Source organism: Paenibacillus paridis (assembly GCF_006345825.1).
In the GTDB taxonomy this organism is placed as follows: Bacteria; Bacillota; Bacilli; order Paenibacillales; family Paenibacillaceae; genus Pristimantibacillus; species Pristimantibacillus paridis.
Window position 1 is genome coordinate 1,324,118 of the sequence record NZ_VCIX01000092.1, and the last position, 115,343, is coordinate 1,439,460.

At 48.3% G+C, this 115,343-nt stretch carries 103 protein-coding genes and 1 other annotated feature (2 of these 104 running past the window's edge); of the genes, 93 read left to right on the forward strand and 10 right to left on the reverse strand.

From position 1 onward, the window contains the following. From FJQ58_RS27785 to pduL, 44 genes are all read left to right on the forward strand, one after another. On the forward strand, positions 1-2,604 hold the 3' portion of the coding sequence (locus FJQ58_RS27785; RefSeq protein WP_139998414.1) for a PolC-type DNA polymerase III. 1,704 nt of this gene lie to the left of the window's left edge; only the last 2,604 of its 4,308 coding nucleotides appear in the window; the start codon falls outside the window, past its left edge; its stop codon occupies positions 2,602-2,604. Positions 2,605-2,773: 169 nt separating this feature from the next. Further along, the gene (gene rimP, locus FJQ58_RS27790; protein ID WP_139998416.1) at positions 2,774-3,235 is read left to right on the forward strand and encodes a ribosome maturation factor RimP; all 462 of its coding nucleotides are present in this window, start codon (positions 2,774-2,776) and stop codon (positions 3,233-3,235) included. A 38-nt stretch (positions 3,236-3,273) separates the two neighbouring features. Next, complete coding sequence (gene nusA / locus FJQ58_RS27795) at positions 3,274-4,371, forward strand: transcription termination factor NusA (RefSeq protein ID WP_139998418.1); 1,098 nt, start codon at positions 3,274-3,276, stop codon at positions 4,369-4,371. A 51-nt stretch (positions 4,372-4,422) separates the two neighbouring features. Then, on the forward strand, positions 4,423-4,737 hold the full coding sequence (gene rnpM, locus FJQ58_RS27800; RefSeq protein WP_139998420.1) for an RNase P modulator RnpM: 315 nt from the start codon (positions 4,423-4,425) through the stop codon (positions 4,735-4,737). Beyond that, a complete protein-coding gene (locus FJQ58_RS27805) occupies positions 4,724-5,056 on the forward strand; it encodes a L7Ae/L30e/S12e/Gadd45 family ribosomal protein (protein ID WP_139998422.1) in 333 nt (110 codons plus the stop codon). Before rnpM ends, FJQ58_RS27805 begins: the two co-directional genes overlap by 14 nt. After that, a complete protein-coding gene (gene infB, locus FJQ58_RS27810; protein ID WP_139998424.1) occupies positions 5,046-7,679 on the forward strand; it encodes a translation initiation factor IF-2 in 2,634 nt (877 codons plus the stop codon). Before FJQ58_RS27805 ends, infB begins: the two co-directional genes overlap by 11 nt. 7 nt (positions 7,680-7,686) lie before the next feature. Next, positions 7,687-8,043: a 30S ribosome-binding factor RbfA gene (gene rbfA / locus FJQ58_RS27815; protein ID WP_139998426.1), complete on the forward strand. Its 357-nt coding sequence runs from the start codon at positions 7,687-7,689 to the stop codon at positions 8,041-8,043. Continuing rightward, the gene (locus FJQ58_RS27820) at positions 8,040-9,029 is read left to right on the forward strand and encodes a DHH family phosphoesterase (RefSeq protein WP_139998428.1); all 990 of its coding nucleotides are present in this window, start codon (positions 8,040-8,042) and stop codon (positions 9,027-9,029) included. Before rbfA ends, FJQ58_RS27820 begins: the two co-directional genes overlap by 4 nt. A 3-nt stretch (positions 9,030-9,032) precedes the next feature. Then, entirely contained in the window at positions 9,033-9,947 is a 915-nt protein-coding gene (gene truB, locus FJQ58_RS27825) for a tRNA pseudouridine(55) synthase TruB (protein ID WP_139998430.1), read from the forward strand. 45 nt (positions 9,948-9,992) lie between these two features. Next, positions 9,993-10,952 (forward strand): bifunctional riboflavin kinase/FAD synthetase, encoded by a 960-nt coding sequence (locus FJQ58_RS27830; protein ID WP_139998432.1) that lies wholly within the window; start codon positions 9,993-9,995, stop codon positions 10,950-10,952. Positions 10,953-11,155: 203 nt separating this feature from the next. Next, positions 11,156-11,425: a 30S ribosomal protein S15 gene (rpsO, locus tag FJQ58_RS27835; RefSeq protein ID WP_053375765.1), complete on the forward strand. Its 270-nt coding sequence runs from the start codon at positions 11,156-11,158 to the stop codon at positions 11,423-11,425. 151 nt (positions 11,426-11,576) lie between these two features. Continuing rightward, positions 11,577-13,676, forward strand: coding sequence for a polyribonucleotide nucleotidyltransferase (pnp, locus tag FJQ58_RS27840; protein ID WP_139998434.1), 2,100 nt, complete (start codon positions 11,577-11,579; stop codon positions 13,674-13,676). 204 nt (positions 13,677-13,880) lie between these two features. Next, positions 13,881-14,882: a polysaccharide deacetylase family protein gene (locus tag FJQ58_RS27845; RefSeq protein WP_139998436.1), complete on the forward strand. Its 1,002-nt coding sequence runs from the start codon at positions 13,881-13,883 to the stop codon at positions 14,880-14,882. 125 nt (positions 14,883-15,007) lie between these two features. Further along, a complete protein-coding gene (locus FJQ58_RS27850; RefSeq protein WP_139998437.1) occupies positions 15,008-16,276 on the forward strand; it encodes a M16 family metallopeptidase in 1,269 nt (422 codons plus the stop codon). Beyond that, positions 16,221-16,700 (forward strand): dUTP diphosphatase, encoded by a 480-nt coding sequence (gene dut, locus FJQ58_RS27855; RefSeq protein ID WP_139998439.1) that lies wholly within the window; start codon positions 16,221-16,223, stop codon positions 16,698-16,700. The genes FJQ58_RS27850 and dut overlap by 56 nt, the downstream gene beginning before the upstream one ends. A gap of 122 nt (positions 16,701-16,822) precedes the next feature. Next, the gene (dpsA, locus tag FJQ58_RS27860; protein ID WP_139998441.1) at positions 16,823-17,722 is read left to right on the forward strand and encodes a dipicolinate synthase subunit DpsA; all 900 of its coding nucleotides are present in this window, start codon (positions 16,823-16,825) and stop codon (positions 17,720-17,722) included. Continuing rightward, the gene (locus FJQ58_RS27865) at positions 17,719-18,306 is read left to right on the forward strand and encodes a dipicolinate synthase subunit B (RefSeq protein WP_139998443.1); all 588 of its coding nucleotides are present in this window, start codon (positions 17,719-17,721) and stop codon (positions 18,304-18,306) included. Before dpsA ends, FJQ58_RS27865 begins: the two co-directional genes overlap by 4 nt. Before the next feature lie 32 nt (positions 18,307-18,338). After that, positions 18,339-19,373 carry an aspartate-semialdehyde dehydrogenase gene (locus FJQ58_RS27870; RefSeq protein ID WP_139998445.1) on the forward strand — a complete coding sequence of 345 codons (1,035 nt, stop codon included), beginning with the start codon at positions 18,339-18,341 and terminating at the stop codon, positions 19,371-19,373. Between the two features lie 57 nt (positions 19,374-19,430). After that, positions 19,431-20,645: an aspartate kinase gene (gene dapG / locus FJQ58_RS27875; protein ID WP_139998447.1), complete on the forward strand. Its 1,215-nt coding sequence runs from the start codon at positions 19,431-19,433 to the stop codon at positions 20,643-20,645. Between the two features lie 27 nt (positions 20,646-20,672). Then, positions 20,673-21,548, forward strand: coding sequence for a 4-hydroxy-tetrahydrodipicolinate synthase (dapA, locus tag FJQ58_RS27880; protein WP_139998448.1), 876 nt, complete (start codon positions 20,673-20,675; stop codon positions 21,546-21,548). Between the two features lie 440 nt (positions 21,549-21,988). Beyond that, positions 21,989-23,668 (forward strand): ribonuclease J, encoded by a 1,680-nt coding sequence (locus FJQ58_RS27885; RefSeq protein ID WP_139998450.1) that lies wholly within the window; start codon positions 21,989-21,991, stop codon positions 23,666-23,668. A gap of 193 nt (positions 23,669-23,861) precedes the next feature. Next, positions 23,862-24,596, forward strand: a complete 735-nt coding sequence (locus tag FJQ58_RS27890) for a ClpP family protease (protein ID WP_140000148.1) — start codon at positions 23,862-23,864, stop codon at positions 24,594-24,596. After that, a complete protein-coding gene (locus tag FJQ58_RS27895; protein ID WP_139998452.1) occupies positions 24,593-24,805 on the forward strand; it encodes a YlzJ-like family protein in 213 nt (70 codons plus the stop codon). Before FJQ58_RS27890 ends, FJQ58_RS27895 begins: the two co-directional genes overlap by 4 nt. An 81-nt stretch (positions 24,806-24,886) precedes the next feature. Beyond that, positions 24,887-27,583: an FtsK/SpoIIIE family DNA translocase gene (locus FJQ58_RS27900; RefSeq protein WP_139998454.1), complete on the forward strand. Its 2,697-nt coding sequence runs from the start codon at positions 24,887-24,889 to the stop codon at positions 27,581-27,583. A 118-nt stretch (positions 27,584-27,701) separates the two neighbouring features. Continuing rightward, positions 27,702-28,490, forward strand: coding sequence for a spore cortex-lytic enzyme (gene sleB / locus FJQ58_RS27905; RefSeq protein WP_139998456.1), 789 nt, complete (start codon positions 27,702-27,704; stop codon positions 28,488-28,490). Positions 28,491-28,620: 130 nt separating this feature from the next. Continuing rightward, positions 28,621-29,913: an EF-P 5-aminopentanol modification-associated protein YfmF gene (gene yfmF / locus FJQ58_RS27910; protein ID WP_140000150.1), complete on the forward strand. Its 1,293-nt coding sequence runs from the start codon at positions 28,621-28,623 to the stop codon at positions 29,911-29,913. Positions 29,914-29,916: 3 nt separating this feature from the next. Continuing rightward, positions 29,917-31,203, forward strand: a complete 1,287-nt coding sequence (gene yfmH / locus FJQ58_RS27915; protein ID WP_139998457.1) for an EF-P 5-aminopentanol modification-associated protein YfmH — start codon at positions 29,917-29,919, stop codon at positions 31,201-31,203. Next, on the forward strand, positions 31,200-31,946 hold the full coding sequence (gene ymfI, locus FJQ58_RS27920) for an elongation factor P 5-aminopentanone reductase (protein WP_139998459.1): 747 nt from the start codon (positions 31,200-31,202) through the stop codon (positions 31,944-31,946). The genes yfmH and ymfI overlap by 4 nt, the downstream gene beginning before the upstream one ends. A gap of 107 nt (positions 31,947-32,053) precedes the next feature. Next, positions 32,054-32,305: a DUF3243 domain-containing protein gene (locus tag FJQ58_RS27925; RefSeq protein WP_139998461.1), complete on the forward strand. Its 252-nt coding sequence runs from the start codon at positions 32,054-32,056 to the stop codon at positions 32,303-32,305. Positions 32,306-32,488: 183 nt separating this feature from the next. Next, the gene (locus FJQ58_RS27930) at positions 32,489-33,256 is read left to right on the forward strand and encodes a DUF3388 domain-containing protein (protein WP_139998463.1); all 768 of its coding nucleotides are present in this window, start codon (positions 32,489-32,491) and stop codon (positions 33,254-33,256) included. Between the two features lie 18 nt (positions 33,257-33,274). Further along, entirely contained in the window at positions 33,275-34,198 is a 924-nt protein-coding gene (locus tag FJQ58_RS27935; RefSeq protein WP_139998465.1) for a helix-turn-helix domain-containing protein, read from the forward strand. A gap of 30 nt (positions 34,199-34,228) precedes the next feature. Continuing rightward, positions 34,229-34,723 (forward strand): YajQ family cyclic di-GMP-binding protein, encoded by a 495-nt coding sequence (locus FJQ58_RS27940; protein WP_139998467.1) that lies wholly within the window; start codon positions 34,229-34,231, stop codon positions 34,721-34,723. Between the two features lie 156 nt (positions 34,724-34,879). Beyond that, on the forward strand, positions 34,880-35,023 hold the full coding sequence (locus FJQ58_RS32460; protein WP_162341803.1) for a hypothetical protein: 144 nt from the start codon (positions 34,880-34,882) through the stop codon (positions 35,021-35,023). After that, the gene (pgsA, locus tag FJQ58_RS27945; RefSeq protein WP_139998469.1) at positions 35,020-35,595 is read left to right on the forward strand and encodes a CDP-diacylglycerol--glycerol-3-phosphate 3-phosphatidyltransferase; all 576 of its coding nucleotides are present in this window, start codon (positions 35,020-35,022) and stop codon (positions 35,593-35,595) included. The genes FJQ58_RS32460 and pgsA overlap by 4 nt, the downstream gene beginning before the upstream one ends. A gap of 90 nt (positions 35,596-35,685) precedes the next feature. After that, positions 35,686-36,936, forward strand: coding sequence for a competence/damage-inducible protein A (locus tag FJQ58_RS27950; protein ID WP_139998471.1), 1,251 nt, complete (start codon positions 35,686-35,688; stop codon positions 36,934-36,936). 268 nt (positions 36,937-37,204) lie between these two features. Continuing rightward, positions 37,205-38,257 (forward strand): recombinase RecA, encoded by a 1,053-nt coding sequence (gene recA / locus FJQ58_RS27955; RefSeq protein WP_139998473.1) that lies wholly within the window; start codon positions 37,205-37,207, stop codon positions 38,255-38,257. Positions 38,258-38,336: 79 nt separating this feature from the next. Next, positions 38,337-39,041 carry a RecX family transcriptional regulator gene (locus tag FJQ58_RS27960; RefSeq protein ID WP_238404369.1) on the forward strand — a complete coding sequence of 235 codons (705 nt, stop codon included), beginning with the start codon at positions 38,337-38,339 and terminating at the stop codon, positions 39,039-39,041. A 181-nt stretch (positions 39,042-39,222) separates the two neighbouring features. Beyond that, on the forward strand, positions 39,223-40,767 hold the full coding sequence (gene rny / locus FJQ58_RS27965) for a ribonuclease Y (protein WP_139998475.1): 1,545 nt from the start codon (positions 39,223-39,225) through the stop codon (positions 40,765-40,767). 90 nt (positions 40,768-40,857) lie between these two features. Next, the gene (locus FJQ58_RS27970; RefSeq protein ID WP_139998477.1) at positions 40,858-41,652 is read left to right on the forward strand and encodes a TIGR00282 family metallophosphoesterase; all 795 of its coding nucleotides are present in this window, start codon (positions 40,858-40,860) and stop codon (positions 41,650-41,652) included. 137 nt (positions 41,653-41,789) lie between these two features. Then, a complete protein-coding gene (locus FJQ58_RS27975; RefSeq protein ID WP_006036664.1) occupies positions 41,790-42,050 on the forward strand; it encodes a stage V sporulation protein S in 261 nt (86 codons plus the stop codon). A gap of 114 nt (positions 42,051-42,164) precedes the next feature. Further along, on the forward strand, positions 42,165-43,106 hold the full coding sequence (locus FJQ58_RS27980) for a dipeptidase (RefSeq protein ID WP_238404370.1): 942 nt from the start codon (positions 42,165-42,167) through the stop codon (positions 43,104-43,106). A 182-nt stretch (positions 43,107-43,288) separates the two neighbouring features. Then, positions 43,289-45,046 (forward strand): 2-oxoacid:acceptor oxidoreductase subunit alpha, encoded by a 1,758-nt coding sequence (locus FJQ58_RS27985; RefSeq protein ID WP_139998480.1) that lies wholly within the window; start codon positions 43,289-43,291, stop codon positions 45,044-45,046. Continuing rightward, on the forward strand, positions 45,024-45,890 hold the full coding sequence (locus FJQ58_RS27990) for a 2-oxoacid:ferredoxin oxidoreductase subunit beta (RefSeq protein WP_139998482.1): 867 nt from the start codon (positions 45,024-45,026) through the stop codon (positions 45,888-45,890). Before FJQ58_RS27985 ends, FJQ58_RS27990 begins: the two co-directional genes overlap by 23 nt. Before the next feature lie 101 nt (positions 45,891-45,991). Next, the gene (gene pduL, locus FJQ58_RS27995; protein ID WP_139998484.1) at positions 45,992-46,567 is read left to right on the forward strand and encodes a phosphate propanoyltransferase; all 576 of its coding nucleotides are present in this window, start codon (positions 45,992-45,994) and stop codon (positions 46,565-46,567) included. A 157-nt stretch (positions 46,568-46,724) separates the two neighbouring features. Here pduL and FJQ58_RS28000 read toward each other — a convergent pair whose 3' ends face one another. After that, positions 46,725-48,218: an MDR family MFS transporter gene (locus FJQ58_RS28000; protein ID WP_139998486.1), complete on the reverse strand. Its 1,494-nt coding sequence runs from the start codon at positions 48,216-48,218 to the stop codon at positions 46,725-46,727. A gap of 185 nt (positions 48,219-48,403) precedes the next feature. Here FJQ58_RS28000 and FJQ58_RS28005 point away from each other — a divergent pair, with 185 nt between their 5' ends. The 5 genes from FJQ58_RS28005 (at position 48,404) to FJQ58_RS28025 (ending at position 53,023) form a co-directional block, all read left to right on the forward strand. Beyond that, the gene (locus FJQ58_RS28005) at positions 48,404-49,009 is read left to right on the forward strand and encodes a TetR/AcrR family transcriptional regulator (protein ID WP_162341805.1); all 606 of its coding nucleotides are present in this window, start codon (positions 48,404-48,406) and stop codon (positions 49,007-49,009) included. Between the two features lie 67 nt (positions 49,010-49,076). Then, positions 49,077-50,669, forward strand: a complete 1,593-nt coding sequence (miaB, locus tag FJQ58_RS28010) for a tRNA (N6-isopentenyl adenosine(37)-C2)-methylthiotransferase MiaB (protein WP_139998490.1) — start codon at positions 49,077-49,079, stop codon at positions 50,667-50,669. Positions 50,670-50,692: 23 nt separating this feature from the next. Beyond that, the gene (locus tag FJQ58_RS28015; protein ID WP_139998492.1) at positions 50,693-51,187 is read left to right on the forward strand and encodes a YlbF/YmcA family competence regulator; all 495 of its coding nucleotides are present in this window, start codon (positions 50,693-50,695) and stop codon (positions 51,185-51,187) included. A gap of 182 nt (positions 51,188-51,369) precedes the next feature. Beyond that, positions 51,370-51,876, forward strand: a complete 507-nt coding sequence (locus FJQ58_RS28020; protein ID WP_238404371.1) for an RNA polymerase sigma factor — start codon at positions 51,370-51,372, stop codon at positions 51,874-51,876. Further along, entirely contained in the window at positions 51,869-53,023 is a 1,155-nt protein-coding gene (locus tag FJQ58_RS28025) for an anti-sigma factor (RefSeq protein WP_162341807.1), read from the forward strand. The genes FJQ58_RS28020 and FJQ58_RS28025 overlap by 8 nt, the downstream gene beginning before the upstream one ends. A 75-nt stretch (positions 53,024-53,098) precedes the next feature. On the opposite strand, the gene FJQ58_RS28030 is transcribed toward FJQ58_RS28025, so the two are convergent. Then, entirely contained in the window at positions 53,099-53,713 is a 615-nt protein-coding gene (locus FJQ58_RS28030; RefSeq protein WP_139998496.1) for a biotin transporter BioY, read from the reverse strand. Between the two features lie 107 nt (positions 53,714-53,820). Here FJQ58_RS28030 and FJQ58_RS28035 point away from each other — a divergent pair, with 107 nt between their 5' ends. Next, positions 53,821-54,687 (forward strand): ATP-binding cassette domain-containing protein, encoded by an 867-nt coding sequence (locus FJQ58_RS28035; RefSeq protein WP_139998498.1) that lies wholly within the window; start codon positions 53,821-53,823, stop codon positions 54,685-54,687. Beyond that, a complete protein-coding gene (locus FJQ58_RS28040) occupies positions 54,677-56,410 on the forward strand; it encodes an ATP-binding cassette domain-containing protein (RefSeq protein ID WP_139998500.1) in 1,734 nt (577 codons plus the stop codon). The genes FJQ58_RS28035 and FJQ58_RS28040 overlap by 11 nt, the downstream gene beginning before the upstream one ends. 132 nt (positions 56,411-56,542) lie before the next feature. Here FJQ58_RS28040 and FJQ58_RS28045 read toward each other — a convergent pair whose 3' ends face one another. Beyond that, on the reverse strand, positions 56,543-56,980 hold the full coding sequence (locus FJQ58_RS28045) for an HAD family hydrolase (protein WP_139998502.1): 438 nt from the start codon (positions 56,978-56,980) through the stop codon (positions 56,543-56,545). Then, positions 56,977-58,191 carry an MFS transporter gene (locus FJQ58_RS28050; RefSeq protein WP_139998504.1) on the reverse strand — a complete coding sequence of 405 codons (1,215 nt, stop codon included), beginning with the start codon at positions 58,189-58,191 and terminating at the stop codon, positions 56,977-56,979. The genes FJQ58_RS28045 and FJQ58_RS28050 overlap by 4 nt, the downstream gene beginning before the upstream one ends. 166 nt (positions 58,192-58,357) lie before the next feature. Between FJQ58_RS28050 and lepB the strand changes: the two genes are divergently transcribed. The 9 genes from lepB (at position 58,358) to FJQ58_RS28095 (ending at position 71,451) form a co-directional block, all read left to right on the forward strand. Beyond that, on the forward strand, positions 58,358-58,900 hold the full coding sequence (gene lepB / locus FJQ58_RS28055; protein WP_139998506.1) for a signal peptidase I: 543 nt from the start codon (positions 58,358-58,360) through the stop codon (positions 58,898-58,900). A gap of 16 nt (positions 58,901-58,916) precedes the next feature. Beyond that, positions 58,917-59,834 carry a DUF4184 family protein gene (locus tag FJQ58_RS28060; RefSeq protein ID WP_139998508.1) on the forward strand — a complete coding sequence of 306 codons (918 nt, stop codon included), beginning with the start codon at positions 58,917-58,919 and terminating at the stop codon, positions 59,832-59,834. Positions 59,835-60,027: 193 nt separating this feature from the next. Continuing rightward, the gene (locus FJQ58_RS28065) at positions 60,028-61,506 is read left to right on the forward strand and encodes a sensor histidine kinase (protein WP_139998510.1); all 1,479 of its coding nucleotides are present in this window, start codon (positions 60,028-60,030) and stop codon (positions 61,504-61,506) included. Beyond that, positions 61,484-62,173 carry a response regulator transcription factor gene (locus FJQ58_RS28070; protein ID WP_139998512.1) on the forward strand — a complete coding sequence of 230 codons (690 nt, stop codon included), beginning with the start codon at positions 61,484-61,486 and terminating at the stop codon, positions 62,171-62,173. Before FJQ58_RS28065 ends, FJQ58_RS28070 begins: the two co-directional genes overlap by 23 nt. Positions 62,174-62,197: 24 nt before the next feature. After that, complete coding sequence (locus tag FJQ58_RS28075; protein WP_139998514.1) at positions 62,198-65,221, forward strand: efflux RND transporter permease subunit; 3,024 nt, start codon at positions 62,198-62,200, stop codon at positions 65,219-65,221. A 336-nt stretch (positions 65,222-65,557) separates the two neighbouring features. Beyond that, a complete protein-coding gene (locus FJQ58_RS33445; RefSeq protein ID WP_420799870.1) occupies positions 65,558-65,752 on the forward strand; it encodes a hypothetical protein in 195 nt (64 codons plus the stop codon). Between the two features lie 191 nt (positions 65,753-65,943). Beyond that, positions 65,944-67,902: a putative thiazole-containing bacteriocin maturation protein gene (locus FJQ58_RS28085; RefSeq protein ID WP_139998518.1), complete on the forward strand. Its 1,959-nt coding sequence runs from the start codon at positions 65,944-65,946 to the stop codon at positions 67,900-67,902. Then, positions 67,899-69,836 carry a TOMM precursor leader peptide-binding protein gene (locus tag FJQ58_RS28090; protein ID WP_139998519.1) on the forward strand — a complete coding sequence of 646 codons (1,938 nt, stop codon included), beginning with the start codon at positions 67,899-67,901 and terminating at the stop codon, positions 69,834-69,836. The genes FJQ58_RS28085 and FJQ58_RS28090 overlap by 4 nt, the downstream gene beginning before the upstream one ends. A 31-nt stretch (positions 69,837-69,867) precedes the next feature. Then, positions 69,868-71,451 (forward strand): SagB family peptide dehydrogenase, encoded by a 1,584-nt coding sequence (locus tag FJQ58_RS28095; RefSeq protein ID WP_139998521.1) that lies wholly within the window; start codon positions 69,868-69,870, stop codon positions 71,449-71,451. Between the two features lie 126 nt (positions 71,452-71,577). Here the strand turns inward: FJQ58_RS28095 and FJQ58_RS28100 are convergent, their stop codons facing one another. After that, positions 71,578-72,147, reverse strand: coding sequence for a hypothetical protein (locus FJQ58_RS28100; protein WP_139998523.1), 570 nt, complete (start codon positions 72,145-72,147; stop codon positions 71,578-71,580). Positions 72,148-72,310: 163 nt separating this feature from the next. Between FJQ58_RS28100 and FJQ58_RS28105 the strand changes: the two genes are divergently transcribed. The 11 genes from FJQ58_RS28105 (at position 72,311) to FJQ58_RS28155 (ending at position 86,829) form a co-directional block, all read left to right on the forward strand. Next, positions 72,311-72,643 carry a DUF3889 domain-containing protein gene (locus FJQ58_RS28105; protein ID WP_139998525.1) on the forward strand — a complete coding sequence of 111 codons (333 nt, stop codon included), beginning with the start codon at positions 72,311-72,313 and terminating at the stop codon, positions 72,641-72,643. An 88-nt stretch (positions 72,644-72,731) separates the two neighbouring features. Beyond that, the gene (locus FJQ58_RS28110) at positions 72,732-73,043 is read left to right on the forward strand and encodes a YbjQ family protein (RefSeq protein ID WP_139998526.1); all 312 of its coding nucleotides are present in this window, start codon (positions 72,732-72,734) and stop codon (positions 73,041-73,043) included. Positions 73,044-73,252: 209 nt separating this feature from the next. Further along, on the forward strand, positions 73,253-75,628 hold the full coding sequence (locus tag FJQ58_RS28115) for a hypothetical protein (protein ID WP_139998528.1): 2,376 nt from the start codon (positions 73,253-73,255) through the stop codon (positions 75,626-75,628). Between the two features lie 89 nt (positions 75,629-75,717). Further along, positions 75,718-76,650 (forward strand): ABC transporter ATP-binding protein, encoded by a 933-nt coding sequence (locus FJQ58_RS28120; protein WP_140000156.1) that lies wholly within the window; start codon positions 75,718-75,720, stop codon positions 76,648-76,650. Further along, positions 76,647-77,549, forward strand: a complete 903-nt coding sequence (locus FJQ58_RS28125; protein WP_139998530.1) for an ABC transporter permease — start codon at positions 76,647-76,649, stop codon at positions 77,547-77,549. Before FJQ58_RS28120 ends, FJQ58_RS28125 begins: the two co-directional genes overlap by 4 nt. Positions 77,550-77,607: 58 nt before the next feature. Next, positions 77,608-79,395: a phage holin family protein gene (locus FJQ58_RS32665; RefSeq protein WP_202915342.1), complete on the forward strand. Its 1,788-nt coding sequence runs from the start codon at positions 77,608-77,610 to the stop codon at positions 79,393-79,395. Positions 79,396-79,410: 15 nt separating this feature from the next. Next, on the forward strand, positions 79,411-80,400 hold the full coding sequence (locus FJQ58_RS28135; protein ID WP_139998532.1) for an AAA family ATPase: 990 nt from the start codon (positions 79,411-79,413) through the stop codon (positions 80,398-80,400). Further along, a complete protein-coding gene (locus FJQ58_RS28140; protein WP_139998534.1) occupies positions 80,397-81,392 on the forward strand; it encodes a DUF58 domain-containing protein in 996 nt (331 codons plus the stop codon). The genes FJQ58_RS28135 and FJQ58_RS28140 overlap by 4 nt, the downstream gene beginning before the upstream one ends. A gap of 64 nt (positions 81,393-81,456) precedes the next feature. Then, the gene (locus FJQ58_RS28145) at positions 81,457-83,454 is read left to right on the forward strand and encodes a vWA domain-containing protein (protein ID WP_139998536.1); all 1,998 of its coding nucleotides are present in this window, start codon (positions 81,457-81,459) and stop codon (positions 83,452-83,454) included. Beyond that, positions 83,438-86,365: a VWA domain-containing protein gene (locus FJQ58_RS28150; protein ID WP_139998538.1), complete on the forward strand. Its 2,928-nt coding sequence runs from the start codon at positions 83,438-83,440 to the stop codon at positions 86,363-86,365. The genes FJQ58_RS28145 and FJQ58_RS28150 overlap by 17 nt, the downstream gene beginning before the upstream one ends. 152 nt (positions 86,366-86,517) lie before the next feature. Then, the gene (locus FJQ58_RS28155) at positions 86,518-86,829 is read left to right on the forward strand and encodes a rhodanese-like domain-containing protein (protein ID WP_139998540.1); all 312 of its coding nucleotides are present in this window, start codon (positions 86,518-86,520) and stop codon (positions 86,827-86,829) included. A 54-nt stretch (positions 86,830-86,883) separates the two neighbouring features. On the opposite strand, the gene FJQ58_RS28160 is transcribed toward FJQ58_RS28155, so the two are convergent. Next, on the reverse strand, positions 86,884-87,795 hold the full coding sequence (locus FJQ58_RS28160; protein ID WP_139998542.1) for a ketopantoate reductase family protein: 912 nt from the start codon (positions 87,793-87,795) through the stop codon (positions 86,884-86,886). 148 nt (positions 87,796-87,943) lie between these two features. Between FJQ58_RS28160 and FJQ58_RS28165 the strand changes: the two genes are divergently transcribed. Continuing rightward, on the forward strand, positions 87,944-88,495 hold the full coding sequence (locus tag FJQ58_RS28165) for a TetR/AcrR family transcriptional regulator (RefSeq protein WP_139998544.1): 552 nt from the start codon (positions 87,944-87,946) through the stop codon (positions 88,493-88,495). 383 nt (positions 88,496-88,878) lie between these two features. Here the strand turns inward: FJQ58_RS28165 and FJQ58_RS28170 are convergent, their stop codons facing one another. Beyond that, positions 88,879-89,823 (reverse strand): alpha/beta fold hydrolase, encoded by a 945-nt coding sequence (locus FJQ58_RS28170; protein ID WP_139998546.1) that lies wholly within the window; start codon positions 89,821-89,823, stop codon positions 88,879-88,881. A gap of 100 nt (positions 89,824-89,923) precedes the next feature. Between FJQ58_RS28170 and FJQ58_RS28175 the strand changes: the two genes are divergently transcribed. After that, positions 89,924-90,835, forward strand: coding sequence for a helix-turn-helix transcriptional regulator (locus tag FJQ58_RS28175; RefSeq protein ID WP_139998548.1), 912 nt, complete (start codon positions 89,924-89,926; stop codon positions 90,833-90,835). A gap of 348 nt (positions 90,836-91,183) precedes the next feature. Continuing rightward, positions 91,184-91,930 (forward strand): type I methionyl aminopeptidase, encoded by a 747-nt coding sequence (map, locus tag FJQ58_RS28180; protein WP_139998550.1) that lies wholly within the window; start codon positions 91,184-91,186, stop codon positions 91,928-91,930. A gap of 107 nt (positions 91,931-92,037) precedes the next feature. Here map and FJQ58_RS28185 read toward each other — a convergent pair whose 3' ends face one another. Continuing rightward, complete coding sequence (locus tag FJQ58_RS28185) at positions 92,038-92,472, reverse strand: AsnC family transcriptional regulator (RefSeq protein WP_140000158.1); 435 nt, start codon at positions 92,470-92,472, stop codon at positions 92,038-92,040. Positions 92,473-92,629: 157 nt separating this feature from the next. Here FJQ58_RS28185 and FJQ58_RS28190 point away from each other — a divergent pair, with 157 nt between their 5' ends. After that, positions 92,630-93,091: a VOC family protein gene (locus tag FJQ58_RS28190; protein WP_139998552.1), complete on the forward strand. Its 462-nt coding sequence runs from the start codon at positions 92,630-92,632 to the stop codon at positions 93,089-93,091. Positions 93,092-93,685: 594 nt separating this feature from the next. Here FJQ58_RS28190 and FJQ58_RS28195 read toward each other — a convergent pair. Beyond that, positions 93,686-93,895, reverse strand: coding sequence for a hypothetical protein (locus tag FJQ58_RS28195; protein ID WP_139998553.1), 210 nt, complete (start codon positions 93,893-93,895; stop codon positions 93,686-93,688). A 325-nt stretch (positions 93,896-94,220) separates the two neighbouring features. Here FJQ58_RS28195 and FJQ58_RS28200 point away from each other — a divergent pair, with 325 nt between their 5' ends. The 4 genes from FJQ58_RS28200 to FJQ58_RS28215 all read left to right on the forward strand — a co-directional run bounded on the left by FJQ58_RS28200 (position 94,221) and on the right by FJQ58_RS28215 (position 99,915). Then, positions 94,221-94,625 (forward strand): hypothetical protein, encoded by a 405-nt coding sequence (locus FJQ58_RS28200; protein ID WP_139998555.1) that lies wholly within the window; start codon positions 94,221-94,223, stop codon positions 94,623-94,625. A gap of 89 nt (positions 94,626-94,714) precedes the next feature. Beyond that, positions 94,715-94,946: a binding site (T-box leader), on the forward strand. A gap of 49 nt (positions 94,947-94,995) precedes the next feature. Then, entirely contained in the window at positions 94,996-96,864 is a 1,869-nt protein-coding gene (locus FJQ58_RS28205; RefSeq protein ID WP_139998557.1) for an arginine--tRNA ligase, read from the forward strand. A 97-nt stretch (positions 96,865-96,961) separates the two neighbouring features. Continuing rightward, positions 96,962-99,232 carry a heavy metal translocating P-type ATPase gene (locus FJQ58_RS28210; RefSeq protein WP_162341809.1) on the forward strand — a complete coding sequence of 757 codons (2,271 nt, stop codon included), beginning with the start codon at positions 96,962-96,964 and terminating at the stop codon, positions 99,230-99,232. After that, positions 99,229-99,915: a sulfite exporter TauE/SafE family protein gene (locus FJQ58_RS28215; RefSeq protein WP_139998561.1), complete on the forward strand. Its 687-nt coding sequence runs from the start codon at positions 99,229-99,231 to the stop codon at positions 99,913-99,915. The genes FJQ58_RS28210 and FJQ58_RS28215 overlap by 4 nt, the downstream gene beginning before the upstream one ends. A gap of 5 nt (positions 99,916-99,920) precedes the next feature. Here FJQ58_RS28215 and FJQ58_RS28220 read toward each other — a convergent pair whose 3' ends face one another. After that, positions 99,921-100,367: a FixH family protein gene (locus FJQ58_RS28220; RefSeq protein ID WP_139998563.1), complete on the reverse strand. Its 447-nt coding sequence runs from the start codon at positions 100,365-100,367 to the stop codon at positions 99,921-99,923. 318 nt (positions 100,368-100,685) lie between these two features. On the opposite strand from FJQ58_RS28220, the gene FJQ58_RS28225 reads away from it, so the two are divergent. The 14 genes from FJQ58_RS28225 to FJQ58_RS28290 all read left to right on the forward strand — a co-directional run. Next, the gene (locus FJQ58_RS28225; RefSeq protein WP_139998565.1) at positions 100,686-101,642 is read left to right on the forward strand and encodes an ABC transporter substrate-binding protein; all 957 of its coding nucleotides are present in this window, start codon (positions 100,686-100,688) and stop codon (positions 101,640-101,642) included. 4 nt (positions 101,643-101,646) lie between these two features. Beyond that, on the forward strand, positions 101,647-102,684 hold the full coding sequence (locus FJQ58_RS28230; protein WP_139998568.1) for a FecCD family ABC transporter permease: 1,038 nt from the start codon (positions 101,647-101,649) through the stop codon (positions 102,682-102,684). After that, positions 102,681-103,463 carry a heme ABC transporter ATP-binding protein gene (locus FJQ58_RS28235; RefSeq protein WP_139998570.1) on the forward strand — a complete coding sequence of 261 codons (783 nt, stop codon included), beginning with the start codon at positions 102,681-102,683 and terminating at the stop codon, positions 103,461-103,463. The genes FJQ58_RS28230 and FJQ58_RS28235 overlap by 4 nt, the downstream gene beginning before the upstream one ends. A 33-nt stretch (positions 103,464-103,496) precedes the next feature. Further along, entirely contained in the window at positions 103,497-104,561 is a 1,065-nt protein-coding gene (cobT, locus tag FJQ58_RS28240; protein ID WP_139998572.1) for a nicotinate-nucleotide--dimethylbenzimidazole phosphoribosyltransferase, read from the forward strand. A gap of 10 nt (positions 104,562-104,571) precedes the next feature. Further along, entirely contained in the window at positions 104,572-105,162 is a 591-nt protein-coding gene (cobU, locus tag FJQ58_RS28245; RefSeq protein ID WP_139998574.1) for a bifunctional adenosylcobinamide kinase/adenosylcobinamide-phosphate guanylyltransferase, read from the forward strand. Continuing rightward, on the forward strand, positions 105,159-106,139 hold the full coding sequence (gene cbiB, locus FJQ58_RS28250; protein WP_139998575.1) for an adenosylcobinamide-phosphate synthase CbiB: 981 nt from the start codon (positions 105,159-105,161) through the stop codon (positions 106,137-106,139). The genes cobU and cbiB overlap by 4 nt, the downstream gene beginning before the upstream one ends. Continuing rightward, the gene (gene cobS, locus FJQ58_RS28255; protein WP_139998577.1) at positions 106,121-106,933 is read left to right on the forward strand and encodes an adenosylcobinamide-GDP ribazoletransferase; all 813 of its coding nucleotides are present in this window, start codon (positions 106,121-106,123) and stop codon (positions 106,931-106,933) included. Before cbiB ends, cobS begins: the two co-directional genes overlap by 19 nt. Positions 106,934-106,953: 20 nt before the next feature. After that, a complete protein-coding gene (cobD, locus tag FJQ58_RS28260) occupies positions 106,954-108,057 on the forward strand; it encodes a threonine-phosphate decarboxylase CobD (protein WP_139998579.1) in 1,104 nt (367 codons plus the stop codon). Positions 108,058-108,090: 33 nt separating this feature from the next. Beyond that, positions 108,091-108,801 (forward strand): adenosylcobinamide amidohydrolase, encoded by a 711-nt coding sequence (locus FJQ58_RS28265; protein WP_139998581.1) that lies wholly within the window; start codon positions 108,091-108,093, stop codon positions 108,799-108,801. Positions 108,802-108,958: 157 nt separating this feature from the next. After that, positions 108,959-109,909 carry a magnesium/cobalt transporter CorA gene (gene corA, locus FJQ58_RS28270; RefSeq protein ID WP_139998583.1) on the forward strand — a complete coding sequence of 317 codons (951 nt, stop codon included), beginning with the start codon at positions 108,959-108,961 and terminating at the stop codon, positions 109,907-109,909. Positions 109,910-109,934: 25 nt separating this feature from the next. Next, positions 109,935-110,759 (forward strand): hypothetical protein, encoded by an 825-nt coding sequence (locus tag FJQ58_RS28275; protein ID WP_139998584.1) that lies wholly within the window; start codon positions 109,935-109,937, stop codon positions 110,757-110,759. Between the two features lie 28 nt (positions 110,760-110,787). Further along, a complete protein-coding gene (gene hrpB / locus FJQ58_RS28280) occupies positions 110,788-113,316 on the forward strand; it encodes an ATP-dependent helicase HrpB (RefSeq protein ID WP_139998586.1) in 2,529 nt (842 codons plus the stop codon). 55 nt (positions 113,317-113,371) lie between these two features. Next, complete coding sequence (locus FJQ58_RS28285) at positions 113,372-113,668, forward strand: DUF1294 domain-containing protein (protein ID WP_139998588.1); 297 nt, start codon at positions 113,372-113,374, stop codon at positions 113,666-113,668. Between the two features lie 75 nt (positions 113,669-113,743). Then, positions 113,744-115,343, forward strand: the 5' portion of a protein-coding gene (locus FJQ58_RS28290) for a HelD family protein (RefSeq protein WP_139998590.1). Its footprint extends 482 nt past the window's final position; only the first 1,600 of its 2,082 coding nucleotides appear in the window; the start codon lies at positions 113,744-113,746; its stop codon lies off the right edge, out of view.

The following is a 115,343-nucleotide window of genomic DNA, read 5'->3' on the forward strand; positions in this document are numbered from 1 at the left end:
CTTGCCCTGGGCGGCGTATTATATGGGCTGATTGGTGATGCTGCCGAACGGAATATAACGAATTTGCATCAGCTGAACGATTACGTCGGCATTGATTTGTCCAATTCCCGTCCATTTCATTGCAATGTTTATGCCTTGAATGCAGTCGGCAAGAAAAACCTGTTCAAGCTGATCTCGCTTTCTCATACCGAACATTTTAAACGCGTTGCGACGATGCCAAAGAGCAAGCTCGTGGCACACCGCGAAGGATTGCTTGTCATTTCCGGCTGCGAGAAAGGCGAGTTTTTCGAAACCGTCTTGAACAAGTCATACGAGGAAGCTCTCGAAGTAGGACGGTTCTACGATGCGCTCGAAATCCAGCCTATTGATTTTTATATGCATTTGGTCGAAAAGGGACTTGTCGGAAGCCGCGCTGAAATCGAGCAGGCCCATCGCCGGATTTGCCAAATCGGTGACGAACTGGGCAAGCCAGTCATTGCGACAGGTAATGTACATTATTTGAATCCGCGGGATAAAATGTACCGGGATATTACGATTCACGGTATAACCGGCTTTAGTCCTCTTAAGAGCATACGCAAGCCCGACGCTCATTTCCGGACAACGGAAGAAATGCTGGAGGAGTTTGCTTTTCTCGGAGACGCGAAAGCCCGTGAAGTCGTTATAACCAATACGGTAGCACTTGCTGAGCGGTTTGAACCTTTTGATATGTTCCCGAAAGGGCTGTTTGCTCCGGATATCGAAGGAGCGGACGATGAAATCCGCAATACCTGTTATGACACGGCCAAATCCATGTATGGAGAAAATTTGCCGCAGGTGGTCATTGATAGGCTTGAGAAAGAACTTATACCCATCATTAAGTTTAAGTTTTCCGCCAACTATCTGATTTCCGAGAAATTGGTTAAAAAATCGAATGCTGACGGTTATTTGGTCGGATCGAGGGGTTCCGTTGGTTCTTCGGTTGTTGCTACTTTCCTGGGCATATCCGAGGTAAATCCGCTGCCGGCCCATTATTTATGCAAAAATTCGGATTGCCGCCATAGCGAGTGGTTTCTCGACGGAAGCATACCGAGTGGCTTTGATTTACCGGATAAGCTTTGTCCTAAATGCGAGAAGCCGATGAAAGGCGAGGGACAAGATATCCCATTCGAAACGTTTCTCGGTTTCAAGGGGGATAAGGTTCCCGATATCGATCTTAACTTCTCGGGCGATTATCAGCCGGTTGCGCATAACTTTACAAAAATCATGTTTGGTGATAAAGCGGTATTCCGGGCAGGTACGATAGGTACGGTGGCCGAGAAGACGGCATATGGGTTCACTAAGAAGTATGAAGAAGAGCATAACAAGAAATGGCGTGGAGCAGAGCTCGCAAGACTTGCAAGTGGTTGCACGGGCGTCAAACGAAGCACAGGACAGCATCCGGGGGGCATTGTCGTAGTTCCCGATTATATCGAGGTTGAGGATATCACCCCGGTACAATTTCCTGCGGATGATGTGAATGCAGAGTGGAAAACAACGCATTTCGATTATCATGCTTTTGATGAAAACTTGCTGAAGCTCGATATACTGGGACACGATGATCCGACTATGATGCGAATGCTGCAGGATTTGACAGGCGTTGACCCAACGAGCATTCCAATGAATGATCCCAAAGTTATGAGCATGTTCAACTCCACTGCGGCGCTGGACATTCCCGGCGAACGGATTCGTTCTTCGGTAGCCACCTACGGCGTGCCGGAGATGGGAACAAAGTTCGTACGGCAAATGCTTCAGGAAACGCAGCCTTCCTCGTTTGCGGATTTGCTGCAAATTTCCGGATTGTCCCATGGTACGGGCGTTTGGCTCGGCAATGCACAGGAGCTGATCAAGAAGGGAACATGCAACATTAAGACGGTAATTGGATGCCGGGATGACATCATGTTGTTCCTCATTTACAAAGCCGGAATGGATGCGGGTCTTGCCTTCAAAATTACGGAAAGCGTACGTAAGGGTAAAGGCTTGACGCCGGAGTGGATCGAAGAAATGAAGCGATGCAAGGTACCGCAATGGTATATTGATTCTTGTTTGCGCATCGAGTACATGTTCCCGAAAGCCCATGCTGCAGCTTACGTTATCTCTGCCGTCCGAACCGCTTTTTTTAAGCTATATCACCCGATCGAATACTACGCTACTTATTTTACGGTAAGGGCTGATGATTTTGATTTGGAGCTGCTTTGCCAGGGCTACGATGCGATTCTTCGCAAGCTGATTGAAATTGAAGCGAAGGGCTTCAACGCGCTGCCAAAAGAGAAAAATATGGTTTCCCAGCTGGAAATGTCATTGGAGATGACCGCTCGCGGCTTCTCGTTCAAGCCGATCGATCTCTATCGTTCCGATGCTACCAAATTTCTAGTGGATGGCGATTCGCTCATTCCTCCGTTTGCCGCAATTGCGGGAATTGGCGATAATGCGGCACGGAATATTGCGGCATCAAGAGATGGCGGTGAATATCTTTCCATCGAGGATTTCCAGATGAAATCCAAGGCTACAAAGACGATTATTGAGGTGCTCACTAGCATGGGCTGCTTCCGTGGATTGCCTGAATCCAACCAGCTTTCACTGTTCTAACAGGAGTCCATTTAGAAAAGATTTCTTGTCACTATACTGCGGTTATGTTATAATTTTTCTGGCAATGATGATGATAAAGACTTTGATGCAGAAGAGTGGGGAAACCCACTCTTTACGTTTTGTTATTGGCAAAATGGCATAGTGCGTATAAACAGGAGGTCAACTGAATTTGAGTAATTCCAAAATCAAAGCTGCCGTGCAGGAAATGGTCCTTCCATACCTTAGCAGCAATGGATTTGAACTGGTTGATATTGAGTATGTAAAAGAAGGAAGCAATTACTTCCTTCGTATATTCGTCGATAAGGATGGCGGCATCGATATTGATGATTGCGGCCGAATCAGCGAATTTATGAGCGAGCAACTGGACAAGAATGATCCGGTCACAGACGTTTATTTTCTAGAGGTATCTTCTCCAGGCGCCGAAAGGCCTTTGAAGAAAGAAGAGGACGTACGTAAAGCTATCGGCAAACACGTTTACATAACGACATATGAACCGATTGGCGGCGCTAAAGAATTTGAGGGGCTGCTACTTTCATTTGACGGGGAAACGGCGGTTGTTCGTACTAGCAAGAAAGAGTACGCGATTCCTTATGAGAAGGTAGCTGGCGCTAGGCTTGCTATCGTGTTCTAATATTCGTTTTCTATATTGAGAGGGGGAAATGCAGTCCAATGAGCATGGATTTTATTGAAGCGTTACAGGAAATAGAAAGAGATAAAGGGATTACGAAAGACGTACTCCTTGAAGCCATTGAGGCCGCACTTATCTCCAGTTACAAACGGAATTTCAACACGGCCCAAAACGTCCGCGTTGATATTAACCGCCACACGGGCGTTATTAAAGTTTATGCGCGCAAAACCGTGGTTGACGAGGTGCTAGACCCTCGGCTTGAAATTACGGTAGAAGCATCGCGTGAAATCAATCCACACTATCAGATCGATGATATTGCGGATATTGAGGTTACGCCGCGTGACTTTGGCCGTATTGCTGCCCAAACAGCAAAACAAGTCGTTACTCAGCGTATTCGTGAGGCTGAGCGCGGTTTGATCTATAATGCTTTTATCGACAAAGAGGAAGATATCGTTAACGGCATTGTTCAGCGCCAAGATGTCCGTAACCTATTCGTTGACCTTGGAAAAGTTGAAGCGGTTTTACCTTTGACCGAGCTGATGCCAACCGATAAATTCAAGCATGGTGACCGCGTCAAGTCTTATATTACAAAGGTTGAGAATACAACCAAGGGCCCTCAAATCATTTTATCCCGGACGCATCCAGGTTTGCTCAAACGATTGTTCGAGCTGGAAGTGCCTGAAATTTATGACGGTGTTGTAGAAATTCGCTCGGTTGCCCGCGAAGCTGGTTTCCGTTCAAAAATCGCAGTTCACTCTCGCAATGCTGAGGTTGATCCTGTAGGTTCTTGCGTAGGGCAAAAAGGTTTGCGCGTTCAGACGATCGTAAACGAGCTTAAAGGCGAGAAAATCGATATCGTTCGTTGGTCTGAAAGCGTGGACGAATATGTTGCGAATGCACTTAGCCCGTCAAAGGTGCTGGAGGTTATTGTATTCGAACAGGAAAAAATGGCTAGAGTCATCGTTCCTGACTATCAATTGTCGCTTGCGATAGGGATTAAAGGTCAGAACGCTAGGCTTGCTGCTAAACTTACAGGCTGGAAAATCGATATCAAAAGCGAAACGCAGGCAGAGCAGGAGTATGGCCGTCCGAAATCACTTACGACGGTCATGCACCAGGATTCTGTTTCCATCGATTAGATTTGGTTAGACCGATAAGCGTCAATTCAGCTGGCAGAGGAGGGGTGTACAATGAGACCGAGAAAAGTACCGCTTCGCAAATGTGTCGCTTGTCAGGAGATGATGCCGAAGAAGGAACTCATTCGGATTGTGCGGACACCGGCCGAAGAGGTGCAGATTGACCTGACAGGCAAAAAAGCAGGCCGCGGCGCGTATTTGTGCGGTAAAGTTAGCTGCTTCAAATTAGCCAAAAAATCCAAGGCGCTTGATCGTGCGCTAAAGCAGCATGTTGGAGAGCATATTTATGATCAGCTGGAACAGGATTTTGTAGCGGTTGAGGAGCAATTTATCGCCGGCAAGGAGCTGATAAGCGATGAGGCAGAATAAAAGCTTATCACAGCTTGGCATGGCAATGCGTGCGGGCAAGCTGATTACTGGGGATGAAATCGTCCTCAAAGCCGTAAGAAACAAACAAGCGCATCTTGTTATCATTGCAGGAGATGCTTCAGAAAATACGAAGAAAAAATTTCGTGACAAATGCAGCACCTACGGAATACAACTCGCCGAAGCATTCGACCGTGAGCAACTAGGAAAGGCGATTGGTAAGCCAGAACGGGTTGTACTAGCGGTAACTGATGCGCAATTCGGAAAAATGATTGCGAGTCATCTGAGCCATAATACGGAGGTGGATCATATTGGACAATAAACAAGACAGCAAGGATAATAAAGATAAGCTGCGTGTTTACGAGTATGCCAAATCACTGAATATGAGCAGCAAAGAAATTATAACGATTCTTAAACGACTTGATTTGCCGGTCAATAACCATATGAGTGTTATGGAAAATGAAATGGTAAACAAGGTCGAAGGCTTTTTCCGCAATATTAAAGCCAATGCCGCAGCCAAGCGGGCACAGGAAACGACAAGCGTGTCTGTATCCTCCGCTCAACCTGCCGCAAGCCGGCCGCAATCGCAGCAGCCAGCCCAGCAGGAACGGAAGCCACAGGCTGCGCAAGAAAACAAAAATACTAATCAAGACAGACAGGGGCCTATGAATTCTATTAATACGAAACCACAAACCAACCAGCAGCAGTCCGAACAGAGACCAGCAGGACAGCAATCCAGTCGTCCGGCGCAAACGTCAAGCAACAACCGTCCATCACAAGGTAATTCCAACGCTAGCCGTCCAAGTCAAGGACAAGGCGGTCAAGGCAATCGTACTGGTCAATCCAGCGCGGGAAGCAGCCGTCCTAGCACGGGCCAAGGCGGACAGAACCGTCCGGCATCATCAGGCCAAAGCCGTCCTTCTCAGGGTGGTCAAGGCAATACAGCGAGCCGTCCAGGCGCGCCACGTCAAGATGCAACCAGCCGTCCGGCATCGTCAGGCCAAAGCCGTTTTGACTCCAAACCGGCACAGGGCCAAGCGCGCGGCAATGACAATAAAAATGCTAGACCTGGCCAAAAACGTTTTGAAGACGGAAAACCAGGCGGTTACAGAGGCAACAACAATCGCGGTGGACAAAAGGGTCGCGGCGGGAAATACCAACAGCAGCAGCCTCCACGCGAAAAAATTGATAATACACCTAAAAAAATCATTGTTCGCGGTACGATGACCGTTGGAGAATTGGCTAAATTGCTCCACAAGGATGCATCGGAAGTTATCAAAAAGCTGATCTTCTTGGGTGTTATGGCTACCATTAACCAAGAAATCGACATGGATGCCATCCATTTGATCGCTACCGACTACGGCGTCGAAGTAGAAGTGAAAATTCCGGTTGAGGAAGATTCCTTCGAGACGGTTGAAGAAAGTGACGAAGATGAAGATTTGGTATCACGTCCTCCAGTTGTTACGATCATGGGACACGTTGACCATGGTAAAACCACGTTGCTCGATGCCATACGCAAAACGAATGTTACAGGCGGAGAAGCAGGCGGGATTACGCAGCATATCGGGGCCTACCAAGTCGAAATTAACCATAAGAAGATCACGTTCCTCGATACTCCAGGTCACGAAGCGTTTACGCTTATGCGGGCCCGCGGTGCTCAAGTAACGGATATTACCATTATCGTTGTTGCAGCAGATGACGGTATCATGCCGCAAACGGTTGAAGCCATTAACCATGCCAAGGCTGCAGGCGTACCGATTATCGTGGCGGTAAACAAAATCGATAAGCCGGAAGCAAACACCGAAAAAATCAAGCAAGAAATGACCGAGTATGAGCTTGTTCCGGAAGAGTGGGGCGGCGATACGATTTTCGTAGAGGTATCTGCGAAACAAAGAATTGGTCTTGAAGGTCTTCTAGAAATGATTCTGCTCGTTGCAGAAGTCAATGATTATAAAGCGAACCCTAACAAGCGTGCTCGCGCTACGGTTATTGAAGCCGAGCTCGATAAAGGCAAGGGTCCAGTTGCACGTATTCTAGTTCAACATGGTACTTTGAAAATCGGCGATGCATTTGTAGCCGGCAATTGCTTCGGACGTATCCGTGCGATGGTGAATGATAAAGGCCGTCGTTTAAAAGAAGTTGGACCTTCTACGCCAGTGGAAATTACTGGTCTTACAGAAGTGCCGCAAGCCGGAGATCCGTTCATGGTATTCGAGGATGAGCGTAAAGCACGTGATATCGCAGACCGCCGTTCCATTAAACAGCGTCAATCGGATATGGGTGCCAATACGCGCGTAACGCTTGATGATCTGTATAACCATATCAAAGATGGTGAAATTAAAGATCTGAACGTTATTATTAAATCCGACGTTCAAGGCTCGTCAGAGGCGCTTAAAGGCTCGCTCGCAAAAATCGATATCGAAGGCGTACGCGTTAAAATCATCCACAGCGGTGTAGGCGCGATCACAGAATCTGATATCATCCTGGCTTCGGCTTCCAATGCGATCGTGATCGGATTTAACGTCCGCCCAGATCCACAGGCAGAAGCAACGATTGCTCAAGAGAAGGTTGACGTTCGTATGCACCGTGTCATTTACAACGTTATCGATGAGATTGAGCAAGCGATGAAAGGAATGCTTGATCCGATCTACAAAGAGGTTGTCATTGGTCATGCTGAGGTTCGTAACGTATTTAAAGTAACGAAGGTTGGCGCTATTGCAGGCTGCATGATCACTTCCGGTAAAATCACTCGTAACGCTGAAGCACGTCTGATTCGTGGCGGCATTGTTGTCTTTACAGGCAAGATTGAATCCCTTAAACGTTTTAAAGACGATGCCAAAGAAGTTGCACAAGGCTATGAGTGCGGCATAACGCTTGATCGCTTCAATGATGTCCGTGAAGGAGATACAATCGAAGCATTTGTCATGGAAACAGTAGAGAGGTGATTAAAGCATGGCAAAAATCCGGGTAGGACGGGTTGGCGAGCAGATTAAGAAAGAGCTAAGCCAAATCATTCAGACTGAGCTTAAGGATCCGAGAATCGGATTCATCACGGTCACAGGCGTTGAAACCTCTAGCGATTTATCGCAAGCCAAAGTGTATTTGAGCGTACTTGGCAGCGAAGAGCAAAAGGAAGCAACGTTGAAGGCACTTGCCAGCGGCACAGGCTTTATCCGTACAGAGCTAGGCAAACGGATGCGCCTTCGCCATACGCCAGTATTGCTGTTTAAATTCGACAGCAGTATTGAGTATGGAAGTCGCATCGAAGCATTGCTTGAGAATATTAATAACGGGAACGCAGCTCGATGATGGCTCAGAGCAGTTACTTGAAGCAGCTTGATCTTGCACTGGAATTTATGAGGAATGCTGATCATTTTCTAGTCGTATCGCATGTCCAGCCAGATGGCGACGCTATTAGTTCAACGGTCGTCGTTGGCTGGCTGCTTCAAAAGCTCGGTAAATCGGCTGTTCTGATCAATGAAGGCGAACTGCCTTCTAGGTTGAGTTTTCTTGATCAATTCGATTCCATACTAAATTACAAAAAAGCAGCTCCACCGCAGCAGTTCGATGCGATTATTGCCGTTGATTGCGCCGATTTCAAAAGAATTGGCGAGGTAGCTAGCAGCTTTGCACCTGGTGCAAAGCTGCTTAATATTGATCACCATCCAACCAATAATGGCTTCGGCTCTGTAAATGTTATCCGGGCGGAAGCGGCAGCAACGGTTGAAATCTTGTTTGACCTCATCGAGAGGACGAACATCTTATTGGATCTAAACTGCGCAACAGCTATTTATACCGGTTTGCTGACCGACACAGGAGGCTTTCGTTACTCCAATACAAGTCCTCGTGTGATGGATATTGCTTCGCAGCTGCTAGCGCTAGGCGTATCTGGTAATGATCTCGCTGATCATCTACTGGAGAAAATGACGATGGCCAAACTCAAACTGCTCCAAATTGCTTTGAATAGGTTGACGTTTACGGAAAATTTGGAGATTGGCTGGGTATTTATTGGCAAGGACGATCTTCGTAATACGGGCGCTGTGCCCGAAGACCTTGAAGGCATCGTAAATTATGCTCTGAACGTTGACGGCGTGGAGGTCGGCATTTTATTTAAAGAAGCCGAAGATGGTTCTGTCAAAGCAAGCTTGCGTTCTGCCGGTAAGGCGAACGTAGCCGCAATTGCGCAGCTTTTCGGTGGCGGCGGCCATGTGAGAGCGGCCGGTTGTCGGCTTGAAGGTTCACGGGAAGATTCCGTGTCAGAGCTTGTCGATGCAGTAAGAAAGGCGTTGGTTTAATCGATGGACGGCATCTTGGCGGTTTGGAAGCCAGAGGGCTGGACTTCCCATGATGTAGTTGCAAAGGTTCGCCGAATTTTGAAGATGAAACGTATTGGTCATGCCGGTACGCTTGATCCGATGGTAACCGGAGTACTGCCATTATGTTTGGGACGTGCAACGAGAGTTGTTGAATATGTTCAGGAACGGCCAAAATCCTATGAAGCGGTATTGCAGCTTGGCATTGCTACGGATACAGAAGACATTACAGGTACAGTTATCGAGCGGCAATCACATGTGGCAGTTACAGAAGACGAAATTCGTCAAGCGCTGCTAGGCTTTGTTGGCGAGATAGATCAAGTGCCTCCGATGTACTCTGCTGTCAAAATCGATGGCAAGAGATTGTACGAGCTTGCAAGGGAAGGCAAAACGGTTGAGCGGAAATCGAGAAAAGTGACGATTCATCGCATTGATCTCATTGATGTGCAGCTAGAGCTTGAACAACCTAAAATAACGTTTTCGGCTGTTTGTTCAAAAGGTACATATATCCGTACACTCTGTGTGGACATTGGCAAAGCGCTTGGCGTTCCTGCGACAATGGCGCATTTGACGAGAACGATGTCAGGTGGCATTACGAAGGAAAGCTGCTTAACTTTGGAGCAAATTGAACAATTGCAGCAAGCGGGCGAATTAAGCGAGCATTTGCTGGCAGCAGATGAAGCAATAACTCATTTACCTAGTGTTGTCGTTGCTGAATCATTCGGAAGAATGGCACTCCTTGGACAGAAGATAGGTTTAGTCCAAGCAGGACTTGAGTCCTCAACCATGGAAGAGGGGCAGCTCATTCGTCTTTATAATGATCAGCGCTTATTTCTTGGCATTTTTCAAATCGATTTGAAAGCAACTGTATTAAGACCGGTTAAAGTGTTCTCGGCTTAGTTCTCATTGATACAGAAGTTAACAGGAAATGCAGGTGTTTCAGCGTTGGAAATTATACCATTAAGTTTTCCTTTAAACGGTTTGTCTACGTTATCGCTGGACAAGCCGCTTTCCATAGCTATCGGTCATTTTGACGGTGTTCATCGCGGCCATCAAAACGTCATTCGCCAAGCCGTTGCTCAGGCGAAAGAAGCCGAAATGCTATCAGCGGTCTTGACCTTTGATCCTCATCCGAAGGAAGTGCTTGGTCAAGGTGACCAGTACTACCGTTGTCTTACGCCGCTTGAAGTCAAAACTGCATTATTCGCGGAGCTTGGCGTCGACCTTGTATTCATTATGAGATTCGATCAAGAGTTTGCATCGGTTTCTCCGGAGCGATTTGTCGATGAAGTTCTTCGCATATTGCGTGCCAAGCAGGTCGTTGTAGGCTTCGACTTTAATTTCGGCCATAGAGGTTCTGGCAATGCAGAAGCGCTTCAACGCTTGGGTCAGCCGGATATCGCTGTCCATGTGATAGAGCCATTATTCGAAGATGGCAAGAAAGTAAGCAGCACCTATATTCGAGAAGCGTTGGAAATGGGCGATCTTGAACTGGCTGAGCGTCTCCTTGGACGGCCCTATGAAGTGCAGGGGATCGTTATTCACGGGGATAAACGTGGCAGAACCATTGGTTTCCCTACGGCCAACCTACAATTCAACGCTCCTTATATTGCGCCAAGAATAGGTGTGTATGCTATGATTGCCATGCTTGGGGATAAAGCTTATCCAGGTGTCTTGAACTATGGTTTGAAGCCGACGTTCAACAAAGACGACCTGTTGCCGGTGATGGAAGCTCATTTGTTCGACTTCCATGGAGATATCTACGGCGAACAAATGCGACTTCAGCTCATCTCGTTTATTCGAGCGGAGAAGAAATTCAATTCCATAGATGAGCTCGTTCAACAAATCCAAACGGATTCAGAGCGTGCTAAAGAAATATTAAGTTATCACGGTGAAGAGAAGTAATTCGAGTACTCAGCAAAATGCTTTTTTGCGAGGTACCGGTTATACGCCTCGACAAGTGCTCGCTTTATATGTTATACTATACAACGTTGTGAGTAGACATACTTTACGGTATGGACTACCCTATACTTAACCTTAGCTTGGGTGTCCGATCTCACCGACGGCAGCGAGGCTAATGGCGATTATCAAGAAGGAGGTGAATTGGGATGGCAATTACACAAGTACGTAAAAACGAACTGATTGAGACGCATAAGACACATGCAACGGATACCGGTTCTCCGGAAGTTCAAGTGGCTATCCTGACTGAAAACATCGTTAACTTGACTCAACATTTGCGGGAGCACAAGAAAGATCATCATTCCCGTCGTGGTTTGCTCAAGATGGTAGGTCAGCGCCGTAAGCTGCTTGCATACCTTAAAAACAATGATGTTAGACGTTACAGCGCATTGATCGAAAAACTCGGCCTACGCCGCTAAAACATGCGTAATGAAAAGCAACCTGGTTGTCCAGCCGTCCGGGAATAACGGATAAGCGGATTCGGGTTGCTTTTTGTAATAGGAAAACACTGGGAAAAAACTGCCATTTGCAGTTGAATATACTAAAACTAAAACCTATAGGAGGGATATAATGGTACAACGAATTGAGATGGAGCTAGGTGGAAGACCGCTATCCATCGAAACAGGCCGTTTGGCCAAGCAAGCCAATGCTGCAGTAACCGTGCAATATGGCGATACAGTCGTATTGTGTACGGTAACAGCATCCGCAGGCCCGAAGGATTTGGATTTCTTTCCACTGACGGTTAACTACGAAGAGCGATTGTATGCTGTGGGGAAAATTCCTGGTGGATTTATTAAACGTGAAGGCCGTCCAAGCGAGAAGGCGATTTTATCCAGCCGTCTTACGGATCGGCCTATTCGTCCGTTATTCCCTGAAGGATTCCGGAATGATGTACAAGTTATGAATATCGTTATGAGCGTCGATCAGGATTGCTCACCTGAAATTGCGGCGATGATCGGTACTTCTGCTGCATTGTCGATTTCGGATGTCCCTTTTGACGGACCAATTGGAGGCGTTAACGTTGGGCGTGTCAACGGTCAATTCGTAATCAACCCAACCGTTGAACAAAGCCAAGAGACGGACATATTTGTAGTCGTTGCAGGAACGAAAGATGCGATTATGATGGTAGAAGCCGAAGCGAACGAGGTTACTGAGGCCGTGATGCTCGAAGCGATCATGTTCGGTCATGACGAAATTAAAAAAATCGTTGCAAAAATCGAGGAGCTTCAGGCGGTTGCCGGAAAACCGAAAATGGAAGTTAAGCTACATACCGTAAATGAGCAAGTGAATGCCGATGTTCGCGCTTATGCTTCAGCAGGTTTGGTCGAAGCGATTAAGGTTGAAGAAAAGCATGCTCGCCAAGAAGCAATTGACGCTGTTAACAGCGCAGCCGTTGCCCATTTTGAAGAGCAGTATATCGACACGCCTGAGCTGCTTTCGGATGTCAAGGAAGTGCTTTATGATATCGTTAAGGAAGAAGTTCGTCGACTGATTTCTCATGACAAGGTTCGTCCTGATGGTCGTTCGCTTGATGAAATTCGTCCAATCGACTGTGATGTAGCGATCTTGCCACGTACGCACGGAACAGGATTGTTCACACGTGGACAAACGCAGGCTCTAAGCATTTGTACACTAGGTGCAATGGGTGACGTGCAAATCTTGGACGGCATCTCGCCGGAAGAGACGAAACGTTTCATGCATCACTACAACTTCCCGCCGTTCAGCGTTGGCGAGGCTCGTCCTCTCCGTCCACCAGGCCGCCGCGAAATCGGGCATGGTGCACTAGGCGAGCGTGCGCTCTCCAAAGTCATTCCGTCCGAAGCGGATTTCCCGTACACGATTCGTCTGGTTTCTGAAGTGCTTGAATCAAACGGCTCGTCTTCCCAAGCAAGTATTTGCGCAAGCACTCTTGCAATGATGGATGCAGGCGTACCGATCAAAGCGCCGGTTGCCGGTATCGCAATGGGTCTGATTAAAGATGGCGATCATTTTGCGATCCTATCGGATATTCAGGGTATGGAGGATCATCTTGGCGATATGGACTTTAAGGTTGCAGGTACGGCTGAAGGCGTTACTGCCATTCAAATGGATATCAAAATTGCAGGCATCAACCGTGCAATCTTGGAGCAATCGTTGGAACAAGCCCGTCAAGGCCGGATCTTTATTCTTGGCAAAATGTTGGAGAGCCTGCCGACAACTCGGACAAGCCTATCCAAATATGCGCCTAAAATTTTGACGCTTCGCATTAATCCGGACAAAATCCGTGATGTTATTGGCGCAGGCGGAAAAATCATTAACAAAATCATTGAAGAAACTGGCGTTAAAATCGATATCGAGCAAGATGGAATGGTATTTATCGCTTCTTCTAATGAAGAGATGAACCAAAAGGCAAAAGCGATTATCGAAGGCATCGTCAAGGAAGTTGTCGTTGGCGAGATTTACCTCGGTACGGTTAAACGCGTAGAGAAGTTTGGCGCTTTTGTAGAAATCCTGCCAAACAAAGACGGTTTGGTCCATATTTCTCAGCTGTCTACTGAGCGTGTTGCGAAAACCGAAGACGTCGTTAATATTGGCGATCAAATCAAGGTGAAAGTGACCGAAATTGATCAACAAGGACGTATCAATTTGTCTGCAAAAGTATTAATGACACCTGAAGTATCCTCGCAATAATTGCAAGGACTACAGCGAATATAAAAGCGATACCATAAAAAGAGTCAGATTTGATCTGTCTCTTTTTGTTTTGTTTCCAGGGAGGAATAAATTCGGAAGCTGCAGCCTGCATAATCTCGTCCTTCATTTCATAAACATGGATTAATATGCTTCGTTAGGGTCAAGCTTTAGAGGCATGTGAGGCTGTTTATGGGGGTGTAAGAGATGTCGGTGAGAAAAGCTGCCACGATTGCTGCAAGCATGCTCATGTTAATCGTGTTTATAAGAATAAACGATGATGTATCAGGCTATCTAACCTCCTTGAAGCAGACTCCATCGGCAGCGGTATCAACCATGGAGCTGATGTCTGAGGACGAGGAGCGTCAAAGACTAATGTCGATCATATCAGCCGAAGCGGATCAACGCAGAATCGCTCCCGAGGATGCAAGAATCGACCGAGTGTGGAAAGCCATTCCGGGTTATAACGGATTGGAAGTGGACATACCAAAAACATTGGAAGCCGCTCTCAAAGATCCATCCCAAGCGGCGATACCGTATGTTTTTAAAGAGGTAGAACCCAAAGTCAAGTTAACTGATCTGGGGGCTTATCCGATTTATAGAGGCAATGCCAATAAAAAAATGATTTCTTTTATGATTAATGTGGCTTGGGGCAATGAATACATAGATTCTATTTTAAAAACACTAAAGCAAGAAAATGTAAAAGCGACTTTTTTTCTTGACGGCAGCTGGTTGAAGAAAAATGCGGTGATTGCTAAGCAGATCCAGGCCGAGGGTCATGAAATGTCTAATCATGCCTATTCTCACCCGGATATGAGCGCCTTAAGCAGACAAGACCAATACAATCAAATAGCTAAAACAGAGGCTTTGCTAAAATCCACGTTAAATGTTACGAATCGATGGTTCGCGCCTCCTTCAGGCGCATTTAATTCGGCTACCGTGCAAATTGCTGCCCAGAGCGGTTTGCAAACGGTGTTGTGGACAATTGATACGGTAGATTGGAGAAAACCTCCTGCAGATTCGATCGTTCGGAAAATTGCTGCAAAACTGGAGCCTGGATCTTTAATATTAATGCATCCCACTGCTTCGTCAAGAGACGCGCTTCCGGGCATGATTGCCGCTGCCAAAGCGAAAGGTTATGCCATCGGTACGGTGAGCGAGACGCTATCTTCAAAGCGGATTCCTGCTGCTGTTGAGGGTACCGACTGATTCTGCTATAGTAATACCATTCATGTTTATATTCACAAGCATATGATGACAGTTTTGTACGATGGAGCTAGAGCAGCAAGATGAGGAGATCGGCTTTGCCGGACAAAACATGAGGAGGACTACTTATGAACAAATACACCCTTAGCAATGGTTTGCGCGTGGTCGTGGAATATATACCTACAGTCAGATCCGTATCCTTCGGAATATGGGTCAAGACCGGCTCACGCTATGAAACGCCGGAAAACAACGGAATTTCGCATTTTATTGAACATATGCTCTTCAAAGGAACAGAAAAGCGAACATCGAAGGATATCGCTGACCTATTTGACGGGATAGGCGGTAACGTTAATGCGTTTACTTCCAAAGAATACACCTGTTATTTTGCCAAGGTGCTGGATGAGCATCTGCCACTAGCGGTAGATGCGCTTTCCGACATGTTTTTCAATTCGCAGCTTGATGCGGAAGAGCTCGCAAAGGAAAAAAATGTGATCCTAGAGGAAATTTCCATGTACGAGGACACGCCTGATGACAAGGTTCATGATGAAGCTTCGCGCGCTGCATTCGGGGACCATCCGCTGGCTTACTCCATTTTGGGGCTGGAGGAGCGCTTGACGGCTATGACATCCGAAACGCTCCGGGGTTATATGAACGATACATATACACTTGAGAATATCGTAATCAGCGTAGCAGGTAACGTAGAGGAGCATGCGTTAATCGCCTTATTGGAAAAGCACTTTGGAGGCTTCTCCAACAGCAAGCCGGCCAGCTCAATTGTGGGTGCACCGACCTTTCATGGAGACTATCTTTTTTACAAAAAGAAGACGGAACAAAACCATTTATGTGTCTCCTTTCCAGGCTGCTCGATAACAGATTCCCACTTATACGCGATGATTTTGCTGAACAACGCATTGGGCGGCGGGATGAGCTCTAGACTATTTCAAGAGATTAGAGAAAAGCGTGGACTTGCTTATTCAGTCTATTCTTACCATACATCTTATGCCGATACTGGCTTGTTTACCCTTTACGCGGGAACGGCTCCAAAACAAACGAAAGAAGTGCTGGACCTGACGATGGAGCAAATCAGTGAACTTTCCGTTAAGGGGCTCGGTGAGGACGAATTGCACCGCGGCAAGGAGCAGCTCAAAGGCAGTCTGATTCTCAGCCTTGAGAGCACCAGCAGCCGAATGAACCGTTTAGGAAAGAATGAACTAATGCTCGGCTACCATTATACGTTGGATGAACTTTTGAAACGCATCGATTCGGTTCAAATGTCGGATGTCGTTGAAGTAACGAAACGTATGCTGTCGGTACCTTTTTCGGTAGCTATGGTGGGCTCGAATGATAAAGCAGCAGCGCAATTGGGGAGGAATCAATTTGTATCAGGTATTGTTTAAACGGTTGGAAGGCAATGAGGATATTGCTATTCCGCAAAAAATGTCTGAATGGGCAGCTGGCTTTGATTTGCAAGCGGCGGTAGGCGAGGAAGTTGTGCTCGCTCCAGGGGAACGCAAGTTGATTCCCACCGGCTTTGCGATGGCCATGCCAGGGGAGCTTGAAGCCCAAATCCGCCCACGCAGCGGATTAGCTTATAAGCACGGCATTACATGCTTGAATTCACCTGGAACTATAGATGCGGATTACCGTGGGGAGGTAAAGGTGCTCCTTGTCAATTTGGGTCAGCAGCCGTTTACCATTACGCGAGGGGAGCGGATTGCTCAAATGGTATTCCAACTGGTGCCGTCCGTTAAGATCACAGAAGCGGATGAACTGCCGGAAACGGTACGCGGCGCTGGCGGGTTTGGCCATACAGGCGTTTAAAACAAAATAGAGAATGACAAAAAAGATCGGGTCAACTGCCCGATCTTTTTTTCTTTTTCACCCCGCTCTGGGCGCAAGCATAAGATGATCTAGAGCTAGCAGCAAGAAAGGAGTGAAGCTTCATGCTAACAGGCGTACAGGTGCTCCTGCTTGGCGGGGATGCAAGGCAGCTAGAGGTCATACGCAAGCTAACGGAGTTGGATGCAGCCGTAACCGTCTCCGGTTTTGATGGCTTGCATTCGTCGCTGGATGGCGCTGTGCAGGCGGAATTCGAAGAGCAGCTGTTCGAGAATGTCGATGCACTTCTGCTTCCCGCAGTGGGAACGGATGACCAAGGTCTGATCCACGCGGTATTCAGCGACCGTCAGATGCAGCTGACGGAAAGCCATTTTGCAAAACTGCCAAAGCATTGCACCGTTTATACGGGGATGGCGAAACCTTATTTACGACAGCTATGCGAGCAGCACAGTCTATCGATAGTTGAGCTATTTGACCGTGATGATGTTGCGATATACAATTCCATTCCGACTGCGGAAGGCGCACTGATGATGGCGATTCAGAACACGGATATTACCATTCATGGGTCCTCCTCTATGGTGCTAGGATTCGGCCGGACCGGCTTTACTATGGCCCGAACACTGCAAGGCTTAGGGTCAAAAGTGAAGGTTGGCGTTCGTCGATCCGAGCAGTTTGCAAGGGCTTCTGAAATGGGTTTTGAGCCTTTTTATATCAATGGTTTGTTGCAGCATGTAAGCAATATTGACTTGCTTTTTAATACAATTCCGACTATGATAGTCACAGCACAAATTATCGCAAATTTACCTTCGCGGGCCGTAATAATCGACCTCGCATCGAAGCCTGGCGGAACGGATTTTCGCTTTGCGGAGAAGCGTGGAATTAAAGCGATGCTTGCACCCGGACTTCCCGGTATCGTCGCACCCAAAACAGCTGGACGTATTATGGCGGATTGTTTAACACAGTTGATTTTGGACGATACGATTAAGCGGGGGAATGGGATATGAATTGGTCTGGAATAACAGTGGGCTATGCCTTGTCTGGCTCACACTGTACGTTTGCTGAGGTTATGCCTGAGATCAAGCGGTTTGTCGATGCGGGTGCGAATGTCGTGCCGATCGTCTCAAATACGCTTATGACGACGGATACCCGCTTCGGAAAGTCGGAAGACTGGCAGACACAGTTGAAAGCTATTACGGGAAATGAGCTTATTTCAACGATTGTGCAAGCAGAGCCACTAGGCCCTTCCAAGCTGCTCGATGTACTTGTCATTGCGCCATGTACGGGCAATACGACAAGCAGACTGGCCAATGCGATTACCGACAGCGCCGTTTTAATGGCTGCGAAAGCGCAAATGCGTAATGGTCGGCCGCTGGTGCTTGCTATTTCAACTAATGATGGACTCGGTTTGAATGCCGCTAATATAGCGAAGCTATTGGTGGCTAAACATATTTATTTCGTTCCGTTTGGCCAAGATAACCCGGTGCAGAAGCCTAACTCGCTCGTTGCCAGAATGGATTTGGTTTTGGAAGCATGCGAAGCAGCCCTTGCGGGCAAACAACTGCAGCCCTTGCTGGTCGAACGGCATTAGCTCACACGTCACACAGGGGGAGACGACAACAGATGCCGCAACAGAAATTGTTTAATGTTGCTATAGTAGGAGCAACAGGCGCAGTAGGGGAACAAATATTAAAATTACTCGAGTCCCGAAACTTTCCTATTAACAAGCTTAAGCTATTATCTTCTGCACGTTCAGCAGGCACGAAAATAACATTTAAAGGCGAAGTTATTACGGTTCAGGAAGCTACTCCGGATAGCTTTAAAGGTATTGAAATTGCTTTGTTCAGCGCAGGCGGCGATGTGTCGAAATCATTTGCTCCCCACGCCGTGAAGCATGGTGCCGTTTGTATCGACAATACCAATGCATATCGCATGGACATTAATACGCCGCTTGTCGTTCCAGAGGTGAATATAGAGAAGGTTAGCGAACATAAGGGAATCATCGCTAATCCAAACTGTTCTACCATTCAAATGGTTACAGCGCTTAAGCCGCTTCAAGACCGGTTTGGCATCTCTCGCGTCATTGTTTCCACCTACCAAGCTGTTTCAGGCGCAGGAAGCCTTGCTATTGACGAAATGCTGCGCCAGACGCAAGCTTCTTTGAATGGCGAGGATATAAAGCCCTCCATATTGCCAGTTGGATCATTGCCGGTTAAGCATCAAATCGCATTTAATGCGATTCCACAAATCGACAAGTTCCAAGAGAATGGCTATACGCTTGAGGAAATGAAGATGGTTAACGAAACGAAAAAAATTATGGATGACGAGTCTATTCAGGTGACAGCTACTTGCGTACGCGTTCCTGTCATTTATGGTCATTCCGAATCTTTATATGTAGAGCTTAAAAACGACTACGATTTGGAAGAGGTTAAGCAGCTGCTGGCAGATGCACCGGGTGTTACGCTCGTTGACGACCCAGCAAACCAGCAATACCCTCTTGCGACTGACGCTGCCGGCAAGCCGGACGTATTTGTTGGTCGCCTAAGACGCGATCTCGGTTTCGAGCGCGGGCTTAATATGTGGATTGTATCCGATAACCTGCTCAAAGGCGCAGCATGGAATGCCGTACAAATCGCAGAACACATCGCAATAGGTTAATGTATTAAGATAGGGTAATTGCAGCTTCTTCCTGGATCGATCTTGGAGGATAAGTTCATGCGCATCCTGATTCAAAAATTCGGGGGCACCTCTTTATCTACCGATCACGCCAGAGAACATGTTATCCATCACATTAGCAGAGAACGCGGTAATGGCTTTGCTGTTGTTGTCGTTGTTTCAGCAATGGGACGAAAAGGTGATCCGTACGCAACGGATACCCTTTTGCAGCTCATTCGAGATAACGGGGACAGCTTGCCGATGCGTGAGCGGGATATGCTGCTAGGCTGCGGAGAATTAATTTCCGCAGCCGCTTTATGCAGCTTGGCTCTAGCAAACGGTATTCCTTCTGTCGTTTTAACCGGCGGACAGGCGGGCATTGTTACTGACGAGCAATATGGGCAAGCCCGAATTAAAGAGGTTGTTCCAGATAAGGTACTCCGTTATTTGCGTACAGGCTCAGTCGTCATTGTAACTGGATTTCAAGGTAGCACCGCGCAAGGTGAAACAACCACGCTTGGTCGCGGGGGCAGTGATACATCAGCTACGGCATTAGGAGCTGCGCTGCGCGCCGAGATGGTAGACATTTACACAGATGTAAACGGCATTTTGACAGCAGATCCTAGGATTGTTGAGCAAGCGAAGCCGCTGCCTGTCGTTAGCTATGCCGAGATTTGCAATATGGCTAGACAAGGCGCCAAAGTAATTCATCCGCGTGCCGTGGAAATTGCCCAGCAAGCCCGTGTACCGCTTCGTGTCCGTTCGACCTTTTCGACCGAGACAGGCACTTTGGTAACGGATTCGGCCGAGCTTAGAGCGGAGCTGATTGTTAAAGATCGTCATGTAACGGGCATTGCCCATGTATCCGGTATAACACAAATATCGGTGAAGGCGATCGAAGGCAGAAATGACGTGCAGCTGCAGGTGTTTCAATCTATGGCCAAACATCATATTAGCGTTGATTTTATTAATGTAACGCCTAGCGGCGCCATTTATACTGTATTCGATCGGGATGCAGAGCGGGCCGTTCAGGTATTGAAGGATTGCGGGTTTGCGCCGGCAGCCATTAATGGCTGTGCCAAAGTATCCGTAATCGGCGGAGGAATGAATGGAGAGCCTGGCGTTATGGCGCGCATCGTGGAAGCGCTGACGGAGCAGGGGATTTCGATTATGCAGTCTGCTGATTCAAATACAACGATTTGGGTGCTCGTACGGGAAGCAGATATGGCGGACGCGCTTCGTTCTCTGCACGCGAAGTTCGAGCTTCATCGATAGAGAGCAACACTTATAGGAGGAATTCAGATGGAATTTGGAAGATTAATTACCGCAATGGTAACCCCATTCGATGCGGACGGTCAGATTGATTGGCAAACGACAGGCCGATTGATTGATTATTTAATTGAGGAACAGCAAAGCGATAGTCTTGTCGTTTCAGGCACTACGGGCGAATCGCCGACGCTGTCCGATGAAGAGAAGCTGGAGCTGTTCCGATTTTCTGTCAAGCATGCGAATGGACGTTGCAAGATTATTGCCGGTACGGGCAGCAACAACACGGCCCATTCCATCCATTTGACACAAAAGGCGGAGGCTGCCGGCGTTGACGGTATTTTGCTTGTCGCGCCGTATTACAATCGTCCGAGCCAAGAGGGGCTATACCAGCACTTTAAGGCTGTGGCAGAAGCAACAGCGCTGCCGGTTATTTTATATAACGTAGAAGGTCGCACTGGCGTTAACATCTCTGTGGAAACAACGCTTCGTTTGGCGCAAATCGATAATGTTGTAGCGACTAAGGATTGTGCTTCTATTGATCAGTTAATTCAAATTGTGAGCGGTGCTCCCGAGGACTTTAAAGTTTATAGCGGAGATGACGGCGCAACACTGCCCGCACTCGCTGTTGGAGGCTACGGCATTATTAGCGTTGCAAGTCATATTATCGGCGCTGAAATGAAAGAATTGATTCAAGCTTACGTCAGCGGCAATGTGAAGGAAGCAGCTTTGATCAATGGACGCATTTTTCCAATTTTCAAAGGGTTGTTTGCTTGCCCTCATCCGGTTCCTAACCCAGTCGCAGTTAAATATGCGCTTGGCCTAAAAGATTTGCCAGTGGGCGGAGTGAGACTTCCGCTCGTTACCGTAACCGAGGCAGAAGCCGCATTCTTACGCAATTTACTCGCTTAAATAGACGTTTTTGTTGCCTGCAGCCGGTGCGTCCAGCATCGGTTTTATTTTTTTGGGTAGCATAGGGGATAACTGCTTTATCGGGTTTCACTTGTATTCCAGCTTTTTCTTCATGTATAATGAGTTCAAGTGACTGGGTGCGGCAAATATTTGGAAATGAACTTAACGTCAGAGCGGCATCTGACGAAACAAAGACATACTTGAAAATAGTTCGGCATCTCAACACAAAATGGAGCAGTCTTAAGCGAATTTTGCTTTTCCATAGGTAGACAAGACTTAAGGGACCATATCGGTTCACTATTTCAATAAGTTTGGCCAAGAACACAACACATGATCACCGTTTCTAAAATGGTAGCGAAGCGCTTATTGCTTCATCAAATCTAAGAAGATGCTTACGAAGCAGCTATTGCTTCGCAAAATTTTAAGGAGGAAAGATACACTTGTCTAAGAAGAACAACCAAGATAAACTGCTCATTTTTGCACTAGGCGGAGTAGGCGAAATCGGAAAAAATATGTACGTCATCCAGTATAACAATGACATTGTTGTTGTAGATTCGGGCTTGAAGTTTCCAGAAGAGGACATGCTCGGCATTGATATCGTAATTCCGGATATTTCGTATTTAACTGAAAATCGCGATAAGGTTCGCGGAATTATTATTACGCACGGACATGAGGATCACATTGGCGGATTGCCTTACGTACTGAAAAGCTTGAATGTTCCACTCTATGCTACGAAACTTACCCTTGGACTCATTGAAGGTAAATTGAAGGAAGCGGGCTTGCTTGGGGAAACAAAGCGTATTCTCATCAATGCAGACAGCGAAATTCAATTAGGAACGATTCGCGCTTCCTTCTTCAGAACGAACCACAGTATTCCGGATTCCGTTGGGGTTAGCCTTGATACGCCGGAAGGCACAGTCGTCCACACTGGAGACTTTAAGTTCGACCATACTCCGGTTAATGAACAATTCGCTGACTTGCAGCGCATTGCAGAAATCGGTAAACGAGGCGTTCTGGCTCTACTATCAGATAGTACAAATGCTGAGCGTCCTGGCTATACGCCTTCGGAAGCACAGGTTGGCGACAATCTTGAAGATATTTTCCGTAAATCATCCCAGCGCGTGGTCGTTGCGACATTCGCATCCAATGTGCACCGGATTCAACAAATCATCAATGCAGCCATCGCAACACGCCGTAAAATAGCTGTCGTAGGCCGCAGTATGGTAAACGTGGTCGGCATTGCATCCGACCTGGGTTACTTGAATATCCCTGAAGGCATGATTATTGAGCCGGAGGAAGTAAACAAATTGGCTGCCGATCGCGTTGTCATTTTGTGTACAGGCAGTCAAGGCGAACCGATGTCGGCGCTTACACGCATGGCGCGTTCGACACACCGTAAAGTTGACATTTTGCCTGGCGATACGGTCATTATTGCCGCTACGCCAATTCCAGGTAACGAACGTTACGTTGGCCGTACCGTTGATGAATTGTTCCGCTTGGGTGCGAACGTGATCTACGGAAATGGTTCAGTATCCGGAGTACACGTTTCCGGACACGGTAGCCAAGAAGAATTGAAACTCATGCTTAATCTGATCAAGCCAAAATATTTCATTCCAATTCACGGTGAATACCGGATGCTCCGTCAACATGCGAAGCTGGGTGAAGCGATTGGAATCGAACGTGAAAATATATTCGTTATCGATAACGGTGACACAGTCGAGTTCCAAAACGGCGCTGGACGCAAAGGCTCTAAAGTACAAGCTGGCAACGTATTGATCGATGGTCTAGGCGTCGGTGACGTTGGTAACATCGTACTTCGCGACCGTAAGCTGTTGTCTCAGGATGGCATATTGGTAGTTGTCGTTACGTTAAGCAAACAAGACGGAGCGATTCTATCGGGTCCAGACATTATTTCTCGAGGATTCGTGTATGTCCGTGAATCCGAAGGTTTGCTTGATGAAGCAAACCGGATCGTAACCTCAACGTTAACCCGCTTGATGAATGATAAAGTAAATGAATGGGCATCGCTCAAAACGAATGTTAAAGATGCGCTTGGACGCTTTTTGTACGAGCAAACCAGACGTCGCCCAATGATTTTGCCAATCATTATGGAAGTATAATCAAGCTAATAAAGCTGATAGAGAATCGCTTGCCCATCCCGCCATTGCCGCGGCGGAGGCAAGCGATTCTTTTTTTGTTTAAGGCTACTATGCCAGGGTATGACCTTTTTTGTATAAATTCGGCGTCAGACCTCATACTATGACGAGCAATATTTCAATAAGAGGGGGACTGTACGTGTATTGGAATACAAAAATGGATGTTACCTCAGAACAGCCGGAGCCGAACGCGGATGAGAAAAGAAAGGCGAATGCTGTTGTCGAAACGATTCAACAGCTTGGTCAGACGAGCGCACCGGCACTGACGGAATCCAATATATTTTGCATGACGATTATTGGTCAGGTGGAGGGTCATCTGGTATTGCCGCCGCAAAATAAGACGACCAAATATGAGCATTTGATTCCACAGCTGGTAGCCGCAGAACAAAACCATAAAATCGAAGGTGTCTTCATTATCCTCAATACGGTTGGCGGCGATGTGGAAGCGGGCCTTGCCATTGCGGAAATGATTTCTTCTCTTTCCAAACCTACCGTAACTCTTGTCCTTGGCGGAGGTCACTCCATTGGCGTGCCTATTGCGGTTGCGGGCGACATGTCGTTTATTGCAGAAACAGCGACAATGACGATACATCCGATCCGATTGAACGGATTAGTCATCGGTGTTCCACAAACTTTTGAATATTTGGATAAAATGCAGGAGCGGGTTGTCCGTTTCGTGACCTCCCACTCCAACGTCACGGAGCACACGTTTAAGGAGCTCATGTTTAAAACGGGCGAGCTCACCCGAGATATTGGGACAACAGTGATTGGCTCTGACGCTGTAAAGCATGGATTAATTGATGCGGTAGGCGGCCTTGGTGAAGCGCTAAAAGAATTAAATCGAAGGATTGAATCTTCGAAGGCAGGCAGAATAGAGGTGAACAGCGTATGACGATTTATACGAATATGCCCCTTGAGCTGGTGTTTGAGGGCATGAATGATGAGTCCGCGCAAATTCAGGAAGTTTGGTACAGCGGAGTTAGGATGCAAGTGACGCCAGTTGCACCCGGAATGGGGAAAATTGTCCGTTTAATTGATTGCAGCCTGAACGATTATTTAAACCCCAATCTCATGCCTGGCATGATTGTACATTACAATTAAAGGGCAAACGGACGTTCGTACGAATGTCTCATAGGCACATTTGTCCACCTATGGTATAATCTTTTACCAGAGGTGACGAAATTGGCCAAGAAAAAGAGAAGAAAAAAGTCAATTGGAACTAATTTAAAATACGAAGTATACGGCATCCTGCTGATTACCATTTCAATTATCGCGCTATCAGGAGAGGCGGCCGTCGGGCGTTCGCTATCGAAGCTCTTCGGCCTTGTACTGGGCAAATTTTATTTTGTACTAGCGATCATCGGCATCGTTATCGGGCTTATCGTAATGGTGAAGAGAGCCTGGCCTAGGGGATGGACAAATCGGCGAACGGGCTTGCTTATCCTCGTGCTGGCTTTTACGCTCATGAGTTCCATATCCGAAATTGAACAAAAGCTGAGTCCTACGACAAATTTGACGGGAACCCTTATTTTTAGACAATTGAGCAGCGATTTGCAATTATCTTTAATCAGCGTTCCTGCCGAAAATGATTTGCCTATTCGTGATAAAGAAATTAGCGGCGGATATGTTGGTGCTATTCAATACTCCTTGCTATTTTCCTTATTCGGCTATTATGGAGCCAAGCTTATTATGTTTGTGATGTTTGCTATTTCAATCATGCTGATGACCGGAAAATCCTATGTGGAGCTAGGTCGATTGGTTAGTACGCGGGCGGTTAGGATGTTCAAACTCCTCGGTGTTAAATGGGAGAAAAGGGCATCTCAAAGAGCGGCTGCTGCTGCTTTTGCAAACGCCAATGCAAGCCCATCTGGGCCGGATGACGATGATACCATTGATGATGACCATGATCACGAAGGTTATGTGGCATCGCCGTCTAAGAAGAAACGTTCGTTGTTTTTCTCGTGGAGACAAAATAATCCACACGACGAGCAAGTCAAACCGGATGATGAACAGGATGAATGGGTTTTTGAGCCGGATATTGCTGGAAGCTCGGCGGGAACCAAGCCAGCTTGGCAAAATGACCTCGACCCGCCATGGGAGAAGCTGGGCGAAGACATACATAACGAAGATAACGATACAGATCACATGCAAGACCATGCCGCACCATGGGAAAATACCAGTGATGGATTAATAATTGATCAAGGCACAATTCCTTCTCAAACGGATGAGCCTTGGAGAGAAGCTTATGGTGAAGATTTGCCAAGCGAGTTGATTAGTGACGAGGTATCTGTTGAGGATATAATAGCGGATGATCATGAGGAAGATTTGGATTCGGAACAATCCATGGACTTGCCAGAAATCGCTGCGGAAGGTTCAGAAGCATTGGTAACGGAAGAAAACTTAGTTCCGACTGCTCCAAAACGGCCGATAGCTGACATCGAGGAAAACACCGCCAAGCCTTATTTGCTGCCGCCTTTTTCCTTGCTGACTAAACCTAGCTTAATAGGCAAAAACGCAGATGCTTCCGATATGTACGACTCGCGCAGAAAGCTGGAAGCGACGCTAGAGAGCTTTGGCGTACGCGCTAAGGTGCTTGACGTAGTCCGGGGACCTGCAGTCACCCGTTACGAGGTACAGCCTGCTACAGGCGTAAAGGTTAGCCGTATCGTCGGATTAACGGATGATATCGCTCTTGCTCTGGCTGCGAAGGATATTCGGATGGAAGCGCCGATTCCAGGTAAATCGGCGATTGGAATCGAAGTGCCGAATATGGAAGTTTCCGTCGTGACGATGCGGGAGGTTATGGAGACAGCCACTTTCCAAAACGCCTCGTCCAAACTATCGATAGCATTCGGGAGAGATATCTCCGGTCAAACCATAGTAGGTAATTTGGCGAAAATGCCCCATCTGCTCGTAGCAGGAGCGACAGGTTCAGGAAAGTCTGTATGCATTAACGGAATCATTACGAGCATTTTATACAAGGCAACGCCAGAGGAAGTTAAATTTCTAATGATCGATCCGAAAATGGTCGAATTAAATGTATACAACGGTATTCCTCATTTGCTCGCTCCTGTTGTCACCAACCCAAAGCGTGCCTCGCTGGCGCTGAAGAAGATTGTGGTTGAGATGGAAAGCCGCTACGAGCTTTTCTCTAAATCAGCAACGAGAAATATCGAAGGCTATAATACGCTGATGGCAGACAATCCTGCGGCGGTTTTGCCTTATATCGTTGTCATCGTGGACGAGCTTGCGGATTTGATGATGGTTGCTGCAAATGATGTCGAGGATTCCATTGCAAGGCTTGCGCAAATGGCTCGCGCAGCAGGAATTCATCTCATTATCGCAACGCAGCGCCCTTCGGTTGATGTGATTACGGGTGTCATTAAAGCTAATATTCCATCTCGTATCGCGTTTGGCGTATCCTCGCAGGTAGATTCGCGGACGATCCTGGACATGGTGGGAGCAGAAAAGTTGCTTGGACGCGGGGACATGTTGTTCTTGCCAGTAGGAATGTCGAAGCCAATACGAGTACAAGGGGCCTTCCTCTCTGACCAGGAGGTAGAGACGCTGGTCAATTACTCCCGCGGACAAGCGGAAGCCGAATATAAAGAGGATCTTGTTCCTGAGCTTGAAGAAGAGACAGCTGATGGCAATGAAGCGGTGGATGAGCTGTATGACCAAGCCGTGCAAATTATATTGGATGCAAAGCAGGCTTCCGTCTCGCTGCTGCAGCGTCGAATGAGAATCGGTTATACGAGGGCAGCCCGATTAATTGACCAAATGGAGGCTAGGTCTATCGTTGGTCCTTATGAAGGAAGCAAGCCGCGGGAAGTCCTAATAACGATGGATGAATTTCAGGCAGGCCGAGCAAGCTCGTAATTTCCGTAGTTTGCAGATAGCGGAATATTGTGCATAGAAGCGGGGCGAATTTCTCATACTAAAGTCAGGTAACGCTACCTTAAGCGAACTAACTTGCATGAGAAAGGCAGATCCCAACATGAGAAATCGTTTGATACTATTGACCTCGATTATCGTGCTGCTGTTGTTCGGCTCCTTTTCCTTGCTCCGGGGAGAGCATAACGAAGCAACAGAAACGTTCAGCAATGCTACCTTAACGGTAGGTTCATCAGGTCAGGATGTGTATGAATTGCAAGGAAGACTTAAGCATCTCGGTTATTTTAACGGGAATGTAGATGGGAAATTTGGAGCTGCAACGAAAAATGCCGTATCGTGGTTTCAGTGGAAATTCGGACTGAAATCGGATGGCGTGGCTGGCTCGAAGACAAAGCTTAAGCTATGGGAAGCTACAAAAACATGGAAGCCAACGGCTTCTACTACGCCCCCGGCTTCAAATTCCGATTCTAGCGGGAAAGAGAATGCTGGCTCAACGGGAAATAATACAGACATTGCAAAATCTAATCGGCTGGGATTGACGGAAAATGATTTGAAAATGATGGCAAATGCAGTCTATGGCGAGTCCCGCGGCGAACCGTACGAAGGCCAAGTGGCCGTCGCAGCCGTAATTATCAATCGTTTGAAATCTCAAAGCTTTCCCAATACGATCTATGGTGTAATCTTTCAGCCAGGCGCCTTTACGGCGGTAGCTGACGGGCAAATTTGGCTAACGCCAAACGCGAAAGCCAGAGAGGCCGTGGAGGATGCCATTAATGGCTGGGATCCTTCAGGCGGCTGCATTTACTATTTCAACCCGGACACCGCAACCTCCAAATGGATCTGGACGCGGACGCAGATCAAAACGATTGGCAAGCACATATTTTGTATGTAACTATAAGGTTTTTTACGAAAGGAAGCAGCCGTTACTGCCAAGCGCAGCAGCGGTTGCTTCTTCCATTTGGCATAGGGTAGAATGGAATAGAGAATTGCCAATTGGAATAGATTTACTCTATAATGCGCTCATGGAAGGAGCAAACCGAGTGACCCAATTCGAAAGAGGACAGCTACAGCGAATCCGTTTGCATGTGCTGCCTACAAAACGATTCAAAACGTTTGCAATATCTTTGTTTGCGGGACTTACGCTTGATGAAGCAACGGTAACGCCGGTAGCTCTCATTCCGTTCGTTCTGAGAAGAGGCACAGCGAATTTACCGGAGACGATTGCATTCCGTGAGAAGCTAGACGATTTATATGGCGCAGGTTTTGGCTTTGACGTATATAAAAGGGGCGATTCGCAAATTGTCCAATTCCGCATGGATGTCATCAATGACGAGTTTGTTTCTTCTAATACTTCGTTACTGGCTGAATCGCTTCACTTTTTGGGCGATGTAGTGACTGATCCTCTATTAAACAACAACGCTTTCCAACAGAAGTATGTAGATGCTGAAAAAACGACGCTAAGGAAACGCCTCGAAGCGATTGTCAATGATAAGATTCGCTATGCGGCAGAGCGCTGCCTGGAAGAAATGTGCGCAGATGAGCCGTACCGTTTGCATCCGTTAGGCAAGCTTTCGGATATAGAATCCATCACTCCTACATCATTGTATGAACACTACGAACAGTGGTTGGAGACTGCTGCATTGGATCTTTATGTTGTTGGCGACACGAGTCTTGAGGAAGTCACACAATTAGTTACACAAACCTTCAAGCTCAAAGATGGCAAACCTTCGGCGTATAAGGTTCCCGATGTTCATCATGCGGTTCAGGAAGTGAAACAAGTAACCGAACGAATGGAAATCAGCCAAGGCAAGCTTAACTTAGGGCTCCGGACGAACGTTGGCTACGATGATGATGCATATCCAGCTGCGTTAATGTACAACGGGATTTTAGGCGGGTATCCACACTCCAAGCTGTTTCTAAACGTGAGGGAGAAGGAAAGCCTCGCTTACTATGCTGCTTCCCGTCTCGATGGTCATAAAGGACTTTGCACTATCCAATCGGGAATTGAGTTTGCCAATTACGAGCGCGCGGTAACGATCATTGAAGAGCAGTTGGAGAGTATGCGCCAAGGACAGCTGTCAGAGCTTGAGATGAACCAAACGAAGGCAATGATCTCTAATCACTTGCGCGAGCTGCAGGATTCCGCTTATGAAATGATTGCATACGATTTCAACAGCGTGCTCACTGGCAAAGAGCGGAGCGCGCAACAGCTGCTTGAACAGGTTCAGGCTGTGACGCCTGAGGATATTGTGAAAGTCGCCAAAGGTGTGCAGCTCGACACGATCTACTTCTTGCACGACCGAAAGGAGGCATAGCCGATGGAAACGCTCAGCTATCCGAATGTACAGGAGACCTTGTATCGTGAAGTGCTTGATAATGGGCTAGAGGTTATCGTGCTTCCGAAGGAAGGCTTTAACAAAACCTATGCGACTTTTTCAACCAAATACGGTTCTGTTGATAACCGTTTCTCCGTAGGCGATCAGGAACCAACTAAGGTGCCTGACGGAATTGCCCATTTTTTGGAGCATAAAATGTTCGAAGAGCCTACGGGCGACATATTTGCAACCTTTGCTTCCCAAGGAGCATCGGCTAATGCGTTCACCAGTTTCGATAGAACGGTATATTTGTTTTCCGCAACGGAGCAAATCAACACGAATTTGGAAACACTCATTAATTTTGTGCAAAATCCCTATTTCACCGATGCGAATGTCGAGAAAGAAAAAGGGATCATTGAGCAAGAAATCAATATGTACCGAGATAATCCCGATTGGAGAGTTTATTTCGGACTGATTGACGCGTTGTACCATGAGCACCCCGTTCATATTGATATTGCGGGAACGGTCGAATCCATCTGGCAAATCGATAAAGAAACGCTTTATCGCTGCTATGAAACGTTTTATCATCCTTCAAATATGATTTTGTTCGTTGTAGGCGGCGTGAAAGCGGAAGAGGTATTCCAGCTTGTTCGCGCAAATCAAAACGGCAAATCATTCGAAACGCAAGGATCTATCGAGCGTTATTTTGATAAAGAACCGGATACGGTGAAAATTAAGCGTAAGGTGACTGAACTCTCCGTCTCTTTGCCGAAATGCATGCTTGGCTTCAAAGAGAAAACAGTCGGTTTAACCGGCGATGATCTTCTCCGTCAGGAAATAACGACTAAGCTGATGTTGGAGTCATTAATTGGATCTAGCTCGAAACTCTATCAGGAGCTGTACGAGAGGGATTTGATTTCCGACTCCTTTGGCCATGAATACAACTCCAGCCCAGGATATGCCTTCTCGGTTATTGGCGGCGATACGCCAAATCCTGATGAGCTCATCAAACAAATACAATCCGCTGTAGAAGCGGTATTAGAAAATGGAATTGAGCCTGCCGCTTTTGAGAGAGCAAAAAGAAAAAAAATCGGTGGATACTTGCGCATGCTAAACTCCCCAGAGGCGATTGCGGGTGAATTTACAAGATATCGGTTCCGGGATAGCAATATGTTCGATGTGCTCGGTTATTATGAGAAATGTACGCTCGATGAGATTAATGCGCGATTGCGTGAACATTTTGATTTTGACCAATTAGCTGTATCGATCGTGGAACAGCCTTCAAAATGAAGACGCTGCAGCAGATGACCGTATTGATTACTGGGGGAGGCCGCGGAATCGGAGCAGCCATTGCTAAACGATTCGCGGCTGAAGGAGTCAATATCGTCATCCATTACTTGCACTCTCACGAAACGGCTAATGAAACGGCTCGTACCTGCATGGCTCTGGGAGCTAACGTACTTACGATATCTGCGGATCTGCGCTCCAAGGAGCAGCTGGAGAGGATGCGCGAGAAGCTTGAGAGCCATCGGATGCTGCCGGATATTCTAGTCAATAACGGAGGGATTTCGCATTACGGCATGTTGATGGACGTGACGGAAGAGGAATGGGATGACGTTATGGCAGTCAATTTGAAGGGGATGTTTTTGTGTTCGCAACTCTTCATGCCTAATATGATCTCCCAGCGCTATGGACGAATTATTAATGTATCCTCCATTTGGGGAATGTCGGGTGCATCCTGCGAGGTGCTTTATTCTACAACCAAAGGCGGCATGAACGCTTTCACAAAGGCGCTGGCCAGGGAGCTGGCGCCGACAGGCGTCACGGTTAATGCAGTTGCCCCAGGCGCTGTAGAAACCGAGATGATGGACGGGTTCAACGCAGAAGAAAAGGCGGCGATGCAGCAGGAAATTCCGGTAGGGCGCTTCGGCTCCACGGAAGAAATCGCTTCTCTCGTTTACTTTTTAGCGCTGCCTGAGTCCTCCTACATTACAGGCCAAATCATAAGTCCCAATGGAGGCTGGCATACCTAAATGCCTCAGCCGTCATTTCGGACAACCTGCCTGCATAATTAGAAAGACAATGACGCATCATAAGACCGTTGATGATTCTTTTCTATACCTTTAGGAGGCGAAGGAGCATGTCAACTGTCCTTTCTAATTTTGCAACATGGAAGCATTTTTTGGCTGAGCGTGTATCGCAAGCGAAAAAGATCGGAATGACGGATGAAACCATTGTTTCCTTGGCTTACGAGATCGGAACCTTTCTCGATGAGAAGGTCGATCCGAAAAATGAGGAAGAACGCGTGTTGAAGCAGCTATGGGATGCCGGCGACGAAGCTGAGCGCAAAACGCTCGCTTGCCTTATGGTGAAGCTCGTCGAAAAATCATAGTTCTCTCCGCGTACAAAAGTTTCGTCAAATGAACAGAAGCAGGAGAGCCTCCCATAAGGAGGCTTTTCTGCAATGTTTCTTTTTGGGTTGCAGGATTATGACGGAAATTGTAGAATTATGTTTCATGACGTATCTCCATCATTTACATACTTCTATATGATAAGGTTTAGGACGGTGACAGCTTTGGAGTCGAAACAGTGGTACATGGAGTACAAGATACATAAGAACCGACCTGGTTTGCTTGGGGATATTGCCTCATTATTAGGGATGCTCGAAGTTAATATTATGACGATTAACGGCGTTGAGGATAGGACTCGAGGCATGCTCCTTCAGACGGATGATGACGAAAAAATCGAACTGCTTGGCAAAATGCTTCAAAAGGTTGATAATATTACTGTAAACAAGCTTAGAACGCCTACCATTGTTGATATTCTAGCCGTTCGTCACGGCCGTTATATCGAGCGCGATTCGGATGACCGCAAGACGTTTCGATTTACAAGAGACGAGCTTGGTATTTTGGTCGATTTTTTGGGTGAAGTGTTTAAACGGGACGGAAATCAGGTTATAGGACTAAGAGGCATGCCGCGCGTGGGCAAAACCGAATCTATTATCGCAGGCAGCGTATGTTCCAATAAGCGCTGGACATTCGTTTCTTCAACCTTGCTGCGGCAGACGGTTAGAAGTCAGCTATCCGAGGATGAAATGCAGCCAAACAATATTTTTATCATCGATGGGATTGTCAGCACAATTCGCTCTAACGAGAAGCACTACGGTCTTCTACAAGAAATTATGGCGATGCCGTCAACGAAAGTGATCGAGCATCCGGATATTTTCATTAAAGAATCGAATTACGATTACAGCCATTTTGACATTATTGTTGAATTACGCAATACGCCAGATGAGGAAATATCGTACGAATCATTTACTGCACACTATACAGACGATTTCTAATCGGAAGGAGGCCGTCTCATGTCTGATTTAGGTGAATTGCTTCGCAAGGCTAGAGACCAGCGTGGATTAACGCTTGATGATATTCAAGAAACAACTAAAATTAGAAAACGGTACTTGGAAGCGATTGAAAGTGGAGACCATACGGTTTTGCCTGGTCCTTTTTATGTACGGGCATTTGTGAAAAATTACTCAGAAGCGGTTGGACTCGATCCAGATGAAGTGCTTCGTTTGTATCAGCATGAGGTGCCTGCGGCGCCGGTTGAGCAAATTGCGGAGCCGCTCGTCGTAAGGGCGCCTCGCCGGGTCAAATCGCAATCTTCGGAGAGGCTTGGCAAAATTGGCTTTAACGTGGTGATGTGGTCCTTTCTTGTTCTAATTGTCGTTGTCATTTGGGTGTACGTGATCAATAAAGACAATGGGGATTCTAAACAATTGGATGAATCGACTAAAATTACTGATGCGTCGGAGCCGCCCGTAGATAATGGAAATGGGACAGAGACAGGCAACGGAAACACGCCAAGCAACGAGCCGACTGCGACTATCCCGCCAACTGAAGCGCCTACAACCGTTACCTTCGGCAGCAAAGTTGGCAAGGCAGACCAATATGATATCGGTCCTGCTGGCGTCTCCCACAAGGTCGAAGTAAAGGTTGTTGGGGGAAGAAGCTGGCTTGAAGTCCGTTCTGGCAGCAACACGGGCGAAAAGCTTTACTCCGCCAATGCCGAGGATGGTGTAGTGGAATCCTATGAATTGACTGGCCCGATTTATATCAACGTAGGCAGAGCGGACCTGACTGAAATTACGGTAAATGGCGTGATTGTGCCGGACGGCGACCGTGCCGGCTCCAAGAAGCTGCTGCTTACCCCGGCGGGTGGCAATACGTCTACGGAAGGCGGAGCTACAGAAGCGCCTGCCAATAATGACACGACAAAACAAGAATAATGATTTTTGTAACAAAGGAGAGGTTTTAAAATGGCTTCAGAAAATGCATTTGATATTGTATCCAAGGTGGATATGCAGGAGCTTGCCAATGCAATCAAACAAGCGGAGAGAGAGATTGAGACCCGTTTCGATTTTAAAGGCAGCAAAAGCTCCATTGCGCTAGAGAAGGAAGAACTAGTCGTCGCTTCCGAGGATGATTACAAGCTGAAGAGTGTGCTTGATATTCTATTGTCCAAAATGGTTAAGCGCGGGGTTCCGATCAAAAACCTGGATTACGGGAAAATAGAAGGCGCTTCAGGCAATACGGTTCGCCAGCGCATTAAGCTTAGACAAGGCATTGAACAGGATGTTTCGAAAAAAATCAATATTCTCATTCGTGATTCCAAGCTAAAGGTGAAAAGCCTGATTCAAGGCGATCAAATTCGTGTATCGGGTAAAAGCCTCGATGATTTGCAAGCGGTCATGAAGCTGCTAAGAGAAGCCGAATTGCCCGTTGAGCTTCAATTTACGAATTACCGGTCATAATTACGAGGCTTCGTTTCATCGGTTACCGAGAAACGAGGCTTTTCGTTTTCATGAGAGTACAGGTCAATCTTGGGGTTTAGCTGCTTTTGACACGTGTATTGAGCATGTATTATACTGGATTAAACAGCTTCACGGAAGGATCTGGGGGATACATAGATGAGAGAAAGCAAGATTTTAGTCACTCATGGCAGCGTGTTATGTGCTCTGCCGGTGGTGGCAACGGCAGCTTTTACTTACGAACAGAGGGTTCGCGTTACGCACACCTATGAGATCGATTTAGCTAAGGAGGGAATTGCGTGAATCTGGCGAACCGCATTACACTAGCCAGAATATTTTTGGTGCCGGTTATTATGTTTTTTCTGCTAATTAAGATGGATTTGGGGTCGTTTACCATTTCGGACTTCTCCATTACATACAATCAAATCGCAGCGGCACTCATCTTTATTGTGGCGGCAAGCACAGACGGATTAGACGGATATATCGCGCGGAAGAACAAAATCGTAACGAACCTTGGCAAACTGCTAGATCCGTTAGCGGATAAGCTGCTTGTTGCCGCAGTGCTTATTTCGCTTGTGGAAATGGACAAGCTGAATGCGTTGATTGCGATCGTTATCATTAGCCGCGAGTTTGCAGTTACTGGTCTTCGCCAAATTGCACTCTTGGAAGGTTCCGTGATGGCTGCGAGCACATGGGGCAAATGGAAGACGGCGATCCAGATTACAATGATCATTGCTCTGCTGATCAACAACTTCCCGTTTAATTTCATTGATTTCCCGTTCGATGTGGTAGCGAGTTGGGTAGCTGCGGCGATTACGGTATACTCGGGCATTGATTATTTTTTGAAGAACAAGCATTTGATTCCGGTGGAATAATACGAAGCATCTTTCCGCACCGCGGGGAGATGCTTTTGCATATCAGGCTAGGAATGCCTGCATTCACGTACCAAGAAAGGAACTAAACAGATGAAAGCGGAAATTATTGCTGTCGGAACCGAACTGCTGCTAGGTCAAATCGTCAATACAAATGCGCAGTTTTTATCACAGAAGCTTGCAGGGCTTGGCATCGATGTGTATTTCCAAACGGTGGTTGGGGATAACCCCGAGCGTTTGCAGCAGGCTATCGAGATCGGGCGGAGCCGCGCGGATCTTCTCGTATTCACCGGGGGACTTGGACCTACGCAGGATGATCTTACCAAGGATGTATTAGCAGGTTATTTAAATCGCAAGCTGCTCATTCATGAGCCTTCCATGGCACAAATCGAGCAGATGTTCAGCTCGCGCGGCATCCATATGGTTGAAAGCAACCGGCGTCAGGCGCTGATGATTGAGGGCGGCGAGCCGCTCGAGAATACGACAGGGTTAGCAGTTGGAAACGGCTTATCTGTGGATGGAACGCTCTATTTGCTGCTGCCGGGCCCACCTCGCGAGATGAAGCCGATGATGGACGGTGCTGCTGAAGTCTGGCTCCGTTCCGAGCTGGGGGATGCTGAACCTCTATACTCACGGCTGCTGAAATTTGCCGGCATTGGCGAATCAAACCTTGAGGCGAAGCTGCTTGATCTGATTGATGCGCAGGTTGATCCTACGATCGCCCCTTATGCCAAAGAGGGGGAGGTAGCCATCCGTGTATCGACCAAAGCATCAAGCATGCTGGAGGCCGATCGGAAGATTGACGAGACGGTAGCGAAAATCAGCGAGAGAGTCGGCGAATTTATGTACTCGCAGCAGGATATTCCCATCGAGGAAGCGGTTATCCACCTGCTCAGAGCCTCTGGGCGCAAGCTGGCAAGCGCGGAGAGCTTAAGCGGGGGTTTGTTAGGGGAACTTGTTACAAGCGTTCCTGGGAGCAGTGGAGAGTATGTAGGAGGGGTAATTACCTACACCAATCATATGAAGCATCATTTGCTTAGCATTCCGTTAACGCAGCTGGAAGGAGAAGGTGCGCCGGGAGCGATTAGCGACACTACTGCTGCGTTGATGGCAGAACGGGTGCGTGATATTTGCAATGCGGATTTCGGCATTTCGCTGACTGGCGTTGCAGGTCCGGCGGAATCCGAGGGCAAGCCTGTCGGTCTTGTTTACATGGGCCTTGCGGAGAGAGGCAAGCCTACGGTCGTACATACGCTGAATCTTAGCGGCGGCAGAAACATGATCAGGCTGCGAGCGGTTAAATCTGCTTTTTACCGTTTATGGTTAGCGTTGCAGGCACGCTAAGAGCGAGAGTGAGCTAGGCGACAGCATGAGGTTGGCGCTGTTGGGAGTTGCTGAATGCGACAGAAATAATGTTTGTCAATTGCGGGACAGGCGGCTATAATTAAAATTAGTTATCGGAAGAACCGTGGCGAAGAATACTTTGCTGCGGTTTTTTTATGTCCATTTGAGGGGGCGAAGCGAAAAGGCGAATGTATGTTCGAAAAAATGCTTGTCAACCCGTCATAAAAAAGGTATCATTACATTATAAACAAAGAAGGATGTGAGTTTCTTGTCGGATCGTCGCGCTGCACTAGAAATGGCTTTGCGTCAAATTGAGAAGCAATTTGGTAAAGGCTCCATCATGAAATTGGGAGAATCCACACACATGCAGGTAGAAACCGTGCCTAGCGGTTCGCTTGCTCTAGATATTGCATTGGGAATAGGCGGTTTTCCGCGTGGACGCGTTATTGAAATATACGGACCGGAATCTTCTGGTAAAACGACGGTTGCGCTTCATGCGATTGCTGAAGTTCAACGAATTGGCGGACAAGCTGCCTTCATCGATGCGGAGCATGCACTAGATCCTCTTTACGCCAGCAAGCTTGGCGTCAACATTGATGAATTGTTGCTTTCGCAGCCGGATACGGGAGAGCAAGCTTTGGAAATCGCTGAAGCTCTTGTACGTAGCGGTGCGGTAGATATCGTTGTCATTGACTCCGTTGCTGCCCTTGTACCGAAAGCGGAAATTGAAGGCGACATGGGAGACTCCCACGTGGGTCTTCAAGCGCGGTTGATGTCACAAGCTTTGCGTAAACTCTCAGGAGCAATCAGCAAATCGAAGACCATTGCGGTATTCATCAACCAATTGCGCGAGAAGGTAGGCGTAATGTTCGGTAACCCTGAGACTACGCCAGGCGGCCGCGCATTGAAGTTCTATTCCAGCGTGCGTCTTGATGTGCGTCGGATCGAGACACTGAAGCAAGGCAACGATATGGTCGGTAACCGTACCCGTATCAAAGTTGTTAAGAATAAAGTGGCTCCTCCTTTCAAGCAAGCAGAGATCGATATTATGTACGGCGAAGGTATCTCCAGAGAAGGTACGCTTGTGGATATCGGCGTCGAGCTGGACATCGTACAGAAGAGCGGTGCATGGTTCTCTTATAACGGCGAGCGTCTTGGCCAAGGCCGTGAGAACGCCAAGCAATACTTAAAGGATCATAAGGATGTTGCCGAGGTAATCGAGAAACAAATTCGCGATGCTAGCAATCTGTCTGCATCTGCAACTCAGGCTAACTTCAAGGCTGAGGAAGAAGACGACGAGGAATTCGAAGATTTGGAATAAAGCGGTCTAATAGTATATCTGCCGATGCTTCGCCGTCCTGCTAGGGACGGCGAAGCTGTGTTTAGAGAGGATGTAAGGTGTGCCCCACAGCGAGTCAAGCAATGCGGAAGAATGGATGATCTTATCTGTTCGTCAGGACAAGAAGGAACGGAAGTTATACCATCTTTTTGCTGAGTCAGAAGAACCGACGCTATCCGTGCATGAGGATATGCTCGTACGGTTTCGGCTGACGAAAGGGCAAGTCTTAACGGAGGTTCAAATCGAAGAAATACGTACGGAAGACGAAAGATACCGAGCCTACGTGCTTGCCATAGCCTATTTAGGGCCAAAACCAAGAACAAGAAAACAAATTGAGCAGTATTTGAATCGCAAATTGTTTGAACCTGACAATATTCAATATGCGCTAGACCGTTTAGAAAGAGAACATATTGTGGATGATGAACAATATGCACGTCAATTTGCAACAAGCAGGCTGAAGAACAGCTCCAAGGGGCGTCGCTTCATCAAGCAGGAGCTGCAAATGCGAGGCGTGTCGAAAGAAGCCGCAGCCGAAGCGACAGATGCTTTGGACCACGAGGTTGAAATGTTGTCAGCGAAGAAGGCTGCCGAGAAGAAATGGCGTTCCATAAAAGGCGAACCGTTCGAGCGAAAGCGCAAGCTCATAGGCTATTTAATGCGCAGAGGGTTCTCGAGTGATATCGTGAAGGAAGCGATCAAGTCGATCGATCTGACTGGGGAAGAGGAAGCATTCGAGGAAGATGATGGGCTTTTGCTTGACAATTGATTTTATGAAAAGATAAAATGAGGTTGTATTCCTTCAATCTTGAATCAATTTTCCTTCCAAAAGTTGATTCAAAACGATTATTTTCGTCAAATTAGTAAATGTTGAAACGGTTTGAAGCCGGTTGAAAACCTAATATCATCCCAAGCAATGCCTTGGTGTATGCAACAAGGAGGTGAACAAGATGCCTAGTGAGGTCATTTGGATCTTGATCTGTCTCTTTGTTGGCGCAATTTTCTTTGGGATTGGTTATTTTATTCGAAAGTCGATTGCCGAGGCTAAAATTTCAAGCGCTGAGCAAGCTGCTATCGTAATCGTTGAAAATGCGAAAAAAGAAGCAGAGGCCCAGAAGAAAGAAACCGTGCTAGAGGCAAAAGATGAAGTCCACAAACTTCGTTCCGAAGCCGAGAGAGACATTCGTGAACGACGCAACGAAGCTCAACGTCAGGAAAGACGTTTGCTCCAAAAAGAGGAGTCGCTGGATAAAAAGTTAGAAGCGCTAGAACGCAAAGAAGAAACTGTTGCCAATAAAGAAAAACGGATCGAAGAGACGCAAGAGCAGATCGATTCCATTTACAAGCAGCAGCTTAGTGAATTGGAGCGGATATCGAGTCTGACAACGGAAGATGCAAAATCGATCATTTTATCCAATGTTGAGCAGGAAGTACGACATGAGACAGCACAAATGATTAAAGAGATCGAGCAGCAAGCGAAAGAAGAGGCCGATAAGAAAGCCCGTGATATTATATCACTTGCGATCCAGCGCTGTGCGGCTGATCATGTGGCTGAGACAACGGTTTCCGTTGTTACTTTGCCAAATGAGGAAATGAAGGGCCGTATCATTGGGCGTGAAGGCCGAAATATCCGTGCTTTGGAAACATTGACTGGTATCGATCTTATTATTGACGATACACCGGAAGCGGTCATTTTATCTGGTTTCGACCCGATAAGACGCGAAATTGCCCGCACTTCTTTAGAAAAGCTTGTGGCTGACGGTCGTATCCACCCTGCAAGAATTGAAGAAATGGTTGAAAAATCCCGTAAGGAAGTGGACGAGCGCATCCGTGAATACGGTGAGCAAGCAACTTTCGAGGTTGGCGTTCACAGCTTGCATCCGGATTTAATCAAGATTTTAGGTCGATTGAAATATCGTACAAGTTATGGCCAGAATGTATTGAAGCACTCCATGGAAGTTGCTTATTTGACTGGATTGATGGCAGCAGAGCTTGGCCAGGATGTAACTTTGGCAAGGCGCGCAGGATTGCTGCATGATATCGGTAAGGCGCTAGACCACGAAGTGGAAGGCTCACACGTTGAGATCGGCGTTGAGCTTGCTAAGAAATACAAGGAGCATCCTGTTGTTATTAACAGTATTGCTTCCCATCACGGCGATACGGAAGCCACTTCTGTTATCGCGATGCTCGTAGGAGCAGCTGATGCCTTGTCAGCAGCGCGTCCAGGAGCTCGTCGTGAAACGCTTGAAACGTATATTAAACGACTGGAGAAGCTTGAAGATATCTCTGAATCGTTTGAAGGTGTTGAAAAATCGTACGCGATTCAAGCTGGCCGCGAAGTGCGCGTCATGGTGCAGCCAGAAAAAATCGATGATACTGAAGCTTTCCGCCTTGCACGTGATATTACGAAAAAAATCGAAAGCGAGCTCGACTACCCAGGACATATTAAAGTTACGGTTATTCGAGAAACACGCGCGGTTGAATATGCGAAATAAAACACAAACAAATATTAGCTTTACAGAAAAGTGGCTGCTTGTTAGCCACTTTTCTGTTTGCAGGCGCACAAAAAAAGGAAGTGTATCGACATGAATGTATTATTTATCGGTGATATCGTGGGAAATGTAGGAAGAAGCGCTTTGAAGCGTGTACTGCCCGCATTAAAAAGCAAATATAATCCTCATATTATTATTGCAAATGGAGAGAATGCTGCAGCTGGCCGCGGAATAACAGCCACCATAGCCAAGGAATTTTTCGAATGGGGAATCCATGGCATAACCATGGGTAACCATACGTGGGATAATAAAGATATTTTCGAATGGATCGATGACGAGCCGCGTCTTGTTCGTCCAGCCAACTATGCGGAAGGCGCTCCTGGTCAAGGCATGGCATTGATTAAAGCAGGAGGCAAGCAGCTTGCCATTATCAACTTGCAGGGCCGCACCTTTTTACCGCCGATCGACTGCCCATTCCGCAAGGCGGATGAGTTGATTGAAGAAGCGCAAGAGATGACAAGCAACATCCTTGTTGATTTCCATGCGGAAGCGACCTCCGAAAAAATTGCTATGGGCTGGCATTTGGATGGCAGAGCGTCGATCGTTCTAGGCACGCATACTCATGTTCAAACCAATGATGATACGATTTTGCCTGGAGGCACGGCTTACATAACGGATGTGGGCATGGTCGGGCCAAAAGAAGGCGTACTCGGGATGGAACGGACGGCAGTGCTTCACAAATTTATTACACAGCTGCCGGTTAGGTTTGTGGTAGATGAAGGAAAATGGCATTTGCATGCGATTTCGGTACAAATCGATGATGCAACGGGACTAGCACGCAAAATTGAAAAGATTCGGCTGACAGAAGATGAATGGCTGCTCATGTAATGAGCCGAATCTTTGAAAAGTTCCGACAATTCTGAACAGTTTGTTAATAGATGCAATAAAAGCAGGAATTTTTTAATCTCCCTCGAATACTATTTAAAAGTGGAATCCATCCAACAGTCCAAGGGGAGGTTCTTTTTATGGATGTATTAAAAGTTTCAGCAAAATCCAATCCAAATTCCGTTGCAGGTGCGCTAGCTGGCGTTCTTCGTGAACGTGGTGGTGCGGAACTGCAAGCCATTGGAGCTGGCGCGTTGAATCAAGCGATTAAAGCAGTTGCAATCGCTCGAGGATTTGTCGCACCCAGCGGGGTGGATCTAATTTGTATTCCAGCTTTTACAGACATTGTGATTGACGGGGAGGACCGGACAGCAATCAAATTGATTGTTGAGCCTCGGTAGCAAGTCCAAGCGGCGTTAAGCAGCAAGCCAATTGGATTAAATGAAACGTTTCGCCTGTTTACGACGTAGACAGGTTTTTTTGCTATGAACCAAGCCTGTGATGGAGGCGATACTGTGAACGTGGTAGATTTTCATTGCGATGTGCTTTGCAAGTTATTGATGGATGAGCAATTAACGTTTCGCGCAGGCAAGCTGGAAAGTTTGGATGTTACATACGAGCGCCTGAAGGCAGCTGGCACGGTTCTGCAAACCTTTGCGATCTACATTCCCCAATTGTTAAATGGACGGTTAGAGCCTATTCTAGAGAGTGTGGACAGGTTTCATCAGTTAATCCTGACTTGTGAGGATATGAAATGGGTGAAGACGGTCCAGGATCTGGATTTTTGCCTAAACAACGGGAAAATAGGAGCGCTATTATCGCTTGAAGGCGTTGACGGCCTTCAGGGACAAATGTCGATGCTGCGAATCATGCAGCAGCTTGGCATTCGAGCTGCCGGTCTCACTTGGAATCATGCGAATTGGGCAGCTGATGGCGCGATGGAGCCGCGAGGCGGCGGTTTAACGGCTAAAGGCAGAACGTTTGTTGAAGAATGCAATCAACTGGAAATTTTAATAGATGTGTCACATTTATCTGAACGTGCGTTTTGGGACGTCGCTGAACTTTCGGCCAGGCCTTTCCTTGCTTCGCATTCCAATGCCAGAGCCATTTGCGATCATCCTCGTAATTTGACAAATGCGCAAATTAAGGAAATCATTGCAAAGCAAGGTTTAGTCGGTATCACCTTTGTCCCTTGGTTCGTGTCACAAGCGGAAGTGGTTGGAGTGGACGATCTGCTGCGCCATATTGAGCATATATGCGAGCTCGGCGGAGAAAACCATATTATGCTCGGTTCTGATTTCGACGGTATCGATCGCTACATTAAAGGGTTAACGCACCCCGGGGAGCTTGTTTCCCTTCAGGATGCTCTGCTCAAAAGGTATTCCAGTACGCAAACGGAACATTTTATGTCAGGAAATGCCCTTCGATTCCTTAAAAATAGCCTTCCAAATGCTTAGCGTTGTCCCATCTGTTTGCGGTATGGAATCAATCGAAACAAATTATGTTTTCATTAAGCGTTTACATCTTGATTTTTATGTGATTGCGCTTTAAACTTGTTGTGACTGTTATGACTTATACGATATAATAATTTATTGATAATGATTATTAGCACGTTCTAGAAAAAGAGGAGTTGGGCATTTTGATTAGTCAATTGTCTTGGAAGATCGGGGGACAACAAGGGGAAGGCGTCGAGAGTACGGACCGAATCTTTTCCACGGCGCTTAATCGCTTGGGCTATTATTTATATGGTTATCGGCATTTTTCTTCAAGGATCAAGGGTGGACATACCAATAATAAAATTCGGATAAGCACACAACCGATCCGTGCGATTTCGGATGATTTGGATATTCTTGTGGCGTTTGACCAAGAAAGCATCGACTTGAACGCGAAGGAACTGCGCTTAGGCGGGGTCATCGTTGCGGATGCCAAGTTCAACCCTACAATTCCAGACGGCATAGATGCAAGATTGTTCGCAGTGCCGATTACGAAGATGGCGGAGGAGCTAGGCACCTCACTAATGAAAAACATGGTTGCCTCAGGTGCTTCTTGGGCGCTTCTTGGCTTGCCGCTGGAAGTATTCAATAAAGCAGTGGAAGAGGAATTTGGTCGCAAAGGCGCAGCCATTGTAGAGAAAAACATCGAGGCGGTAAAACGCGGAGCTGAATTTGTACTCGAGCAAGCCGGAGGACCGCTTGATGAGTTCAAGCTTGATGAGGCGGACGGACAGCAAAAGCTGTTCATGATCGGAAACGAAGCCATTGGACTTGGTTCCATCGCTGCCGGCTGCCGCTTGATGGCGGCTTATCCGATTACACCGGCATCAGAGATTATGGAATATTTAATCAAGAAGCTTCCTAAGTTCGGCGGTACGGTCGTCCAAACCGAGGATGAAATTGCAGCCGTTACGATGGCGATTGGCGCCAATTATGCGGGTGTGCGCACGATGACTGCATCGGCAGGCCCTGGCCTTGCCCTCATGATGGAAGCTATCGGCCTTGCAGGCATGACGGAAACTCCGCTCGTCATCGTCAATACCCAGCGTGGCGGTCCTTCGACAGGTTTGCCAACCAAGCAGGAGCAATCTGACCTCAATGCCATGGTTTACGGGACGCATGGCGAAATTCCGAAAATTGTTATCGCTCCGGCATCGATCGAGGATTGCTTCTATGATACGATCGAATCGTTTAACCTTGCGGAGCAATATCAGGTCCCGGTCATTCTGATGACGGATCTGCAGCTGTCGCTTGGCAAGCAATCCTGCGATCAGCTCGATTACGACAAAATTGAAATCAAACGCGGCAAGCTCGTTCAGGATGTTCCTGCGCTTGAAGGCCATGATTTGTTTAAACGCTACGAACTGACAGAAGATGGCGTCTCCCCGCGCGTGCTGCCGGGCGAGAAGGGCGGTCTGCACCACGTTACAGGCGTTGAGCATGACGAGACAGGTCGTCCGTCCGAAAATGCTTTAAACCGTCAGAATATGATGGATAAGCGTCTTGGCAAGCTGGACAATATGTATATCCGTGATGCCATCCGCGTCGATGCCCCACACGAAACGCCTGAGCTGCTTATTATCGGAATGGGCTCCACGGGTGGCACCATCGATGAGGCTAGAACTTTGCTCTCGCAAGACGGCATAACGACAAACCATATTACGATCCGCCAGATTCACCCGTTCCCGACGAAGCCTCTGCTTCCTTACTTGCAAAATGCAAAAAAAGTGATCGTCATCGAGAACAATGCGACCGGACAGCTGGCTGGCCAAATTAAAATGAATGCAGGTTTCGCCGAAAAAATCGAAAGCTTGCTCAAATATGACGGCAATCCGTTTCTGCCTTCCGACGTTCACAAAGCATGTAAGGAGTTGAGTCTAGATGGCAACATTCAAAGAGTTTAGAAATAATGTAAAGCCGAACTGGTGCCCGGGCTGCGGTGATTTCTCCATCCAAGCAGCCATTCAGCGCGCAGCGGCAAATGTAGGGCTGGAGCCTGAAAACTTGGCTGTGATCTCGGGAATCGGCTGCTCAGGCCGGATCTCAGGCTATATTAATGCTTATGGTTTCCATGGTATCCATGGACGCGTGCTTCCGATCGCGCAAGGCGTTAAGCTTGCAAACCGTGAGCTTACGGTTATCGCATCAGGCGGCGACGGCGATGGATTCGCTATCGGCATGGGACATACGGTGCATGCGATTCGCCGTAACCTGAACGTGACCTATATCGTAATGGATAACCAAATCTATGGCTTAACCAAAGGTCAGACTTCTCCGCGCAGCGCTGAAGGCTTCAAAACAAAATCGACGCCGGAGGGTTCCATCGAGACGACGCTGTCACCGCTTGAAATCGCTTTGTCAGCAGGCGCTACGTTTGTTGCCCAGTCGTTCTCAAGCGATTTGAAGCAATTGACGAAGTTGATTGAAGAGGGCATCAATCATGAAGGCTTCTCACTCATCAACGTATTTAGCCCGTGTGTTACCTTCAATAAAATCAATACGTACGACTGGTTCAAAGAAAACATCGTGAATTTGGAGCAATTCCCTGATTACGATCCGTCCAACCGCGTACAAGCGATGAATAAGATTATGGAGACGAACGGCTTGCTTACAGGTCTGATCTATCAGAACAAAACGCGCAAATCCTATGAGGACCTGGTTACAGGCTTCAAACAAGAAGGACTTGCCAAGCAAAATATTAAGATTTCCTCCGAGGAATTCGATAAGCTTGTTGCCGAATTTAAATAAATGGTATGATAAGCATACGGCCTTGCGGCCGTATGTTTTTTCATCTGGGCTTGTTCAGCAGGTTCAACAGAGTAATTACTTCATAGCAGGAGAGTGACAACATGATACATAAGGAAGTTACAATTGGCGTATCGGCAAGACACATTCACTTATCACAAGAGCATGTCGAGCTGTTGTTCGGCAAAGGATATGAGTTAACGGAGATGAAACCACTCTCACAACCGGGGCAATATGCGGCGAACGAAACGGTGGCAGTGGTCGGTCCCAAGGGAACCTTCGCAAAGGTGAGAATTCTTGGACCTGCTAGGAAGCAGACGCAACTGGAAGTATCGCGTACAGACGCATTTGCTTTAGGCGTTAACCCGCCCGTTCGGGAATCGGGGGATACGAAAGGATCAGCTGGCATCATGCTGCAGGGCCCAGCTGGAGAGGTTACGATTGAAGAGGGCGTTATCGTTGCTGCCCGTCATATTCACTTTCATACAAGCGATGCAGAGCGATTCGGAATTTCGGACAAGCAGTCGCTTCGTGTTCGTTTTGCAGGAGAGCGCGGCGTGGTGTTCGAAAATGTTGTTGCGCGCGTATCAGAGCAATATGCGCTTGATATGCATATCGATACCGACGAGGCCAATGCTGCAGGCGTGAAAAACGGAGATAAAGCCGAAATTATCGACTAGTGTTGATTAAACTACAATGAGGTAAAAAAAACTGCTTCCTAGGGGTTCGTCAATGACGACCAGGAAGCAGTTTTTTTATATAAGAACCAAACACGCCTCGGACCAAAGGGCGGCAATAACCGTCTCACCTTGGCATATCGATAGGAAGAAAAAGCAGTTAGTGTCCCATCATCATGGACATTTCTGGTTTTTCATCTGGGTTTGTTCCTTGTTCCTGTTTAGGTCTGCGAAGAAGCAAGCCAACAATGATGCCTACGATGGAAATGACAGCAAGAATGAAGAAGGTATCGCCATAGGAGGAATATACAACATTCGGTCCTGGGGCGTTCGTTCCGTAATGCTCCATTCTGCTCGCCAGTATCGTTGACAAGCCTGCAATAGCAAAGGAAGTCATAACCTGCTGTGCGGCAGCCGTTAGCGAAGTTACGCGGCTAACAAGCTCTCTTGGAGCGGACTGCATAATATGCGTATTCAGCGGCATCATTGACAAGCCCATACCTGCGCCTAGCATAGCGAGCGGAATCATAAGCGTCAATAGTGTTGTATCCGCTGAAATTTGGCTAAGGATGAAGCCTGCGATGGTGACAATGGTTAATCCAGAAATAACGACTGGGCGCGCACCGAAGCGGTCAAATAGCTTGCCTCCGATCGGCATAAAGATGCCGGCAGCGAGTGCTTGTGGCAGCAAAATCAGACCAGTATTGAATGCGGTGTAGCCTTTTGCGATTTGCAAGAAGATCGGAATCAGAAACAGCGTGCCGAACAATGCAATTTGGACAATCCATTGCAGTATAATGCCGCGGGTAAAATTGCTTGATTTGAAAACGCGCAGCTCAAGCAATGGTTCCTTGCGGCTAAGCTCAACGATGATGAATACAATCAGAGCTACGCCGCCAACAATCATTCCCGTTAAGGCTTCGGGTGATGTCCAGCCGTTTCCTGCGCCGCCTTCGCCGCCGCCGGCAGAGCTAACGCCATAAGCCAGCATGGCAAAGGCAAGCGGAGCAAAGATCATGCCAAGGAAGTCGAGGGACGGCACGCGCTTGCGCTCTATGATTGGCAGCGTACGAAGACCGATAATGACGGCAACGACGCCAATAGGAAGATTGATAATGAAAATCCAATGCCAGGATACATAATCAACAAGCCAGCCTGCAACTACAGGTCCAAGAGCAGGAGCGAGCAGCATCGGGATTCCGATCATGCCCATCACGGCACCTTGCTTGCCTGGAGGGCTAAGCCTGAATGTGAAGGCCATTGCAATCGGAGCAACCATGCCTCCGCCGAGACCTTGAATGATACGGAATACAATTAGCTGTTCAGCAGTACTTGCCAGAGCGCACAGGGCTGAACCAAGGGTAAACATGATAATGGAGAACAAGAAGACTTGTTTGGCTCCGAATCGGTCGGACATCCATCCCGCGAGCGGGATTACAGCCGCTTGTGCCAGCGCATAGCCAGTAATCGTCCATTGAACGAGTGACATCGGACTTTTGAAATCAGCCATTAAACCAGGCATTGCGACATTCATTGCCGTGCCGTCGAGAATGACCATAAACATACCGACGATGATGGCGATGAGCGGAGCAATAATGTTCCGGATCGACATCGGATCGCCTTTGGGTGCTGCTTTTTGTGAAGCTGAAGCCATTTCAAATCCTCCCATCCCTATATAGGGGTCTTTTCTTTCCAATTGTTGACCTTCTGTGACCTGTCAGGCTACAATGAAAAGATGACCGCTTCTATGTGCGGACAATTGTCCGCACTACTGAATAATAATGACGATTAGGCAAATTGTCAATCGTTCATTTGCGAATGCGGAAAGAGGAGATAGGAATGATGACTGTACCAGAACAGGGCAGAACGAAACAAGAACTGAGCAAAGCGATTTTGCATACGGCAAATCACTTGTTTTCGGAGCATGGGGTAGAATCGGTCAGCATGCACCAAATCGCCAAATCGGTTGGAATCGGACAAGGCACGCTATATCGGCGGTATTCAAATAAAGGTGACTTGTGCATGGATATGATGAAAGAGAACTTTGATCTTTTCATCAATGAGATCGATGAATATATGAATACAAACGTACAACTGCCAGTACAAGAGCGGTTGAACATGGTTATGCGCAAAATTATCGTTTTTATTGACAAACAGTTCAAATGGCTGGGCGTCGTGCAGTCGTTTAACAAGCCGGAAGACCACAAGGCTGATTTTTTTCAATCGCCGCCTTATCTGTATTTGCATGCAACCATTTGCAGACTATTGAATGAGGCTCTCGAGACAGGCCAGATTCACTCGATTGATCCGGTCTACACAGCGCATTCCTTTATATCGGTGCAATCACCGCATACGTACAGGCAATTGCGCTATGTGATGGGGTATACCTGCGAGGACATTCAGGACCGATTTTGCTCGACCTTTATTGACCCTTTATTCCGTTAACTGGTATAATACTGAATTGGGCTATATGAACAGCAACTATTTGCACCCATAAGGAAGTGAATCGGCATTGACGAAGGAAAGTAAGCAGCTCGCTACGGATACGAAGCAAGGCCAGCTTAAGGATTATTCTAAATATTTCGATTTCAGCGACGCTAAAGTAATTGACCAGGATGAGAATTCAACGACCTACCGCATTAAAGGAAGGATCGTCAATATAAATGCTGCTCCAAGCCATAAGGATGAGAAGAAACGCGGCAAAGAGGATATCGAGGTGCATTATGATTTTTCGATTCCGGATGAGCTGCGGACGATGGGGATCGGCAAGCATTATTTGATCCAAACGTACGGCTGCCAAATGAACGAACATGATACTGAAGTGATGAAGGGCATGTTCGAGGAAATGGGTTACACGGCTACGGACGATCGGCAGCTTGCAGACGTCATTTTGCTTAATACATGTGCCATTCGCGAGAACGCGGAGGACAAGGTGTTTGGTGAGCTAGGGCATCTCAAGACGCTCAAAACCGAGAAACCTGATCTGCTTCTTGGCGTCTGCGGCTGCATGTCGCAGGAAGAATCGGTTGTTGGCCGGATTTTGCAAAAGCACGCTTTCGTTGATATGATCTTCGGAACGCATAATATCCATCGACTCCCCTTCTTGCTGCAAAATGCTTACTTCAGCAAGGAACTAGTCGTTGAGGTATGGTCCAAGGAAGGCGATATCATTGAAAATATGCCCAAGAAACGCGAAGGTATGCGTGCCTGGGTTAATATTATGTACGGCTGCGATAAGTTCTGCACGTACTGCATCGTGCCGTACACTAGGGGCAAAGAACGCAGCAGGCGGCCCGAGGATGTCATTGCCGAGGTTCGCGAGCTGGCAAGAAAGGGTTTCAAAGAAATTACGCTCCTAGGCCAAAACGTCAACGCGTACGGCAAGGATTTTGAGGATATCCAATACCGGTTTGGCGATTTAATGCAGGATATGTCCAAAATCGATATACCGAGAGTTCGCTTTATGACGAGCCATCCGCGCGACTTTGATGATCATTTGATCGAGGTGCTAGGAACTGGCGGCAATCTTGTAGAGCATATTCATTTGCCTGTTCAGTCCGGCAGCACTGAAATATTGAAACGGATGAGCCGCAAATATTCGCGGGAGATGTATCTTGAGCTTGTAGACAAAATAAAAATAGCGATTCCGAATGCAATGCTGACTTCCGATATCATCGTAGGTTTCCCAGGTGAAACGGATGAGCAGTTCGAGGATACGATGACGCTTGTCAAGGAAGTCGGCTTTGATTCCGCGTATACGTTCCTTTATTCTCCGCGCGAGGGCACGCCTGCGGCTGGGATGGAGGACAACGTGCCGCTTGAAGTGAAGAAGGCACGACTCCAGCGTTTGAACGCACAGCTTGCAGCTAATGCTAGAGAGAAGAACGAGCAGCTGTGCGGGCAGATCGTAGAGGTCCTCATTGAGGGCGAGAGCAAAAACAACGCGAATGTCCTATCCGGGCGTACGCGTACGAATAAGCTTGTCCATTTGGAAGGGCCTAAGGAATGGATCGGCCAGTTTATCATGGCTAAGGTAACCGAAGCCCAAACATGGTATATCAAAGCGGAATCAATTGAAGAGAATACTCAAGAAGCCGTTAGCTAACGGGAAAACAGGAGAGATGACAAATGGCAGAGCAGCATACAGCAGACAATCAAGCAGCACAGTGCGATCATGATCATGAACATGGCGAGGGCTGCGGAATCCCGAGCTTTCATACGCGCGATCTGATCGTTCGCGAGGATATTACCACAAAAGCGAAAGAATTGGCGGATTTGATTTTCACTTCCGAGGAAGTGCAGCATTATCGCCGCGCAGAACAGCAAATTAATGGAAATGAACGCGTGCAACAGCTGATTACGAAGATCAAGAAAAAGCAGAAGGAAGTCGTTGCCTTTGAAACGACCTTCAAAAATGCTGATATGGTTAAGAAAATAGAAGGCGAGATGGAAACGCTGCAGGATGAGCTTGACGGCATCCCAATCGTGAATGAATTCCAGCAAAGCCAAACGGACATTAACTATTTGCTGCAGCTTGTCATTTCCATCGTTCGTGACACCGTATCCGAGAAAATAAATGTCGAGGATGCTTCGGAGCCAGCTCCTGAGGAGTGCAGCGACTAAGCAGCTTTATAGTCAGCGGTCTTTAAGTATTCGAAAAAAGCCGATTTTCGTGCCAGCCGTAGGTGCTGCAGCATGAAAATCGGTTTTTTTTGTGGAATCAGCTGTGAATCAGTAACTTTTTGCAATCTCAAACGTGTATGGGTAGGGCAAGAGCAGAATGAACAGGAAAATAATAGGAGGAGGTGGCAGAGCCGAACAGTCTGGATGAGCTGTATATGATCTATATGAAGGATGTTTATCATTATTTGCTCTATCTCTGCCAGGATCCTTTTGCAGCAGAGGATATTGTGCAGGAAACCTTTTACCGGGCGTATCTATATTTGGATAGCTATCAGGGGGAGCGGGTGAAGCCGTGGTTGTTCCAGGTAGCGCATCATGCGTTAATTGATTACAAACGTAAGGAAAATCGTGCGAAACCGCAGGAGCCCTCTTTCTTCGAGGATATCTCCGATCCAATTACGCCGGAATTGCAGTTCCTGCGCAAAGAACGAATTAGCGAATGGGGTCAAGCCATTGGAAAGCTCCCGTATAAGCAAAAGCAGGCGCTTCTGCTGCATGATTGGCATCAGCTGACCTATCAGGAATCGGCGGACATTATGGGAATCGGTTTATCCTACTATAAGGTAATCTTATTTCGGGCAAGGCAGGCGCTGCGTCAGCAGCATGCAGAGGGAGGCAACGATGACTGAACGCTTTAAGCAGCAATTAAAGGATTATGCGGAAGGCAAGCTCAGTGGAGAGGAACAAGCAGAGCTGGAGCGGGAAATGGCTAAGCTTGAGGCCTACCAAGAGCATATGGAGGTCATGCTGGAGAAGAAAGACCGTCGATTTTTTCATGAATCAAACCAGGAGCCCCCGGAATTGAACCAGAAGAAAGCAAGAAGGCTGTTGAAGAATGGAAAACGGAAAGCTCGATTCTGGAGTGTAGGCACGGTTTTTGGATTATTCGTTATATTAGCATTTTTGAATTCGGTGATTACATCCGTTTATTATTCAACTGGAAAGCCGGTTCGTCAGGATTTTTACCGTGATGTGCTGAGCTCGGCGGTGGCCGTTTCCAGGCCGAATACGACCGTAGCTTTAAGCAGTGGTCCAACCGGCATCTTGAGCATGAAATATTCTGGAATGTTGAATAAACAAATTGGGACGGAGCATGTAGCGGCGGGAGCTTACGAGCAAACGATAAGATTGAATCAAAGCCTCGGCAATGGAACGGATCCTTACCGACAAGGGGGCAGCAGTATCGGCGTTTATTTTCATCTGCCGGAATCAGTGGACCAAGAAAGAAGCAGCGTACAGTGGAAACGTCTAAGCATGCTCCCAGAAGGGACGGTGGCGGAGGCATTTGTATCGCTTGACCATTATTATACGACGGATGAAGCGTTGAAGCTTTTGGGCGATTTTGATCTGAAGCTGTTATGGTTGGCTGTATATACGGGGGAAGATAAAGGAGCGGACGCTGGCTTTGTGTACCAGCCGCTAGGCTTCCCGCTTAATCCGATTTGGCACTATGACGATATAGAATCGATCGTTCGGGAGGGTTCAATGACAACGACGAAGTATCCTGCCATTGAAGAAGCAGGCGATGGAGAGCGGAGAGATCAAAACTTCATCGATACGCTTAAGCTCTTGCAAAAGCAAAAGTCGATCACGAGCGCGGTTGTTCCGTTCTCCCAAATTAAAAAAGCCCTTGCCTATGTGGAAGAGAACGGGGTGAGCATTTATGGCCTGGTTCTTACCGGCCCTTCAAAGGAACTGCTAAAGCTGCAGGAGGCACCTGCAATCAAGGATATCCAGCTCGGTGAGGTTCGTTTGTGGAATTGGACGTCTGAATAAACAAAAAACGCTTATCTGGGCATGAACGTCGTTCATGTAGATAAGCGTTTTTGTTGTGTTCGGCACAAAATTGATTTATGCCGTATAAACCGAATCTTGCCCTTTGCTGCTGGCGGTTGACGAGCGGATGTGGACGATGTAAGGTGTTAAGGAGATAGCCAGAAGTGTGCCCGCAAGGGATTTCAAAGCATCGCCGACCAAGAACGGGTAGAAGCCGACAGCCATCGCTTTCGGGAACGAAAAGCCTAGCACATGCATGAGCCAAGGTATGCCTGGGATATAGGAGAACAATGAGCTGAACAGTTCGAATATAAGGAAGAAAACGATAAAGGAAATCAACTTATTGGATTTGGAGCTGCTGCTGCGAAGGTAGGCACCGACAGCGAAGCTGACTAACATCGCGCAAAAAGGAAAAGCGAAGATAAAGCCGGCAGTATGGCCCGTCAATGTTGGTATCCCACCTTGGCCGCTGAATAGCGGAAGGCCAAATGCGGCAAGCACGATGACAACGAATATGCTGAGAAAGGCATTGCGCGGTGTCAGAAACAAGCCTGCGAGCACGACACCTAAGGTTTGCAGCGTTATCGGGACGAATGAGCCTCCTAGCTTGATTGTCAGTGAGCTCATGACGATAAATAGGGCTGCGAATAAAGAAATGAAGACAAGCGATCGAATATTATTGCTTTGCATAGCGGTGACGACTCCTTTATGTAGTTGCGATTTTATTGTTAACCATTTATATTTGAATTAGGTTAACAAATCGAATTGTAGCATAGCCAAACGTTTTGGGGAAGAGGTTGGGTGAAATTTTTTTGGAGCATATCGTTCAAATCGAATTGAAGCAAGTGACGGTTATTCCGCCTTTGATGCACGAAGGGCAGAAGCGCAAGCCGATTATTCAAAATGTATCTATGATGATCCATAAAGGGGAATGGATCGCGCTGATTGGACGTAACGGAAGCGGGAAAAGCACGCTTGCCAAAGTGGCTGCCGGCTACCGCGCTGCTGGCGTGACGGGAAAAGTTGCGAATCATTTCCACACGGCTGGGAAGGGCAAGCCGCTTCCGATCGTTATGCAGCAGCCGGAAGCGGCAATGGTAGGCGCAACGCCTTGGGAGGACGTCCTGCTTATGCTAGAGCAAAATGAGCTGCCCGCTGGCATCATCCCTATGGAAGCAGAGCGTGCTTTGCAAAGCGTAGGTATGGGAGAGCGGCTTCACCAGCCGCTTGGCACGTTATCGGGAGGACAGAAGCAGCTTGTTGCCATCGCCGGATGTATAGGAATGCAAACGCCATTGCTCGTCCTGGACGAGGTTACCGCGATGCTTGATCCGGAGGCATCCAGCACAGTATTGAGACAGGTGAGAGAACTGCATGAGAATGGCGCAACGGTTATTTGGATCACGCAAAAGCTGGAGGAACTGCTGGAAACGGACCGGCTAATTGCGATGGACGAGGGTACCATTCTATTTGATGGGCAGGCGGGTGCCTGGTTTGAAAGATCGGCACCCTCCGCGAAGGACAGCCTTTGTGAACGGCACGGGTTTGAAGCGCCATACGCCGCTCAAGTGGCGTGGGAGCTTGAGGAGCGCGGCATCCGTCTAACGCCTTTTCCATTTACAGCCGAGACGCTTGCGAAGGCGGTGAGCAGCTATGGGCGCTGATTGGAAGCTTAGCGGCGTTAACGTTTATGCCCAGAGCAGCGCAGCACAGAAACAGCTGTTGCATGAAGTGAATCACACCTTTAAAGCGGGTGAAATTACGCTGTTAGTTGGACGAAACGGAGCTGGAAAATCAACGCTGCTGGAAACGATGGCAGGCCTTCACAGCATTCACCGAGGCTCGATCAGGATGGGAAACGAATCCATATGGATAAAACGCGGGAGAAAAGACCGCCTGAACCCTGAAGTGACACTGAAGCTAGGGTTAGCGATGCAAAACGCCCAATCGCAATGGTTTGCTGCCAGTGTGCGCGAAGAGCTGAGATATTCGCTGAAACCCTATCAGGTGGGGGACGCAGCTGCGGAAGCGAGAATGGAGAGGGCGCTTAACGAGGCTGGGTTGCCGCCAGAGATATTGACGCAAGATCCATGGACGCTTAGCGGCGGCCAGCAGCGGAGGCTCTCGCTCGCCTGCTTGCTGGCGTGCGAGCCGGAATGGCTGCTGCTCGATGAGCCGACGGCGGGGCTTGATGCCGTCGGCATCCAACGCCTGTGCGCGGTATTGGCAGCGCACAGGGCGTCAGGGCGCGGAGCGGTCGTAGCCACGCACGACCTCGACGCGCTGCTGCCGCTGGCGGACGCGGTCGCCGTGGTCAGCGGCGGCACGGTCCGCGCAGCGGCAGCAGCGGCGGCGATGAAGCATGCCGCCGCCGCGCCGCAGGCGCTGCGCGTGCTGGCGGAGCTGCACGCGGAGGCGGCTTTGCCGCCGCTGGAGCTGGCGCTTGCGCCGGAGCGCAGCGGCGGAGCGCCGTGGCCGGCAGCTAGCGAGGTAGCCGCAGCGCTTGCTTTGGCATTAGAGCACCGGACAGCCGAGCATACGCAGGTGGCAGTTCCTGAAGATTCTTCCAGTCCAAAACAGAAGTTCCTTGCGGATAAAGAGGACGCCAAAGAAAGCGAGTTACCAAAGAAAGCGATTAACCAATCGAGTGGAATGCGGTCCGATCGTTTTGACCCGCGGGCACTTATTTTATCTTATTTAGTATTGGCAGCAAGTATATTCATGCAACAATCCGGCTTGGAGCTTCTGCTGGCCGGAATCGCAACGGTTCTGCTGCTCATTCCGTTTCGAGCATTTATTCGCCCATGGATCGGCATTCTGCGCGCGTATGCAATCATGATTATGATATTTTGTGTGGTAGGCGGAATAGGTCTAGACCCCCTTTCCTTTGATGCCGGGAAGGCTTGGCCGATTGTGCTTCGATTCGGCAAGCTGTTTCTGATTATGATGCTTGGCATGCCGCTCCTTAATCTGATGACACCTTACCGGCTGCAGCGCGCTATTGAGCAGACCTTTGGCTGGCTTGGCAAGCTTGGGGTGCCGATCCATTCTTTCGCATTAATCGTAACGCTTATTTTTCGGTTTATTCCTTTGCTTACAGGGGAGTGGGAGAGATTTGCAAAGCTGGCGCACGCCAGAGGGAAGGCAGATACGCCGCTTCGCAAAGTTCCTCTCAAAAACGTACATGCCGTCCTTATTCCATATGTCCGGTCGATTTTGCGGTTAGCGGAGCAAATGTCAGATGCCCTAGAGGCAAGAGGATTTGGTTATAAGAAGGGAAAACCGGTCTACGCCTTCCGTCTCCGCTTTGACCGCTCCGATGCCTGGTTGCTAAGCATTGCGGGAGGTTGCGGATTGGGACTAATTGTCATTAGAAGCTTGCTCTAACATGGGCTGTACATGAGGAATCCACAATCCAGCTTCATCGGCAAGCAGCGTGTGCCAGCCGTGCAGTGCTGCTTGCGCTACATTTTTGGACTGGTCATCAATGAATAAAATATAGCTTTTTCGTGGGAAATGCTATGCAGCTTTATGGAAAATAGCCGCGTCTGGTTTTTTTAGCGCCGCCTGGCTGGAAATGGTTACGCTTTTTAAATAGGGCTGTATGGGCTGAATGATATTCGCCACCCATTCAGACAGGTGATTGCTAAGCAGATGAATATCGGCGATTTCGCTCCATGCACCGATTTTCCCTAGCGCAGGCAGCGGCTGGAGACTTCGATCAATCATTCTTTTCGCACGTTCTTGACTGAGTAACGGAGCATAAGCGCTTACCCAATGCCAAAAATCTGGTTCTGATATTTCTCCAGTCCACAATCGGCTGCTAATTTGTTGTTTATATTCGCTATATAATGCTTCTTCGGTTAGCGTAGTTTCCGCAGCAAGCAGCTGCCAAAAGAGGGGCGACAAATTAGTTGCCAGCACGCCTCCGATATCCAGAACGAGTTGTGGCCTCATGATCTGCCCGCCTCCTCTGCGTAGTCTCCGCCTACTTTGACGACGGGTTTGCGTTCTCTCAGTGCCCATACAAGCACGAGTACGAATGCGGCGGCTCCAAGCAGCGAGCCAAATAAGAAACCGCTGTTCAGGCCCCAGCTTTCGTTGAGCCACCCTGCGAGAAAAGGTCCGGAGAACATCCCGACCGCATATAGCGCCTGGTACAAGCCCATGGCTGTCGCCCGTCCGGCATGCTCAACATCACGAATGGCGAGTCCTAGCAGCAAAGGCATATGTAGTCCTTGAGCAAAACCATTAATGGCTTGGGTGATGACAAGCATCTCCATCGAACCGGTAAATGCCATGGACGCCGTACAGACCGCACTAATAAAAAAGCCTGCTCCGATGGTGCCCCAGTAGCCGAAACGCGGAGTAAACCATCTCGCTGTCACCAGTGAAGCGAAGGCATGCGGCAGCATGAATGCGAATACGAGCAGCGTCAGCTTCACACCGTCTGCGCCCATTTCGGCCGCTTTCAATGGGGTGAATCCGAACATTGTTATAAAGAGTACACCGTGCGCTAGAATGGACAGCAGAGAGACCTGCAGCAGCGTTTTGGTTCGCACGACGTTTTTGATCATGGCAAATGACATGCCCGGTTGCTCGCGTTGGTTTGCTTTTGGCTCTTTAAGCATCACTGCCAGCAGCAGCCCGATGATCGCGATAACGGCGCCAAGGGTAAAAGGCGCGTTCGGACTAAAGCCGTCTGTCAGCCATCCGCTAAGCAGCATGCCGACCATTTGGCCGGAGACGGTCATCACGCTGATATTGCCCATGGCCCGGCCGGTTTGTCCAGTTCCAAAATAACTCGCGTACAGTACCGTGAAAGCGACCCAGGTAGATGCGCACACGCCAGCCATTAGCCGGCCTGCCAGTGGCCAAATCCAAGGCCCAGGGATCAGAAACAGCAGGCAGCTGATTCCGGCGGTTAACATGCCAAGCAATATGAACGGCTTGCGCTTGCCGAAGCGGTCCGATAGGATGCCTAGCGGAAACCGAACAAACATCTGGACAAGGCCATAACTGCCAAGTACGATGCCGATAAAGGGCAGGGAAAAGCCGCGATCACTTAAATAGGGCGATAGTGTTGGAACGTAAACATACATAGAAGTCCAGTACAAAATGGTGATTGTCGTAAACAATAGTCTTTGCGAAGCGGGTACGGCATTCATGGCTCATAAAAACTCCTCTCGCTATCACTTTATCGCATGGCGGCTTCCGTTGTCACTTCCTATTTTGCCAATCAATATGGAAACTTTCTCCAAACTGCTGCGTATGTATGATGTGGCTTTTTATGTACAATTAGAATGTAATTATCAACTGAAGAGGTGAAGGCTAATGCAATCGGAGACAAAACACAAAAAAAACTGGCTGAAGGAAGTACGGGAATGGACGGTATCGCTTGGGATAGCCGTTGCTGTAGCCATGTTGTTCCAAACTTATGTCTATGCGCAATCAGAGGTTCAAAATGTGTCCATGCAAAATACACTTGTGGCAGGGCAACGCTTAATCGAAGATAAGTGGTCTTACCATTTCCATGAGCCGCGCCATGGGGATATTGTCATCATAAATGGCCCTGAGAGCGAGCTTCGCCTAATCAAAAGGGTAGTTGGCATTCCTGGGGACATCGTTGATATGCATGATGGGAATGTATACATAAACGGAGAGAAGCTGGACGAGCAGTATGTAAAAGGACAAACGTTTGCCGGAAGCGTAACGCTCCCGTTTACGGTGGAAGAAGGCCAGTTATTTGTTATGGGAGATAACCGTGAACACAGTTTGGATAGCCGTTCAATCGGGCCGATTTCAAGATCAAGCATCGAGGGTAAAGCCGTATTCCGGATATGGCCGCTTCCTAAATTCGGGACGTTAAACGAATAGAAGGAGCTGACAGGTCATGCCCTATACGTTAGCTCATCCTATGTTTGCTGCACCGCTTCGAAAGATGTTTCCTTTTTTAAGCATAACCGGTTTGATCCTGGGAAGTATGTCGCCAGATCTGGAGTATTTTATAGCCATGCAGCCTTTTCAAACGATCGGACATTCTTTTTCTGGCTTTTTACTGCTCGTTCTTCCCATGTGCGTTGCTTTTGCCCTTGCCTTTCATCGGATTATAAAGCCTGCATTGCCCGATCTTCTTCCTCATTTCGGAGCCATAAGGGCGTATGCTAGCTACCAAAACCGACCGTGGCATTTATCTACAGGGAAAGAATGGCTGCGCTTCACAATTTCGTTGTTTATCGGTTTTTTGACCCATGTCTTTGTCGATCATTTCACTCATAGCAGCGGGTGGTTCGTTCAGCGCCTGCCTTTCCTGCAAAGCCTAATTATGGGGGATTACGTTTACCATATACTGCAAATGTCGTTATCGATTCTGGGTCTGGCAGTTCCTTGCGCGTATTTGCTGCTAAGCTATTCAGCATGGCGCAAGAAGGAGCAGGAATTAATCATCAGCCACTTTATACAAAGTCCCCTTAAACACTGGGGGCTTCTGTTTTTTTCGGCGCTTGCACTTTTTCTTGCTAAATTAATCGAAGCCGGCCGTTTATTCTCTATCAGCATTTGGGCTGTTGCGCCAATTACATCGGTTCTATTCGGACTCTATACTGCTTCATTGCTGCTAGTGGCAGCAAAAAATCAAAGAATCGCGAGAGCGATCTATGTTCTCATCACGCTGGTTCTATTCATAGACTTTTATCAATTTTTGTCGGGACAATCAGAGTTTTCCGTTTCGTTATGGGTGCTGTACCAATTCGGATTATCGGTCGTTATTGCAGCCGGAGCTATTTTATGCAACAAAAAAGATAAAAATTAATGACATAAATCATTCGCCACCTTAATTATAAGGTGGGTAAAACATCCTGTATAATTTAAAAAAATTCAACTTCATCCAGTCATTAAAACCAAACGTAATAATTTTGTAAGAATTGGTTACAAGTTCGTTTAGAAATAGCCGTTATGATGAACCATAGATTAAACAATATTTAACTAGCGAGGCGTGAACGTGATTGTCCATTCGAGTAAAGCTGTATATGTCTTACTTGGCCATGGTGTTTGTGCCGGTGATCCTCATGATTGCGTTTATGCTCTTTTATTTTTATGCAGGCGGGATTGAGGATGTACGCGAAGCATTCGACAAAGAACGCAAAGAGCCATATCTTCAAGCACTTGTTTACGGCGAGCTGTCTTATGTGCTGGAAAATGACGCGGGGAAGCTGGAAGACAAGGAGTATCTTAGCGATATTCAACAAAGGCTAGGGGATTTGTGGGCGGGATATCTCTTCTCGAAGAATGGGAGGATTACATCCGTTGCTCCGTTCTTGGAGCAAGTAGCACCCGGTCAAAATTGGCAAAAGCTGCTTGAGGAGCCTCCGGCTACTGTCGCATTCAGTTCGTACCGATTTGAAACGTACAATATCGATTTCAAATATCCCGATGGAAGCGACGGTAGAGGCGTTTTATTCCGGCGCAACGACACAGTCCCTATCTACTGGAGGCCAGTCGGCACAGCTTTTTCATTGGCATTCATTGGCTTGACGAGTTTGCTGCTGACCTACTTTGTGTCCAGAAGCATTATAAAGCCAATCAAGAAGCTGGAAGCGGCAGCCCTGCAAATTAAGGATGGAGATTTATCCCGCAAGGTGGAAGCCACGTCCCGTGGAGAAATAGGTCAGCTCAGTATCGCATTCGAGGAAATGAGAGTGAGATTAAAGCATTCCATTGACCAAAGCCTTCAGTATGAAGAGAATCGAAAGATGCTGCTCTCACATATTTCGCATGATTTAAAGACGCCGATATCGGCGATTAAAGGCTATGTTGAAGGAATTATGGACGGAATTGCGAACACGGACGAGAAACGGACACGTTACATGGAAACGATCTATCGCAAGGCTACGGATATGGATCAATTAATTGATGAATTGTTTCTTTTCTCGAAGCTCGATCTCCAAACGGTCGCTTTTGACCTTAAAGTAATGGATTTCAGCCGGTATATGGAGCATTTTATGGACGAGCAGCGCTTTGATTTAGATAAGTCTGGCGTCACGCTTCATTATACAGCGCATGAAGTCGGCTCGATTTTTATTGCGGCGGATCCGGATAAGCTAAGCCGGGTGCTTACCAACATTTTGAACAACTGCGTCAAATATATGGGACAGCAATCGCCACAAGAAGCTAAGACGATTATAGTGCGAGTGAAGGAGCTTGATCAGTTTGCTTTGGTGGAAATTGAAGATACGGGTCCAGGAATTGAAAAGGAAGATCTCCCTTACATCTTTGATCGTTTCTACCGAGCTGAGCAGTCCCGTAACTCAGAGACAGGAGGAAGCGGGCTTGGCCTAGCGATTGTTAAACAAATTATTGAAGGGCATGGCGGCATGGTTTGGGCGGAAAACGCAGAGCATGGGGGAGCCCGGTTCTGTATGAAGCTTCCTAAATCAGGTGCTGTCAAAACGGTGGATGAGCATGAAGAGCATACTGATCATTGAAGACGAAAAAGCCATTGCCGAGCTGGAGCGCGATTATTTGGAGAGCTATGGCTTTGACGTGCATATTGAAGGGCGAGGCGATGTTGGACTTGAGAAAGCGCTGGAAGGAAAGTTTGACCTCATTATTCTCGATGTGATGCTTCCTAAAGTAGACGGATTTGAAATTTGCCGCCAAATCAGGCAGACGGTTAATATCCCGGTGCTTATGGTTACGGCCAAGAAAGAGGATATTGACAAAATCAGGGGGCTTGGCCTCGGCGCAGATGATTACATGACAAAGCCGTTTAGTCCAAGCGAGCTAGTTGCACGAGTAAAAGCCCATTTGGCGCGTTACGAGCGGTTAACCGCAGACAAGACGGAACGGGGTGACCATATTCGCATACGAGGGATTTTCATTGACAAGCCTTCCCGTAGAGTAATGATTCATGAGAAGGAGGCGATGCTTACCTCGAAGGAATATGAGCTGCTTCTCCTGCTTGCTTCGTATCCTAATCGCGTATTTGAGAAAGAAGAGCTGTTCGAGCGGATTTGGGGTCTTGATTCGAACGGCGACGCAGCTACGGTTACGGTCCATATTCGGAGGCTGCGCGAAAAAATAGAGCATGATCCCTCCAAGCCGCAATACATTGAGACGATTTGGGGAGTAGGCTATCGCTTTAAAGTATAGATAGAAGATGAGGAGTGGAACATTTTGAAAAGCATTATACGATTTTCGCTGAATAACAAATTTGCTTTATGGATCTTGACTCTGCTTGTGCTGTTTGCTGGACTTTATTCTGGATTGAACATGAAAATGGAAACACTGCCAGATATCACGGTGCCTATCGTGAGCGTTACGACGGTATATCCCGGCGCCGCTCCTGAAGAGATTATGGAAAAAGTAACGAAGCCAATCGAGCAGCGTACCCGTAATCTAAAAGGCGTAAATGTCATTAGCTCAACCTCATACGAGAATGCTTCATCTGTCGTCATTGAGTATACTTATGAGACGGATATGGACAAAGCCGCTGAGGAAGTGAAAAACATACTGAGTGAGGTTGCGCTGCCTGAAGGGGCACAGGACCCTTCGGTATCGAGGCTCAGCCTCAACGCTTTCCCGGTATTGTCGCTCAGCCTCTCTAATGACAATATGGATCTGGAGCAGCTTACAAATGAAATGCAGGACAACGTGTTGCCGCGCCTGCAAGGCATTGACGGCGTAGCCAGTATCCAAGTGTCCGGACAGAACGTAAAGGAAGGCGAACTAGCCTTCAAAACCGATAAGCTGAAACAAATCGGCTTGACAGAGGATATGGTTAAAGGCATTATTCAAGCCTCGGCATTATCCGTTCCGCTTGGAATTTATGAATTTGGCGACTCCGAGAAAGCCATTCTTGTGGACGGCAACATCTCCAGCGAGGAGGATTTGAAAAATCTGGTTGTCGTGCCAGGCGTCAAACTCAGTGATGTTGCCGATATCACGATCGTCGGCAAAGCAGAATCGATCTCGCGCACGAACGGCAAGGATGCTATCGGAATCAACGTTGTGAAATCGGCAGATTCCAATACCGTCGATGTCGTGAATAACGTAAAAGAGGAAATTAAAGAGCTGGAAAGCAAAAACGAAGGCTTATCTTTCGTTATGACGCTTGATCAAGGCAAGCCGATCGAGGATTCCGTCCACACGATGTTAAGCAAAGCCATCATAGGGGCCTTGTTCGCAGTTATCATTATTATGATTTTCCTGCGTGACATTCGTTCTACCATTATCGCTGTTGTGTCCATTCCGTTGTCGATCCTGATCGCGCTGCTTATTTTAAGCCAAATGGACATTACTCTGAATATTATGACACTTGGAGCGATGACCGTTGCTATCGGTCGGGTTATCGATGACTCTATCGTCGTCATAGAGAATGTATACCGCCGAATGTCGCTCTCTACAGAGAAGCTAAAGGGCAAGGATTTGATTCTTGACGCAACCAAAGAGATGTTTGTGCCAATTCTTGCTTCAACGATCGTAACGATTGCAGTATTTGTTCCGCTTGGTCTTGTATCCGGAATGATTGGCCAGATCTTCCTTCCGTTTGCTTTGACGATCGTCTTTGCTTTGTTGGCATCACTTTTGGTAGCCATAACAGTTGTTCCAATGCTGGCTCATATGATGTTCCGCAAAGGCATGAAACCAGGCAAGGCGCATCATGAAAAACCGAGCCGGATGGCTGAATGGTACAAAGGCGTGCTGAAATGGTCGCTTAATCATAAACTGATTGCTTTTGGCTTGGCCGTAGTGCTTCTAATCGGAAGTTTGTTCCTCGTGCCTATCATCGGCACAAGCTTTATCGCAGGCGATGAGCAAAAAATGATGGTTGTATCCTATAATCCTGCTCCAGGCGAAACGCGTGAGCAGGTCGAGAAAATGGCGCTTGAAGCCGAAAAGCAATTGCTTGACCGCGAAGGAATTGCGGTTGTGCAGTATGCTGTTGGCGGACAAAATCCGTTTAGTCCAGGAGCTTCAAAGCAAGCCTTGTTCAACTTAAGCTACGATGAGGATTATGCGGGGTTCAACGAAGAGAAAGAGAAAATTGTACCGCTTCTTCAAGAGCTTGGCGGGAAAGGCGAATGGAAGCAGCAGGACTTCACAGGCGGCGGCCTAGGTGGATCTGGCGTATCCATGCTCGTTTACGGACCGGATATGAAGGCTCTTCAACCCGTTGTTGATGACTTAATGGCGAAGCTTGCTGAGAACAAAAACTTGAAAAACATTGATTCCAGTTTGTCTGAAACTTATGAACAATATCGCTTGGTAGCCAATCAAGAGAAGCTAAGCCAAAACGGATTGACTGCCGGGCAAATTGCTATGGCACTTAGCCCTGTTCGCGAACGTCCCGTACTCACTACCATTGAGAAGGACGGGGAACAGTTCAACGTATATGTGAAAGTGGAAACCAAAACCTATACAAGCAAGGCAGACCTTGAAAATGTTATGCTGACGTCTCCGCAAGGAGCGGAAGTTGCGCTTAAAGATTTGGTTACGATCGAAGAAGGAGAATCTCCAAATACGATTACCAGACGCGATGACCGGATTTATGCAGAGGTTTCTGCGGACGTAACTATATCTGATGTAGGTAAAGTGTCTACAGAGCTTCAAAAAATGATCGATGAAACCGATTTGCCAGCTGGCGTTGACATCGATATGGGCGGCGTGAGCGAACAAATTAATGAGTCGTTTACTCAGCTTGGGCTGGCTATGCTGGCAGCTATCGCTGTTGTATATTTAGTGCTTGTCATTACATTCGGAGGCGGATTGACGCCGTTTGCAATCCTGTTCTCCTTACCGTTTACGATCATTGGGGCGTTGGTGGGGCTTCTTATCGCCGGTGAAACACTCAGTGTAACCGCGATGATCGGAGCGCTGATGCTGATCGGTATCGTAGTGACGAATGCCATCGTACTCGTTGACCGCGTCATTCAGAAGGAGAAAGAAGGCATGACTGTGCGCGAGGCTTTACTAGAAGCGGCAGGCACGCGCCTTCGTCCAATTCTAATGACGGCCATTGCAACGGTAGGTGCATTGCTGCCGCTTGCCTTCGGTTTTGAGTCGGGTGGTCTGATTTCCAAGGGTATGGCAGTTACTGTCATCGGCGGTTTGACAAGCTCAACGCTGTTGACGTTAATTATCGTCCCAGTCGTATACGAGTTCTTGAACCGTAAACGCAAGGTGAAGACAGCTGAATAAGCCATAATATTGCAATGTAGAGTTTAAGGAAAAGGCAGCCTCCAAGGTCATTGACCAAGGAGGCTGCCTTCTTTCATCTCTGAGAGCTTTACTATACGTGGTCTATTAATAAAACAGCTAGGCAAATGCATTAGTAACACTAGCGGAGCTAACTTCATACGTATATGTCATGAACGATCAACGACATTAGACCGTTTCAAACGGATGTGTCTAAGCCATTTCTCATTTGTCTAACGCGTTGATAAACTCATGAACACATAACGGAGGTTACAGAAAATGGATGAGTTTAAAAATGATTTGCAACATTTGAATATGGACCCTTACAAAACAAGCGGGATGACGCCAAATGCCGGCCAAGGGCAAGTCGATCCTAACCAAGCGCGTCTTTGTATTGGATTTTGTATCGGATTTTGCATCGGATTTTGTTCTTGTGGCGGTTGTGGCGGCTGCGGAGGTGGTTGCGCACGATGTGCGGGCTGTGCCCGCTGCGGAGGCTGTGCGCGATGCGGTGGTTGTGCCCGTTGTCGTTAAGCAAATAGCTTATCAATGGTTAAGTCGAATTATAGAATGCAAAATAAAATCGAAACGCCTCTACAGCCATCCCGCTGTCAGAGGCGTTTTTTCTGTATTTCAATTGGCATGACGGACAAAGGGCGCTACATATCTTTTAAAGAGGAAAAACGTCAGTCTAAGTGACGATTTACGATAAGGAGGAATGGACTTTGAATCCTTCTACGCGTCTTAAAGTAAGAGGAGATACTTTTTTTCTGCCCGGATCGGACGGAAGCGTCTATTTTCGCAACAACATTGGTTCATTCCGGATGGAAGGCGCCTCTATCAATCAATGGATAGAGAAGCTGATGCCTATTTTTAACGGCGAGCATTCTATGCAGGAAGTGACTAACGGATTGTCGGAGCCCTATCAAAAAAGGGTATATGAAATTGCAGAGGTTCTATTCGCGAATGGCTATGTTAGAGATGTTAGTAGTGACCAACCGCATCAGTTGGATGAGAGCGTGCAACAGAAGTATGCTTCACAAATTGAATTTTTAGACAGCTTTGAAGGCTCAGGCGGCTACCGCTTCCAGCTCTTTCGCGAATCAACCGTCCTGGCCGTCGGATCAGGCTCTTTTTTTGTTTCACTGGTAAAAGCGTTATTGGAAGCCGGTATGCCCCGTATCCAGCTATTGGTTACCCATTCAGAGAAGACTGATCGGGAACGGATATATGAATTGGCTGAGCGTGCGCGCCTCTCAGATCAGCAAGTTAGAGTGGACGAGATACTCATGCCCTCGGAAGGAAACGTGGATTGGAAAGAGGCTATCCAGCCGTTTGACGCGGTTTTTTATGTAGCCACGGCGCCTGAGGAAATTGAACTAAAAGCAATTCATCAAGCATGCAGAGAAGAAAAAAAGGTACTGCTGCCAGCGATTATTTTGGAACAAACGGGCATTGCTGGCCCTCTCGTACATCCGAAATCGGATGGGTGCTGGGAATCGGCTTGGCGCAGAATTCATCAAGTCGCTATCAGTAGGGCTTCGGTGGACCATTCGGTTTCTTCTACAGCGGAAGCATTGCTTGCGAATGTTGTTGTATTTGAATGGTTAAAAACATCCGCGGAGGTGATCCGGCCTGACCTGAATAACAAATTGTATCTATTAAACCTGGAAACGTTAGAAGGAAGCTGGCATCCTTTTTTAACTCATCCGTTAGCGAATCGTATTCCCGCGGCTGCTGTGATTGATGATGTGGAGGCAATAGTAGAGAGCGAGGACGATGAGCGCACGGCTAATAGCAAGAGCCTAATCACGTATTTTAGCAGGCTGACCTCCTCTGAAACCGGAATATTTCACTTATGGGAGGAAGGGGAGCTGCTGCAGCTTCCATTATCGCAATGCCGTGTTCAGATTGCGGATCCATTATCGCTTGGGCCTAGTGAGCTCAGGCCAGAGAAGATCTACAACGGTCTAAATCATGAAGAAGCCCGGACAGAAGCTGGATTGGCAGGGTTAGAGTCATACGTAGCGAGATTGGAAGAGGTGCTTTTTGAAACAAAGAGCATAGGCGGCAGCGATGCTTTGATGCAAGCGGACCATGTATTCCTCGGGGTAGGAGCGGGACGTTCAGTTGCAGAGGGGCTGAGCCGTGCCTTGCAAAAATGCTTGAATCAGGAGCTTATTCAAAGCCTTAAAAAGCAGCCCGTTACGATTTCGATGGTAACGCTAGATGTTGTGGAGGATGGTCATATCCGTTTCTATTTAACCTCGTTAAATACTCTGCTAGAACATCCGGAGATTGGCTTTAGCGATGACGCGCTAGGTTTCCCGGTAGCTTGGGTAGGCATAAAAGGCAATTGGTACGGGGCTGTTGATTTTAATCGAACGAAGGCACTGCGGAGGGCGCTTCAGCAAGTATTGCTTACCATTCAAAATAAAAAAGAAGCAGAGGTCGGGAGCAGCCTTTTCCTATCCTCAGTTCACCTAATAAAAGCAGAAGCTGGCAGCATTTCCATTACGCAAGATGATACCCAGACACATCGAGAAAGCTTATTAACAGCTTTACAACAATTAAAACGGATGAACAAAAAAATAATAACATACGACATGGCCATTGAAGCCTTTATGAAGGAGGAAATGGCGGGGGTGTTCGGCGTATCGCTTCGAGAGGAGGAGGGGCTGTGAGCGCTATTGTAGTGATCGTAGGGGAAGGACAGCTTGCTGAGCTTGTGTGCGCGGAGCTGACAGGGGATTATCATTTGGCTTGGCAAACTGACTTCAGCTCGGAAGTGTCTGCAGATGCTAGCCTTGCTCTGGTATTAAATGACGGCTATGATCCTTTCGAACATTTGCAGGCAGAGGAAGCGTTCCGAATATCCGGGATTCCCTGGCTCCGCGGTTTCGTAACCTTTGGGGAGGGGATGATCGGCCCGTTGGTTGTTGCGAATGCGGAGGGATGTTCCCAGTGCGCGGATTACCGGCGTTTAATGGCGGGAAACGACCGAAAGGAGATGTGGGAACTTCAGCAGCTGCTGCATGGAGGAAGTTTTCCTGATTTGTGGGCTTCGCGCACGGGGCTCTCGCATATGGCTAAAATAATTGCGATGGAAGCGCGCAGAGTATTGAACGGTTCACCTGCGCGGCTGCAGAATCATGTCATGAACGTTCATCTTCAATCACTGAACAGTTCATCGCATTTCTTTTTGCCTGATCCGCTATGCCCCGTATGCGGAAGTCTTCCGGAGGATTCGGCAGAAGGTGCCCGAATCTTGCTGCAGCCAAGCTTGAAAATAAACGAAAGCAGCTATCGGAGTCGTTCAAAGTCGGAGTTAAAAGGGTTGCTTGCCAATGATTATATGGATACGAGAATTGGTTTTTTGAACGGCAAGATGATCGACCTCGCGTCGCCGTTTGCGGATGCCAGCATTAATTTGCCTTTATTCTCAAGCGATGAGGGTTGTGCAGGACGAACGCATTCCTATGCAGATAGCGAAATGACTGCAATCCTGGAAGGGTTGGAGCGATATTGCGGCATGTCTCCGCGCGGAAAAAAGACGGCTGTACACGATAGCTTCAACAGGCTAAAGGAGCAAGCGCTCGATCCTAGGCTGGTCGGTGTTCACGATAAGGCGATGTATGAGCGGTCCAATTTTCCGTTTCAGCCCTTTGATCCAACCCAGTCCATCGACTGGGTATGGGGGTACTCCTTTTTGCAAGAGCGGCCGCTGCTCGTGCCGGAGCTTCTTGCTTATTACAGCTCGGGATGCGGCCATGGATTTGTATATGAAACCTCGAATGGCTGCGCTTTGGGAGGCAGTCTAGAGGAGGCGGTTTTTTATGGCATCATGGAAGTCGTGGAGCGCGATGCCTTTTTGTTAACCTGGTATGCTAAGCTGCCGCTTGTTCCGATTGATCCCTATTCGTCGGGGAACCTGGAATTAAAGCTTATGGTTGATCGGTTAAGAGAGGTTGCCAACTACGATGTTCATTTGTTTAATGCCACGATGGAAAATGGCATTCCAAGCATTTGGGCGGTCGCCAAAAATAAAACGGACAAAGGCGTGAACCTCATATGCGCTGGAGGGGCTCATCCCGATCCGGTACACGCGGCAAAAGGAGCAATTCATGAGCTAGCAGGCATGCTGTTATCCTTGAACGAGAAACTCGAAGAAAATCGCGAACATTACGAGCAGATGTTAGAGGACCCCTATTTGGTCAAACAAATGGATGATCATTCGATGTTATATGGGCTTAAGCAAGCAGAGGAACGCTTGCATTTTTTGCTTGAGAATAAACAACCGGCGCGAACCTTCGCAGAGGAATTTAAACAAAGGGAGTGGAATGCGGATTTAACGGAAGATTTGAGATCGATCCTACAAGCGTTCAAACAGCTTCACATGGATGTCATTGTCATAAACCAGACCACACCGGAAACGATGCGGAACGGTCTTCATTGCGTTAAAGTATTAATTCCGGGAATGCTGCCTATGTCATTCGGACAGCATCTTGTTCGCTTGACAGGGCTCGACCGTGTGCTAAACGTTCCGGTACTGCTAGGGCACGCAAAGGAACCCCTGACAACGGAACAGTTAAATTTGCACCCTCATCCGTTTCCATAACCGGTGAGTACAGCCTTTAGGAGGGAAGCGAATGAGTCTGAAGGTTTTTTTGCATCAACTGCAATTTGACCCGGACAAAACGAGGCTGGGAGAGCGAGAAACCGATTGGGAGGACGCTCCGTTAACGTATAAGCTCTATCGTGGGCAACCGATATACCCGCTCTCAGCGGACATTCCGCTAGCGCTTGGTACAGGTGAACGGGCAGCGGTATCTCTTCAGGATATGGGTCATTTCCTCTGGTATGCATTTGGGCTGACTCAGTTGAGCCAGTCCTTCGATGACGCTAGAGAGGGCGAGGAGTGGGGAAGCCCACTGCTGCACTGCAGACGCTTTGTGCCTTCAGGCGGGGGATTGTATCCAAGCGAGCTTTACCTTTATCTAAAAATGGAAGGACTGCCGTTTGGGGTTTATCATTACGACGCTGCGCACCATCGTTTGATTTTGCTCCGGGAAGGGAACTTCGATGACTATGTAAGCGAGTCACTTGGCCGACGCTGCGCGATATCAGCCTGCTTTGGCGTCGTATTCGTATCGACCGTGTTTTGGAAAAACTATTTTAAATATTTTAATTTTTCATACCGCCTGCAGGGGCTGGACGCCGGACTGCTTATTGGACAGATGACAGAGGCAGCTAAAGCGATAGATGCAGAGACAGGCGTATATTTCCAATTTCTGGATCGATCTGTTAATCATTTGCTTGGGTTGACGGCTAGTAAGGAAAGTGTGTATGCAGTCATCCCGCTTCATGCCAATGCTGAGCGAAATGATAACTGGTTTATACAAACCGCTATAGAAAAAGGGCATTCGGCTTCAGCGGATCTAGTTGCAATGCTGGCGCCTGCCGAGCATGAGTCCTACATGCGTTCTCAGCGGGTGCTGCCTTATCCTATGCTCCTAGAAGCGAACCGGGCTTCCATTATGGAAAGCTCTAGGTTGTTCCGAACCGTAAAGGCTGAGGTTGCATTAACGGGTTTGGGCGAGGGCATTTCCTTGCCAGCTCTGGAGAGCCGGTCGATTGATTTTGACTCGGCATGCCGGAACAGATATTCTCCGGAAAACGATTTTGTATTGCGGCCAGTAAGCCTTATCGACCTCGCAGCCCTTCTTCAGAAGACTTTCGGTGAAACTAGGCATCGCAACGACTTGGATGAAGGGCATCATAACCGAGCGGCCCGCATTGCATTGTATGGATGTTTCTACGGCGTTGAAGGGCTGAGTAATGGTGCCTATCTATATGACGATTCAGCGAACGAGCTGCGGATGGTTCGCCCTGGCGATCACAGGCTGCAATTGCAAGAAGGGCTGTCGCTTGCCAATGTGAATATGCATCAGGTGCCGCTCTGCTTTCATATTGCAGGAGACATCGATTATTTTCGCGCGCAGCTTGGTTACCGGGGGTATCGGATTCAGCAGATGGAGGCGGGCATGCTTGTGCAGCGCCTGCTGCTTGCTGCTTCCGACATTGGTATGGCAGGACGTCCGCTGCTTGGCTTTGATGCGAGCGGAAGCAACGCGCTCTACGACATGATTCAGCGAAATCAAACATGCTTAATCCAAATTCCTATTGGTTATTGCCGCATGCGTCCACGGCTAGAAGGGAGCTTGTCCCGCTAGCTTACTGGGCATGTGGCATTAAACCGACGTAATCGAGAAAAGAAGAGCCTTCACCTCCGACTATTAGCGGAGATCAAGGCTCTTAGGGATGTACTAGCGTTAGAAAAGCTCTTTAAAATGATGGGATTACTTCAGTTCAGGCTTACCTTGGGGAGCACATACGACTGGGAAGCAGACTTGCTGAGGCTGATGCCACGAGTCGTGCCAATGATGGTGATCGCTGAGAGAAGCATTGTCCCAGCTGTTGTATGGATGATGTTCATCAGCCATAGGGGAGTGCCAGTAACCATGCATGGCCGGATGGAAATCCGTCATTTCGTGCATCGGATGCATGCCATACATGCCATGCATGTGATGCATAGCATGGTAGTCATGCATAGCCTGCATATGATGCATAGCGTAGTAGTCATGCATTGCGTGCATGTGATGCATGTGGTGCATGCCATGGTAATCGTACATAGGGTGCATGCCATAGTCGTGCATATCATGCATATCATGCATCCCATAGTCATGCATGTCGCCGAAACCGTGCATTGCACCAAAATCTACCCAACAGTGGCATTGGACACTGGGTGCTGCTTCCGTTTCAGCCTGGATAGGCTTATTCGGCAAACTAAGGTTTGGTTGTATGGACGCGTTGCTCTCCGGCATTGCCGCATTCGATTGCATTTGCATGTAAGGCTGATTTTGTATCATGGTGCGCCTCCTTCAGATCATAATTTAAAATATGCTTCAAATGAAAAAGGGGCACTTATCCCTATAAAATGGGCTTTTGGCTGTAAAGGGCAGCATGCATAGGACGAAACCAAGAAGGTGAGGCTAGATAGGATAACAATCGCCCAGAAAGGTTGTCTGCCCTATGCTGCGCCATATCGTAATGAAAGCCGTGTTTGTATTGTTAAGCTTAGCCCACTCTGAGGTCATGCCCACGGAAGAGGCGGCACTGTATGCGGAACCATCGTATGCCAAATGGGGAAAACTGGCGGTTGAGGAAACGTCTAAGGTTTATCAGGGTGCCTCGATCACGGATTATAAATACGAGGGAAGAAAACCATTGGCAGGAGGCCAAGCAGAAGAGCATTTTGTGCTATGGCTCCGCACGGATGCGAAAGAATTTGGAGTTAGGGTAAGTATTACGATTCAAACGGGCTCTGATGAGGCTGTTCACATAAAAATTAATGAGCTTAATTAAATAATTGAAACAATCATTCAGGCTGGACCGTAATACAAGGCAAAACGATTTCATATACGCTTCGTGCAGAAGCGAGAGGAGCCTGGCTATGCTGATTACAACAACGCCAACGATTGAAGGAAGACCGATTCAGGAATATATAGGAATCGTGACGGGGGAAGCTATTATGGGAGCGAATGTGGTTCGCGACTTTTTTGCCTCGATTACGGATATTGTGGGTGGACGCTCCGGTGCCTATGAAAGCAAGCTTAAGGAAGCCCGGGATGTGGCAATCGGAGAAATGAAAAATCAAGCTGCAAAGCTTGGCGCCAATGCCATTGTCGCCATTGACATTGATTATGAAGTTGTCCGCGAAGGAATGCTAATGGTTGCTGTAAGTGGGACGGCGGTAAGGTTCTAACGAAAATAAAATGGATAAAAGCGACAATCGCTGTTTGCCTAACTAAAACTAGGCAAACGGCAGGTTGTCGCTTTTTTTGTTTGTTTATGATCAAGAATAGATATCTTTCGACAAACGAAATTGGAAAAAATAGCAACCTTTCCATTGTAAAAAACGTTAAAATAAGGATGGACACCCAAATGCGAAACGAAAAAGAGAGGGGTTGCAAGGTGAAACGATTTTTTAGAAAAGGATTTCAATCATTTGGATTTGCGGTAATCTGCTTCTTGCTGGCGGTTTGCCCGGTTTTATCTGGCAATGTAAAAGCAGCGGAGCAAGGCAGCGGGATCTCTCTAGAACTTAGCTCTGGTTTCCAGGGCTATGTCAAACAAAATGAGTGGTATCCCGTCAGGCTTACCCTAACGAACAATACGGCTCAGGATTTGAAGGGCGAGCTAGTCATCACTAACCAATCCTCAAGAAACGGAATGACTGTCGATACCGTCATTCCTGCAGAACTGCCGAGGGGGGCCGCTATTCAGCTCACGGCATCGATCCCGGGAGACGTGCTTAACAAAGACAATAACAGTATTCATTTTTACAAGGACTCATTCAAATCAGGAAAAACCATTCCGATTATCGGAACCAGCTACATAGATGTTCGGGCAACGAGCAGTTATACCATTGGGGTGATTTCCCGCGATCCGGATACGTTGAACTTCATGCCTTCGTTGAATCAAAGAGGCTACGACATTACGGTAATTCCGGTTTCGGAGAAGGATTTGCCGGATGATCCCATTTTACTAAATACGCTTAGAGTACTCGTCATTAACGATGTTGCGACCGCTGATTGGAGTCAGCGCAAAATAATAGCTATCCAGAATTGGGTTAAGCTCGGAGGTACGCTTATCCTCTCAGGCGGAGCCGGTTACGGCAAAACCGCAGAAGCCTTTAAAGCAATTGCGCCGCTTGAGGCGGCCGGTATGTCATCCTTGACGAGTGCAGATTCGTTGAAAGGCTACGGCGGAACGGAGCTTAAATTGGATGCTCCGGTTGCTATAGCGACCGGGAAGGTTACAGATGGCATCGTAGAGCAATCGGAAGGCGGACAAGCCTTGACCGTGTCTCGCAAGCTGGGATCAGGCAGCGTATTGTCTGTGGCTTTCGACCCATCATTAGCACCGTTTGCTACATGGTCAGGGAGCGCGATGTTATGGGCTAAGCTATTGCAGAATTCACTGTCTCCGATTCAAGCCGTAACATCAACGCAAGCTACCAATGATATGTATTGGAGCATGGATTCCATTATTAATGAATTTCCTTCTATCAAGCCTCCTAATTTCATGTTTCTGATGTTCATGTTTATTGGGTACATGATCGTTGTTGCGCCTATTCTTTATATTTTATTGGCCAAAGCAGACCGCAGAGAATGGTCATGGTGGTTAATTCCGCTGTTATCCGTCGTTACCGGATTCGTTCTTTTTTTCTTCGGCGCAGAGGACAAACGGAATATGTCCGCGCATACCGTTGAAATTGTTGAGCTTGTCGGACAGGGAGATGCGATTCGGTCAGGAGCAACTGCCGTGTTCATACCGACAGGCGGAACGGTAAAAGCCGAGTTTGATGAGAAGGTAAGCGTCATTCCTTATGCGAACCAATTCCAAAACGGAAATCTTGCGCTGGACGGCAAAACACAAGTGATTTCCATAGATAAAAAAACAGAAGCGCTATGGCGCTCTGTCCCTTATTGGTCTACACGGAAGCTTTGGATCGACAGAAGGGTGATGGGAGAAGCGGGACAAATTAAGCTATCTTACAGAAGGAACAGCAATGATATCGAAGTGACAGCTACCAATGAGACGAAAAGCGATCTTACGCATGTCGCGCTGCTAATCAGCGGACAAGCCCAGCTTATCGGTGATTTGAAGCGTGGAGAGAGCGGCAAGGCGACCATATCGATAAATAACGGGAATGTCTCCGGCTATTATTCTTATGGATCATCGATCTTTCCGAACTCTTCTTATCGAAGCAAGGATGAATTCAGGCGTGAGCGTCAGCTCTTAGACAATTTTATTAATCGCAGGAACGGGGGATTTTCGGCACCCGATTCTCTGGTGATCGGTTTCAGCACAGATCATGAGCAAAATTACAAGGTAAATGGCAGCGGTGTAAAGTCTGATAATTTAAAAATGTGGGTTCAAAAGCTGAACGGGGCTTTTGTGGACGGCGACCGGGCGATTGTGCCAGCCGGACATATTAAGCCTATTATCACGGAGAATAAAGTAAATCGCATGGATAATTATGGAGACGGCATGTATTCCTTTGGGGAAGGCGAAGTCGTATTTGAATATATGCTTTCGGATAATGAAGAAATCGCATACGACAAACTTGAAATTATATTGAATAACGGTGCAATAGGGTCGAATCTATTCCTATCAGTATGGAACGAGGCCGAGGGTGACTGGACGGATTCCGTTGACGTTGCCGCAGACCCGAACGAATATATCATTAATCATCAATTGCTTCGCATGAAATATACAATAAAAGGCAGCGCGGATACTGCATTGCCATTAATCGCTTTGGAAGGAGAGGTGAAAAGCCGGTGAGCAAAAACAGCGAAATCGAAATTATAAACGTTGACTTACAGCAAAATACAGACGGTGAGACGAAGGAAGCGGCAGATCGTGAAGTGCCTATGATTGAAATCAAGCAGCTGCGAAAAGTATTCGGGAGCTTCCAAGCGCTAAAATCCATTGACCTGACGATTCCCAAAGGCACGGTGTTTGGATTTGTCGGTCCGAACGGAGCGGGAAAATCGACAACGATGTCCATTTTGGCGACTTTAATGATGCCAACCTCCGGCTATGCAAAGGTAGATGGGTTTGATGTAACGCTGCACCCGCAAGAGGTGAGGAAAAGAATCGGTTATATGCCCGATTTCTTCGGGGTTTACGACCAGTTCAAAACGGTTGAGTATTTGCATTTCTATGGGGCCAGCTATGGCATACCAAAAGCCGAGCGCGAGGAATTGATTCCGCAGCTGCTGGAGCTTGTTAATTTAAGTGATAAAAAGGACGCCTACGTGGATACTCTCTCCCGCGGAATGAAGCAGCGGCTTTGTCTGGCCCGCTGCCTGGTGCATGATCCTGAGCTGCTCATTTTGGATGAGCCGGCTTCCGGGCTTGACCCGCGCGCGCGTATTGAAATGCGCGAAATTCTTCGGGAACTTAAGGCGATGGGCAAAACCATTATCATTTCTTCCCACATTTTGCCAGAGCTTGCTGAGATGGTTGATGAGATTGGCGTAATCGAGCATGGCGAGATGATTGCCATCGGAAACGTGGCGGATATTCAAAACAAATTGCGAGTGAAGCGCTTCTTGCATGTCAGATTGCGAGATCGGGAAGAAGAAGCGGAGGCATTTTTGCGCGACCGACCTTACGTTAACCGGATTTTGCGGGATGAGCGCGGCATTCAGATTCACTTTGGCGGACAGGATGCGGAGCAATCGGAGCTGCTGCATGACATGGTCTCGGCAGGCTTTCAGTTGATTTCGTTCAGCGAAGCGCAAACGAATCTGGAGGATGTATTCCTGGAAATTACGAAAGGAGGCGAAGGAATCGAATGAAGGAACAAGCAGCCATGAGAAAACAGGATATCAACTGGCGGAATAAGCTCATCAATCCGGTGCTTAACAAAGAGTTTAAATTAAGAATGCGAACGCCGCGCGCGATGTGGACACTGTTCTTCTATTTGTTCGCTATTGGGTTAATGGCGCTTAGCGCAATATATTTGACGGAAATCAATTCCGGCGGGGGACAATCCTTTAATCCGGAAGAGAGCAAGGTGCTGTTTTATTTTCTGAGTATGGCACAGCTTGGTTTGATTGCCTTCATGGCGCCTGGCTTAACCGCTGGCGTCATTAGTGGGGAAAGGGAGAAGCAGACGCTAAATTTATTGCTGACCACGCAGCAGAGCTCGGCAACGATCGTGCTCAGCAAGCTTGTATCCTCCTTAAGCTTTATGGTGTTGATCGTGGTGAGTACGATTCCGGTGTACAGTATGATGTTTTTGTATGGCGGCATTTCGCCAAGTCAGCTTATCCTTGTTTTTCTGTTTTATCTGTTTATTATGTTCGTGCTGGGTTCCTTCGGCATTTTATTTTCTTCCTTGTTTAAACGGACCATGATTTCCGTCATCGTAACCTACGGCGTTACTTTGTTTATTTTTGGCGGAACAGCTCTGCTGTTTTTTGTTGTAGTCAACATGGTCGAACAAAACCCATATTCCAATACGGCCTCTTATAGCTGGGTAGGGCATTTTATTGCTTGGAATCCTGTGGCTGCATTATACAGCATTTTGGACCCTTCCATTTCGGAGCAGGCCTTTACAGTGAACATGGGTTCTCCTTCGACCAAGCATGCTCCCATGGCGTTGTGGCAGGAATTTATGATTATTTATACGGTTCTGTCGGTTATTGCTTTATGGGTAGGCATTCGCAGCTTGCGTCCGCGTTTGAAACTTTAATTGGATTAGCTGATTATGCGGGTATCTTCGGATAAGGCTTGGAAGGGCGGTTATGCATATGAAGTCGTTGATTGAGCTGCTTCGCCCAGTGCGAATAAGATTGTCGTTGTTTACGATAAGCCGTTTTGCGTTAATAGGCTTGCTAGGCGGCAGCTCAGCAGCTCTAGTCCTGCTCGGCATCAGTAGATTGGTTCCGATATTGCACGCTCGTTCGTGGGGTGTTTCGTTGATCGGAGCTGGCGTTGTTATAGGCATCTGCTTCGGTTTATGGAAGCGCGCCACTTTAAGGGATGCCGCACGAGCGATGGACCGGAAGGAAACGGAAGACGCAATCGCAACTGCGCTTGACGGCTTGAAGCAGGAAGACGAAGAAGCAAAGCCGATCGTCAGGCTGCAGCGGGAAGATGCGATTGCGGCTGCGGAGCGTTATGTAAGCAATTTGCATACAAGCTTGCCCTGGCCATCATGGCGAAGCTGGCGGCGGCTAGTATATGGCGCAGCCGCAGTAGGGTTGGTGACGGCAGCGCTGTTCGCCTTGCCTAATCCGCTCGATGAGCGGGCGGAAGCACTGGCTCAAGCGAAGGATCGGGTGGCGGTACTGGAGCAGGAAGCGGAGAAGCTCGCCGAGCTTGCAGAAGCAGCGGAGCTGCCGAAGGAAGCGAAGCAAGAGCTGCTTCAGCCGCTGGAGGAGCTGCGAAGCAAGCTTGACGCGTTGAGCGGCAGCGGTATTGAGGCGCTGGAGCAGCTGGAGGCTGCGATCCGCGAGCTGGAGAAGGCCGCAGAGGCGGCGAAGCAAGCGGCGCAGCGGATGGAGACTGCGGCGAATGCGATGAGCAAGGAGCCAAGCCTGCGGCAGCTCGGTCAAGCTTTGCAGGACCGAGACGCCGCAGGGATGAAGCAGGCGATCAGCAATATGCGATCGCAGCTGCAGCGATTGACGCCAGAGCAGCGCGAAGCGCTGGCGGAAGCATTGGAGCGGCTGGCGGCAGAGCAGCCGCGGGAAGAGGGCGCCGCAGAGCTAGCGGCGGCGCTTGAACAGGCGGCGCAGCAGGCACGCGCCGCAGGAGACGACGGGGCGGATGGCGAAGCCGCCCCGGGCAATGGCGGCGACGGCGATGGTCTCGCCGCGCTGGAGGAAGCGCTCGCCCGCGAATTGTCGCAGGGCGAGCTGGAACAGCTGGCCCGGAGCATGGCGGGCCAGCTAGAGCAGAGCGGCCAGCAGCTCGCACAGCAGCTGGCTGCGCAGGGGGGCGCGGTGCCGCCGGGCTGGCAGAGCGCTGCAGGTGCGGGAGGTGCCGCAGGTACGGGCGGCACGCCTAGTTCTTCATCTGGCGCGGGGAGCCAAGCGTCCGGCCCAAGCTCAGGCTCTTCATCCAGCCCAAGCGGTTCAAGCGCTGGCTCCGGGTCTGGTTCAGGCTCTGGTTCTGGACCTAGCTCTGGAACTGGAACTGGATCTGGATCTGAATCTGGTTCAGGCAATGGCAATGGCTCTGGGACCGGCACTGGCTCGGGATCTGGCTCTGGAAGCGGAAGCGGTTCAGGTTCAGGTGGCGGAGCAGGTGCCGGAGCAGGTGCCGGTCTCGGCACGGGCGGAAGAAACCTGATTACGACACCTCGCGGCCTTGCGGGCTCGGGGAATGTGCAGCAGGATGGCGGCCCAGCCTCCGGAGGGCAGACGGAGACAGGCGGTCAATCGCCGATGATTGATGGCATGACGCGTCCCTATGAGGAAGTGTACAACGAATATCAGGCCGAAGCGAAGAAGTCGTTAGGGCGGTCTCAGCTGCCGGACAGCATGCAGGAGAAGGTCAAACAATATTTTGAACAAATCCAACCGAATCGTTGATGGAGATGATGCCAAATGATTGAAACAAAAGCGCAATTGGAAGAGGCTGCCGCGCGCATCGCCTTGCTCAGGGAAGAGATTGGCCGTGTCATCGTGGGTCAGCAAGCGGTAGTTGAGCAGCTTCTATGGTGTCTGCTGGCAGGCGGACATGCCCTGCTTGAAGGAATACCTGGCTTAGGCAAAACCATGCTTATCCGAACAGTTGCGGACAGTGTTGCGCTGCAATTCTCAAGAATTCAATTTACACCCGACCTCATGCCTTCAGATATTACGGGGACAACCTTGATAGACTTTGGCTCGCAAGGAAGCGCAGCCCACCGTTTTCAGCCAGGACCGATCTTTGGCAACCTTGTTCTTGCCGATGAGATTAACCGGGCAACGCCGAAGACACAAAGCGCGCTTCTCGAGGCCATGCAGGAAGGAACGGTAACGGCAGGCGGAGAAACTCATCGCTTGCCGAAGCCATTCTTCGTGCTAGCTACGCAAAATCCGATCGAGCAGGAGGGCACGTATCCGCTGCCTGAGGCCCAGTTGGACCGTTTTCTGCTGAAGGTCGGCGTCGATTACCCTAGCCGCGAGGAGCTGAAGGAAATCGTGCTGCGCACGACATCAACCTCTCAGCCGCAGGCATCTGTCGTAATGAGCGCAGCCGAGCTGACTGATCTTCAATTGGCAGTGAAGCAAATTTTGGTAAGCGAGGATATGCTGGATCTAGCGGTAAAAGTGGTGATGATGTCGCATCCGCACGAGCAGGATGCGCCTGATGACATTCGGAAATATGTCCGTTTTGGAGCAGGACCGCGCGCTTTGCAAGCAATCATATCGGTTAGCAAGGCCAGGGCGTTAATGGCAGGGAGGCTTCACATTTCATGGAATGACATTCGTCAATCTGCGCTCCCTGTGCTGCGGCACCGCATCATACTAAGCTACGAAGCACAGGCCATGGGTATAACGAGCGATCGAATGACGGAAGCCATTCTTCAATCCATTGAGGCCGAACGATGACGTTTCCAACAGGGCAAGGAAAACCTGAAAGCCTAACTGGAAGCACGCTAACCCCCCAGCAAGCGCTGCAGCTTGTCTTTCCAAATCCTTCGCTGCTTGCTGAGCTGGAACGATTGAGAATTAACGCGGGCGTGCAAATCAAGGGAACCTTGGCGGGCAAGCGGCGCTCGAGCTCACTCGGCGGGTCTCAGGAATTTGCGGATTATCGCCCTTATTCTCCAGGTGACGATATTCGGCGAATCGATTGGAATGTTTATGGACGGACCGGCAAAGCTTTTATGCGCCAATATTGGGACGAGCAGGAGCTGCATGTGCACTTATATGTGGATGTGTCACGTTCCATGGCTTTTGGCGATGAGGAAGAGAACAAAGCTTATTATGCTTTGCGATTAGCGGCTTGCCTTGGTTATATCGGGCTTAGCGGCGATGACCGTGTCTCCATGCAATTGTTCCGGGATCGCATCATAGGAGAGCTCCCCCCGCTTCATGGCCGTGCGGCTTCTGCCAAGCTGTTTCAATTTGTGGCTGAAACGATGCGGCAAACCAAAGAGGCGCCACCAGCAAATGAATCGATTCTGGATACGACGGATATGGCGTCACCATTCAAAGCGACAGCAGCACTTCCGCGCCGGGCAGGCACGACTTGGATCTTTACCGATGCCATGTTCGAGCAGGGCATTCATGAAGCACTGGTAACGTTCATTGCAGCTAGGCAGCATGTCGTTCTTGTTCATCTTTTATCTCAAGATGAGGTTGAGCCCAATTTGAGCGGTGAGCTTAACCTGATTGACAGCGAGCGTGGAACGGGCAAGGAAGTAGCCATCGGCCATAAGCTATTGAAGGAGTATAGTCAAGCAGTAGCAAGCTTTCAACACGAGTTAAAGCGCATTTGCGCTGAGCTTGGCGCCGTTTACCTATTTGTTAATACGGATACTCCGCTCGAGGAAACGATCAGGACGACCTTTCTCTCCGCGAATGTGTTGAACAAATAACAAGGCGAGAAATAACGAAGCTTACTATTTAACTGCAAAAAATCTAAGAAAAGGAGGGGAATGGATGCAGTTTTTGTCAGCCGCGTCTGCCTGGTTCGCAGCTTCGTTGCCTGTGATCGCGACCATGTACATTTTGAAGAGAACCTATGAAAATAAAGAAATTTCAAGCCATTTATTATGGCGAAAGGTGCTGCAGGAGCAAGAAGCGAATCGGCCTTGGCAAAAGCTGCGCAGCCGGTGGCTTCTGATTTTGCAACTGATTGTGGCCTTGCTTATCGTATTTGCTCTAATGGAGCCTGTATGGTTGAGGGCTGCAAAGCCTACGGCACATGTCGTATTGCTGGTTGATCGTTCGGCGAGCATGGCGGCCAAGCCAGGCTACCAGGATACTGATTTTTTAGCAGCTACTCGCCTTGAGCTTGCCATTCAAAAAGCAAGCCAATGGTTAGATCGGCAAGCGGCTGGCCGGCCTGTTACCTTAGTTGCGACAGGAGCTCAGCCTGAAGTAATAGCCAGTAGACTCACGAATAAAGAGCAGATCAAGGAGCGCCTTGAATCGATTCTTCCATATTACGGGAAATCCGATAACGCGGGAGCGCTTTCGCTGGCAGATTCGCTTTTGCAGGAGGATCCGTCGGGAGAAACCGTTATTTTTACAGATGGTTACTGGTCTGATGCTGAAGAAGCGAATAAGCTGAGACTGAAAGCCCCCGTTGACCTGGTTATGGTGGACGAAAAGCAGCCGCTTGGCAATTTGTCGATCTTATACTTTGGCGTCAAAGCGGATAAAGGGGAAACGGGGACAAGCAACGGGGTCATAACGGTACGTAACGACAGCAGGCAAGACCAGACGGTCAAGCTTGAAATATATGCCGAGTCTTCAGAGAAGGAGTCTATCCTTGCAGCAGCACCCAGCATAGCCGTTCCGGCAGAAGAGTGGCAAAGCGTCGAAATAGCATCTCTCCCGCCAGCGCTTTATTATAAAGCGCATATTCAACAGCTTAATGACGCGGTACAGAGTGATAACGACGCTTATCAGTTCCCCGCTGCTCCTCGCAACCGGCAAGCGCTGCTCATCACCGATGGAAATTTGTTTCTGGAAAAGGCGCTGCAACTGGCTGGAGTTGAGCCTGTCAAAGTTAGTCCTGGCAGCGCGGCTCCTGCAGGCGAGCAAGCAGCCAAGGTGGATTGGATCGTGTTAGATGGTTCCAGCGAGCGGCTAGTCGGCGATCCAGAGTGGTCTAAGCTGCTATCGGACAAGCCGCTTTGGCTTATCGACCATCCTGACCAAACGGATAAGACTTCCGTCATTCCGGCAAACACGCGAGTGGAAACAAAGGAGCATCCCGTTACGTCATATCTTACTTTTGCAGATACGCACATCGGAAGGTTAGCCTTACCCAATTCGGCAGATCTCGTATGGGGAGATGCCGTATTAAGCTATGGTGGTATCCCGGCAGTTTATGCCGGGACGGACCAAGGAAAACCAAAGCTTCGTTTCACCTTTAACCTTCAAGAAACGGATTTGCCGCTTCGACCTGAGTTTCCGGTACTCATTGTCCAGGCTGCTCAGTGGATGAGCGGAGGATCGCAGCTTGAACTTGGCGCAGCGGTGGCGGAGAAACCGCTTGAATTGTCGCTACATTCAGAAACGGTTAGCGCAGCCTGGGAGGCTGTAGAGCTGGCTGGAGGCGGATTGCCAGCCGAGCAGCAGCGGTATGGAAAGAAGACGGAGCTGGCTTTGGACTTGTCCACCCAGCTGACGGCTCCTTCTGTGCCTGGGCTGTTTCGACTTATTGAAAGCAATAAGGATGGCGCTGTGGTGAGTAGCCGCCTCCTTGCGGTAACCGCTGATCATTCGGAGCTGCAAAGCAACGATTCCGCTTCGGAGACGAAACTTGAATTAACAGCAATAGCCGATAGCCAAGCAGAGACATCTTCAAGCCCCGCTAATAAGCAGGATCAAGGGCAAAAGCTGTCGCTTCAGCTGTACGCGGCTATTGTATTGCTGCTCATGATGGCCGCGGAATGGGAGGTGTACCGCCGTGGGTTTTCAAGCTAACCTGCCTTGGGCACTATTGCTTCTGCTACCTTGGTTTTTTTATTTGATATGGGCATCCAAAATGACGGTGCGACTGCGTGGCAAGCGAAAAATCGTTTCGATTGCCATACGCGGCTTTATTCTATTGCTGATTATCGCAATGATCGCAGAGATTCAGCCTTACATTGACAAAGAACAGCGGAATGTCGTATTCGTAGCCGATCGATCTGCGAGCATGAGGGCAGATACGGTGGCTGGCGAGTGGATTTCGGAAGCTTGGATGTCGAAGGCATCGAAGGACCGTGGCGGAATCATATCCTCGGGACTGAATGCAGCTGTAGAGAAAACGTTGACTCCGCAGCCTATCACCGTCGAAGGCGGATTTATGTTCCATGTAGATGTAAATCAGCGATTTACTGATCTATCTCAGGGCTTGCAACTGGCTGCAGCTATGCTGCAGAAGGATGGCGGCGGACGGATCGTCCTGCTCTCCGATGGGGCGGAAAATGCAGGCGATGTACGCAGGCAAGCGCGAATGCTTGCAAATTCGGGTATTTCGGTTGATGTCGTACAGCTGGAATCTATCGTAGCAACGGATGCAGCCATTGAGGAATTGATCGTCCCAGCAGCACTAAAGCAAGGAGAAACGTTTACATTCGAGCTCGCCATCAGCAGTACTGCAGCTGGCACGGCGCAGCTTCGTCTCTATGATGACCAAACGGAGCTATCGATTTCGGAGCTTCAGCTGGAGAAGGGGGACAACCGCTTTGTTTTGCAAAGTGTTGCGCTAGCCCCCGGTTTTCATCGGTTTAGAGCCGAGCTGTTCATGTCAGGAGATGAGCAGTCCGCGAACAATACGGCACATGCCATTAGCAGGGTAAGTGGACCGCCTTCCGTATTGATCGTTGAAGGAAGGAACGGGACATCAGCCAATATCGAAGCAGCGCTGAAAGCATCCGTGATCCGCTATCAAACGATTTTGCCTGAGCAATTATCCGTAGAACTAGCCGATTATGCAGCGTACGACAGCATTATTTTGAATAATGTTTCCGCCACCCGTATTGCGGAGAAACCGATGGATTGGATCACAAAAGCCGTCAGTGATTATGGCGTTGGACTTGTTATGCTCGGAGGCGATGAAAGCTTCGGTCTGGGCGGATACTTCAAAACGCCGATTGAGCGGGCCCTTCCCGTCTATATGGATTTGCAGGGCAAAAAACAAATTCCATCGATTGGGCTTGTTCTTGTCATTGACCGTTCAGGCAGCATGATGGATGGAAAGCTTGAGCTAGCGAAGGAAGCGGCGATGAGAACCGTAGAACTGCTCAGGGATATCGATACGGTTGGCGTGGTTGCTTTTGATTCCTCACCTTGGTGGGTTGTGGAGCCTACGCAGCTTTCGAACCGTGAAGCCGTTCTGGACAAAATACAAGGCATTCAAGCCGAAGGCGGCACGGAAATCTTCTCGGCGCTAAGCAGCGGCTATGAGGGTTTGGCTAAGCTGGATGCTCAGCGCAAACATATGATTTTGCTTACGGATGGCCAATCCGGAATGAACGCCAATTATCAGCTCATAACGGACCAGATGAACGAGCAGAACATGACTTTATCTACGGTAGCGGTTGGAGAGGGAGCCGATCAGCAGCTGCTAAAGCGGCTTGCGGACAATGCGAAGGGCCGCTACTATTTTACGAAGGATCAAAGCACGCTTCCGGCTATCTTCAGCCGTGAGACGGTTATGATGTCAAGAACCTATATCGTGGAGCAAACCTTTACTCCAAGCATCGGTCAAGCAGGAGATTGGTCCTCACTATGGCAAAATGGGATTCCTTCCATAAACGCTTATATCGCGACCACGCCTAAAGAAACGGCCGAAATCGCTCTTTGGACGCCCGATAGTGATCCGCTCCTCGCGCGCTGGGCATACGGTTCGGGAAGAACGGTTGCGTGGACGAGCGATTTAACAGGGAAATGGTCCGGCAGCTTTGTGCAATGGCCCGAACTTCCCAAAGTGTTCGTCGACTGGGTCAAATGGACATTCCCGCAGTTTGAGAGCACCCCTTATTCGATCACTACTCAAATGGATGGCAGCGCAGCGACTTTGCGCGTTCGCTCCCAAACAGGGGGAGAAGGGGCAAGAAGTGGACTTACGGTGGGAATTGAAGACCAAGCAGGGAATAATGAACAAAAACGGCTGATGCCGGTGGCTCCGGATGAATACGAGACGCAGCTGAGCATCACTGAACCAGGCGTATATTTGGCCCAGATTGGTCAATCCTCAGGTTCATCGGCCATTCAAAACGGGACAACCGCAGGTTTTGTTATTCCATATTCGCCAGAGTATCGAATAACGAATGTGAACGGACCGTCTGTAATGAAGCAAGTTGCGGAGATTACCGGTGGCAGGTTACTTGATGCAGCTAACCCAGCGATGGCCTTTCAGTTTGATCCACTTTCCTCTCGACAAGCCTTTGACCCTGCAAGGGTGTTATGGGTGATAGTGCTGCTGCTGTGGGTTATCGATATCGCGATTCGAAGGTTGTCTATCCCTTGGGGAAGCGTGTATGAGCTGGCTGTGCGGCCGTTTCGTTCCAAAAGAATAGTCCGTGGTCAAAAGTCAGCGGTGCCCAATGCTCCAACCGTCAGCCTGACCCGATTGAATGAGCGCAGATCGGAAACTACTCGCTTTTATAGGGGAGATGACCGCTCCGTCATAGGTGAGAATCTACCACATACAGGGTCGAAACAAGAGTTTGCTAAGAATGGCCAATCAGCAGCAGTATTTCAGAACCATAGCGTTTCTTCGGATAAGAAGTCTGAGGAGCGAGCAGGAAGCGGGTCGGTAAAAGAGGCTCCCGTACAGGAAAGTACGGTAGAGAGTAATGTTACCATTAATCGATTGCTCGCTGCCAAAAACAAGAACAAACGGTAGCGGCTTCTGGAGAGCGGGATGGTTGCTGCTTTGCGCAGCAAGCTCCCGATGATCGGTAATACTTCTTGCGGTTATGGACATTAAATGCCCTTCGCGATACAATGCTGATGTGTAAACAACTAAACTGATAAGCTTGAAGGGATGGGTAACATATGTATCCGGAAATAACGTCAGCTGAGCTAGACAACCAGCTGAAAGAAGGAAAATCCATAAATTTGATCGATGTGCGTGAACCGGACGAATGGCAAGATGGACATATTAAGGAAGCGCGGAGCATCCCGCTTTCGGAGCTGCAAGAGCGTCTAAATGAGCTCAAGCAAGGTGACCAGGACATTGTTCTGATTTGCCGCAGTGGCGGTCGCAGCGGCAAAGCTTGCGATTTTCTCCACGCACAAGGCTATAAAGTCGTAAATGTTGCCGGCGGGATGCTGCAATGGCCCGGGGAAGTAGCATTCGGCGAATAAGCATTCTGATTTTTTTTATTTTGAGAGAACCCTGCATAAGGGTTTTTTCTTTTTTTAATTTGAGGATATATCATTTTGACTTAAAAATTTCATTAAATCATTCCTCAGCTGCACAATCTCATTGTTAGCATTATTCGCATAGTCCGGCAACATCATATCACTAACCATGTTAGTTCGTAGCCAAGTCATAAATAAAAAATCCAAAATTAAGTTAGGTAATTTTAGCACCATTTTGAGCATGGGTGGATCAATTGTAACGCCAGCTTTTTGTATTGCCCTTAGAAGCGCTTTTAAAGTGACTGTTATTTTGCGTGCCGTTTTTCTAGTTCTGGCTGTTTTTTTGTCAATAACCTTATTCTCAGAATGCAAAAAGCTCAACATGGCAATGTCTGATACGGAATGTGTGATTAGATACGCCTGCATATCCTTTTTAATAACGTAGGGAAGCTTTGCTGTATTAAATAATTTTGCTAGGTCTTCTACGCGTTCTGTCACTACTCCATTAATTTCCCCAAATGCAGTTGCCGCTATAAACTTCGGTAGAAATCGAGCATGCAATACTCCATCTTTAATCTGTCCGCCGAAGCCGGGGAAAGCCGGTAAAAGTCTATCCCCTACGATATCCAGCCACGAAGAAAATCCAATAGAATTACTAGTCATCGTAACTATATTTTTGCTTTGATTATCTTTTAGCGCTAACAACGCTGATTCGGACCGATCATAACGAACGGTAACGAATATGAAATCGTAGATATCGTCATTTTCGAGCGTATCTATGACATTCACTTGTATCGATCTAACCGTACCTTTTTCATTATATTGCAAGCCATGTTCTCTTAATAATTTAAATCTATTAGAATGTGCAAACAGGCTAACATCAAACCCTGCTTCAATAAGCTTAATTGCGTACATGCTACCGATGACACCTGCGCCAAAAATTAAAATTCTAGCTTGTTTTGCTGACATGAATACCACCCCTACTTATTAACATTTGTTTTTGATTATCAGACAACATGTTGTATGATGTGATTATAAATCTTCAATATTCCTTGATCAACCATCAGTTTTTTATGATTTGTCGGATGATATTGTCATTCGCTTGTAGGGGGAAAACATGAAAAAGCAACCTGAAATAACGGAGAAAACAAGACAAAAGTTTGTAGAAGTTTTTTGTGAGTTATATAGCCAAAAGCCGATTGAGAAAATTTCGATTCAGGAAATTGCGAATAAGTCAGGATATAACCGCAGCACCTTTTATCAATACTTTACCGACATTTACGAATTGTTAGACTCTGTTGAAGATGACTTATTGAATGACATGAAAAAAGAATTGGCGAATAAAGAGCTTTCGATGCATACGGTTCAAGATTCGCTCTATTGTCTGGACAAAAGAGAACATCTCCTGGTTCTTAGTGCACTTTTGGGTGATTATGGAAGTGCCCACTTTTTAAAACGCTTAAAAAAAGAAATCAATTTGAATCAATTAGAATTAAACGTTCCGCAAAACCATTCCTTAACGCCATACTTAATTGAGTTTAACCTGACAACTTCCCTTTCTTTATTTCGGCTTTGGCTCCAACGTCAAAAGGATTTATCGTCGGAACAATTTTTTAAGTTAGTGGAGAACCTATATTCAAGAGGGATTACGCCTTATTTTAAAGAATGAGTCTGTCATTCAAACTAAATCCATTGCGTCTATTTGTGATACGGTTCAGTTTATCATCGCTAAGGTGAAATCATTTGTTGTTTAAATCCCGCCGCCGTGCACCGCATGCGGCGGGATCGAGTCTACGTCTAACATAGCGGCGGTGCACGTCAAAGCGAAGAAGTACTCGGTGATCAAACTCATGAGCCTGATCTTGCCACTAACCCTTCCTCAACACGCTGACCACATCCGCCCGCCGACGACCGCCACTCCTTTATAAAGACACGTCCTAGCCCAACCGGGGTAGCGGTATCCAATCAATCACCTCAAAGACGGTGACCGCGTCTCATTCCGCCCTCCCGGTCAAGCCGTAGAGCAGGCTCAACCTTGAAACGCTCTTGAAACTAAATGGCATTCTGCTTTTCCAGCCATCTCAAAATCGCTTGGTTTGTTTCTTCCGGCTTTTCTTGCTGGATCCAATGGCCGCAATCCAGATTGACCACTTCGACATTGGGTACGAACATTGACAGATTTTCAGACTTTGGAACCACATCCCGGTCACCATAGATCATGAGAGTAGGCTGTTGGATGATTGGGTTTACCTTCGCCAATAAGCGCCAATTGCGGTCAAGGTTCCTGTACCAATTTATGCTGCTCGTAAACCCTGATGTTTCAAAGGCTGATACGAAAACGGCCAGTTCATCGTCGTTCATCAAGGGCTCGCCGCTCGGTGTTTCCGCGTTGGCAAGATTGATCATCGCCATGCCGGGCTCAGGTCCTTTGAGAGGCTCGTTCTTGCGGTACAGGTTGCGAAGAAAGCGAAACGTATTCTTATCCAATACGGCGTCCGCGACACCTGGCTGTCGATTGAAGTGGACAAAATAGTAGTCGATGCCAAGTATTGCCTCCAAGAACTCGATCCAAGGTTTTTCTCCGCGCTCTTGGTAAGGCAAGCTCAGATTTATCACTTTGTTTACACGTTTTGGATGCAGTAAGGTCAGTCCCCAAACGACCATTGCCCCCCAATCATGACCGACAAAGGTGGCATGTTCGTATCCGTAGTGATCGAGAAGTGCCACAAGATCACCCGACAAGTGTTCAATGTCATAGTCTGTTACTTCGGTCGGTCGGGATGAGTTGCCGTAACCCCGCTGGTTTGGGACGATGACATGGTAGCCCGCTGCGGCAAGGGCGGCCATCTGATGGCGCCAAGAAAAGGCATGCTCTGGCCAGCCATGACAGAGGACAATGGGTTTTCGGGCATTTTGTCGGCCTGCTTCAAAGACTTCGAGTTCCACACCGTTGACTGGAATAAGGGTGGGCTTGGGAAAATCGCTTGGATTAAACATTAATCAAAACCTCCTTCTTGTGATACATGTAGTATAATGAACAAAAGGTGACATCTTATTGTCACCATTCTGAAATCGTGTAGAAAAAAAGAGGGCAATGATGGACAAAGTGGAGAGACTCATTTCAATTATTATGATATTGCTAAAAAAAGAGGTTGTTTCTGCAAAGGAATTCTCACAACTATTCGATGTTTCCAAAAGAACGATCCTTCGCGATATGGAAACATTGAGCTTATCGAGCATCCCGATCTACTCTGTCAATGGGGTCAAAGGCGGCTACGGCATAATGGATGAATACAAGGTTGATAAACGCCTTTTAAGCAGCTCCGATTTACAGAATATATTAACCGCGCTCGGCGGATTGGAACAAATCCTCCTTACTGAAGACGTTGAAAGAACGATAAAAAAAATAGAGGCAATGGTTAGTCCATTGTCTCTGAATCGTTCCATTCATCTGTCATTTTATGATTGGGAAGGTCGGTCCGAGATTCTTGAAACCTTAAGGACATGTCAGGAATCCATTTTAAAGAAAAGGCTGGTTTCGTTTGATTATACAGATAAAGACGGGGCTGTAACGAATAGAATGGTCGAACCCTATGAGCTGCATTTTAGCGAATCGAGTTGGTACTTAAAAGGATTCTGTTTATATCGACAGGGGTATCGAACATTCAAGCTATCTCGGAGCGATCATATTACTATGGATGAACGCGCGTTTCATCCTAGAGCCGATTGGTTAGAGGAAGGATATGAAGCAAGCTATCTACCGCAATTCGTCACGATTAAGGCATGGATAACGCCTAGCATAATAGATCAAATCGTCGAAAGGTATGGTCGGAGAAGTATTGAGGACCATAGCTCTGGATTTTTATTAGCAACCATTTATGTCCCTCAAAATCAGAGGGGATTTCAATTTTTAGCAAGCTTGGGCACTCATCTAACAGTTATAGAGCCCAAAACCTATGTTGAAGACTTTCGGAATTATTTATATCAAATGATGGAGAACTATTCCTGATAAAGATCTCGTTTCGCTATATGACCGATGCCACAGGAGTTGGGCCTTTACGCGCTTCTTCATAGATTTAGTATTGAAGCTTCAACCCTCAACTCGATACCCATTGGATGAGCTATATGCATATGCTGAGGTAACCGTGTAAAGCAGGAGCATTTTTCGAACCTGTGGATTGCAGTAGGAAAAGATTCCCTAGATTTATTAAAAAGTAAAATTCGTTGAACGAGAGTACCCCGTAAATTAGGCTAGATATATTTTTGTGAAGAAATACGGTATTCTTATAATCACAATATGGAATAGAAAAAAACTTCAGGATGATCCATTCATGAAGTAAAGGATTGGGTGATTGAAATGATTATCATTAAAACGGCAGAAGAAATTGCGAAAATGAAAAAAGCGGGCGAAATATTAGCAGCGTGCCACCGTGAGCTGCGAACCTTTATTCGGCCTGGATTAACAACGATGGAAATCGACCAATTTGCTGAAGCATTTTTGCAAAAAAATGACGCGATTCCTGAGCAAAAAGGGTATCATGGCTATCCATATGCGACATGCACATCTGTAAATGATGTCATCTGCCACGGATTTCCAGGTCAGACCGTACTCGTAGAGGGCGATATCGTTACCGTTGATATGGTTGTGAATTTGGATGGGTGGCTTGCAGATTCGGCCTGGTCCTACAAGATCGGCAATGTGTCAGAAACTTCCCAAAAACTGCTCGACGTCACGAAGGAATCACTATATAAAGGCATTGAACAGGCAGTTGTGGGCAATCGGATCGGAGATATTTCAAATGCAATTCAAGTGTTTGCTGAAGCACAGGGCTTCTCGGTCGTACGTGATTTCATCGGGCACGGCATCGGCCAGAAGATGCACGAGGAGCCGCAGGTTCCGCATTACGGACCACCGAATCGTGGAACACGTCTGAAAGCAGGAATGGTATTAACGATAGAGCCAATGCTGAATACGGGAAAATACCATAGCAAAATTGATTCTGATGGCTGGACGGCGCGAACCGTTGATGGCGGCTTATCGGCTCAATATGAGCACACGATTGCGATTACCGACGAGGGTCCCGTTATCTTAACGGAACAATAAGGTTTCGAATGGATGGAGCGGCCTCGCTTGCGGGAGGCTGCTTTTTGCTGTATTGGGCATTTCAAACGTGTCGTGATCGCTCCAGGGGCATTCGTGAAAAAACGGTATTAGAGCCTAATCCGATTTTCTAATATGTTTTTCATACTGATATGTGATTTTGAAGGCCCGAGCTTTACAAGCTCATCCTGAAAGTCTGCAAGCGCAGAGATCGAAGCGGTCTGTACCTGAATCAGGTAATTATATTCACCGCTAATGCGAAATAAACCGGTCACTTCGAATGAATCCTCGCAAAAATCAACTAACTGCTGGCAATGCTCCGTCTTGATGAGGATGAATGCGGTGGTTCCGCGGCCGAGTTTCTCCAAGTCCAACGCTGTCGTATAACCGGAAATAATTTGTTTCTCTTCCAGCTTGACGATTCTTTCTTTGACAGAAGGCTGTGACATAGCGATTTCTTTGCTCAATTGGGCAATGGTCATTCGCGCATGATTTTGAAGTAATTGGATAATTTTTTTGTCGGTTTCATCTATATTATGTTCCAGATCGAACAACTCCTTGTCTTCTTAAAAAGTTAGGTAAAACCATTAAAATAACTACGATTCAGTAATCATTTTACTACAAATGCCTTATCATTTCTATTTGAAAACCTCTTTGTTATTTCTATAATTATTGTAGATAAATCAAGAGGAGTGAGGATCGATGAGTATAAAAGGTCTGGCTCATGTAGCCATTCAAGCAGATAATTATGAGCAAACCATCGCATTTTATACGGAAGTTTTGGGATTTAAGGCGGGTCATCATTGGAGCTTGCCGTCGTTTAAGATTAAAGAAGCCACTATGCTCATTTCTCCGGATCAAAAAACATGCATTGAAGTTTTTGACAACGAAGCAGAAATTCCTGCCCAGGGCAAAAAGGCGGCATCTGCGAGTGAAATCGCTTATGGGGCGATTTTACATTTTGCGTTTTACGTTAGCGATGTGGACGAAATCTACCATCGAGCACTTGCTCATGGCGCCAAGGCTTATGTTGCTCCTGGCCCAATTACGCTTGGTGAGCCGCCCCTTGTGTTAAGAAACGCGGTGATACACAGCCCGAACGGTGAAGTGATCGAGTTTTTGGAAGAGGTTGATTTTAATGTCGAGGGCAGAACGGAACATTAATCGAAATCTATGCCAGGCATCAAGTAAACTTAGATAATTCATAAAAGTCGGTCTTTTGTTGCCCGTGTGGAGCCATGCAGCTGGAATAGATCTATGATTTAGATCTATTTCTGTCTATTGGCCGATTATTGAACAAATAGATCTATATTTTAGATCTATCTTACAAAAATTGGTCAATAACCGCTCAAATGGAGCTACACAGTAGTATTTAGATCTATTTAATAGATCTATTTCTGTCCATTTGACGATTTTTGATCAAATAGATCTAAATGTTAGATCTATTTCCCGAAAATGGACATTACTGCCTGTGAGGAGCCACAAAGCTGATTTAGATCTGTATAAGTTGAACGAAAGAATTGGGGTTTAAGCGAAGCGAGAAGAGTGTTAGGGGAAGAAAGTGTTTGTTTTTGTAGCAGGATACTTACCTTAATTTGTCTAAGTCAAACCAAGAATCTGGCTGCAGCTGCGCCCCTGAAGAATGATCTATTCGCACATCGACCAAAACGAGAAATTTTAGATTAATTTATCTATATATCATCCTTTTATATGTAACAAAAAAAGACCGATTTTGGAATCGGTCTAATTTAACGTTTATTATACAAAAAATGAATTTGCAGCTCGGTGGATGATGCTTCCATCGGACATGCGAATGGAATCATCGTTATATCCAGTAACGGTAGATGCGGGTCTGATTTGCATCCCGTTTTGCATTGCTTTAACACTAACTTTCTCCGCAATTGCAATTTCAAAGTCTTTATTTGTGATTAATTTTTGACCAGCTTTTAGCTTGATTTTTTCTTGCATGTTATATTGCCTCCATTATTGCGTTATTTGTTGTGCCGAGGTCATATGATACACTATCTATCTACGTATAGTAAACATTTATTCTTCATTATGGACTTATTTTCATAAATCCAATCGTTTAAGAACAGGAATCTGTAGCCAGAAGTTATGCGGTCGTGCAAAAATGTTTGTAAAGCGATTACATTTCGACAATTAGGTTTCGATTTACCGCCTTTTAAAAAGGCGGTTTTTTTTTTGAAAAATCAAAAGTGTTACTATTTCTTCAATAGGAACGTCTTCCTTATATCAGAAGATCCAACCACTATTGTCGAAAGTAGGAATAAACGTGAAACTGAAGTACGGTTATATGTTGTTAGGAGCGATGTCGCTCCTGCTTATTCTTTTTGTTATGAATTGGGTCCGAATGAACACTGATAATTTCAATTATTTCCAAAGCTTCTCCGTGACTTTAATCAACCAATCTGATTATGATATTGTGTCTGTGGAGATGGGGCTCGTAGGGAGCAATTCAACGCATTTGTATACTAAAGTGCTGAAGGCAGGCGACAAATCCAAAATAAAGCCGCAATTAAGCCTTGTTGGTGAAGGAAGCGTCTATTTGAAATATACGGATACCCGTGGAATAACGAAAGAAACATCAGCATGCGGATATACGGAATCACTTTCCGGGCGTTCGACAATAACCATTGGCAATGACCGAATCATCGAGAATATTCAAAAGTGCTTATAGTTTCATGAGCAATCAATTAACCATCATAAGTCCTCTTGACACGTTCACACGTATCCTGTATAAATACATTTAAGTATTCAACTGGATAATCAACATTGAGGAATGGGACAGTAGTCTAAGACAGAGAGTCACAGCGAGCCGGGTCAGTGGAAGCCGGTACGGATGTCTAAGATGAAGCGGCCCCAGGAAATGGTTTGCCGAACCGAATTGGAAGCAGTAGGCAGATCCGGTCAACGACCGTTACAAAAGCGAGGGGTCAAGTTCATATTGGACTTGGCACTTAGAGTGGTACCACGGGATCTTAAGGCTCTCGTCTCTTATTTATAGAGACGGGGGCCTTTTTTTATTTTCAACCTAAGGAGGAGTAAACATGATTTATGAACAAATTACATCAGCCATCGAAGAAATAACGCAGCTTATGCTGATGGAGGCGAAGCTAGAAAGACCAGAGAAGCTTGCCATCGCACCCCAACATCCAGTTAATCCGGAACATGGCGATTACAGCAGCAATATCGCTATGCAGCTTGCCAGACATCTCAAACGGGCACCGATGCTGATCGCAGAAGATTGCAAGGAGAAGCTACTAGCGGTCCCGGAACTTGCTCTTTCTGTGGCTAAAATCGAAGTGGCTGCTCCCGGCTTCCTTAATTTTCATGTCCATTGGCCTTGGTGGGCTGCAGATTCTGAACAGCCTACAACAGCGAGGGCTTCAGAAGGGAAAGTACTGGTGGAACATACGTCTATCAATCCGAATAAGTCGGCTCATATTGGTCATTTACGTAACTCTTGCATCGGCGATACGATTGCCCGTCTGCTTAGAAAGGCTGGGCATCAAGTAGAGGTACACAATTATATCGATGATCTTGGCAACCAGCTGGCCGATACAGTAGTTGGGATAAATGAGACAAAGACGGAGGAGTCTTTCGTTCGGTTCGGTGATTTTTGCTGGGAGATCTACTCCAAAATAAATAAAGCCTACAAAAATGATCCTTCTTTGCTGGAGAAAAGAACCGAAGTATTGGCTCACTTGGAAGAAGGGCGCTCCAATGTCGCTTGGATGGGACTGCTCATTGCGGAGCGAATCGTTCGCGAGCATGTGGAGGAGATGAGAAATTTCGGCATTTCCTATGACGTGCTTGTATGGGAAAGCAGCATCGTGAGGGAAGGCTTCTGGTCCCAAGCCTTTGAACAGCTTAAGCAAACGGCGGTGTTTCGCCAGGAGACAGAAGGGAAGCTAAAGGGCTGCTGGGTACTTAAGCAGCAGGACTTAGAAGAGGGGGAAGGTGAGGGCACTGAATTTCAATCGGATAAGGTACTCGTGCGCTCCAATGGAATATTGACGTATACAGCGAAAGATATTGCTTATCATTTGTGGAAATTCGGCTTGCTGGAACAGGATTTTCGGTACAAAAAGTTTAATGATCGACTCTGGTCAACGGATTCAGGCGGGAAGAAGAAAAAGATCGGCCGCGCGGACACGGTCATTAATGTCATCGACCAACGACAAGAATATCCGCAGGCGATGGTCAAACAGGCCTTGCTTGCGCTCGGCTATCAAGGGCAAGCTGAGAAGTTGAAGCATGTAAGCTATGGTGTCGTCTCGCTCAGTCCGAGTACGGCTGAGAGCCTAGGACTTGATATTTCGGATGGCAAGCATGCTTACGCGATGTCAGGAAGGCAAGGGATCGGCATCAAAATTGCGGACTTTCTGGCGCAAATGGAACAAATTATTGACAGGAAGCGCTCACGCAAGGCAGGCATAACAAGCTTTGCTATCGCAGCAGCCTCGATCCGGTATTATTTGCTTCGTTTTCATCTCCAAACGGAAATTGTTTTTGATTTGGAGCAGGCCACCGAGGTATCGGGAAATACGGGCGTGTATTTGCTTTATTCATATGCACGTTCTTACAGCATTTTGAAGAAGGCGGCTGAAACCGAAGCGGCATCGCCGGATTTGAATTCCTTTGTGCATCTGAAGCTTCAAGAGCGGCTGTTGCTTCGTCAGCTGTCCTATTGGCCGGAAACGCTTCAAGCAGCTGTTAAAGAATTGGCTCCGAATCAGCTATGCAACTACGCTTATGAGCTTAGTACGTTGTTTAATCATTTTTATGCGACTTGCCCGATTCTGAAAGCAGAGGAGAGTGATAGAGCCTTCCGTATTTGGTTGACGCAGAAATATCAGCATACCATGTTTGAAGCGCTAGAAATATTAGGTTTGCCTACGCCAAACCGAATGTAAACACAGGTTCCATTCATGCAATTCGCTTGCCTGTCATATAGTTTAATTCAAGAGGTACAGGCAGGGGATGGCGATGAATGGAAGGCAGGTGTTTCCTATGGTGCATACAGAAAAGCATAGTGAGCCAGAAAATGATTTGACGATAGATTTTGCGATCCAAGGGATGAGCTGCTCGGCCTGTGCGGCCAGAATCGAGAAAGCCGTTGGCAAAATGGAGGGCGTCCAGATGGCTGCGGTCAGCTTTCCGCTTCGCACGGCGTGGGTGCAATTTAAGACAAACCAGCTTACCCCGCAGCTAATCGCTGATCGAGTCAATCAGCTGGGGTTTGCCGCTCTGCTTAACGAGACAGCTAAAGCGGGGCTATATCAAGAGCATAAGACGCTCAAAATCAGGCTGATTCTTTCGATTCTTTTGACTCTGCCACTGTTAACCGGCATGCTTCAGCACATTCCTATGCTTGCTCCGCTCGCGGCAAGCCTGCCCGTCTGGCTAACGATGCCATGGCTGCAGCTTTTGCTAGCTTCGGTGATACAGTTCGTAATCGGCATGCCCTTTTATATTGGTGCCTATCATGCGGTTCGGGAACGCAGCGCCAATATGGATGTGCTTGTGGTGATTGGCACCACCGCAGCTTATTTATACAGTCATTATGTTGTTTTTCAGAATGGATTGTTCGAGCCGCTATCAGCGACAGCTGCACATTCAGCCCCACTCTATTTCGAGACGTCAGCCGTCGTCATTTCGGCTGTCCTGCTCGGGAAGTTCATTGAAGTGTCTGCTTCTATCCGGTCACAGCACGGCTCAGAGGGCTACGGGAAGCTGCAAAGCCAGACTGCAGCCGTAGAACGTGCAGGTGAAGTCACACTCATCCAAACGGAATTTGTGAGAGCGGGCGACTTAGTTATCGTGCAAGCCGGAGAAGTGGTGCCGGTTGATGGCGTCGTCAGCAGCGGGTTCTCTGCGGCAGATGAAGCTTTGCTTACCGGAGAGAGCTTGCCCATTGCCAAGCGCGAGGGCGATTCGGTTTGGGCAGGGACGCGTAATCTTAGCGCTGAGCTTCGCATTCGTACAGAAGCCGCAGGCCATGATACGATGCTCAATCGCATCAGTGAGCTGGTCAGGCAAGCACAACGCTCGAAATCCGCGATTCAGCGCAATGTGGATGCAGCAGCAAGCTGGTTTGTACCCGTGATGCTGATGTTTGCTTTGGCAACGGTGATTATGTGGGGAGTTTTTCTGGAGCCAGGCAATTGGAGCCGAGCCTTTGTTTGCGGAATTGCCGTATTACTCGCTGCTTGTCCGTGCGCACTTGGGTTGGCTGCGCCGATTTCATTAGTGCTTGCATCGGGGAGGCTTGCCAAGCAAGGCATTATCGCTAAGGAAGCGGGCGCGCTAGAGCGAATGGCGACGATCCAAACCGTTATATTTGACAAAACAGGTACGTTAACCGAAGGGAAACCTCAGATTAGCGCATCGCTTTCCATCAAGGGAAGCCGAGCATCATTGGTGCGCCTAGCGGCTGCCGTAGAAGCGCAAGTTGCTCATCCGCTTTCTTTCGCCATCCTTCGCGAAGCCGCCAAGCAAGGCCTGGTCATTCCCGCAGCCACCGAACACGTCTTTACGCCGGGAGGCGGTGTGGAGGCATTGGTCGAGGGGCAGCGATTTGCGATTGGCAACGCCTTGTATGCCGCAGAGCGGGGGTGGGAGGTAGGCAGTGAGGTGATCGCTTTTGCGAATCAGCGCGAGCAATATGGCGAAACCGTACTGTATGCGGCTATCGGAAGAAAGTCGATGGGTGCCATTGCTTTTAGCGATAAGGTGAAGTCGAATGCAAGGGAAACGATTGCGGAACTGAGAACCCTGGGCGTGTCATCAATCCTAGCTACGGGAGATCATATGGCGCCTGCAAAAGCGGCTGCCAAAGAAGCGGGAATCGCGACTGTTCATGCTTCCATTTTGCCTGAAGGGAAAGTGGCGCTTGTCGAACGGCTTAAGCGTCAGGGCAAGCGCGTCGCGATGGCTGGTGACGGCTGGAACGACGCGCCGGCGCTGGCAGCGTCTGACGTAGGTCTGGCTATGGGGGAGGGGGCTGACGCGGCATTAAGCGCAGGCCACATGACGCTCTTATTTTCACGACTGCAAGCGATCCCAGAGGCCATAAGAATCAGTCGGTTAACGATTCGGAATATTCGTCAAAATCTAACCTTCGCTTTCTTATATAATGTACTTATCATACCGTTCGCCGCTTTTGGATTGCTTGAGCCTTGGATGGCAGGAACGGCTATGGCTCTTAGCTCTGTTTCGGTCGTTGCGAATGCCCTTCGGCTTAGCGGACAGCTGAGAAGAAGGGCTGGAGTGCGAGGATGACCATCACATGGCAGCAAATCGGGTTTATCATTTTGACCGGCTTGTTTAGCGCTCCCCATTGCATTGGCATGTGCGGGGGCATCGTTTCTACGGTGTCGACAAACTCATCAGCCACCCTTCAAAAATCGATGCTTCTATATAATGCGGGCCGAATCTTGTCCTATACCATGCTGGGCGCCGTCATGGGGGCAGTTGGATCTTTCGTTGACGTTGCTGGTAAGCTGGCAGGCGTTCAGGGCCTAGCATCAATTATCGGCGGGTGTTTCTTGCTGTTATGGCTATGGAGAAGATTCCAGCTGCCTTTGCTGCAGCATGTGTCTTCTTTCCTGCATAAGAGACTCATAGGTGGCGCCAAGCGGCCTTCAAACCAGGAAACTTGGCATTTGCTTGCTACCGGAATAGCTTTCGGATATTTGCCCTGCGGGTTAACCTATGCCATGCAAATGACAGCAGCCTCGACCGGTTCATGGGCGGAAGGGGCTGCTGTCATGGCTCTGTTTGGCTTATCCACCTTTCCTGCATTAGCGGCGGCAGCTTCCATCGCTTCATTTGCAAATAAGAAATGGCGCCGATTTATGAGAAAGGCAAGCGTAATTACGGCGATTGCAGTTGGCGTGATTTCGATTTTACGCGGGTTAGCTGCCAATGGCGTCATTCCAACAATTAATCCATGGCTTTGGTAGATCCATTAATGAACGGCACGAAGCAATCGAACGATCGTATATTCTTCCTTGTTTTTTGTGTCGAGCGTTAAGGTTGCCTTCCAGGTGCCCGCCATTAGCGGGACGCCTTCTCCGGCATATTTTCCGGGAGCTACTTCGGTCATTGCAAAGGCATAATCGCCGCAAATCATATTGACCATATCGAGTTTTACGGAGAGAGTCGCGCCTTCCAAAGGAGCGCCGGCCTGATCCGTCAGGCTGATTTCAAAGCGGTTTTCATGGAGTGCCTTGGCCGGGTAATCAGCAATGGACCATATGGCATGGCCGCTGTCGAACGTATGCTCCGTCATCGGCGGAGCAGCTTCATTGCTTGATTGCAGCCATACGATGCCTAGTCCTATGACAATAGCGAGTGCAATAAGCATAAGAGCATATTTGAACAAGGAAGTGCGAGATTTAGGTTCGGATAACATGAATAGCCTGACCTCCTAAGGTTATTGGATCCGTTGTGCCCAGCTGAAGTGCACTACTTCATTACGTTACCTATGCGGCAAATGATTGAAGCAGAACGTTTTTGTTGCCAAGTCCCGCATGGAGTCGACATTGGACAAATGAAGTGCGACAGTGTATAGTAACAACGGATAATTTTATCCCTCGTAAACAAACAGATGCGGATACGAAAATGCTTGAGTTATATCTTTTCAAGTGGCGTATAACAGTATTTCTGGCATCTATGCCAGAAGTGCTTTTTTTTATATACGAAAAACATCCTATAGGAGTGAAGAGAAAAGATGAACGGAATGAATCGCACCATGAAGAAGCTGCTTTTCGGCTTGCTGCTGACGATGCTGCTAGTAGTTATGGCCGCCTGCGGAACGGTGAAGGAAGATAGCAAACCGTCCGCGACAAATGCTCAAGTGGAAACAGAAGCGCATTATCCGCTTACGTTGAAGGATGATACGGGCGTAGAGATCACCATTAGCAAAGAGCCTTTAAAGGTTGTTACGCTAGCGCCTAGTGAAACAGAAGCTATATATGCCATTGGCGCAGGTGAGCAAGTCGCAGGCGTGGATGAATACAGCAACTACCCAGAGGATGCGGCTAACAAGGCGAAGATAGGGGACATGACCATTAATATCGAAGCAGTAACTGCGCTAGAGCCTGACCTTGTACTTGCTTCCTCTTCCATGAACGCAGAGGCTATCACAAAGCTGCGCGAGCTGAACATTACCGTTTATGCGACCGATCCATTGACCTATGATGCGGTTATTGCCAAAATCGAAAATTTAGGTCATATTATGAATAAACCGTCCGAAGCAGCCGCAGTTGCCGAGCATATGCGCGAGGTTAAGAAGCAAGTAACGGAAGCGGTTAAGGATGCTGGGAAAAAGAAGGTTTATCTAGAATTCTCAGCCGGATGGACAGTTGGCTCGGGAACGTTCTTGGATGAGCTGATTACCTTGGCAGGCGGGACGAATATCGCTGGTACATCGCCGGGCTGGTATGAAGTAAACGCTGAGGATGTCGTTCAGCAAAATCCGGAGCTTATTATCTATCCTAATCTAAAGGAGGACCCGAATCCGATCGTTGCGGGCATCGAGAGCCGTCCAGGCTGGGAAGCCATCGATGCGGTGAAGAACAAGCAAATGCACGCGGTGACCGAAGATCCGCTTGTACGCGTAGGACCGCGGCTTGCCGATGGATTACTCGAGCTTGCGCAGGTCATTCACCCGGATCTCGTAAAATAATCTCATGACCTATAAATTAGTTTGGTATGGAGGAGCAGCTATGCTCCTTCTTGCTATTTCTATCGTTATCAGTTTATCCATTGGATCGGCGGGCATTTCGATCAGGGACGTCTGGGGAATTCTGCTTCATCAACTGCCTTGGCTAGCTGATCAGCCGGTGTCTTATTCCCCTGGTGAAATCGCCATCGTAACGCAGGTGCGGCTCTCGCGGGTGTGGCTTGCCGTTCTTGTTGGCGCCTGTCTTGCCCTTGCAGGGACAGGCTTTCAAGGCGTGCTTCGCAATCCCCTTGCTGATCCTTACACTCTCGGCGTAGCATCAGGCAGCTCTGTTGGAGCCGCGTTCATCATTTTATTCGGATTGCAGACGGCACTTGGCTTGTGGACGATTCCTCTTGTTGCTTTTGCAACGGGAACGGTTACGCTGCTGGGTGTTTTCTGGCTGTCGCGGGATAAAGGAGTGATGCAGATTGAAACGCTAATTCTTTCCGGTGTCATTATCCAATCGTTTTTAGGCGCTTTTGTTTCGTTTATGGTCTCTCTATCGGAAGGCGTCGTCAATCAAATTTTGTTTTGGCTGATGGGATCGCTGGCCATGCGGAGCTGGGACAATGTTTATATGCTTATTCCTTTTCTTGCCCTTGGACTTCCGCTATTGCTCGTCTATGGCAAATCTCTTAATTTGTTTGTACTTGGCGAGAGGCATGCTGCGCATCTCGGCGTAAGAGTCGAACGAACAAAGCTGATTATACTCATCAGCTCGACTCTTCTTACGGCCGCTGCCGTATCTGTTTCTGGAGTTATCGGTTTCGTTGGACTGGTGGTTCCGCATTTGATCCGCTTGATGGTGGGCCCGGATTACCGGTTAATTACGCCGTTATCCGCAATCGGTGGCGGCATATTTGTGCTTTGGGCGGATACGCTTGCCCGTATGGCGCTGACTCCTAGGGAAATTCCGCTAGGTGTCGTTACGGCGCTCATCGGTGCTCCTTTTTTTGCCTATTTGCTGCACAGAAGGAAGCTGAAGACGGGAGGCCCATTATGATTGAGGCACAGGACATTGTGCAAACGGTACAAGGAAGAACTGTACTGAATGGTTTATCCTGTTCATTCCAGAAAGGGCGCATGTATGGCGTGATTGGCCCAAATGGCGTCGGCAAATCGACGCTGCTGCATCTATTGTCCGGCGTGGAACAGCCGAAAGCTGGTAAAGTGATGCTGGACGGACAACGGATTTCGGCGTATCCCAGGAAGCAGCTCGCCAAACAAATGGCTGTACTTCAGCAGAGCGGATTGCCGCCCGTTGGCTTCTCTGTCAGGGAAGTTGTCAGCATGGGCAGATATCCTTTTCAGAGCTGGCTCGGAGGGGATGAACAGGATGCCGACCAGATCATTGACGAAGCTTTGTCAGCTATGGGGCTAGGAGAGCTAGCGAACCGCAAAATGGACCAGCTAAGCGGCGGCGAACGGCAGCGTGTGGCCCTTGCCAAGCTGATGGCACAAGAGCCGTCCATAATTTTGCTAGATGAGCCGACGACCTATCTCGACATCGGATTTCAGGTACAGCTGCTAGATACGGTTCGAGCTTGGCAGCAGGCACGTGATCTGACAGTGATTGCTGTGCTTCATGACCTCAATCTGGCTTCCCTTTATTGCGACGAGCTTCTTGTGCTGCATAAAGGAAAAGTAGCGGCTGCCGGGGCTCCGCACGACGTACTGACATCCGCGCTAATAGAGCAAGTATACGAGACCAAAACAACGATAATTACACATCCGGCGACGGGTGTACCGCAAATTATGCTTCAACCAAACGTTAATTTTTGACTTAATCATGCAGAGATGAAGGGGCAATCCAGAATGGGTAACGAGTTGTACATCCGGTTAATCGAGACGGCTAACCGAATAAAGCCGTTTCATGACGAGGCCGCAGCATCGGCGCTGCAGCACTCCGATCATTTGACAAAGCCGCCAGGGAGCTTAGGAAAGCTAGAGGCCATCGCAATTCAGCTCGCGGGTATTTCAGGTCGTTTATGGCCGGACCTGTCGCGCAAATCGGTTATTGTGATGGCAGGTGACCATGGCGTTTGCGAGGAAGGCGTAAGCGCGTTTCCGCAAGCGGTTACTCCGCAGATGGTTTTGAATTTTCTGAACGGCGGAGCGGCGGTCAATGTGCTTGCCCGGCAAGCAGGAGCTGAAGTGGTCTGTGTTGATATTGGCGTGAATGCGGATTTGGCGCATGAGCAGCTAGTCAGCCGTAAAGTGATTCGCGGCACGGCCAATATGGCGAAGCAGGCTGCCATGACGCGCGAGGAAGCGCTTGAAGCTATTTTGGTTGGGATCGAGATTGTTCAAGAGCAGGTGCGGCGAGGCTGCCGTTTGTTTGCGACAGGTGAGATGGGCATCGGAAATACGACAGCAAGCGCTGCGCTAACTACCGTATTGACAGGCATGTCGCCTGAAGAGTCCGTGGGGCGAGGCACAGGCATTAATGACGAAAGCTGGGCAAACAAGGTAGAAGTAGTGAAGCGTGCGATTGCCGTGAACAAGCCTGATGCTAGCGATCCAATTGATGTGCTAGCCAAATTAGGCGGCGCGGAAATTGCAGGGCTAGTCGGCGTTATCATCGGCGCTGCTGCAAACGGCTGTCCCGTTGTGATTGACGGTTATATTTCGTCTACTGCTGCACTCATCGCTTCACGAATTGCGAAGCAGTCGCTGCCTTATATGATCGCTTCCCATCTGTCGCAGGAGCAAGGGCATGCTAGGCTGCTTGAATCGATTGGCCTATCGCCGATGATGCAGCTCGAGATGCGTCTTGGCGAAGGTACGGGAGCTGTCTTATGTTTTCATTTTATCGATGCTGCGCTCCATCTCATGCAAGAGATGGCCACGTTTGAGAGTGCAGGCGTCTCCAAGGAATAGGTGAGGATCAATGGCAATACTGGTAACCGGCGGAGCCCGCAGCGGAAAGAGCAGCTTTGCGGAGCAATACGCGATGCGCGTTGCTTCGCGAGGCATCTATCTCGCCACTTGTCAGCCGTATGATGATGAGATGCGGGAACGAACCCTTAAGCATCAGCTGGATCGTGACGAGTCCGGATTTAAATGGGAGACGAGAGAGGAAGCCTATGATGCGGCAAGCCTTCTACCGCAATTTGCAAGGCAATTTGCTTTGGAGCTTGAGGCCGGCATCGAGCCGCCCGTTGTGCTGCTTGATTGTTTGACCTTATGGCTGACGAATTGGCTTTTGCTTGACGAACAACAACCGCCTGCTGATAAGCGTCTGGCGATTGAAATTGAAAATTTAATAGATGCCATACATCACTATCCGTTTCCATTGCTAATGGTTACGAATGAGGTTGGTGATGGCATCGTTCCGGCTTATCCGCTCGGACGGATATTCCGGGACGAAGCGGGTCGGCTCAATCAGCGGATAGCCTCTTTGTGCGATCGCGTCTTTCTAGTAACTGCCGGAATTCCATTAGAACTCAAATCGCAAGCCTTCAGGTGGGAACAGTTATGATCATTTATTCGCTGAAGGAACTGCTGCTGCTTGCCGCAGCGGCGATTGCGATTGACTGGATCGTTGGCGATCCGAAATGGCCGACTCATCCAGTGATTTGGATAGGAAGGCTGATCCGGTCTTTGGAGCGCAGACTTGCCCCGGAAAGGTTCAAAGACCAGCAAACAGTTGTCAAGGCTTTAGGTACTGCTTTGATGGTTATCACATTATTAATGAGTTGGAGCGTAACCTGGCTGCTTGTATGGACAGCCGATGCCTTGCATCCTTGGATTGGTTATGCGGTTAGCGCTTGGCTCATATCGACCACGCTGGCTGTTAAGGGCTTGAAGGAAGCGGCATTGCTTGTCTATGCTCCCCTCATCGAGGGCAGGCTCGACGAAGCCAGAAAATACGTGGGCTACATCGTCGGGCGGGATACGGAAAGCTTGAATGAGCATGAATCTTCGCGTGCCGCTGTCGAGACGGTAGCGGAGAACACGGTAGATGCTTTAGTATCCCCTTTATTGTTCGCTCTGATTGGCGGGGCGCCGTTTGCCATGCTGTATAGGGCAGCTAACACGCTGGATTCTATGGTCGGCTATCGGAATGACAAATATAGGGATTTTGGCTGGTGCTCGGCAAGAACGGATGATTGGCTTAACTATATTCCTGCGCGCCTAACAGGCGTAATGCTTACGATTTCAGCAATGGCGTATCGTCAGATGAGCGCTAAGCAATCCTTTAAAGCTATTGTGGCCTTTGCGCATCTCCATCCAAGTCCGAACAGCGGCATTCCCGAATCCGCGGTTGCGGGTGCGCTAGGCATTGAGCTCGGAGGAACAAATCTATATTTTGGTGTTCCGAGTGAACGAGCGAGAATGGGCTGGCCTACACGTGAGCTGCAGCCTCACGATATCGTGCTTACGGTTCGTCTTCTGTATAGCGTAAGCGTGATTTTATTTATGGGAGTGATTGCCGCATGGTTCGTCATGAGATAAAGCTGCAGCTGCAAGCGTTTGTCGCGGCTTTTCAATTTCTAACGCGTGTCAAAATTCCGATTGCTGTTCCATTTAACGGTCCGGTTCTATCCAGAAGCATCCTCTATTTCCCGCTTGCAGGAGCTTTCATCGGCGCCTGCCTTGCCGTTGCCTCCTGGCTGCTTGCTCCGTATATTCCGGCATGGCCGGCTGCGATTCTTATTCTTGCCCTATGGACAGCTTTAAGCGGGGGGCTGCATCTTGATGGCTGGATGGATACCGCAGACGGCGTTCTTAGCCACCGCTCTCGCGAGCGCATGCTCGAAATTATGAAGGATAGCAGAGTTGGAGCTTTGGGTGTTTTGGCTGCCATACTGCTGCTATTATTTAAAGCTTCGTTGCTAGCTGAGCTATACAAGGGAAATCAGTTCGGCATGTATTGGCCGCTGCTTGTTTGCGGTCCGGTATGGAGCAGGGCGTGGATGGGCGCAGCAATTGCTTTCTGGCCGAATGCACGCAAGAATGAAGGGATGGGCGTTTTATTTAATGAGGTTAAATGCCATCAGGCCTGCGCTTCTTTTCTAGTGTCCGGGGCAGTTACTTGCATTGTTTTTTGGCTGGCAGGGATGGAGCTTACTACTTCATTCATTTGGCTGCTGCTGCTCAGTTTGGTAACGATGATCTGCGGCGGACTGCTGGCAGCCTGGCTGCACCGAAAGCTGGGCGGTTTGACTGGCGATACCTACGGGGCAATGAATGAAGCGGTTGAAGCGGCATTGCTGTTTGCAATCATCGTATGGATACATAATCAATGAAAAAGGAGGGGTAAGCAACCATGTTGGAAAGATATGGCCATGGTGGCGACTTGCGTACCGCAGAGGAAGCTTTCGGCATGCCCGCAGCGCAATTTGTTGATTTTAGTTCGAATATGAATCCACTTGGACCCCCGCAAAGCGTAAAGACTGTACTCAGCAACTATGCAGCAGTCATTGGGCAATATCCTGATCCTGCCGTGCGAGGCTTAAGAAGGAAGCTGGCGGAAAAACATCAAATTGACGAGCAATCGATTGTGGTAGGCAACGGTGCCGCAGAGCTGATTGACCTCATTGTACGCTCGCTTCAGCCAGAACGAACGACGCTCGCGATCCCATGTTTTGATGAATATGGAGATGCTTTACGTAAAATAGGAGCAGCGGTGAGCGAAATCAAGCTCTCTGCCGATCATCAGTTTCAATTGCGGATGGAACAAGCAAATGCCGATGCTGCTGCTATGCTAAACTCATTGTACATATTAGGCTCACCCAACAACCCCACCGGCCAGCTTGTAGATCCATCGCTCATTCGCACACTGCTAAGCAATGGGGCTTATGTGGTCGTTGACGAGGCTTTTATGGATTTTGTCCCGGAGGAGTCGAGATTCAGTCTAGTACAGGAAGCGGCTAAGCATGGAAGACTGTTCGTTATCCGATCCATGACGAAGTTTTATTCCATTCCGGGCATTCGGTTAGGTTATATTGTCGGAACGCCAAGATCGCTAAGCGGCTTAAAGCGACTGCAAGTGCCATGGAGCGTCAACTCTCTAGCGATGCTCATTGGCGAAGCGGTCTTGGAGGAAACGGAGTTTGCCGAGACCACAATGGCTTGGCTGCGACAAGAAAAGCCATGGCTTACCGAACAACTAAAGAAGATCGGCTTCCAGGTTACGGAGAGTGCGGCTAACTATTTGCTTCTCCAGATACCAGAGACGGCGGGCTTGAGTGCCAGTATGCTTCAGCTTGAAATGGGCAAGCAAGGCGTATTGATCCGCGATGCCTCCAGATTTGCAGGACTTAACCATACCTACATCCGAGTTGCCATTAAGCTGCGGGCGCAAAATGAACAGCTGGTAGCAGCATTCAGTTCATGCCTGCACCGAAGCGGAAGCACTAGTGTCAAATGATTCGATATTTGAGTCCTTTAAGGAGGAGAAAGAATGACGCAGCCCTTTCGGAGCGGAAGCCATTATGATTCAACGATTTGGAGCGGCGTCCGTTTGCTTCTGAAGGAGGATCGGATAGAAACGAGTACGCCGGAACTTGTATATGTTCTTAGCAGTGCCGTTCACCCGGGAGGTTTTTCCTATGCGAACCGCATCGTCAATTGGAAAGTTCCGTTGGCCTATCAGGGTCATGACCCCGTAGGTGATCTCATTTTGCAGTGCGAAAAGTGGGGTTGCGATCCGGTAGGTACGATTGGGCTCATTACAGCAGCGAAACTAACGCATGCGTCAATTAAGGAGATCGCTGGAGATCGGTTCAACCTGCTTTGCTGCACGACTGTCGGCACCCGCAACGCGGCTAGAGCAGGATTGCCTCGCAGCACCTTTTCCGCGTATGCAGCGGGTACGATTAATACCATTTTACTCATCGATGGGCAGATGAGCGAATCAGCGATGGTTAACGCAATTATTACGGCTACAGAAGCAAAGTCGGCAGCCCTTCAGCAATTAGGCATTACGGAGGAAGCAAACGGGCAGCTGGCAACCGGCACGACGACAGATGCTATCGTCATTGGAGTCAGCCAGGCGGCCGATTGGGATGCGTTGCATGCCTATGCAGGTGCTGCAACAACGATCGGCTGCGCCATTGGCGAAGCGGTCTATGAGACTGTGCTGGAAGCGGCTCGAACGCAGCATGAGGACTAGATGCCAATCCGGTTGATAGAGGAATGCTCGATAGTCAGCCCAAAATACGACCGGGAATGAACTGGCATTACAATCGTCGTTTTTTCGTGTAAAATGGACAAGTCGAATCATTGGCTTTACCTATGGAATATGCGGTGTTTAGAATGGAGGTTTTCTCTTGATTCGAATAGATGGTTATACCAAACAAAAGGAATGGCGGTCGGATTTGAGCTTCGAGGATCTCAAATCGCCAGAGCTGGATTGGTACTGGGTAGATTTTGACAACCCGTCGGAAGCGGAATGCCGGCTGCTGGATACGTTCTTTCATTTTCACCCGCTAGCGATCGAGGATTGCTACCATTTACTGCAGAGGCCTAAAATGGACCATTATGATGACGTGCATTTTTTGGTGCTTCATGAGGTGGAGTGGAAGACATTAACCGTAAATGAAATTAATATGTTCATTGGTCCTCATTTTCTCGTAACGTTTCATTATCAGCCTTCGCCGGAAATCAATGAAGCACGTGGCAAGCTCATGGCCAGCGCGAAGATCGGGGAGACCGGACAGCTCTTTGCGGCATACCTCGTCATTGACAAGCTTGTTGACCAATATTTCCCTGCCGTACACGAACTGGAGGACCAACTGCTGGATATGGAAATCGGTAACGATGAGGTACGCAGCCAAACGATGATGAGCGATATTTTCAATATACGGTCAAGGCTGCTGCGACTTAGGAAAACGATCATGCCGATGCGCGATTTATTATATCGGATGACCAATACGGACCGCATTATTGGGCTGAAGCCTTATTTGGCTTTTTATCATGATATTTATGACCACTTGATCAAGTTGTCTGAAATGATGGATTCCAGCAGAGAGATGACGGCTGATTTGAGGGACAGTTTCATATCATTCAACTCGAACCGGATGAATTCGATTATGAAAACTCTTACCGTCATCACGACAATCTTTATGCCATTAACCTTTTTGGCAGGCATTTATGGAATGAACTTCGTTAATATGCCTGAGCTTGAATGGAGCTGGGGGTATTTTGCAACGATCACCGTTATGTTAATCATCGGACTATCGATGTACGCTTGGTTTCGGACGAAAGGTTGGTTTAAATGAGGTTAGTTAAGGGGATTAAATAAAAATGGACATGAAAGAACGTGCCCCCATGGGCAGGAAACGGTGGTTCGCGGTCGGCGGTATATTAGCAGGCATTTTGATGGTTTTGGGCGTCATGCTTTATTTCATGATTATCGCGCTTGGCAATCGTTCGGCGATGGATATTCCAAAGCTGGAAGAGGCACTTCATTATACATACTTTTCGGAGACTTCGGCAAACGGCATGGAGCTTCATGTGCTTAAGACAAAAGCTGCCTATGTAACGCTGGAGACGATTAACAATAACGTTACCCTTACAAACAAAGTAGGCATTAACGGCGGATTCTTTTACGGCAATCAGCTGCTTAGCATCGGCGTAGTAAATAGCTTGCCTGTCAACAAAGAGATTGGCAGCTACGGAACGGGCGCTGAAAATGTGAAATATGCGCGCGGCACGCTTGTGTGGGATGGGGCCTCGGATTCCTTAAGCGTGCAGGTTGCAAGCAAAGCCTCGGAGCTCAAAGTGAAGGACCATACGCGTTTTTGGGCACAAGGCGGCATCAGCATGAGCCTTGGCAACGATGCGGAATGGATACAGCAAGCTGCTGCAGAACATGCGCCATTCCCGGATGACGACCGGCTGCGCTCCGCTGCTGCTTATGATCAATCAGGACAATTATATTTAATCGTAAGCAAAACGAAGGGATCGTTGTCGGTATTTCGCGAAGCTATTGTGGACAGCATTGGAGACGGCAAGCTTGTTGACGGAATCTTTCTCGACGGCGACGGCTCCTCGCAGCTGCTGAGCAGTGAAGCTTCCTTGCCTGGGGATAATAGGCCAGTCGTCCAAATGCTGCGCGTCGTGAAATAAGATGGAGCACCGTAAAGGAGCAATACGCATGATACCAACGCAAATGCCTATTGACGCTGTACTGCCGGAGCTGCTGGCTTCGCTGCGCAGCTTTAACAATGCCGTGCTCGTTGCTGAGCCGGGAGCGGGCAAGACGACGCGCGTCCCGCTGGCGCTGCTTGATCAGCCATGGCTTGCAGGCAAAAAGGTCCTCATGCTGGAGCCGCGCAGGCTCGCTGCACGATCTGCCGCCCAGTTTATGGCCAAGATGATAGGCGAGCAGCCAGGTGAAACCGTCGGATACCGGGTTAGGCTCGATACTCGCATCAGCGCCCGGACGCGAATTGAAGTAATTACCGAGGGCGTACTGACACGGATGCTGCAGGAAGACCCGGCGCTTGAACAAGTGGGTGCCGTGCTGTTTGATGAATTCCATGAGCGCCACCTACACGGCGATCTGGGCCTCGCTCTTTGCTTGCAATCGCAGCAGCTGTTACGCGAGGATTTACGATTGGTCGTGATGTCAGCAACGCTTGCAGCAGGGCCGATCGCCGAGCTGCTTGGGGGTGCCCCAGTGGTCCGGAGCGAAGGGCGGTTGTATCCGGTTGTGACCCAGTATGCAGCAGCAAGGCGAGCTGGCCCGATTGAGCCGGTCATGGCACGTACCATTGTTGAAGGGCTGCTCGCACATGAGGGCGATGTGCTTGCTTTTCTTCCAGGTGTTGCCGAAATCCGCCGAACCGCCAGATTACTGGCAGGGTCCGGACTTGCAGCCAATATTCGCGTGGAGGAGCTGCACGGCAGCTTGCCGCTGGAGAAGCAAGATGCGGCCATCGCTCCTTGCGCACCCGGAAACCGCAAGGTCGTTCTTGCAACGTCCATAGCAGAATCGAGCTTAACGGTCGAAGGCATCAAGATCGTCGTCGATAGCGGCCTGATGCGCATTCCGCGCTTTTCGCCGAGAACGGGAATGACGCGGCTGGAGACGGTCCCGGTATCCGCTGCATCGGCAGATCAGCGTCGCGGCAGGGCCGGCCGGACAGCGTCAGGCATCTGTTACCGGCTGTGGACCGAGCTTGAACATCCTTATTTGCCGGAGCAAAGCACACCTGAAATTTTGGAAGCGGATCTTGCTTCTCTTGCATTGGAGCTAGGAGTCTGGGGTGTTCAAGATCCTCGGGAGCTTGAATGGCTGACCCCGCCGCCAACTGCGGCATACGAGCAAGCCATTTCACTGCTGAGGCAGTTGAACGCTGTTCAAGCGGATGGGAAACCGACAGCAGCAGGTGCGCAAATTGCGCAGTTCGGACTGCATCCGCGCCTTGGAGCGATGATCCTGAAAGCTTCCGATTTCGGAATGCTTAGGGAAGCTTGTGAACTGGCAGCTTTGCTAAGCGACAAGGATCTTCTTCCGCAAGAGCGCAATGTCGATGTGCAGCTTCGGCTGGAGCTGCTGCACCGGTTGACGGGGCGAAACCAGCTGTCCAAAATGGACGGCAGAGGAGATCACCCAAGCATCCCCTTCGCATACCGCATCGCAGCCCAGGCGGATCAATGGGAACGAGCAGCCGCGCAGTATGCTAAGGCGCAGACCGCAAGCCAGAGCCAAGATAAACCTCCTATTGGCGTCCTCCTGGCGTTTGCCTATCCCGACCGGATTGCCCAGCGTCGAAGCGACGGACGTTATTTATTGGCAAGCGGAAGAGGAGCCGTGCTGCCTGAGCTGCAGCCGTTGTCAAGATCGCCATTTCTTGCTGCCTGCGAGCTTGATGATGCCGGTACGGAGAGCCGAATACGGCTCGCGGCAGAGCTTGAGTTAGGAGATCTGAATGCTCATTTGAGCTCTTATGTGACAAAGGAAGCAGCCGTCGAATGGGATACGTTAGCACAAGCGGTTCGCGCACGGCAGCGTACGCGGCTCGGCACGATCGTACTGAAGGAAACCATCCTTCAGAAGCCGGATGAAAGCGAGGTGGCAGATACGCTTCTCTCAGCTATACGCCAAGAAGGCTTTGCAATGCTGCCGATGAGCAAGCAAGCGCAGCAGCTGCAGTCGCGAATGAAACTGATGGCGCTAGCTGGCCAAGATTGGCCGTCAGCTACGGACGAAGCGCTCTTAGATACTGTAGATGAATGGCTGAAGCCGCATATTTACGGCATGAAGAGCCGGTCAGACTTGCAGAGGCTGCCCATGGCGCAACTGCTCGAGGGCAGGCTCAGCTATAAGCAAAAGCAAGAGCTGGACGAGCAGGTGCCCACTCATATCGTTGTTCCTAGCGGCTCACGTATCCCCGTAGATTACAGCGATCCAGAATCACCCGTGCTTGCCGTTCGCTTGCAGGAGCTGTTTGGGATGAAGGACACGCCAAGATTGGCGAGGGGCAAACTGCCGGTCACCCTTCACTTATTGTCCCCATCGCAGCGGCCGGTGCAAGTAACGCGCGATTTGCGAAGCTTTTGGGAAAATGCCTATTTCGATGTGAAAAAAGATTTGAAAGGCAGATATCCGAAGCATTCTTGGCCGGATGATCCGTATGCCGCTGTTCCGACAAATCGGGCCAAGCCCCGTAAATTTTAACGGATTCCATGAGGGCTTGGGCAGCAGAGCTCCAAAGCTAGAGAGGATGAGTGGCATGGTTACTGCCTTATCTATATTAATCATTTATTTGCTGTTCATAAACGGCTATACCTTTGCGATTATGGGCTTGGACAAACAGAGAGCCAGGAAACACCGCAGGCGCATCCCCGAGAAACGGTTGTTTACGCTTAGTGCGATAGGCGGGGCTGGCGGAACGTGGATAGCAATGAAAGTATGGCGTCATAAGACGATGCACCGTTCGTTTACGGTTGGCATTCCTTTTTTATTCGGTTTAAATGTACTGCTCCTCATTGGAGCGATTTGGCTGATTGGCATTACGGCAAACTCTTGATTGCGTTGAGAAGCTATCCTATGGTATATTGGGGCTTCTCTTTTTTTTGACAACTAAACTTAGGAGGTAACTGACTTGACAGTTCAAAGTGCCTATCAAGAAGAGCAGACTCGCTTAACGGAAGCGCTGCGTGATATTTTAAACCAGCTGCAGGACATTGGGCCTCGTTACAAAGGTGACGATTTCACAGAGCAAATGCTCGACTTGCAGCAAGAGGAACGGAGACTCAGACTTGAAATCTCCAAACGGGAGCCCTATTTCGGACGCATCGATTTTCAGGAGCTGCCTGCCGGAGAGCAGAAACCGTTATACATCGGCAAAGCAGGCGTAGCCAAAAAAGGCAGCAATGAGCTGCTTGTAATCGACTGGCGCGCACCGGCAGCTAGCGTATTTTACTCTTTTACCGGCGGAGAAGCGCCAGCCTCTTATGAATCCCCGGACGGGGAAATTGAAGGATTTGTACATCTGAAACGAAACTTTATGATTCGCCAAGGCGAAATTGTCCGGCTGGTTGACAGCTATATTCGTGGACAAGAGGAAGGCTCCGTTACGGATGAATTTCTGTTATACCGGCTTGGCGAGAACAAAGATAATAAGCTGCGTGACATTGTATCAACGATCCAAGGCGAGCAGGACCGTATCATTCGTGCGGACCGGAATAAAGCACTGTTCATTCAGGGAGTTGCGGGTAGTGGGAAAACGACGGTTGCGCTGCACAGGCTCGCATTTCTGCTTTATCAATACGCAGACCGCATGCGTGCGGAGCGCATGATTATATTCGCGCCTAACCGGATGTTCCTAGATTACATATCCGGCGTTTTGCCCGAGCTTGGGGTAGGCGATATTCAGCAGACAACCTTTAGCGACTGGTCAATTGAGCTTCTTGAGAAAACGATCGCCGTAAGTGATCCTGCCGACACGATGGCATATTGGTTCGAGGAGCGCCGGACTGCTGACGAGATTGAGCATGCTTCCGGGCGTTTCAAAGGCAATCTGGCATTCAAAGCCATCGTCGATGAGCGGATTGCTGACTTTGAGCAGCGAATTGTGCCGACGGTGCCTTTTATCCCGATCGATCGGCTTGAGCTGAGCCCTGAACAAATGCGCGAATGGTATGACACGGATTACGGTGAAGAGACGCTAATGAAGAAACGGGATCGGTTGGTTAGCCGCATTCGCCGCTGGTTTGAGTCCGAGCTAAAAATGAAAGGCATTTCGGACAAGAAAGTCCGTGCGAAGGCACTGGCCAAGTTCAACAGCTATACAAAAAAAATACCGTCCTACACTTCCGTTCAACTTTACGCGTCCTTATTCAGCGGGAAACAGCTCGCAGCAGGCATTCCTAAGCCCGTCGCCGCGGCAACTGCCGATAGGCTGAAGAAGGGGCTTGCAGCCGCTGAGGATTTGGCGCCGCTTGCTTACATTCAGCTTCAGTTGTTCGGCTTGCCCAAGCAGGCGTTCGACCATATCGTTATTGACGAAGCGCAGGATTACTCGCCGTTTCAACTAGAGGTTCTGCGGCTCTGTCAAAGAACCGCTTCCATGACGGTGCTGGGCGATTTGCAGCAGGGGATTCATGCTTATGCCGGCGTGCAGAGCTGGGATGAGCTTACGGCTTTGTTTGAACAAGAGCAAATTGGCTTTTATGAGCTTAACCGGAGCTACCGCTCCACGA

Bases quoted from the DNA above. Each gene is read 5' to 3' on its own strand.
- pnp (WP_139998434.1), top strand. From the start codon at position 11,577: ATGGTACAACGAATTGAGATGGAGCTAGGTGGAAGACCGCTATCCATC.
- rpsO (WP_053375765.1), top strand. From the start codon at position 11,156: ATGGCAATTACACAAGTACGTAAAAACGAACTGATTGAGACGCATAAG.
- hrpB (WP_139998586.1), top strand. From the start codon at position 110,788: ATGATACCAACGCAAATGCCTATTGACGCTGTACTGCCGGAGCTGCTG.
- FJQ58_RS27895 (WP_139998452.1), top strand. From the start codon at position 24,593: ATGACGATTTATACGAATATGCCCCTTGAGCTGGTGTTTGAGGGCATG.
- rnpM (WP_139998420.1), top strand. From the start codon at position 4,423: ATGAGACCGAGAAAAGTACCGCTTCGCAAATGTGTCGCTTGTCAGGAG.
- FJQ58_RS28025 (WP_162341807.1), top strand. From the start codon at position 51,869: ATGACTGAACGCTTTAAGCAGCAATTAAAGGATTATGCGGAAGGCAAG.
- FJQ58_RS28095 (WP_139998521.1), top strand. From the start codon at position 69,868: ATGAGTCTGAAGGTTTTTTTGCATCAACTGCAATTTGACCCGGACAAA.
- rny (WP_139998475.1), top strand. From the start codon at position 39,223: ATGCCTAGTGAGGTCATTTGGATCTTGATCTGTCTCTTTGTTGGCGCA.
- FJQ58_RS28190 (WP_139998552.1), top strand. From the start codon at position 92,630: ATGAGTATAAAAGGTCTGGCTCATGTAGCCATTCAAGCAGATAATTAT.
- yfmH (WP_139998457.1), top strand. From the start codon at position 29,917: ATGGAAACGCTCAGCTATCCGAATGTACAGGAGACCTTGTATCGTGAA.
- FJQ58_RS28000 (WP_139998486.1), bottom strand. From the start codon at position 48,218: ATGGCTTCAGCTTCACAAAAAGCAGCACCCAAAGGCGATCCGATGTCG.
- FJQ58_RS27975 (WP_006036664.1), top strand. From the start codon at position 41,790: ATGGATGTATTAAAAGTTTCAGCAAAATCCAATCCAAATTCCGTTGCA.
- FJQ58_RS33445 (WP_420799870.1), top strand. From the start codon at position 65,558: ATGACGCCAAATGCCGGCCAAGGGCAAGTCGATCCTAACCAAGCGCGT.
- dut (WP_139998439.1), top strand. From the start codon at position 16,221: ATGATAAAGCAGCAGCGCAATTGGGGAGGAATCAATTTGTATCAGGTA.
- FJQ58_RS28285 (WP_139998588.1), top strand. From the start codon at position 113,372: ATGGTTACTGCCTTATCTATATTAATCATTTATTTGCTGTTCATAAAC.
- FJQ58_RS28165 (WP_139998544.1), top strand. From the start codon at position 87,944: ATGAAAAAGCAACCTGAAATAACGGAGAAAACAAGACAAAAGTTTGTA.
- FJQ58_RS28070 (WP_139998512.1), top strand. From the start codon at position 61,484: ATGAAGAGCATACTGATCATTGAAGACGAAAAAGCCATTGCCGAGCTG.
- FJQ58_RS28210 (WP_162341809.1), top strand. From the start codon at position 96,962: ATGGTGCATACAGAAAAGCATAGTGAGCCAGAAAATGATTTGACGATA.
- FJQ58_RS27865 (WP_139998443.1), top strand. From the start codon at position 17,719: ATGAATTGGTCTGGAATAACAGTGGGCTATGCCTTGTCTGGCTCACAC.
- cobS (WP_139998577.1), top strand. From the start codon at position 106,121: ATGGTTCGTCATGAGATAAAGCTGCAGCTGCAAGCGTTTGTCGCGGCT.
- FJQ58_RS32460 (WP_162341803.1), top strand. From the start codon at position 34,880: ATGAGAGAAAGCAAGATTTTAGTCACTCATGGCAGCGTGTTATGTGCT.
- FJQ58_RS28105 (WP_139998525.1), top strand. From the start codon at position 72,311: ATGCTGCGCCATATCGTAATGAAAGCCGTGTTTGTATTGTTAAGCTTA.
- FJQ58_RS28225 (WP_139998565.1), top strand. From the start codon at position 100,686: ATGAACGGAATGAATCGCACCATGAAGAAGCTGCTTTTCGGCTTGCTG.
- ymfI (WP_139998459.1), top strand. From the start codon at position 31,200: ATGAAGACGCTGCAGCAGATGACCGTATTGATTACTGGGGGAGGCCGC.
- FJQ58_RS28015 (WP_139998492.1), top strand. From the start codon at position 50,693: ATGGCAGAGCAGCATACAGCAGACAATCAAGCAGCACAGTGCGATCAT.
- FJQ58_RS28175 (WP_139998548.1), top strand. From the start codon at position 89,924: ATGGACAAAGTGGAGAGACTCATTTCAATTATTATGATATTGCTAAAA.
- FJQ58_RS27990 (WP_139998482.1), top strand. From the start codon at position 45,024: ATGGCAACATTCAAAGAGTTTAGAAATAATGTAAAGCCGAACTGGTGC.
- FJQ58_RS28120 (WP_140000156.1), top strand. From the start codon at position 75,718: ATGATTGAAATCAAGCAGCTGCGAAAAGTATTCGGGAGCTTCCAAGCG.
- sleB (WP_139998456.1), top strand. From the start codon at position 27,702: ATGAGAAATCGTTTGATACTATTGACCTCGATTATCGTGCTGCTGTTG.
- FJQ58_RS28195 (WP_139998553.1), bottom strand. From the start codon at position 93,895: ATGCAAGAAAAAATCAAGCTAAAAGCTGGTCAAAAATTAATCACAAAT.
- FJQ58_RS28220 (WP_139998563.1), bottom strand. From the start codon at position 100,367: ATGTTATCCGAACCTAAATCTCGCACTTCCTTGTTCAAATATGCTCTT.
- FJQ58_RS27890 (WP_140000148.1), top strand. From the start codon at position 23,862: ATGGATGTTACCTCAGAACAGCCGGAGCCGAACGCGGATGAGAAAAGA.
- FJQ58_RS28100 (WP_139998523.1), bottom strand. From the start codon at position 72,147: ATGATACAAAATCAGCCTTACATGCAAATGCAATCGAATGCGGCAATG.
- dapG (WP_139998447.1), top strand. From the start codon at position 19,431: ATGCGCATCCTGATTCAAAAATTCGGGGGCACCTCTTTATCTACCGAT.
- FJQ58_RS32665 (WP_202915342.1), top strand. From the start codon at position 77,608: ATGAAGTCGTTGATTGAGCTGCTTCGCCCAGTGCGAATAAGATTGTCG.
- FJQ58_RS28275 (WP_139998584.1), top strand. From the start codon at position 109,935: ATGGACATGAAAGAACGTGCCCCCATGGGCAGGAAACGGTGGTTCGCG.
- FJQ58_RS27805 (WP_139998422.1), top strand. From the start codon at position 4,724: ATGAGGCAGAATAAAAGCTTATCACAGCTTGGCATGGCAATGCGTGCG.
- FJQ58_RS27870 (WP_139998445.1), top strand. From the start codon at position 18,339: ATGCCGCAACAGAAATTGTTTAATGTTGCTATAGTAGGAGCAACAGGC.
- FJQ58_RS28230 (WP_139998568.1), top strand. From the start codon at position 101,647: ATGACCTATAAATTAGTTTGGTATGGAGGAGCAGCTATGCTCCTTCTT.
- FJQ58_RS27820 (WP_139998428.1), top strand. From the start codon at position 8,040: ATGATGGCTCAGAGCAGTTACTTGAAGCAGCTTGATCTTGCACTGGAA.
- FJQ58_RS28205 (WP_139998557.1), top strand. From the start codon at position 94,996: ATGATTTATGAACAAATTACATCAGCCATCGAAGAAATAACGCAGCTT.
- dpsA (WP_139998441.1), top strand. From the start codon at position 16,823: ATGCTAACAGGCGTACAGGTGCTCCTGCTTGGCGGGGATGCAAGGCAG.
- FJQ58_RS28040 (WP_139998500.1), top strand. From the start codon at position 54,677: ATGGGCGCTGATTGGAAGCTTAGCGGCGTTAACGTTTATGCCCAGAGC.
- FJQ58_RS27925 (WP_139998461.1), top strand. From the start codon at position 32,054: ATGTCAACTGTCCTTTCTAATTTTGCAACATGGAAGCATTTTTTGGCT.
- truB (WP_139998430.1), top strand. From the start codon at position 9,033: ATGGACGGCATCTTGGCGGTTTGGAAGCCAGAGGGCTGGACTTCCCAT.
- FJQ58_RS28060 (WP_139998508.1), top strand. From the start codon at position 58,917: ATGCCCTATACGTTAGCTCATCCTATGTTTGCTGCACCGCTTCGAAAG.
- FJQ58_RS28215 (WP_139998561.1), top strand. From the start codon at position 99,229: ATGACCATCACATGGCAGCAAATCGGGTTTATCATTTTGACCGGCTTG.
- lepB (WP_139998506.1), top strand. From the start codon at position 58,358: ATGCAATCGGAGACAAAACACAAAAAAAACTGGCTGAAGGAAGTACGG.
- FJQ58_RS28145 (WP_139998536.1), top strand. From the start codon at position 81,457: ATGCAGTTTTTGTCAGCCGCGTCTGCCTGGTTCGCAGCTTCGTTGCCT.
- map (WP_139998550.1), top strand. From the start codon at position 91,184: ATGATTATCATTAAAACGGCAGAAGAAATTGCGAAAATGAAAAAAGCG.
- FJQ58_RS27850 (WP_139998437.1), top strand. From the start codon at position 15,008: ATGAACAAATACACCCTTAGCAATGGTTTGCGCGTGGTCGTGGAATAT.
- FJQ58_RS28170 (WP_139998546.1), bottom strand. From the start codon at position 89,823: ATGTTTAATCCAAGCGATTTTCCCAAGCCCACCCTTATTCCAGTCAAC.
- cobT (WP_139998572.1), top strand. From the start codon at position 103,497: ATGGGTAACGAGTTGTACATCCGGTTAATCGAGACGGCTAACCGAATA.
- FJQ58_RS28135 (WP_139998532.1), top strand. From the start codon at position 79,411: ATGATTGAAACAAAAGCGCAATTGGAAGAGGCTGCCGCGCGCATCGCC.
- yfmF (WP_140000150.1), top strand. From the start codon at position 28,621: ATGGAAGGAGCAAACCGAGTGACCCAATTCGAAAGAGGACAGCTACAG.
- nusA (WP_139998418.1), top strand. From the start codon at position 3,274: ATGAGCATGGATTTTATTGAAGCGTTACAGGAAATAGAAAGAGATAAA.
- FJQ58_RS27940 (WP_139998467.1), top strand. From the start codon at position 34,229: ATGGCTTCAGAAAATGCATTTGATATTGTATCCAAGGTGGATATGCAG.
- FJQ58_RS28030 (WP_139998496.1), bottom strand. From the start codon at position 53,713: ATGCAAAGCAATAATATTCGATCGCTTGTCTTCATTTCTTTATTCGCA.
- FJQ58_RS27950 (WP_139998471.1), top strand. From the start codon at position 35,686: ATGAAAGCGGAAATTATTGCTGTCGGAACCGAACTGCTGCTAGGTCAA.
- FJQ58_RS27845 (WP_139998436.1), top strand. From the start codon at position 13,881: ATGTCGGTGAGAAAAGCTGCCACGATTGCTGCAAGCATGCTCATGTTA.
- FJQ58_RS28005 (WP_162341805.1), top strand. From the start codon at position 48,404: ATGATGACTGTACCAGAACAGGGCAGAACGAAACAAGAACTGAGCAAA.
- FJQ58_RS28155 (WP_139998540.1), top strand. From the start codon at position 86,518: ATGTATCCGGAAATAACGTCAGCTGAGCTAGACAACCAGCTGAAAGAA.
- FJQ58_RS28050 (WP_139998504.1), bottom strand. From the start codon at position 58,191: ATGAATGCCGTACCCGCTTCGCAAAGACTATTGTTTACGACAATCACC.
- FJQ58_RS28110 (WP_139998526.1), top strand. From the start codon at position 72,732: ATGCTGATTACAACAACGCCAACGATTGAAGGAAGACCGATTCAGGAA.
- FJQ58_RS28125 (WP_139998530.1), top strand. From the start codon at position 76,647: ATGAAGGAACAAGCAGCCATGAGAAAACAGGATATCAACTGGCGGAAT.
- pduL (WP_139998484.1), top strand. From the start codon at position 45,992: ATGATACATAAGGAAGTTACAATTGGCGTATCGGCAAGACACATTCAC.
- FJQ58_RS28160 (WP_139998542.1), bottom strand. From the start codon at position 87,795: ATGTCAGCAAAACAAGCTAGAATTTTAATTTTTGGCGCAGGTGTCATC.
- FJQ58_RS28140 (WP_139998534.1), top strand. From the start codon at position 80,397: ATGACGTTTCCAACAGGGCAAGGAAAACCTGAAAGCCTAACTGGAAGC.
- cbiB (WP_139998575.1), top strand. From the start codon at position 105,159: ATGATCATTTATTCGCTGAAGGAACTGCTGCTGCTTGCCGCAGCGGCG.
- FJQ58_RS28265 (WP_139998581.1), top strand. From the start codon at position 108,091: ATGACGCAGCCCTTTCGGAGCGGAAGCCATTATGATTCAACGATTTGG.
- dapA (WP_139998448.1), top strand. From the start codon at position 20,673: ATGGAATTTGGAAGATTAATTACCGCAATGGTAACCCCATTCGATGCG.
- cobD (WP_139998579.1), top strand. From the start codon at position 106,954: ATGTTGGAAAGATATGGCCATGGTGGCGACTTGCGTACCGCAGAGGAA.
- FJQ58_RS28235 (WP_139998570.1), top strand. From the start codon at position 102,681: ATGATTGAGGCACAGGACATTGTGCAAACGGTACAAGGAAGAACTGTA.
- FJQ58_RS28045 (WP_139998502.1), bottom strand. From the start codon at position 56,980: ATGAGGCCACAACTCGTTCTGGATATCGGAGGCGTGCTGGCAACTAAT.
- cobU (WP_139998574.1), top strand. From the start codon at position 104,572: ATGGCAATACTGGTAACCGGCGGAGCCCGCAGCGGAAAGAGCAGCTTT.
- FJQ58_RS27970 (WP_139998477.1), top strand. From the start codon at position 40,858: ATGAATGTATTATTTATCGGTGATATCGTGGGAAATGTAGGAAGAAGC.
- rbfA (WP_139998426.1), top strand. From the start codon at position 7,687: ATGGCAAAAATCCGGGTAGGACGGGTTGGCGAGCAGATTAAGAAAGAG.
- FJQ58_RS27935 (WP_139998465.1), top strand. From the start codon at position 33,275: ATGTCTGATTTAGGTGAATTGCTTCGCAAGGCTAGAGACCAGCGTGGA.